At 46.7% G+C, this 115,343-nt stretch carries 91 protein-coding genes (1 of these 91 only partly in view); 41 read left to right on the top strand and 50 right to left on the bottom strand.

Going from position 1 to position 115,343, the window contains the following annotated elements; genetic code table 11:
* Window positions 1–107 precede the first annotated feature (107 nt).
* Window positions 108–362 (top strand): 30S ribosomal protein S20, encoded by a 255-nt coding sequence (gene rpsT / locus FHW36_RS07715; RefSeq protein ID WP_145664951.1) that lies wholly within the window; start codon window positions 108–110, stop codon window positions 360–362.
* A 73-nt stretch (window positions 363–435) separates the two neighbouring features.
* A complete protein-coding gene (locus FHW36_RS07710; protein WP_145664948.1) occupies window positions 436–2,160 on the top strand; it encodes a M14 family metallopeptidase in 1,725 nt (574 codons plus the stop codon).
* A gap of 3 nt (window positions 2,161–2,163) precedes the next feature.
* On the opposite strand, the gene FHW36_RS07705 is transcribed toward FHW36_RS07710, so the two are convergent.
* From FHW36_RS07705 to FHW36_RS07660, 10 genes are all read right to left on the bottom strand, one after another.
* Window positions 2,164–3,207, bottom strand: coding sequence for a beta-ketoacyl synthase chain length factor (locus tag FHW36_RS07705; protein WP_145664945.1), 1,044 nt, complete (start codon window positions 3,205–3,207; stop codon window positions 2,164–2,166).
* Window positions 3,197–4,411 (bottom strand): beta-ketoacyl-[acyl-carrier-protein] synthase family protein, encoded by a 1,215-nt coding sequence (locus FHW36_RS07700; RefSeq protein WP_145664942.1) that lies wholly within the window; start codon window positions 4,409–4,411, stop codon window positions 3,197–3,199. Before FHW36_RS07700 ends, FHW36_RS07705 begins: the two co-directional genes overlap by 11 nt.
* 13 nt (window positions 4,412–4,424) lie before the next feature.
* The gene (locus tag FHW36_RS07695) at window positions 4,425–4,682 is read right to left on the bottom strand and encodes a phosphopantetheine-binding protein (RefSeq protein ID WP_145664939.1); all 258 of its coding nucleotides are present in this window, start codon (window positions 4,680–4,682) and stop codon (window positions 4,425–4,427) included.
* A gap of 91 nt (window positions 4,683–4,773) precedes the next feature.
* Window positions 4,774–6,066, bottom strand: coding sequence for an ABC transporter permease (locus FHW36_RS07690; protein ID WP_145664936.1), 1,293 nt, complete (start codon window positions 6,064–6,066; stop codon window positions 4,774–4,776).
* A gap of 46 nt (window positions 6,067–6,112) precedes the next feature.
* On the bottom strand, window positions 6,113–6,859 hold the full coding sequence (locus tag FHW36_RS07685) for an ABC transporter ATP-binding protein (protein ID WP_246121100.1): 747 nt from the start codon (window positions 6,857–6,859) through the stop codon (window positions 6,113–6,115).
* Window positions 6,860–6,871: 12 nt separating this feature from the next.
* Window positions 6,872–7,876: a BtrH N-terminal domain-containing protein gene (locus FHW36_RS07680; RefSeq protein WP_145664933.1), complete on the bottom strand. Its 1,005-nt coding sequence runs from the start codon at window positions 7,874–7,876 to the stop codon at window positions 6,872–6,874.
* A gap of 101 nt (window positions 7,877–7,977) precedes the next feature.
* Window positions 7,978–8,376, bottom strand: coding sequence for a hypothetical protein (locus FHW36_RS07675; protein ID WP_145664930.1), 399 nt, complete (start codon window positions 8,374–8,376; stop codon window positions 7,978–7,980).
* Between the two features lie 24 nt (window positions 8,377–8,400).
* Window positions 8,401–9,537, bottom strand: coding sequence for a beta-ketoacyl-ACP synthase III (locus tag FHW36_RS07670; protein WP_145664927.1), 1,137 nt, complete (start codon window positions 9,535–9,537; stop codon window positions 8,401–8,403).
* A gap of 186 nt (window positions 9,538–9,723) precedes the next feature.
* Window positions 9,724–10,644 (bottom strand): dialkylrecorsinol condensing enzyme, encoded by a 921-nt coding sequence (locus tag FHW36_RS07665; protein WP_145664924.1) that lies wholly within the window; start codon window positions 10,642–10,644, stop codon window positions 9,724–9,726.
* 322 nt (window positions 10,645–10,966) lie between these two features.
* Window positions 10,967–11,704: a head GIN domain-containing protein gene (locus FHW36_RS07660; RefSeq protein ID WP_145664921.1), complete on the bottom strand. Its 738-nt coding sequence runs from the start codon at window positions 11,702–11,704 to the stop codon at window positions 10,967–10,969.
* A gap of 92 nt (window positions 11,705–11,796) precedes the next feature.
* Between FHW36_RS07660 and guaA the strand changes: the two genes are divergently transcribed.
* On the top strand, window positions 11,797–13,335 hold the full coding sequence (gene guaA, locus FHW36_RS07655) for a glutamine-hydrolyzing GMP synthase (protein WP_145664919.1): 1,539 nt from the start codon (window positions 11,797–11,799) through the stop codon (window positions 13,333–13,335).
* A 172-nt stretch (window positions 13,336–13,507) separates the two neighbouring features.
* On the top strand, window positions 13,508–14,821 hold the full coding sequence (locus tag FHW36_RS07650; RefSeq protein ID WP_145664917.1) for an ABC transporter substrate-binding protein: 1,314 nt from the start codon (window positions 13,508–13,510) through the stop codon (window positions 14,819–14,821).
* A 67-nt stretch (window positions 14,822–14,888) separates the two neighbouring features.
* Here the strand turns inward: FHW36_RS07650 and FHW36_RS07645 are convergent, their stop codons facing one another.
* Window positions 14,889–16,244 carry an MFS transporter gene (locus tag FHW36_RS07645; RefSeq protein WP_145664914.1) on the bottom strand — a complete coding sequence of 452 codons (1,356 nt, stop codon included), beginning with the start codon at window positions 16,242–16,244 and terminating at the stop codon, window positions 14,889–14,891.
* Between the two features lie 110 nt (window positions 16,245–16,354).
* Between FHW36_RS07645 and FHW36_RS07640 the strand changes: the two genes are divergently transcribed.
* Entirely contained in the window at window positions 16,355–16,849 is a 495-nt protein-coding gene (locus FHW36_RS07640; RefSeq protein WP_145664911.1) for an Lrp/AsnC family transcriptional regulator, read from the top strand.
* Window positions 16,850–16,925: 76 nt separating this feature from the next.
* Here FHW36_RS07640 and FHW36_RS07635 read toward each other — a convergent pair whose 3' ends face one another.
* Complete coding sequence (locus tag FHW36_RS07635) at window positions 16,926–17,510, bottom strand: hypothetical protein (protein ID WP_145664908.1); 585 nt, start codon at window positions 17,508–17,510, stop codon at window positions 16,926–16,928.
* A gap of 191 nt (window positions 17,511–17,701) precedes the next feature.
* On the opposite strand from FHW36_RS07635, the gene FHW36_RS07630 reads away from it, so the two are divergent.
* The 4 genes from FHW36_RS07630 (at window position 17,702) to FHW36_RS07615 (ending at window position 20,733) form a co-directional block, all read left to right on the top strand.
* Complete coding sequence (locus FHW36_RS07630; protein WP_145664906.1) at window positions 17,702–18,274, top strand: porin family protein; 573 nt, start codon at window positions 17,702–17,704, stop codon at window positions 18,272–18,274.
* An 81-nt stretch (window positions 18,275–18,355) separates the two neighbouring features.
* Window positions 18,356–19,213, top strand: a complete 858-nt coding sequence (locus FHW36_RS07625) for an AraC family transcriptional regulator (RefSeq protein ID WP_145664904.1) — start codon at window positions 18,356–18,358, stop codon at window positions 19,211–19,213.
* 61 nt (window positions 19,214–19,274) lie between these two features.
* Window positions 19,275–19,670, top strand: a complete 396-nt coding sequence (locus FHW36_RS07620; protein WP_145664901.1) for an ester cyclase — start codon at window positions 19,275–19,277, stop codon at window positions 19,668–19,670.
* Window positions 19,671–19,701: 31 nt separating this feature from the next.
* Window positions 19,702–20,733, top strand: a complete 1,032-nt coding sequence (locus FHW36_RS07615) for a S66 peptidase family protein (RefSeq protein WP_145664898.1) — start codon at window positions 19,702–19,704, stop codon at window positions 20,731–20,733.
* On the opposite strand, the gene FHW36_RS07610 is transcribed toward FHW36_RS07615, so the two are convergent.
* Window positions 20,734–22,059 carry an NCS2 family permease gene (locus FHW36_RS07610; protein ID WP_145664895.1) on the bottom strand — a complete coding sequence of 442 codons (1,326 nt, stop codon included), beginning with the start codon at window positions 22,057–22,059 and terminating at the stop codon, window positions 20,734–20,736.
* Between the two features lie 51 nt (window positions 22,060–22,110).
* Here FHW36_RS07610 and FHW36_RS07605 point away from each other — a divergent pair, with 51 nt between their 5' ends.
* The 3 genes from FHW36_RS07605 to FHW36_RS07595 are packed head-to-tail and all read left to right on the top strand — an operon-like array spanning window position 22,111 to window position 26,160.
* A complete protein-coding gene (locus FHW36_RS07605; RefSeq protein ID WP_145664892.1) occupies window positions 22,111–24,564 on the top strand; it encodes a ligase-associated DNA damage response DEXH box helicase in 2,454 nt (817 codons plus the stop codon).
* 36 nt (window positions 24,565–24,600) lie between these two features.
* On the top strand, window positions 24,601–25,248 hold the full coding sequence (gene pdeM / locus FHW36_RS07600; RefSeq protein ID WP_186452332.1) for a ligase-associated DNA damage response endonuclease PdeM: 648 nt from the start codon (window positions 24,601–24,603) through the stop codon (window positions 25,246–25,248).
* 9 nt (window positions 25,249–25,257) lie between these two features.
* Window positions 25,258–26,160 (top strand): histone deacetylase family protein, encoded by a 903-nt coding sequence (locus tag FHW36_RS07595; RefSeq protein ID WP_246121099.1) that lies wholly within the window; start codon window positions 25,258–25,260, stop codon window positions 26,158–26,160.
* Here FHW36_RS07595 and FHW36_RS07590 read toward each other — a convergent pair.
* Window positions 26,157–26,777, bottom strand: coding sequence for an ABC transporter ATP-binding protein (locus tag FHW36_RS07590; protein ID WP_246121098.1), 621 nt, complete (start codon window positions 26,775–26,777; stop codon window positions 26,157–26,159). The genes FHW36_RS07595 and FHW36_RS07590 overlap by 4 nt on opposite strands.
* Before the next feature lie 139 nt (window positions 26,778–26,916).
* Between FHW36_RS07590 and FHW36_RS07585 the strand changes: the two genes are divergently transcribed.
* Complete coding sequence (locus FHW36_RS07585) at window positions 26,917–27,138, top strand: DUF2795 domain-containing protein (RefSeq protein WP_012794455.1); 222 nt, start codon at window positions 26,917–26,919, stop codon at window positions 27,136–27,138.
* 190 nt (window positions 27,139–27,328) lie between these two features.
* On the opposite strand, the gene FHW36_RS07580 is transcribed toward FHW36_RS07585, so the two are convergent.
* The 5 genes from FHW36_RS07580 to FHW36_RS07560 form a co-directional block, all read right to left on the bottom strand.
* On the bottom strand, window positions 27,329–28,141 hold the full coding sequence (locus FHW36_RS07580) for an enoyl-ACP reductase FabI (RefSeq protein ID WP_145664861.1): 813 nt from the start codon (window positions 28,139–28,141) through the stop codon (window positions 27,329–27,331).
* Window positions 28,142–28,311: 170 nt separating this feature from the next.
* Window positions 28,312–29,970 carry a DNA repair protein RecN gene (recN, locus tag FHW36_RS07575; protein WP_145664855.1) on the bottom strand — a complete coding sequence of 553 codons (1,659 nt, stop codon included), beginning with the start codon at window positions 29,968–29,970 and terminating at the stop codon, window positions 28,312–28,314.
* A 32-nt stretch (window positions 29,971–30,002) separates the two neighbouring features.
* Window positions 30,003–31,490, bottom strand: coding sequence for a tetratricopeptide repeat protein (locus FHW36_RS07570; protein ID WP_145664841.1), 1,488 nt, complete (start codon window positions 31,488–31,490; stop codon window positions 30,003–30,005).
* A 276-nt stretch (window positions 31,491–31,766) separates the two neighbouring features.
* Window positions 31,767–32,519 (bottom strand): zinc ribbon domain-containing protein, encoded by a 753-nt coding sequence (locus tag FHW36_RS07565; protein WP_145664830.1) that lies wholly within the window; start codon window positions 32,517–32,519, stop codon window positions 31,767–31,769.
* 3 nt (window positions 32,520–32,522) lie between these two features.
* Complete coding sequence (locus FHW36_RS07560) at window positions 32,523–33,617, bottom strand: Nif3-like dinuclear metal center hexameric protein (protein WP_145664827.1); 1,095 nt, start codon at window positions 33,615–33,617, stop codon at window positions 32,523–32,525.
* A 59-nt stretch (window positions 33,618–33,676) separates the two neighbouring features.
* Between FHW36_RS07560 and FHW36_RS07555 the strand changes: the two genes are divergently transcribed.
* Window positions 33,677–35,188 (top strand): carboxypeptidase M32, encoded by a 1,512-nt coding sequence (locus FHW36_RS07555; RefSeq protein ID WP_145664824.1) that lies wholly within the window; start codon window positions 33,677–33,679, stop codon window positions 35,186–35,188.
* Window positions 35,189–35,255: 67 nt separating this feature from the next.
* Here FHW36_RS07555 and FHW36_RS07550 read toward each other — a convergent pair whose 3' ends face one another.
* Entirely contained in the window at window positions 35,256–35,852 is a 597-nt protein-coding gene (locus FHW36_RS07550) for a methyltransferase domain-containing protein (RefSeq protein WP_145664821.1), read from the bottom strand.
* Between the two features lie 130 nt (window positions 35,853–35,982).
* Between FHW36_RS07550 and FHW36_RS07545 the strand changes: the two genes are divergently transcribed.
* The 4 genes from FHW36_RS07545 (at window position 35,983) to FHW36_RS07530 (ending at window position 45,438) form a co-directional block, all read left to right on the top strand.
* The gene (locus FHW36_RS07545; protein ID WP_186452331.1) at window positions 35,983–40,854 is read left to right on the top strand and encodes a PKD domain-containing protein; all 4,872 of its coding nucleotides are present in this window, start codon (window positions 35,983–35,985) and stop codon (window positions 40,852–40,854) included.
* A 142-nt stretch (window positions 40,855–40,996) separates the two neighbouring features.
* Window positions 40,997–43,849 carry a PKD domain-containing protein gene (locus FHW36_RS07540; protein ID WP_145664816.1) on the top strand — a complete coding sequence of 951 codons (2,853 nt, stop codon included), beginning with the start codon at window positions 40,997–40,999 and terminating at the stop codon, window positions 43,847–43,849.
* A gap of 18 nt (window positions 43,850–43,867) precedes the next feature.
* The gene (locus FHW36_RS07535; RefSeq protein WP_145664813.1) at window positions 43,868–44,899 is read left to right on the top strand and encodes a PorP/SprF family type IX secretion system membrane protein; all 1,032 of its coding nucleotides are present in this window, start codon (window positions 43,868–43,870) and stop codon (window positions 44,897–44,899) included.
* A 215-nt stretch (window positions 44,900–45,114) separates the two neighbouring features.
* On the top strand, window positions 45,115–45,438 hold the full coding sequence (locus FHW36_RS07530; RefSeq protein ID WP_168739960.1) for a T9SS type A sorting domain-containing protein: 324 nt from the start codon (window positions 45,115–45,117) through the stop codon (window positions 45,436–45,438).
* An 81-nt stretch (window positions 45,439–45,519) separates the two neighbouring features.
* Here the strand turns inward: FHW36_RS07530 and FHW36_RS07525 are convergent, their stop codons facing one another.
* The gene (locus FHW36_RS07525; protein ID WP_145664807.1) at window positions 45,520–46,692 is read right to left on the bottom strand and encodes a class I SAM-dependent rRNA methyltransferase; all 1,173 of its coding nucleotides are present in this window, start codon (window positions 46,690–46,692) and stop codon (window positions 45,520–45,522) included.
* 137 nt (window positions 46,693–46,829) lie between these two features.
* On the opposite strand from FHW36_RS07525, the gene FHW36_RS07520 reads away from it, so the two are divergent.
* The 3 genes from FHW36_RS07520 to FHW36_RS07510 all read left to right on the top strand — a co-directional run bounded on the left by FHW36_RS07520 (window position 46,830) and on the right by FHW36_RS07510 (window position 49,687).
* The gene (locus FHW36_RS07520; protein ID WP_246121097.1) at window positions 46,830–47,405 is read left to right on the top strand and encodes a nucleotide exchange factor GrpE; all 576 of its coding nucleotides are present in this window, start codon (window positions 46,830–46,832) and stop codon (window positions 47,403–47,405) included.
* A 103-nt stretch (window positions 47,406–47,508) separates the two neighbouring features.
* On the top strand, window positions 47,509–48,678 hold the full coding sequence (gene dnaJ, locus FHW36_RS07515) for a molecular chaperone DnaJ (protein ID WP_145664805.1): 1,170 nt from the start codon (window positions 47,509–47,511) through the stop codon (window positions 48,676–48,678).
* Window positions 48,679–48,745: 67 nt separating this feature from the next.
* On the top strand, window positions 48,746–49,687 hold the full coding sequence (locus tag FHW36_RS07510; RefSeq protein ID WP_145664802.1) for a class I SAM-dependent methyltransferase: 942 nt from the start codon (window positions 48,746–48,748) through the stop codon (window positions 49,685–49,687).
* Between the two features lie 2 nt (window positions 49,688–49,689).
* Here the strand turns inward: FHW36_RS07510 and FHW36_RS07505 are convergent, their stop codons facing one another.
* The 15 genes from FHW36_RS07505 to tgt form a co-directional block, all read right to left on the bottom strand.
* A complete protein-coding gene (locus FHW36_RS07505) occupies window positions 49,690–51,435 on the bottom strand; it encodes a vWA domain-containing protein (protein WP_145664799.1) in 1,746 nt (581 codons plus the stop codon).
* 47 nt (window positions 51,436–51,482) lie between these two features.
* Window positions 51,483–52,025: a hypoxanthine phosphoribosyltransferase gene (hpt, locus tag FHW36_RS07500; protein WP_145664796.1), complete on the bottom strand. Its 543-nt coding sequence runs from the start codon at window positions 52,023–52,025 to the stop codon at window positions 51,483–51,485.
* A 53-nt stretch (window positions 52,026–52,078) separates the two neighbouring features.
* Window positions 52,079–53,542, bottom strand: a complete 1,464-nt coding sequence (locus FHW36_RS07495) for a glucosaminidase domain-containing protein (protein ID WP_145664793.1) — start codon at window positions 53,540–53,542, stop codon at window positions 52,079–52,081.
* 24 nt (window positions 53,543–53,566) lie between these two features.
* On the bottom strand, window positions 53,567–54,208 hold the full coding sequence (locus tag FHW36_RS07490; protein WP_145664790.1) for an O-methyltransferase: 642 nt from the start codon (window positions 54,206–54,208) through the stop codon (window positions 53,567–53,569).
* 224 nt (window positions 54,209–54,432) lie between these two features.
* Window positions 54,433–55,131, bottom strand: coding sequence for an LOG family protein (locus FHW36_RS07485; protein ID WP_145664787.1), 699 nt, complete (start codon window positions 55,129–55,131; stop codon window positions 54,433–54,435).
* Window positions 55,132–55,625: 494 nt separating this feature from the next.
* Window positions 55,626–56,756: a TIGR03364 family FAD-dependent oxidoreductase gene (locus tag FHW36_RS07480; protein WP_145664785.1), complete on the bottom strand. Its 1,131-nt coding sequence runs from the start codon at window positions 56,754–56,756 to the stop codon at window positions 55,626–55,628.
* Between the two features lie 21 nt (window positions 56,757–56,777).
* Entirely contained in the window at window positions 56,778–57,455 is a 678-nt protein-coding gene (locus FHW36_RS07475; protein ID WP_145664782.1) for a phosphonatase-like hydrolase, read from the bottom strand.
* Between the two features lie 210 nt (window positions 57,456–57,665).
* Window positions 57,666–58,259 carry a hypothetical protein gene (locus tag FHW36_RS07470; RefSeq protein WP_145664779.1) on the bottom strand — a complete coding sequence of 198 codons (594 nt, stop codon included), beginning with the start codon at window positions 58,257–58,259 and terminating at the stop codon, window positions 57,666–57,668.
* A 60-nt stretch (window positions 58,260–58,319) separates the two neighbouring features.
* Window positions 58,320–59,729: an FAD-binding oxidoreductase gene (locus FHW36_RS07465; protein WP_145664776.1), complete on the bottom strand. Its 1,410-nt coding sequence runs from the start codon at window positions 59,727–59,729 to the stop codon at window positions 58,320–58,322.
* A gap of 47 nt (window positions 59,730–59,776) precedes the next feature.
* The gene (locus FHW36_RS07460; RefSeq protein ID WP_145664773.1) at window positions 59,777–60,799 is read right to left on the bottom strand and encodes a PorP/SprF family type IX secretion system membrane protein; all 1,023 of its coding nucleotides are present in this window, start codon (window positions 60,797–60,799) and stop codon (window positions 59,777–59,779) included.
* Between the two features lie 6 nt (window positions 60,800–60,805).
* Window positions 60,806–64,513, bottom strand: coding sequence for a DUF7948 domain-containing protein (locus tag FHW36_RS07455; protein WP_145664770.1), 3,708 nt, complete (start codon window positions 64,511–64,513; stop codon window positions 60,806–60,808).
* Between the two features lie 189 nt (window positions 64,514–64,702).
* Window positions 64,703–66,796, bottom strand: a complete 2,094-nt coding sequence (gene recG, locus FHW36_RS07450; protein ID WP_222429028.1) for an ATP-dependent DNA helicase RecG — start codon at window positions 66,794–66,796, stop codon at window positions 64,703–64,705.
* A 105-nt stretch (window positions 66,797–66,901) separates the two neighbouring features.
* Window positions 66,902–68,227: a citrate (Si)-synthase, eukaryotic gene (locus tag FHW36_RS07445; RefSeq protein WP_145664765.1), complete on the bottom strand. Its 1,326-nt coding sequence runs from the start codon at window positions 68,225–68,227 to the stop codon at window positions 66,902–66,904.
* Window positions 68,228–68,614: 387 nt separating this feature from the next.
* A complete protein-coding gene (locus FHW36_RS07440; RefSeq protein WP_145664762.1) occupies window positions 68,615–69,694 on the bottom strand; it encodes an LptF/LptG family permease in 1,080 nt (359 codons plus the stop codon).
* Between the two features lie 38 nt (window positions 69,695–69,732).
* Window positions 69,733–70,863: a tRNA guanosine(34) transglycosylase Tgt gene (gene tgt / locus FHW36_RS07435; protein ID WP_145664758.1), complete on the bottom strand. Its 1,131-nt coding sequence runs from the start codon at window positions 70,861–70,863 to the stop codon at window positions 69,733–69,735.
* Between the two features lie 133 nt (window positions 70,864–70,996).
* On the opposite strand from tgt, the gene FHW36_RS07430 reads away from it, so the two are divergent.
* Entirely contained in the window at window positions 70,997–72,133 is a 1,137-nt protein-coding gene (locus tag FHW36_RS07430) for a glycosyltransferase (protein WP_145664756.1), read from the top strand.
* A gap of 27 nt (window positions 72,134–72,160) precedes the next feature.
* A complete protein-coding gene (gene rsmG / locus FHW36_RS07425; RefSeq protein ID WP_145664752.1) occupies window positions 72,161–72,790 on the top strand; it encodes a 16S rRNA (guanine(527)-N(7))-methyltransferase RsmG in 630 nt (209 codons plus the stop codon).
* Here the strand turns inward: rsmG and FHW36_RS07420 are convergent.
* Window positions 72,787–73,665, bottom strand: coding sequence for a cation diffusion facilitator family transporter (locus FHW36_RS07420; RefSeq protein WP_145664750.1), 879 nt, complete (start codon window positions 73,663–73,665; stop codon window positions 72,787–72,789). The genes rsmG and FHW36_RS07420 overlap by 4 nt on opposite strands.
* An 88-nt stretch (window positions 73,666–73,753) precedes the next feature.
* Between FHW36_RS07420 and FHW36_RS07415 the strand changes: the two genes are divergently transcribed.
* From FHW36_RS07415 to FHW36_RS07395, 5 genes are all read left to right on the top strand, one after another.
* Entirely contained in the window at window positions 73,754–74,341 is a 588-nt protein-coding gene (locus FHW36_RS07415; RefSeq protein WP_246121095.1) for an RNA polymerase sigma factor, read from the top strand.
* Between the two features lie 16 nt (window positions 74,342–74,357).
* Window positions 74,358–74,807: a hypothetical protein gene (locus tag FHW36_RS07410; protein ID WP_186452330.1), complete on the top strand. Its 450-nt coding sequence runs from the start codon at window positions 74,358–74,360 to the stop codon at window positions 74,805–74,807.
* 14 nt (window positions 74,808–74,821) lie between these two features.
* Window positions 74,822–75,031 (top strand): hypothetical protein, encoded by a 210-nt coding sequence (locus FHW36_RS07405; RefSeq protein ID WP_145664747.1) that lies wholly within the window; start codon window positions 74,822–74,824, stop codon window positions 75,029–75,031.
* A 193-nt stretch (window positions 75,032–75,224) separates the two neighbouring features.
* The gene (locus FHW36_RS07400) at window positions 75,225–75,791 is read left to right on the top strand and encodes a DinB family protein (protein WP_186452329.1); all 567 of its coding nucleotides are present in this window, start codon (window positions 75,225–75,227) and stop codon (window positions 75,789–75,791) included.
* Between the two features lie 36 nt (window positions 75,792–75,827).
* Window positions 75,828–76,841 (top strand): patatin-like phospholipase family protein, encoded by a 1,014-nt coding sequence (locus tag FHW36_RS07395; protein ID WP_145664742.1) that lies wholly within the window; start codon window positions 75,828–75,830, stop codon window positions 76,839–76,841.
* Window positions 76,842–76,961: 120 nt separating this feature from the next.
* On the opposite strand, the gene FHW36_RS07390 is transcribed toward FHW36_RS07395, so the two are convergent.
* The 6 genes from FHW36_RS07390 to FHW36_RS07365 all read right to left on the bottom strand — a co-directional run bounded on the left by FHW36_RS07390 (window position 76,962) and on the right by FHW36_RS07365 (window position 83,366).
* Complete coding sequence (locus FHW36_RS07390; protein ID WP_246121094.1) at window positions 76,962–78,851, bottom strand: M1 family metallopeptidase; 1,890 nt, start codon at window positions 78,849–78,851, stop codon at window positions 76,962–76,964.
* Window positions 78,852–78,936: 85 nt separating this feature from the next.
* The gene (locus FHW36_RS07385; protein ID WP_145664739.1) at window positions 78,937–80,004 is read right to left on the bottom strand and encodes a winged helix DNA-binding domain-containing protein; all 1,068 of its coding nucleotides are present in this window, start codon (window positions 80,002–80,004) and stop codon (window positions 78,937–78,939) included.
* A 67-nt stretch (window positions 80,005–80,071) separates the two neighbouring features.
* Window positions 80,072–80,740 carry a 16S rRNA (cytidine(1402)-2'-O)-methyltransferase gene (rsmI, locus tag FHW36_RS07380; RefSeq protein WP_145664736.1) on the bottom strand — a complete coding sequence of 223 codons (669 nt, stop codon included), beginning with the start codon at window positions 80,738–80,740 and terminating at the stop codon, window positions 80,072–80,074.
* Window positions 80,741–80,885: 145 nt separating this feature from the next.
* Window positions 80,886–81,131: a phosphoribosylformylglycinamidine synthase subunit PurS gene (gene purS / locus FHW36_RS07375; RefSeq protein ID WP_145664733.1), complete on the bottom strand. Its 246-nt coding sequence runs from the start codon at window positions 81,129–81,131 to the stop codon at window positions 80,886–80,888.
* 46 nt (window positions 81,132–81,177) lie between these two features.
* On the bottom strand, window positions 81,178–81,945 hold the full coding sequence (locus FHW36_RS07370) for a CDP-alcohol phosphatidyltransferase family protein (RefSeq protein ID WP_145664730.1): 768 nt from the start codon (window positions 81,943–81,945) through the stop codon (window positions 81,178–81,180).
* Window positions 81,946–82,073: 128 nt separating this feature from the next.
* Window positions 82,074–83,366 carry an aminopeptidase P N-terminal domain-containing protein gene (locus FHW36_RS07365; RefSeq protein WP_145664727.1) on the bottom strand — a complete coding sequence of 431 codons (1,293 nt, stop codon included), beginning with the start codon at window positions 83,364–83,366 and terminating at the stop codon, window positions 82,074–82,076.
* A 325-nt stretch (window positions 83,367–83,691) separates the two neighbouring features.
* On the opposite strand from FHW36_RS07365, the gene pckA reads away from it, so the two are divergent.
* From pckA to FHW36_RS07345, 4 genes are all read left to right on the top strand, one after another.
* Complete coding sequence (gene pckA / locus FHW36_RS07360; protein ID WP_145664724.1) at window positions 83,692–85,293, top strand: phosphoenolpyruvate carboxykinase (ATP); 1,602 nt, start codon at window positions 83,692–83,694, stop codon at window positions 85,291–85,293.
* 240 nt (window positions 85,294–85,533) lie between these two features.
* Complete coding sequence (gene folD / locus FHW36_RS07355; protein WP_145664721.1) at window positions 85,534–86,421, top strand: bifunctional methylenetetrahydrofolate dehydrogenase/methenyltetrahydrofolate cyclohydrolase FolD; 888 nt, start codon at window positions 85,534–85,536, stop codon at window positions 86,419–86,421.
* Between the two features lie 41 nt (window positions 86,422–86,462).
* Window positions 86,463–87,089, top strand: a complete 627-nt coding sequence (locus FHW36_RS07350) for a 7-carboxy-7-deazaguanine synthase QueE (RefSeq protein ID WP_246121093.1) — start codon at window positions 86,463–86,465, stop codon at window positions 87,087–87,089.
* A gap of 114 nt (window positions 87,090–87,203) precedes the next feature.
* Window positions 87,204–89,096, top strand: coding sequence for an OmpA family protein (locus FHW36_RS07345; RefSeq protein ID WP_186452328.1), 1,893 nt, complete (start codon window positions 87,204–87,206; stop codon window positions 89,094–89,096).
* 11 nt (window positions 89,097–89,107) lie between these two features.
* On the opposite strand, the gene FHW36_RS07340 is transcribed toward FHW36_RS07345, so the two are convergent.
* A complete protein-coding gene (locus FHW36_RS07340) occupies window positions 89,108–89,914 on the bottom strand; it encodes a 5'-nucleotidase, lipoprotein e(P4) family (RefSeq protein WP_145664714.1) in 807 nt (268 codons plus the stop codon).
* 92 nt (window positions 89,915–90,006) lie between these two features.
* Between FHW36_RS07340 and dprA the strand changes: the two genes are divergently transcribed.
* The 8 genes from dprA to FHW36_RS30435 all read left to right on the top strand — a co-directional run bounded on the left by dprA (window position 90,007) and on the right by FHW36_RS30435 (window position 100,939).
* Window positions 90,007–91,113 carry a DNA-processing protein DprA gene (gene dprA / locus FHW36_RS07335; protein ID WP_145664711.1) on the top strand — a complete coding sequence of 369 codons (1,107 nt, stop codon included), beginning with the start codon at window positions 90,007–90,009 and terminating at the stop codon, window positions 91,111–91,113.
* Window positions 91,114–91,276: 163 nt separating this feature from the next.
* The gene (guaB, locus tag FHW36_RS07330) at window positions 91,277–92,719 is read left to right on the top strand and encodes an IMP dehydrogenase (protein ID WP_449384929.1); all 1,443 of its coding nucleotides are present in this window, start codon (window positions 91,277–91,279) and stop codon (window positions 92,717–92,719) included.
* A 105-nt stretch (window positions 92,720–92,824) separates the two neighbouring features.
* Window positions 92,825–94,438, top strand: a complete 1,614-nt coding sequence (gene lnt / locus FHW36_RS07325) for an apolipoprotein N-acyltransferase (RefSeq protein WP_145664706.1) — start codon at window positions 92,825–92,827, stop codon at window positions 94,436–94,438.
* Window positions 94,419–95,210, top strand: a complete 792-nt coding sequence (locus FHW36_RS07320; RefSeq protein ID WP_145664703.1) for an alpha/beta fold hydrolase — start codon at window positions 94,419–94,421, stop codon at window positions 95,208–95,210. Before lnt ends, FHW36_RS07320 begins: the two co-directional genes overlap by 20 nt.
* A gap of 18 nt (window positions 95,211–95,228) precedes the next feature.
* The gene (locus tag FHW36_RS07315) at window positions 95,229–97,844 is read left to right on the top strand and encodes a gliding motility-associated C-terminal domain-containing protein (protein WP_145664700.1); all 2,616 of its coding nucleotides are present in this window, start codon (window positions 95,229–95,231) and stop codon (window positions 97,842–97,844) included.
* 64 nt (window positions 97,845–97,908) lie between these two features.
* Complete coding sequence (locus tag FHW36_RS07310) at window positions 97,909–99,837, top strand: gliding motility-associated C-terminal domain-containing protein (RefSeq protein WP_145664697.1); 1,929 nt, start codon at window positions 97,909–97,911, stop codon at window positions 99,835–99,837.
* A gap of 33 nt (window positions 99,838–99,870) precedes the next feature.
* A complete protein-coding gene (locus FHW36_RS07305; protein WP_145664695.1) occupies window positions 99,871–100,626 on the top strand; it encodes an SDR family NAD(P)-dependent oxidoreductase in 756 nt (251 codons plus the stop codon).
* A 148-nt stretch (window positions 100,627–100,774) separates the two neighbouring features.
* Window positions 100,775–100,939, top strand: coding sequence for a hypothetical protein (locus FHW36_RS30435; protein ID WP_186452327.1), 165 nt, complete (start codon window positions 100,775–100,777; stop codon window positions 100,937–100,939).
* Between the two features lie 75 nt (window positions 100,940–101,014).
* Here FHW36_RS30435 and FHW36_RS07300 read toward each other — a convergent pair whose 3' ends face one another.
* The 5 genes from FHW36_RS07300 to ruvA form a co-directional block, all read right to left on the bottom strand.
* Entirely contained in the window at window positions 101,015–102,229 is a 1,215-nt protein-coding gene (locus tag FHW36_RS07300; protein WP_145664692.1) for a sialidase/neuraminidase family protein, read from the bottom strand.
* A 7-nt stretch (window positions 102,230–102,236) separates the two neighbouring features.
* Window positions 102,237–104,516: a TonB-dependent receptor gene (locus tag FHW36_RS30920; protein WP_145664689.1), complete on the bottom strand. Its 2,280-nt coding sequence runs from the start codon at window positions 104,514–104,516 to the stop codon at window positions 102,237–102,239.
* Window positions 104,517–104,577: 61 nt separating this feature from the next.
* Window positions 104,578–104,934, bottom strand: a complete 357-nt coding sequence (locus FHW36_RS07290) for a hypothetical protein (protein ID WP_145664687.1) — start codon at window positions 104,932–104,934, stop codon at window positions 104,578–104,580.
* 124 nt (window positions 104,935–105,058) lie between these two features.
* On the bottom strand, window positions 105,059–112,324 hold the full coding sequence (gene sov / locus FHW36_RS07285; protein WP_145664684.1) for a T9SS outer membrane translocon Sov/SprA: 7,266 nt from the start codon (window positions 112,322–112,324) through the stop codon (window positions 105,059–105,061).
* A gap of 35 nt (window positions 112,325–112,359) precedes the next feature.
* Window positions 112,360–112,947, bottom strand: a complete 588-nt coding sequence (ruvA, locus tag FHW36_RS07280; RefSeq protein ID WP_145664681.1) for a Holliday junction branch migration protein RuvA — start codon at window positions 112,945–112,947, stop codon at window positions 112,360–112,362.
* Window positions 112,948–113,139: 192 nt separating this feature from the next.
* Between ruvA and FHW36_RS07275 the strand changes: the two genes are divergently transcribed.
* Complete coding sequence (locus tag FHW36_RS07275; RefSeq protein WP_145664678.1) at window positions 113,140–114,150, top strand: beta-ketoacyl-ACP synthase III; 1,011 nt, start codon at window positions 113,140–113,142, stop codon at window positions 114,148–114,150.
* 88 nt (window positions 114,151–114,238) lie between these two features.
* Here the strand turns inward: FHW36_RS07275 and FHW36_RS07270 are convergent, their stop codons facing one another.
* A protein-coding gene (locus FHW36_RS07270) for a sensor histidine kinase (protein ID WP_145664675.1) crosses the window boundary here: on the bottom strand, window positions 114,239–115,343 show its 3' portion. The gene runs 809 nt beyond the window's last position; 1,105 of the gene's 1,914 nt are visible here — the last part of the coding sequence; its start codon lies beyond the right edge, outside the window; its stop codon occupies window positions 114,239–114,241.

The raw sequence follows: 115,343 nt of genomic DNA, 5'->3' as shown, positions 1-115,343 counted from the left end.
TGTGATAAATCAGCCTTATATTTGCACTTTGACGGAAAAACTACATTTAGTTTGTTTTGTAAATGGAATATAGTTACCTTTGCCGTCCGAAACTTGAAATTTTAAAAATGGCAAACCATAAAGCAACAAAGAAAGACGTACGTCAAAGCAGAAAGCGTAATGAACGTAATCGTTACTATGGTAAAACTACCCGTAACGCCATCCGTGACCTGAAAGCAGTGACTGACAAAGCAACAGCGGAGAAAGATTTAGCTGAGGTAGCTTCCATGATCGATAAGCTGGCTAAACGTAACGTTATTCACAAAAACAAAGCTGCAAACCTGAAAAGCAAGCTGGCTAAGAGAGTTCTGACCCTCGCTTAATTGTTTCAGTAACAATATTTATAGCTCTTCCTCCAAAAGGAAGGGCTTTTTGTTTTTCCTCTCACGATCGTATATGAAAAAGATACTTATCCTCCTCGCCTCCCTGTTACCATATGGCGGCTTCGCCCAGGACCTCGCCACCCGGTACGAAAAAACCAACGGCCGCGAAACAGCTAACTACCCGGAAGTGATTGAATACTACCAGCTACTGGCCAAAAGATTCCCGCAAATCAACCTTCGCACCGTCGGTACCACAGATGCCGGGTTCCCGCTCCACCTTGCTATCTACTCTCCTCAACGGGATTTCGACTTCAAAAGCCTGCATAAGAAGAATAAACGTATTATACTCATTAATAACGGCATACATCCCGGAGAACCCGATGGCATAGACGCCAGCATGATGCTGCTCCGCGACCTGGCCCTGGGCAAAACCAGGCTTCCCGATAACGTAATCCTGGCGGTGATCCCGGTATATAATATCGGTGGCATGCTCAACCGTTCACCCTGGTACCGGGTTGACCAAAACGGCCCCGATGCCTTCGGATCACGCGGTAACGCACAAAACCTCGACCTGAACCGCGACTTTATCAAGACCGACTCCAGGAACGCTTTAGCATTCCAGCAAATCTATCACCTCACCGACCCCGACGTATTTGTGGATAACCATGTGAGCAACGGCGCCGATTATCAGCATATCATGACCCTGCTCACCACCCAGCACAATAAACTGGGCGGCCCCATGGGCGAATTCATGAACAAAACGTTTGAACCGGGCCTGTATAGCCTCATGAAAGAAAAGGGCTACGACCTCGTTCCCTATGTCAATCATTTTGGCGAAACACCCGACAGTGGATGGGTAGAATTTGCAGACGGCCCACGCTACTCCACCGGGTACACCACCCTCTTTCATACCTTCGGGTTTGTACCGGAAACACATATGCTCAAACCTTATCCACAACGCGTAAAAGCTACTTACGCCCTGATGGAATGCTTTATACAGTTCACTTCCACCCACAGCGAAACCATCAGGCAGTTAAGAGAAGCGGCCAAACAAAATTCTCTTACCCAATCCAGCTTCCCGCTGGCCTGGCAGTTTGATATGACGCAATACACCAACATTACGTTCCGTGGCTTCGCTTCCGGACACAAGCCCAGCGCCATTTCAGGCCTGCCAAGATTATACTACGACAGAACCCAGCCCTATGTAAGACAAGTAAAATTCTATAACCAGGCCGTAGCCACCAATTTTGTGGAAAAACCCGTGGCATATATCATCCCACAGGGATGGTGGGCCGTTATTCATCTCCTTAAAAATAATAACGTACAAATGCAACCGCTACTCAGGGATACCACCCTGTATGTGGAAGTATATCATATAGCCGATTTCCAGACCTATAACAAACCGTTCGAAAAACACTACCTGCACACTAATATCAAAGTCAACGCCAGCAAGGATTCCATCCGCTTCCGGAAAGGCGACTTTTATATTCCCATGAACCAGGTGGCCAACCGCTTCCTCATGGAAACGCTGGAACCTACCGGCGGCGATTCGTTCTTCGCCTGGAATTTCTTCGATGCGGTACTCGGACAAAAAGAAGGCTATTCGCCCTATGTGTTTGAAGATACCGGGGCAGCATACCTGAAGGAGCACCCGGAATTACAGGAGTTGTTAAACAGGAAAAAAGCAGCTGATACCGCCTTTGCCAATAATGGCAGTGCACAGCTGGAGTTTGTTTTTAAAAACTCGCCCTATGCAGAACCGGAGTACATGCGCTATCCTGTATACAGGGTGCGGTAAACACTATACCCGTTCCAGCTGCAACATAACATGCTGCTCTCCAAAAAAGTGATTGTAAAATAAAATGGAATGAACCGGCGCAGTCAATTGGTCCTGCATGGGAAACCAGGAAGCAGGCAGTTGCTGCGCTTTCAGTATCTGAGCCCCCAACCAGAGACCAAATGCACCTGCTGTGTCATATTCGCCGCATAAATGCTTGAAGGGTAATTGGGGTACACCCGGAAAACAGGCATCCAGTACATCATAGTAATGTTCATGGTTACTGTCGCCATTACGGCCACAAATAATCAAATCTGCACCTTCGCTAAAATTCCGCAGGGCGGTTGCCAGCTTTTCCTCACTGGGTTTATACAACATCCTGAACCCGGAAATAGCCGCATAACTCTCTGGAGTAGCAGCACCGGTAAGCGTAAAGAAAGCAGCGCCCTCGCCTGCTATGGTACCGGGAGACAAATGCTGGTATACCTCCTGGCTGTTGACAGGCGCTGACTTCCAGCAACCAATCCGGCTCTTGATATAAAAATGTTCTTTGGTAATTTCTTCGAAAGCGCCGGTCAGCGTATGGGACGCCCCCTCCTGTATCATCATGATACTGTCGAGCAAAGCATTTTCGAAGGAGAAACCGCGGTGTACAAACGTATTGTTATAGGCCGTGCATTTTTGCTGGAGGGCAATCAGGCCATTCACGGAATTATAGGTAGATTGAATAAATGGGGTAGGATTTAAAGCAGTTTCTTTATACTCAACAATTTCTTTAATGAACTTTTCGGTATCCTGTAAACTGCCTTTCCCTGTACCCGTAATAATCGGACCAGGCGTAGAGATTCCGCTATCCTGTATACATTTCAGGGCAGCGGTGAGTCCCATTTTCAGCGTACGTGTCATACGACGCAGGCTGTTGCCAGGAATAAACGGTTTGTAATCAGGTTCTATACAGGCAAGCAGGTTACTATCTGTATGCACCAGTGGCGCCTGAAAAATGTCTCCCTCAAAAGTTGGCTGAGGAGAAATGGCTGCCGTTCCTTGTATATAACACTTACCCTTCATATTTACTGATCACCAGGGAAGCATTATTGCCCCCAAAGCCGAATGAGTTTGAAATAACATTGTTGACAGGATATCCCTCCAGTAGTTGTGTTACTGGCGTAATGCTCAATTCTTCCATTTTTTCCGAAAAATTGAGATTTGGGAATATTAACCCATGTTGTATAGCGAGTATGGAATATATGGCTTCTATAGCACCCGCTGCCGCCAAAGTATGTCCTGTAAAGGGTTTGGTGGAACTAAACAGGGGTACTTTGTCGCCAAATAACCGTTCCAGTGCTTTTCCTTCCGATACATCGTTATTGAGCGTGGCGGTACCATGCACGTTGATATATTCCACCTGTTCCAGGGAACGGCCACTCATGGCCAACGCGGTTTTCATGGCTTCATAAGCGCCATCCCCATCCGGCGATGGAGACGTAGGGTGGAAAGCTTCATTGGTATTACAATATCCGCTCAATTCTGCGAGGATACGACTATTGTTGGCTTTGGCAAAAGATTCACTTTCCAGTACCAGGTAGGCCGCGCCTTCTCCCAGGTTCAACCCGGTACGTTGCTGATCAAAGGGACGGCAAAATTGCTTATCCACATTTTTCAGTGAGTTGAAACCATTCAGTGTAAAGCGGGTCAGCGCTTCTGTGCCCCCGCATACCATACGGGGTAACATGCCCTGCCTGATCATACGCGCGCCAAACATCAATGCGTTGGCGGAAGAGGAACAGGCGGTGCTGATGGTGGCAATATGTTCGCTGAACCCAACAATATCGGCTATACGTTGTGTACAGTCGGCGCAGTCCAGCGTATCAATGTATTGTAAAAAAGTGCCGTTTTTTCCGGGGTCTATGATATCGAAATAAACTTTTTCGGTATCACACATTCCACCAACCGTGCTGGCATTGATAAACCCGGTAGGGGCAGATTGCACGCCCTCTATCCCTGCATTTTGCAAAGCTTCCTGCATGGCAATCAATCCCAGCAAGGTAGTACGGGTATAACCGTCTTTCACCGGTACCCCAGCCAACGCAAACAGCGACTCGCTGGGATGTTTTACCTCCGCCACCGGCAACACCTGCCGGTAAATGGTATCGATATATTCGGTATAGCCCAGGCCACTGTGCTGAGACCGCAAACTGTGCAGATTTCCGGCCACATCATCACCAATGGCGGTGATCATCCCTACCCCTGTTATGAAAACTCTTTCCGCCATGCCGCCAATTTACCTATGCGGGTTGTTTGGATGTAATAAACTCTGCCATTGACTGAACAGACTGTAAGATCTTACGACCTTCACGGGGATCTTCTACCTTTATATGGTATTGTCTTTCCAGTAATACCATCAATTCAAGGGAATCAATACTATCGAGTCCTAAACCTTCGCCAAACAGGGGTGCATTGTCATCAATGTCTTCTGGTTTGGTATCCTGCAGGTTCAGCGCCTCAATGATTTGTTCTTTCAGTTTCTTTTTTAATTCTTCCATAATGTTGTAGGTTTATCACCTGCTGTTCACACAGGCGAACGCCCTTGTGGGGGGTAAAAATACAGTTTTACTATTGTTTTGAAAACATTTATCAGTTCAATCTTCGTTTTTCCAGCCACCCGGCTACGGCCAGCATAGCCAGTCCTGTGAGTACCAATCTTACTACATTCTTCCACACATAATTAATATCTCCATTACGCAGGTAAATATCGTTAATCGCATCCAGTCCCCAGCTCAGGGGAGATAAATGCCCCAGTAGCTGCATTTTTGCCGGCATTACTTCGAGTGGAATCCATATACCACCAATGGCCGATAAAATGACAATGGAGATAGCCCCGAAATTAAGCGCCTGGTTAGGCGTTTTAAATATCGTGCCCACCAGGATGCCATAAGCCGTAGCTGCCAGCCCGATGCCCGCCGCCACCAGTAAGGTAGCCCCGTGACGCTGACCCATTTGCAGGGTGGGCAGATCCAGTAAAGGCATCACATAAATACCCACCAGCATCATCAGGTAAAATTGTAATACACAGATGCCTACGAAAAAAAACATTTTTCCAGCCAATATCGCCAGGTAGGATCCTGGAATCAGCTTCATTCGCAGCAGGCTGCCATCTTCCCGTTCCCGGATCATATTCCCTGCAATGGGAATAACAATAAAAAACATCGCGAAAATACTCCAGGCCGGTACATTGTGCTGTACCGAGTTGGAAATGACATCCAGCTGTTTGCCGGTACCCGTACTGTGCTCCTGTAATCCAACGGCCTGCAAACGAATAGGCAGCGTATCTGTGGTATTGGCCACCGAATCTTTACTTTTCAGTTGCTGTTTGATACGGCCCAGCAACATATCGGTTTCCACCTGCGTCAGGAAATTATCCAATGCCTGGTGAATAGCCCCTTTGAAAGCTTTCTTCGCAGCCGGATCAAAATAAATGATCACATTCAGCGAATCGGCCTGCCGTTTTACTGGTAAAGAGGCCGACATACCCATCCGCTTTGTAATATCGTTTACAATATGGTTGGCGTTACTTACAATAGCCGCTGTAGCTCCTTCCGGCACAATAATGCTGATCTTGTATTTGCCTTCGTTGACCAGCTGCCGGGCCCGCTCTGCCGTGACCGGCTTACCTTCCAGTGAATCGATAATATTGAATTGGCCACCGGATTCCAATCCTTCCCTGATATACCGGCCCAAACGGCCATGGTCATTATCTACCGTTAATATGTCAAATTTGATATCCTGGTAATCTTTGAACGGCGCATCCTGTATCAGCGCCATCACCGTAATTAATACTACGGGCATTACAAACAGCAATATCAATCCTGTTTTATCACGCAACAACAGCTGCCATTCTTTCCTTATTGTTGCCAGTAATCTTAACATAGCTGTTACAGCGCTTTTTGTATTCGTTTAATGTAAATGCCCAAAGCTAGTCTCTCACCGCATGTCCTGTGAAATGCAGGAACACATCTTCCAGGTTATTACATGTGGCGTGTTCCCGGATCAGCGTAAGCGGATGGCCATGTACAATCATTTTGCCGGCATCCATAATAACCACTTCTTCACATAAAGACTGGGCTTCTTCCAGCAGGTGGGAGGTGTAAAGTATACTGGCTCCCTGCCGGTTGTAGTCGCGCAGAAACTGCAATATCATGCTGCGGGACTGCACGTCCACTCCTGCAGTGGGCTCATCCAGTACCAGCAATTGGGGATCGTGCAAAATAGCGGCAATAATATTTGCCCGCCGTTTCATGCCACCGGAGTATTTATGAATTTCTTTATGCGCACTCGCTTCCAATCCAAACAGCTCCAGGTAATACATAATTTTCTGCTGTAATGCCTTGCCTTTGAAGCCATAGAGGTTACCAAAGTAGGTGAGGTTTTCCACAGCAGATAATTGTGGATACAGTGCAATTTGCTGGGGCACTATCCCGATGAGTCGCTTAATGGCTTCCCGGTGCGCAGCATCCTGTTTTAAACCATGAATGAACACCTCTCCCGTATCACTCTTCACAATACCACATAAGATAGAAATAGTGGTGGTTTTTCCTGCGCCATTGGGTCCTAATAAACCGGCAATTTTTCCCTTTTCAAATTGAAACGTCAACCCTTTCAGGGTAGGCTCTGCGCTTCCTTTGTAGGTTTTATATAGTTCGTTGACAGTTATGCCGGACATGCTTATTCGTATTTAAAACTTCACTTGTGCCAGCTTCCGGAAGAAAGCCTCCTCGGAGGCAGCACAAGTCATCAACATCTCACTTAATTCTTTATAAGATACATCACTGGCAGACCGGCTTTTACATACCCGTCCTGCTGCAAATGCAAAATTACGCCACAAATCACCGGTTTGCGTAAGCTCTCCGGCCAGCTTGCTCAGCTGGTCATTTTTCAATACTACTGATGCTTCCTGTAAAAAAGCGGCATACAGGAAGCGGAAACCTGCACCACCGGTGCCTATTTCTTCCTGCATACGGATAATATTTCCCAGGTACAATGTGGCTTTACGGTCGCCCGGATTGGTGGCATAGTTGGCTACTCTTTTAGCCAGGAAGCGTATTCCTTTTACGCCAAACATAGGCAACGGCACCTTTAGCATAAAGTGGCAGGCCTGCGCAATACCTTCCTGGATTGGCTTTTCCAGGGATACTTTCGCTGGTACATGCACGGGATAATACATCTTTCCTTTGGGAGCGGGAAATCCTTTGGCAAAGCGCGCCTGTGAAAGGCTTTCCGGATCTATGGTCGTTACTGTGTCCATCACCGGGTCGCTCACCAGGTATTGATTTTCCTGCTTACCATATACCACCAGGTTATGCGCGTTAAAATGAAAACGATAGGAAGGCGGGAAATAAGGCAGATAGTACACGCTCGACTGCAACCCCACCGGGATACCTGCGGCCACTGCTTTGTCGAGCGCCAGCATCCCTTTCTCCGGTGTGGAAAACTTTTCAGACTCCATTTTCACGCCCAGGCGTTTACATACACGCTGGAAAATAGCGCCCGGCCAGATACGATAGGTAGTACCAGGCACACCATTGACCTTTACGAAGGGCAGGTGTCCGAAAAATATACCGGCGCCAATACCAAATGCCATTGGTTCGCTGATCTGCAAACCCTGGTGTCCCAGCAGGTTTGATATTACTCCACTCTCACAATGAGCCGTCTGTTTGTGTTGGAAAATAGAATTACTCATATTATTGTTGGTCGTAAAGACACAAAGCAGCAAAACGCACAAAGAAAATATAAACAATCTGTTCTTTGCGCGTTTTGCTGCTTTGCGCCCCTGCGTGATATTTATTTTACCTGTACCAGCTCTGTTACACTCACTTTGAAGGCATCGGCATACCGTTGCAGCATTTTAGGCGAGAGTTTTTTAAAGACGCCGGGCTTCATATGCCTTTTTACCTGCCACTGGAATTTTCCCACATAATTGGCTAATAGCGCGAGGTCCATCAGGTTTTTCTCCATGTAGTAAGCTACCGGGCTGATTTCACCCGCTGCCACACGGGCGCGGGCAGCCTTTACTTTTTCATTTACTTCTTCCCAGGCCTGGTCCAGTGCAATGTTTTCCGGCTCCCAGCCTGCACTTTGCACCTGCACATAATTGCCGGAATTATCCACCGCATACATAATCTGTTTGAACGTACCTTCATGCAGGTTGTCGCTGTCTTGCGGTACTTCCTCTTTTTTCATGATAGCAGTTTTTAGAAGTGATCCTTATACTACGGTAATGTGCGCGTAAGCATAAGAGAAACGTGCGCTCTCCGGCACCATCAGTACTACTTTCTGTCCTTTCTTCAGGCGGCCGGTATTCATCAGTTCCTCCAGCATCAGGTAAGGTGATGCCGTACCTACGTTACCTACATTGGCCAGGTTGGTAAACCATTTGTCTAATGGAATAGGCACACCCAAGCGGGTAATTTCCTCATCGATCTTTAACCTGAAAAACTCGGAGGATAAATGCGGCAGGAAGAAATCTATTTCATCCAAGTTGATCTGGTGACGTTCTACCAGCTCTTTCCACATTTTTGCTCCTGAAGGAACTATATTCTTACCCAGTAAACGGGTATCCTGTTTAAAAGAAAAAACGCTATGCTGGGCCCATTCTTCCGGCGTCATATCTATCCAGCCGGTGGTATTACCATCCGGTTGCTTGATAGCACCTGCATACATACAGGTTTCCAGCTCGTTGGCGTAAGACAGTATCTCTACCCAATCAACCCGCAAGGACAATCCTTCTTCATTAGGTTTATCCTGGAACAGTGCTGCACTGGCGCCATCAGACAGCATCCAGCGGAGGAAGTCTTTTTCAAAAGCGATGATGGGATTTTCGTCCAGGCTTTTCAGGTTTTCTGCTTCCGGCTGGAATTTCTGTGCCAGCATCCAGGCGGAAAATTTTTCTGAACCAGTACTTACCGCGTTGGAAGTATTACCACAACGAACAGACATCCAGGCGTATTTGAATGCCTGCATACCGGCGGCACAAGCGCCTGTAGCGGCAATCAGCTCTACCGGCTGACATCTTAAAATACCATGTACCATCGCAGCATGATTGGGAAGCAGCTGGTCGGGAGAAGTAGTACCACAGGCCAGCAACTCTAATTTGTTGATGGGGAATTTCTCATCGAACAATTGTTCTACTGCCGTTGCCGTCATTTCGGCATTGGAATGCGTTGATTTACCATCCTTGTCTAAAGAGTAGTAACGCGTCTTGATTTTATTGTTACCCAAAATCTTTAAACGTGCACGAGAAGGTTTTCCGTCTACCATGCCGAGAATGCTCTCCATTTCATCATTTTCAACAGGCTTGTTAGGTAAAAATTTCGACAGCCTGGTAATATAAACTTCCTTCATTTGAATATTATTCGTCTTTAAAGGCTACATGTAATAACCTGATCAACACTGACTTGCCTTGCCAGACAGCGCTCAGAGATAAATATGATTTTTATTTAAAATGCGTTATACACCGAACGTAAATATAGAACTCTAATCGGAATTACAATTATCACGCCGCAGCGTAAAGCTACCTAATAAAGCAGGTTACCGCAAAGAAATACCTTTATAGTACTCCACTTCCCTGCGTAGTTGATTCTTCTTCAAATTGAGCTTTATAATAGAAGTAATCAGGCTAATGGGTGTTAATACAAAGATACCGGCTAACAGCAATCCTCTGTACATACTTACCCGGCCCTGGCGGGAAGCTGCTCCTGGTCCGCCTTTGGCGCTGATGAATTTTGCCCAGAAACGGAAAGCCCTGATTCCTTTGGCTTCCAGTACCACGAGGTTGGGTTTCAGTTCTACGGCGTCGAGTGCCAGCAACTGTGGATGTAAATCGTTCCATTGCTGCTGCAATAATGCTTTTTCCAGCGGCGCGGCAAAACGGTTGGAGGTAATGATTTCGTTTTCCTGTATACCGGCCTGTGGTAAAAAGCGGGTGGCCTCCTTCTTTCCCTTGAATGCCCAACGGAGGATGGTAATGACAGAGATAAGATTAGGCGATTTATCTACCAGTACAATATTACCGACCAGCTGAGCGCCGGCCTGCTGCAAATACCCTTTTACTTTTTCCTGTGCATTGAGCCACATATTCCTGCTGCCCAGTAATGTTACTACGTTCTTCCCTTTCAATAACTGCCTGCCTGCATCGCTTTGCAGAAAAGCGGCCGTAGGCTGGGAAGGCGAAAGGAACCAGGGCTGGTACGCCAGGATTACCAGGTCGAAATGTGCATTCACATCCACTTTCAGCGGTTGTATGGCGCGCGGGGTCAGCTGCACCGTTTCCGGCATAGTATCATAAAATTGCTGCTTTCCCCATGGAAAAGGGAATGGCGTTACGGGCACCAGCTGCTCAAATGTAATATCGGCTTTACCTTCCAACGGAGCCAGCACATGATCAATAACCCTTTTCAATTGCCCTGTCTGGGTATAATATACCACCAGGATCCTTGGTCTTTCGTTCATAAAAGGAATAGGAGTTCAACAATTCAAAACGTAATTCCAACAACTTAATTGGCGAAAACTACAAATCAAACCGTAAACATACAAAAAAACGGTCATCATTCATGTGATTTAATGATAATTTGATGGGAATCGTTGATGGGATGGGGTATTTTTTATTGAGGTAACTTCTTGTGCCCCAGCCAGGTACAGCATCAGCCGGCATAAAATTGCGAATGCTGTACCTGGACTCAAGGACTTGTTATGTTTGTAAAACTTCTCCTATAAACAGAGAAAAGGTGCGAATTATGATATTCGAAGTGTTAAAAATTTGCAAATGTTGATTTTATTTCTTCTGTACAGTACCGGAACCGGTAACGGAAGAATTAACAGAAGGCGTACCTCCGTAGTTCACATTTCCGGAGCCAGTGATCTTTGCATCCAGTTTCACACTGGCATATACATCTGCATCGCCGCTACCTGCAATTTTAACGCTGGCATTTTCCGCCAGGAGCTTATCTCCTTCAAAATTGCCGCTGCCAGCAATCACCAGGTCCATATCCCGGGTTTCGCCTTTTAGCTGGATATTACCCGAACCGGCGATAGATGCTTTTACAGCCGGCGCATTGATTTCACCACTGAGGTTACCGGAACCGGTGAGGCTGAACTTTACGTTGGACTTGGCGTTAAACCTATCCGTTAATTTCAGATCGCCTGCTCCGGCCAAACTGGCCTCGTCTACCTCCGGGGTGGTTAAATATACATTGATGTCTCTATGCGTGCTGACAGAAATACCTCTTTTAAAACGTACTACCAACTTGTCACCCTCCCGGGCAAATTCTATCAGCGGTATAATATTATCCTCCGCCTCTATAACGGCAGGCTTAGCCTCTCCCTGGGACAAGAATACATTCATGCTGCCTTCTACCTTGAGCTGATGGAAAGCTGCCGATTGTCTTTCTTCTTTAGTAACATGCCCGTTACCTTTAACCCGGTTCTGGCCGATTACATCGCAGGAATTTAACAGTAAAGCAGTAGAAAGGGCCACAGTGGCCTGACATAGGAGAGATTTTGTTGATATCATGGGTCAAGATTATGCCAGAAAGATACGCCAGATTTCTGAATTTCGAATTTCAAAATCTGAAATTGACTGAAGGGCTTTATCTTTGCACCACCATGACAGAAAAGATACTTATCCTCGATTTCGGTTCCCAGTATACACAGCTGATTGCACGCAGCATCCGTGAACTGAATGTTTATTGCGAAATTAAGCCTTGCCTTCAGCCCATCGCCTGGGATGAAACGATCAAAGGTGTTATATTATCAGGCAGTCCTTTCTCCGTAAATGATGAAAAAGCGCCCAACATTGACATTGCAGCCATTGCAGCAAAAGTACCTGTACTGGGCATCTGCTATGGCGCCCAGATGATGGCCAAAAATTTTGGCGGAGAAGTAGCTAAAAGCAACATCCGCGAGTATGGCCGCGCTTTTATGGAACACCAGGACAGGGAAGAGAAATTATTATATGATATCTCCCCCAAGAGCCAGGTATGGATGAGTCACTCCGATACCATCAAACGTATTCCGGAAAATTTCGATATCATCGCCACTACAGAAAATATCCCGGTAGCTGCCTTCAAAAGCACCACTGCTGCGGCTAATCCCATATTCGGTTTACAATTCCACCCGGAAGTAACCCACTCCCTGGAGGGCAAACAAATTTTGCGCAACTTCCTGGTACATATCTGTAACTGTCAACAAGACTGGACACCAGCTGCTTTTGTACACGAAACAGTAGAAAAGATCAAAGCACAGGTGGGCGAAAAGAGAGTGGTAATGGCCCTCAGCGGTGGCGTAGATTCTACCGTAGCGGCAGAACTGATCCACAAAGCTATCGGCAAAAATCTCTTCTGCATCTTCGTCGACAACGGTCTCCTGAGAAAAGATGAGTTTGAAACCGTACTCGAATCCTATAAACATATGGGATTGAATGTAAAGGGAGTAGATGCGAAAGCACTGTTTTATGGTCAGCTCAACGGAGTTTCCGACCCCGAGCAAAAACGCAAAATCATTGGTCGCCTCTTCATAGAAGTCTTCCAGCAGGAAGCTACCCAGCTGACAGATATTTCCTTCCTGGGCCAGGGTACTATCTATCCGGATGTCATTGAATCCGTTTCCGTGAATGGCCCTTCTGTGACGATCAAATCTCACCACAACGTAGGCGGATTACCGGAAAAGATGAACATGCAACTGGTAGAACCCCTGCGCTTCCTCTTCAAAGATGAAGTACGCCGCGTAGGCCGCGAAATCGGTATCAGCGAAATATTCCTGAGCCGTCATCCTTTCCCGGGTCCTGGTCTGGCCATCCGTATCCTGGGCGCTATCACGCCTGAAAAGGTACATATGCTGCAGGAAGCAGATGCGGTATATATTGAGGGACTGAGGGAAGCCGGCCTGTACGACAAAGTATGGCAGGCAGGTACCATCCTGCTGCCGGTACAAAGTGTAGGCGTAATGGGAGATGAACGTACCTACGAATTTACGGTGGCATTACGTGCAGTAACCTCCGTAGATGGTATGACCGCCGACTGGGCACATCTGCCTTACGAATTCCTCGCTAAAATGTCTAACGACATCATTAACAAGGTAAAAGGTATTAACCGCGTGGTATACGACATCAGCTCCAAGCCACCGGCTACCATAGAATGGGAATAATTTATTTTAAGAGCTGAAAGCTTAAAGCAGAAAGCAAAAAGCTATTGAAGCAGAGATTTGTGCAAATATTAATATTACACTGGTCATTCGCTTCAATAGCTTTTTGCTTTCTGCTTTAAGCTTTTAGCTTTTTAGAACTACTAGGAATGATTTTTGTAAATTAGCGGCCATTATGAACCATTTAGTTTCCATAAAAAACCTGTTATCCGGCTTCGTACTCCTGGCATTGATCAGCTCCTGTTCTTCTTCCAGGAAAAGTACTTCCCGGGTAGACGGGCCACCGCCATCATTGAGTAAACCTGCCCCGGCCAAAAAACCGGAAGAGAAAAAAGAAACCGCCAAAGCAGCTCCCTTCAACGTACCAGCGTTTGCGAAGGAAGTAAAAAAAGGTACTTACAACATTGCCTTCTTTGCACCGCTCTACCTGGATTCTGCTTTCGCCAACTCCGCAGATATTCCTGGTCGCACGCTTCCAAGATATGTATTACCAGGACTCGAGTTTTACGAAGGCGCCCAACTGGCACTGGATTCACTGCAACAGCAGGGATATAACCTGAAAGTAAACGTATACGACAGCAAAGCCAGGCAAAGTGTATCCTCCCTCATCCGGAGTAAAGCACTGGATGCAACAGACCTCATCATAGGCGCTGTTAATAATCCCGAACTGAAGGAGCTGGCCGATTTTGCCAAAGAAAAAGAAATCACACTAGTGTCCGGTACCTTCCCGAATGATGCCGGTATTACCGATAATCCATTTTTATATATCTCCAACAGCACACTTAAAACACACTGTGAAGCCCTCCAGAATTATGTACAGGATGCCTTCGCCAATAAAAACATTGTGCTGCTTCGCAGGAACACCACTTTTGAAGCCCGCCTCGCCGCTGACTTCAAAGCATCCTACGAAAAAATGCAGAGCGCTAAAAAAGTAAGGATCAAAGAAGTAGTATGGAGCGACGCTACCTCTACCGATGAAATTTCCAAGTACCTGCTCACCGACCGTACCAACGTAGTATTGGTAACTGCCCTGGATGAAGCCGGCGCCAAAAGCCTGCTGCGTAAACTGAGCGTTTCTGCGGCTACCTACCCCCTGCAGATATTTGGTATGCCCACCTGGGATGTATTTAAACTGAAAGAACCGGAATTTAAAGGGCTGCAGATCTATTACTCTTCGCCGTATTTCAACGATAAAACAGATGCTTACAGCAAATATATAAACGACTATTTCCGCAGAACCTACAAAGCCCGTCCGTCAGACATGGCCTATAAAGGATTTGACCTGACCTATTACTTTGTAAGACTGCTGCACAATAACGGCGTTTATTTCAATGGTATGGTAGAAACAGCACCTAAGGTAATTACCAGCTATAATTTCCAGCCGGTTTACCTGAAAGAAGGCGAGCAAACACCCTCCTACTTTGAAAACAAAAATATCTTTATCATCCAGAAAGGAGATAGCTCGGATATTAAAATGAATAAGCAGTAGGCGCAATACGCGTACTTATAAAATCAAAGCGCCCCCACGCTATGCGTGGGGGCGCTTTGATTTTATATTAACCCATTCTCCGGTAAAACCATAATAGCTGCCCGATGGCCAGTAAGCCGATTACCACCAGGATACTCAAACCAGCACCATAGGCACTCCATCCTTTCAACGTAGCCATTTCCATGGCCAATCCTACCAACGACAAACCCAAACCACCACCCAGCGCATTAGCTGTACCATTAATGCCCGATGCCAGCCCTTGCTGCCGCTCGGGTACACTTTGCACTGCCAGGATAGTAACACAGGGGAAAGTGATAGCCATTCCGAATGAATTGATACAAGCTACTGCTCCTAAGATGAGTAATAAAGGATAGGCGGTGAAATAACTGGCAACAAAAAACAAGATCCCTCCCAGCATACACGTATAGCCTAAAATGCCTGTTTTGGCCACTCCCAGCCGGATAAACAATCGCGGTAATACAAATTTTGAAATGATACCGGATAAAATGCTGAAAGGAAAAAGCAGCAATCCAGCCTGCGACGGGCTGAAGTGAAGATCGTGCTGCAGGTATAGTGTCAGCATAAATATATAGCTCAGGAACATGCTGCCCAGTAGCGCAGCGCCGGCATTACCGGTAATGACTCCCCGCAACCTGAATAAACGGAAATCGACCAACGGAGATACATGAGCAAGTTCCCGGCGTACAAAAAATATAGCGCCGCCAATAAAGAGCAACATCCACATGCCGTATTTCGTATAGTGCTGGCCGATGTTTACCAGGTCGTGTATCAACCAGGCGGCCAGCATCATCAGCATAGTAATCAGTAAAGCGCTGACAGCGTTGTTCGGCGTTTTTATCACCGGCTTTTCATCGGCAGGAATATATATTACCGCCAGGAGAATGGCCAGGCCAATTACCGGTACGTTGATGAAAAATACCCATTGCCATCCCAGGTAATTGCTGATGAGTCCTCCTATAGCCAGGCCGGTAGCAAATCCAATTCCCGCCATCGCGCCAAAAATTCCCAGCGCCCGGTTTCTGGCAGTGGCCTCTGTAAAAGTGTTGGTAATAATCGCCATGGCTGCTGGAATGGCCAATGCCACGCCAGCCCCCTGCAAGGCCCGGCATACCAACAGCCAGGCAAAACCGGGGGAAAATCCCGCCGCCAGCGACGCCAATACAAAAACGAATGCGCCGATAATAAAAATGCGCTTCCTGCCACGGGTATCGGCCAGGCGCCCACCCAGCAGCACCAATCCCGCATAGAACAATACATATACTGTTTGCACCCACTGGATAGCATCCGGCCCGAAATGGAAGAACGCTTCCATCTGGGGAATAGCCATGTTTAATACAGATACATCCAATGCTTCGAAAAAAATAGCCATACAGGCCACCGTTAGAATAATACGTTGCTTCATTAGGTGCAAACCTAGTAAATCATCTCATATATAATTTTTTTTCAAAAAATTTAGAACAAATGCCTATTATTAGTCAGTAAAATAGAACTTTGTCTTAAATAGAAAATAAGATGGTCAACAAAAAAGAAAATACTACCGACGCCCCACTTTCCCTCGACGAGAAAGATATGGGCATCCTGAAGCTGTTACAGAAAGATGCCAAGATGACCATCCGCGATATTGCGGCGCAGCTCAACCTGAGCACCACACCAGTATATGAACGCATCCGCAAAATGGAGCAGGCCGGGGTCATTAAGCAATACGCTGCTATTGTAGATCCCCGGAAAATAAATAAAAGCCTGACGGTGTTATGTTATATCACACTCAAAGAGCATAATAAAAAATGTGGGAAGAAGTTTATCCAGGAAATCCTGAATTTCACAGAAGTCACGGAATGTCTCAATATCTCCGGTGAATTTGACTTCATGATAAAAGTACAGGTAAAGGACATGGATGAATACCGTGAATTTTATGTAAATAAATTGGGAGAGCTAGACAACCTGAGTCATACGCAAAGTATATTTGTGATTTCAGTGATCAAAGCTACCCACCAGGTAGTTTTTTAGCTGTATGTGCTAACCTTCCAGCTACTATGTTCAAAAAAACTGCGCCGCCATGCACTAACTCTGACGCACCAGGTAACTAAGGCTCCACCGGGTTCATCAGGTCGAAGCCAACATGAAAATCGAGATAGCCCGCTGCCGATTCGCCGGGGTCAAATACTACTACCATAGAGCAAACTGGCTTCCTGCTGCGGGAATTAGCCGTTTCAAAAGCAATACCCTGTTGGGTATCTTCATATACGGCAATACGCCTTGCCTTGTTGGCTGTTTCGTATAGCCGTACCAGTTTAATACCCGGATAAGCTTTTTTGATAGCCGATAACGTACTGCCGGCGCCGATCCCTTTTTCAGTTTTAAATTTAGGTGAATTAACCCGGATCTGTTTTACATACTGCGTATCCTGTGTACGCATGGCAGTAAATACCGCCAGCATATGCGTTGAATCAATGCTGTTATCTTTCTTCCGGCTATACCAGATACGCCAGGCTTTCATCATGGCAGCATCGCCTCCATCCGGTTTACCTAGTACCGCCAGACGCTGTGCAGGTGCTTCCAGCTTTATTTGCCCGATACGCTGACCAGGTACAATCAGCCAGGCGCTTTGCTGTGCATGGCTTTCCAGCGTAAACAACAGGGTAGATAAGAACAATATAAGATAACGCATAACAGGAGTATTTAAATGTGATAGACAAAAACACTGCCATCCTTACATGGAAATTTTGCTAGTTAAAGAGATGCCAAAAAAATGAAGTAGTGATTTTCTTAACATTTACACGGCTATTTTTACCATTGTAAGGCCTTACTGTAGCAACTTTTAATTAAACCACTCAACTATCACCTGAGAACTTAAACACGATGAAAAAAAATCTATTGTTACTGCTTCCATTCATAGCAGCAGCGCTGATAACCCGCGCGCAAACCTCTCATTTAGGCGTTAAAGGGGGAATTGGCTTCTCATCTCCTAACTCCAAACTAAACCCGGTATACCATACTTTTTATGCCGGAGGTTTTGTCAATTTCAAACTAAACAACCATTGGACATTACAGCCAGAACTACTATGCTATTATACTGAATATCGCCAGGGGGTTACCTACGTTATTCCCGGAAGAGAACCTGAACATTGGAGCGTCATACTCAGAGACTTCTATCTCAGCTTGCCCGTAATGGCACAATATCATATTACGCCAAAACTATATGCAGAAGCAGGTCCTGAAGCAAGCCTGGCACTATATGCGCCATCAGACAACAACCGCCGGTTTAATTTCGCTGCATCTGCCGGTATTGGTTATAAACTTTCATCCAGTCTGGGTGTTTCCGCCAGGTATATGCACGGCGTTAAAAAAATGAATAATACCGAATATATATCAAATCTAAGAATTGGTATCGACTACACCTTTGGGAAAAGTAAGCCGGCCGCATCCATTTAACCTGTTAACTGTTACCCGGCGGTATAGCCAAAAATGGCTGTACCGCCGCTATAAAATTCCGGGAATCCTTACATTTGAAACATGTTACTCAAATTCCCGAAAGACCAGGACGGACAACAAATACTCAAAGCAGGCAACACCCATTTTGCTATGCTGAAACAACGCAGCATGGCCGATAAACGCACCATCTTCCTGAAAGAAAATGTGATCATTTTTGTACTCTCCGGGTATAAACTGCTACACTTTGATCAGCAAACCGTAAAAGCAGAAGCCGGCTCCCTGCTGCTGATGAAACGGGGCTTTTACGTGATGTCCGACTTTGTGGAGGAAGGATTGCAATTCAAAAGCCTGTTACTATACTTTTCTGACGAACTGCTACGCCGGTTCCTTCACAAATTCAACTATATCACCTCTCAGAAAGCAGCTACAACAGATCATTTGGTAATACCGATTAATCCGTTGATGGAAGCATTCCGGGAACAATACACCCACTATTTCCACCAGGAACCAGCTACCTTATCAGCTCTTTTACCGGTAAAATTATATGAGCTGTTCCTGCTATTGTTAGCAACTCCTCAACAATCTACCATACTCGCTTTCCTGCAACAAATCGTGTATGCCCAACCCCAGGACCTGGCCTTTATGGTACGGCAACATTTGTTTCAACCCCTCACACTGGAAGAAATGGCCAGGCTTTCCGGCCGCAGCCTCGCTTCCTTTAAACGGGATTTTCAGCAACAATTTCATACATCTCCCCGCAAATGGATCAATGAACAACGGCTTTCCTACGCCCACACCTTGTTGCAAACCACTCCATTGCAAGTGGCGGAAATAGCCCTGTCATGCGGATTTGAAAGCACCTCTCACTTTATCCGGATCTTCAAACAAACCTACGGTGCCACCCCTAATCATACCAGAGCCAAAAAAGCAATGATCTGAGCTTTTTGCGTTACCCTTGGGTATGACTTCCACCGTAGCTTTGCAGTTATAAAAAGATAACATGCAAACGACACAGGAAAAAAACAAAGCCGTAGTAAGACGCTTCAATGAAGAATTTATTATTAAAGGGAACCTCGATGCCTTCGAAGAAATAGTGGCGCCCGGATTCATTAATCACACCGGCGTATCAGGCTATAACGATCGCATAGGTACCCGCAATTTTATTACCCAGCTCCTGCATCCTGCGCTTCCCGATATCCAGCTGGAAATTTTTGATATGATTGCAGAAGATGATAAAGTCGTTACCCACAAAGCATTTACCGGTACCCTGCAGGCAGCGTTCATGGGACAAGCTCCTACTGGTCGTAAGGCTACCCTGCGTATCATTGATATTATCCAGTTGAAAAACGAACAATATATTGCCCACTGGTCGATACGGGAATTGATCACCACCTGATTGTTTGCCAAATTATGCTTACATTAAACGTATGAACCGTAAGCATTTTTTATCCTCCCTTATTACCTCCGGTGTGGCCTTATCGTCGTTGAAAACGCTTGCCGGAATTGATTTGCCAGCCAGTTCAGATGTTGAAAAGCCACTCGCGCCTCCTTATCTGAAACCTGGCGACATTATCAGCATTACCTGTCCGGCAGGCTATATCCAAAGAGAAGAGATACAACCCGCCATCCGTATTATGGAAAGCTGGGGATTTAATATTCGTATAGGCAAAGCCGTAGGAGCACGTGATTTCAGTTTTGGTGGCACTGATGCAGAGCGGCTGGCAGACCTTCAGGCTATGCTGGACGACGACAACATCAAGGCCATTATGTGCGGCCGTGGCGGATATGGCACCGCACGTATTATCGACCAGCTCAACTTTTCCCGTTTTCGGCGCAAGCCCAAATGGATTATCGGCTTCAGTGATGCTACGGTATTACATTGTCATATTAACCGGCACTTCGGGATTGCCTCCCTGCATTCCAAAATGTGCAACAGCTTCCCCGATGAATTCAGCAAGGCAGAACCTATTGTGCAGGATACCATCATGTCTATCTACCAGGCATTAACCGGTAAAAAAATGCAGTACAGCGCGCCTCCCGATGCCCAAAACAGGAAAGGGAAAGCCAGGGGCGTAATTATTGGTGGCAACCTGTCGATCATCCAGAGCATGTGTGGCACCAATTCTGAAATAGATACCAACGGAAAAATATTGTTTCTCGAAGAAGTAGGAGAATACCTGTATAGCCTGGATCGCATGCTGGGCACCCTGCAACGGTCGCATAAACTGGATAACCTCGCAGGCCTTGTCATTGGTGGATTTAACCGGATTAAACCAGATGATCCGGGTGAAGAATTCGGAAGAACTGTTTATGATATGGTTTTCGAAAAGGTAAAAAATACCAGCTTCCCGGTTTGTTTCAATTTTCCCGTAGGGCACCAGAAGAATAACTATGCACTCAAATGCGGCATGATGCATACGCTCAACGTTACCGACAACGGAACCACCTTGGCAGAATAATTATTTTACGAGAAAAGTAATGATAAACAGCACCGCCAGTACGTACATTACCGGGCTGATACTTTTATATTGCCCGGTTAATACCTTCAGCAGTACATAAGACAACATGCCAAATACAATCCCTTCTGCAATACTATAGCTATAAGGCATCATTACAATGGCGAGGAAAGCAGGAATAGCTTCCGTTACATCGTTAAAATCTATTTTGGTGACGGCGCCCATCATCAGCATACCTACTATGATCAAAGCCGGCGCAGTAGCGGCTTGTGGAATCATGGCAAACACCGGGGCAAAAAACAGGGATAACAAAAACATGATGGCTACGGTAAACGAGGTTAATCCCGTTTTGCCACCGGCAGCAATACCGCTGGCACTTTCTACGTAAGCTGTTACTACACTGGTACCCAGTAACCCGGCTGCTGTAGTGCCGATGGCGTCGGCCATCAGTGCCTGCTTGGCGCGGGGCAAACGCCCCTGTTCATCCAGCAAGCCGGCCTTATTGCAAAGTCCTATTAGGGTACCTACGGTGTCAAACAAATTTACCATCAACAAGGTAAACAGGATCATCACCATATCCAGCGAAAATATTTTATCAAATTGCAGCTTAAATGCTATGGGGCTCAGGGATGGCGGTAAGCTCACCAGGTGCCCGTTTTCGGGGAGATGGGTAATTCCCAGGGGTATACCTATTACAGTCGCCGCCAGGATGCCTATCAACAGGGCGGCATTCACTCCCTTATACATCAGTACAGCGCTGATGATCAGCCCTATCAACGCAATGAGCGGTCCTACGCTGGTGATATTCCCCATTTTCAGGATCACACCGCCCAGCTTACCATCTCCTACATGATGCATGCCCGTTTCAATAATACCGGCATTGGCCATGCCTATCAACGCAATCAATAACCCGATACCCACTGATATAGCATGTTTCAGGTTGCCCGGGATGCTGTTGATAATAGCCTCCCGTATCCGGAACATGGATAATACAATAAAAATAAGTCCTTCCAGGAAAACAGCTGTCAGCGCAAACTGCCAGCTATAGCCCATAGCCGATACAATCGTATAGGCAAAGAAAGCATTGAGACCCATACCGGGCGCCACGCCAATAGGCAGCCTGGCATACAAGGCCATCACGAGGGTGCCAATCGCAGCCGCCAGGGCAGTAGCTGTGATCAACGCCTGGAAATCCATTCCTGTCTGGGAAAGGATACTGGGATTTACCGCCAGTATATACGCCATCGTGGAAAAGGTAGTTAACCCTGCCAGTACTTCTTTCTTAACCGTTGTATTACTTTCGGAAAGCCGGAAAAATTTTGCGAGCATGCTGCAAAAATAGCGTTTCGCCATTTACCATTTTATCCTAATTTCATTGTCATGCAACAACATACGGGAGGCTGGAAAGTGATCCATCAATGGCTGGAGGGAAATGAATTTAAACCCTTTAAATTTCAGGAAGATGCCTGGAAGGCTTACCTGCAGGGTAAGTCGGGCATCGTAAACGCGCCCACCGGCTTTGGTAAAACCTTTTCCCTGTTCCTCGGTGTACTGATTGCCTGGATAGATGCCCATCCGAAAGAGTATACCCGCAAAACTAAAAATGGCTTACAGCTGCTGTGGATAACTCCACTGCGGGCACTGGCCAAAGATATTGCCCGGGCGATGGAAGCCGTACTCAAGGAACTAAATATTCCCTGGCAGGTAGGTATCCGCAGCGGAGATACCTCCCTGGCCGCCCGCGCTGCACAGAAAAAACAGATGCCGGAAATACTCCTCATCACCCCTGAAAGCCTGCACCTGTTGCTCGCTCAAAAGGAATATCCCAACTTGTTTAAACACCTGCATACCGTAGTGGTGGATGAATGGCACGAGCTCATTGGCAGCAAACGCGGCGTGATGGTGGAACTGGGGCTCAGTCGCCTGAAAGGCTTGCGGAAAGAACAGCTGAAAGTATGGGGTATATCGGCCACTATCGGCAACCTCGACGAAGCGCTGGAAGTATTGCTGGGCCCCTATCACAACGATGGATTGATTATCCGCGCCAAACTGAAAAAAAATATTGCGCTGAAAAGCGTGATCCCCCATGAAATAGAAAACTATCCCTGGGCGGGGCACCTGGGTATCAAGATGCTGCCACAGGCGCTGCCAGTGATCCATGATAGTCAAACTACCCTCATATTTACCAACACCCGCTCTCAATCGGAAATCTGGTATCAGGCGCTGCTAAAAGAAGATCCCATGCTGGCAGGCGCGCTGGCATTGCATCATGGTTCTATCGATATGGAGCTGCGTATCTGGGTGGAAGAAGCACTGCACAATGGTATCCTGAAAGCGGTGGTATGTACCGCCAGCCTGGACTTAGGCGTGGATTTCCGCCCCGTAGACAGCGTTATCCAGGTGGGGAGTCCCAAAGGAGTAGCCCGCTTCCTTCAAAGAGCCGGCCGTAGCGGACACCAGCCGGGCGCCGTGAGTAAAATCTTCTTCCTGCCCACCCATGCCCTGGAGCTCGTAGAGGCCGCAGCGCTGAAAGCAGCCATGGAAGAAGAGCTGATAGAAAGCCGCATGCCGGTGCTCCTCGCCTACGATGTATTGTTGCAATACCTGATGACACTCGCCGTTTCCGATGGCTTTCACGCAGCGGAAATATGGGAGGAAGTAAGACAGACTTTCTGCTATCAGCATATTACGGAAGATGAATGGCTGTGGCTACTCTCCTTCCTCACTACCGGCGGCGAAGCCCTGGGTAGTTATGATGAGTTCCGCAAAGTAGAGCGTGAAGGCGACTTCTTTATCTGCCGCAGTCGCATGATGGCCATGCGCCATCGTTTACATATCGGCACAATTGTCAGCGATGCGATGCTCAAGGTGAAGTTTATGACAGGCGGCTATATCGGCGTCATTGAAGAAAGCTTCATCTCCCGCCTGCAACCCGGCGACTCATTTACGCTCGCCGGCCGCAACCTGGAATTCACGCTCATCAAAGATATGACTGTGCTGGTACGTAAATCAAATTCCAAAAGATCCATCGTACCCAGCTACCAGGGCGGGCGCATTCCCCTGTCATCCAACCTGGGACGCATGCTCCGCCAGAAATTCAATGAAGCCCTGTCGGGGAAATCCCGCGATCCGGAACTGATAGCGCTGCAGCCATTGTTCCAGTTGCAGGAATCATTATCACATATTCCGAAAGACAATGAACTGCTGATCGAAAAAATAAACACCAAAGATGGTTACCATCTCTTCGTATATCCTTTTGAAGGGCGACTGGTACATGAAGTAATGGCGGCATTGCTGGCTTATCGCCTCAGTCTCATTCAACCTATTACCTTTTCCATTGCGATGAATGACTATGGGTTTGAATTGTTGTCGGATCAACCGATTCCCCTTACCCAGGAAAATGCCAAACAATTATTTACCACCGATAACCTGCTGATAGAGCTGCAAACCAGCGTTAATGCTACAGAAATGGCACGGCGCAAGTTCAGGGATATCGCCGTGATAGCCGGGCTTATCTTCCAGGGATATCCCGGGAAACATAAAGCTAACCGGCACCTGCAATCATCGGCCTCTTTGCTGTTCAATGTGTTTAAAGATTATGATCCGCAAAACCTCCTGCTGAAGCAGGCCTTCAATGAAGCTTTTTTTTACCAGATGGAAGAAGCCCGCCTGCGGGAAACACTCGAGCGCATTGCCGTGAGTAAAATTGTGATCACTACCCCACAGCGACTCACGCCCTTCTGCTTTCCTATTAAGGTAGACAGCCTGCGGGATACGATGACTAGCGAAAAGCTGGAAGACCGTATCAAAAAATTGATCACCACAAACGATTAAGAAATCAATAATTTGCAGTTCATAAAAACGGATTCAGTGGTCGGGGAAATTTTTCATTTTCAACAACAGCATTGGCATTTACTGCCCCAACGGGCTATTTTTTGGGAAGAAGAGAAAACACTGATTGTGTCAGATATGCATCTGGGCAAGGCAGCGCATTTTCGGAAAGCTGGTATTGCGGTACCTGCCGGGATAGAACAGGAAGATCTTTTCCGCCTGCAACAGCTGATTACCCGTTACCTGCCACAACGCATCATCATCGTGGGGGATATGTTTCATAGTACCGAAAACAACGACGTACAATATTTCCGCGTATGGCGGCAACAGTTTGCCAACATCTTCATCAACCTGGTAAAAGGAAATCATGATATTATGCCGGATGAAGTTTATGAACAGCTGCAGATCCAGGTAAATACTACGCTGACCATTTCAGGCATTCATTTCATTCATGAGCCTTGCGAGGATCACAACGGTTTTCAATATACTTTTTCCGGGCATTTCCATCCCGCTTTTGTGATGCAGGGCGCCGGCAAACAACGCCTGCGTTTACCCTGCTTCTATTTTGGCCCGCACTGTGGCATTTTACCCGCTTTTGGACACTTTACCGGCTCTGCGACACTTGACCCTGCCGCCGATGATCCGGTGTTCGTAATCGCCGGAAAATCGATTATCCGGGCACAATGAACCATTCTTATGAAAATCGCCTGTCACGATAGCTATATACATCCCTTACCAGCCGACCATCGCTTTCCGATGCTCAAATACGAGCTCATACCTGCACAACTGCTCCGGGAGGGCATTATTACTCATGAACAACTATTTGAGCCGCAGCCGGCTACCGAAGAGGTGATCCTGCTCACCCACACAGCCGACTACTGGCAGCAGCTGGAAGGCCAGACCCTGACGCCCAAAGAGCAACGGAAAATAGGTTTTCCACAATCCCCGGCCCTTACTTACCGGGAAATCGTTATCGCCCAGGGTACAATCGATATCGCGCTCCATGCCCTGGAGCATGGCATTGGTTTCAATGTAGCCGGTGGCACCCATCACGCGTTTGCCGACCATGGAGAAGGGTTCTGTTTATTGAACGATTTTGCCATAGCTGCCAACTACCTGTTGCACCGGCAGCACATCAAACAAGCGCTGATACTGGACCTCGACGTACACCAGGGCAACGGCACTGCAGCCATCTTTACGGATACCCCGCAAGTATATACGTTTAGCATGCATGGGGCCCATAACTATCCTTTTCATAAAGAAACGTCCGACTGGGACATCCCGTTGGCCGATGGCACGGACACGGCTACTTACCTGCAACTGCTGGAATCGGCATTACCCCGGCTCATTAACCGGGTAAAACCCGATATTGTTTTTTACCTATCGGGCGTAGATATATTGGATACTGATAAGTTTGGGAAACTGAAAGTAACGCCGCAGGGTTGCCGCGAGCGGGACGAGATGGTATTCCATGCGCTGAAAAAGCACAACATTCCCTGCGCCGTAGCTATGGGCGGCGGTTATTCCACGCATATCAAAGACATTGTGAATGCACACTGCAATACCTTTAAGGCAGGTATCAGCACTTACGGGTATTAATCGCCGGAGATAATTTTGCCGTCTTTCATCACCAGCTGCCGGTCGCTCAATGGCGCCAGTTCTTCGTTATGGGTAACGATAATGAAGGTTTGCTGCAGCTTATCCCGGAGCTCCAGGAACAGGTTATGCAGTTCGCGGGCATTGCGGGAGTCGAGATTACCAGTAGGTTCATCGGCCATCACCACATCGGGGTTATTAATCAAAGCCCGGGCCACTGCTACTCTTTGCTGTTCGCCTCCTGAAAGGGCGTTGGGCTTGTGATCGAGCCGGTCTTTCAGTCCCAGGGTTTCCAGGAGAAACTCCGCTCTTTTCCTGACATCCTGTTTACGGGTACCGGCAATATAAGCAGGGATACATACATTCTCCAGGGCGGTAAACTCGGGCAGCAGGTGATGGAACTGGAAAATAAAGCCAATATGACGGTTCCTGAAATCAGCCAGGGCGTTTCCCTTCAAACCGGTCAGATTGACATTATTCAGCCACACCTCCCCACCAGTGGGTGTATCGAGGGTTCCCAATATATGCAAAAGGGTACTTTTACCTGCTCCGGAAGACCCTACTATGGTAACGATCTCTCCTTTACTGACAGTAATATCTACCCCCTTTAATATGGGCAAATTGGAATAATTTTTGGTAACATTGCGAGCGGTTAGCATAACCCAAAGAAAAGTAATTAACCGATAAAATAGTAAAAGTTGTTTATTTCAAATTAAATAATACTTTTGCGAAAAATTAAAAAGTAAAAATTTTAATACGATGTACTGGACCTTAGAATTAGCTTCATACCTGGAGGACGCTCCATGGCCAGCTACTAAAGACGAACTTATCGACTACGCCATTCGTTCCGGTGCACCGATCGAAGTAATCGAGAACCTCCAGGAGCTGGAGGATGAGGGAGAAATTTACGAGGGGATTGAAGACATCTGGTCTGATTATCCGTCGCAAGACGACTTCTTCTTTAATGAAGATGAATATTAACCAGCGTTGCTGATTGCGACTCCCGTTCACACTATGACACATAATTTTTAAGCCGCTCCCGGACAGGGTGCGGCTTTTTTATGAGCAGAAAGCAAAAAAGCTATTGTGGAGAATAACCAAAGCGATTTTAAGTAGTCGCTAAGATCATTCTCCACAATAGCTTTTTTGCTTTATGCTTTCAGCCTTACGCTTATTTTTCCATTTGATCGATCACCGGCTTGGAAACACCTGTGAAAGAGAAACCACCGTCGTGGAACAGGTTCTGCATGGTCACCATCCGGGTAAGGTCGGAGAACATGGCTACTGCGTAATTAGCGCATTCATCGGCGGTAGCATTACCCAGCGGGCTCATATTTTCCGCATAGGCGACAAAGCCGTCAAAGCCTTTCACACCCGCGCCTGCGGTTGTTTTTACAGGAGACTGTGAAATAGTGTTGACACGTACTTTTTTATGTGTACCATAGTGGTAGCCAAAGCTGCGGGCAATAGATTCCAGCAATGCTTTAGCATCCGCCATTTCGCCATAGTCAGGGAATACCCGCTGTGCAGCGATATAAGACAATGCAATTACAGAAGCCCATTCGTTCAATGCATCCAGTTTGTAAGCTGTTTGCAGTACGCGGTGCAATGACATCGCAGAGATATCAAATGTTTTGTGATTAAAGTCGTAATCCAGGTCGGTATAGCTTCTGCCTTTACGGATATTCATACCCATGGCTACAGAGTGGAGGATAAAGTCCACTTTACCACCAAAGTGCTCCATAGATTTGTTGAACAGGTTGGTCAGATCATCCATGTTGGTAACATCAGCCGGAATAACAGGTGCTTTGCAGGTTTCGGCCAGTTTGTTGATCTCTCCCATACGCAGGGCAATAGGGGCATTGGTAAGCACAATTTCAGCGCCTTCTTCCACGCAACGCAGGGCAGTTCTCCATGCAATAGACTTTTCATCCAGTGCGCCGAAGATGATACCTTTTTTCCCTTTTAATAAGTTATGAGCCATTTGGTCAAAAATTAATTTCGGCAAAAATAGTCGTTATAGTTGAAAAAAAAAGCTGTTAACTCCCGGTGAAACGGTTTTAGCCGGGGACTTACCTGCTAAAGCCGCATTACCAGTGGTTAACAGCTAAATATGCATGCAAAGCCAGCGACGGCTTTTTTGCTGTTTATACTTCAGGAGGGAATAGCCAGCATTTCCCGCGCATTCTCCAGGGCCGCTGCTGTAGGCTTTTCTCCACTCAGCATCTGCGCAATCTTGTTCACCCGCTCCTCTTCCGATAATAAGCGTACGCCGGTAGTTACTTTCTCCGCTTTGGCTTCCTTGTATACAAAGTAATGAGCGTCTGCCTTTCCGGCTATCTGCGGCTGATGGGTGATACAGATAATTTGGTGCGATTTGGCCAGGTTTTTCAAAATGATACCTACCTGACGGGCGGCTTCTCCCGAAATACCAGTGTCTATTTCATCAAAAATAAGTGTAGGCAGGGAAACAGATTGCGCTACCAACGATTTAATACACAACATCAGGCGGCTTAACTCCCCACCGGAAGCTACTTTCCCTACCGGTGCAAACTGGTTGCTCTTATTGGCGTCAAATAAAAAGTCGATAGTGTCCTGTCCATATGGATTCAGTTCGCCGGTTACGATATCTACTTTCAATCGCGCATTAGGCATACCTACCTGCGCCAGCAGCACATTCACCTGCTTTTCGAACGGACTGGCCTGTTCCTGGCGGTAAGCACTGATCACGCCTGCCAGCTGCAGAAGTTGTTCCTTTAAACGGGTTTGTTCCTGCTCCAGGCTAACCAGTTGTTCATCGAGGTTTAATACATTATCCACCTTTACGGTTAGCTCCTCTTTGATGGCCAGCAACTCATCGGTGGTTTGTACGCCATGCTTTTTAAACAAGCGATATCCCAATGCCATTCTTTCATTCACCAGCTCAATGCGTTGTGCATCGTACTGCACCTGGTCGTTGATCTGCTCTACCTCGCCTGCAATATCCTGTAGTTCCAGGTAAGAAGACAATAGGCGCTCAGCAATGGCAGGCATCTCTTTATGAAAAGCAGCCAGTCCCTGCAGGGAAGACTGCAACTGCTTCAATTGTTGCAGGATGGGCTGTTCATCTTCCTTCAGCTGAAAATATACCCGGTTCAGCGTATTCTTTATTTCTTCTGCATGGCTCAGCGTTTGCAGCTCTGATTCCAGGTCTTCTATTTCATGCGTGTTGAAACCTGCATCTGTTAACTCTTCCAGCAGGAAGCGATTATAGTCAAGTTCTTTATTGGCGCTGTCGCGGCTGTCAAACAGCTGCTTGTATTTCTTTTGTACCTGTACGTACTGCACAAATACCTGGTGGTATTGCTGCATTTCTGCCGGTTTATTCACCAGGGCATCAATCACTTCCCGTTGAAAATCGGCGTTACCCAGCGCCAGGGTATCAAATTGCTGATGCAGGTCTACCAGGTAGCTGCTCAGTTCCGATAATTGAGAGATATTAACGGGGGTATCATTTACAAAAGCTCTTGACTTACCAGTAGCACTAATCTCTCTTCTTATGATCAACTGGTCTTCCAGGTCCAGTTCATGTTCCTGGAAGAAGGCAGCCACCTGGGATTTCTTTACTTTAAAGAAGCCTTCGATAATGCATTTGCCGGTTTTATCAAACAATACTCCGGGGTCGGCCCTTTCGCCCAGGATCAGGGAGAGTGCGCCCAATAATATTGATTTACCTGCACCGGTTTCCCCGGTGATCACATTCAGGTTTCCTGAAAAATCTACTTCCAGGTGATCGATAATGGCGTAGTTCGTAATGGTTAATCGCTGTAACATAAGTAAGGAAATTCCTTTATGATGTTGAAAGCTCAGGTTCCGTTCACCCGCTGAATGCCTGCTTTGGCCCGCTGGTCAAGGGAATTCTTATAATCATGCCCTTTCATGCTCAGGCAACGCTGATAACATTCCAGTGCTTTGGCTTTTTCATTTCTTTTTTCATAAATGTAACCCATCTGGAGGGAAGCCCTGGCCGCATAATATTCCGGCCTGTTAGCACCTACTTTCACGGTTACATCATACATGGCAATGGCCTGGTCGTCCTGTCCACTCTCATCATATATCCTTCCCAACCGGTAGGCATATTCCAGTTTATCTTCCATGGCAGGGAAATCGGCTGCTTTCTTTGTCAGCAACATCCCTAGCGCCTTGCTGAAATATCCGCCATCACTCAACAGCCGTACCCTCAGCAGGAACGGATTCGGCCATTTCCCTGCTTTGGCTTCTTTCAGCGCCTGTTTATCTGCATCGGTTTCCACGCCCCCTTTCGTCAGGATCATAGCCCGGTACTTATCCGCTGCCGCCTGGTTGCCTTCCAGGTAATAATACCAGCTGAGTCGCTGTAAACACTCTTTCACATAAAACTTACCCTTGAAGTTATTAACAAACCGCTCCAGGTAAACATGCGCATCGGGATCCAGCCTGGTTAATTTCAACAATCCCATTACATAGTTGTAGTACTGGATATCTTCATACTCCGGCGTATCATTTCGCTCCTGCAATACCTTAATCCCAATCGCAGCTTTCTGGTTATTAAGCGCCAGGTTAGCCACCATTAACGCAAACAGGTAATTATTTTTGGTGTCCAGTTGTTTACGTTGCAGGAAATCCCAGGTATCTTCCGGTTTATTCACAATAAAGAGCGTGAGGTAGCAATAATAGTAGTAGGATTCCTCCCTGAACATTTTTGCTTCCGGGCTATTGCTTTCAATGAACTTGTTCACATTGGCCATGCCTTCCTTCATGCTGCCTTTCAGGCCAAGGATATTGGTGATCCACCGGTATCCTTCCGGGATAGTACCAAATACCGTTTGCATGGCACCCATCAACAGGTTGTTGGGAACAAAGTCGGGGAAAAGCCGTTGATTCTCTTTCAGCATCATATATGCTTTCCTGATTTCCCAGGTAGCATCCCACTTTTCATCGAACTTTATCTTGATCATGGCCCACTGAAACTTTACGGCCGCCTGTGTATACAAATAATAAGGCGAGTCTGAAGGGCCTTCCGACAGCTTATTGAGCCGGAACGACCTTAAACTTCTTTTCTTCGCATATTCCCCTGCATCTTCATTAAAGAAAAGGGGAAAGAAGTCTGCGTAGTTTTCCAGAAAATAAGGCGCCAGGTTGTCCGGGTGCTCCTTTTTTTCCGCTTCCAGCAAAGCCCTTCCCGTACTTATGCGTAATTGCATAATCGCATCATACGCCTGTTCGCAACGGGTATTAAAATCATATACTTTCTGCCTGGCACTTACATTCAACCCTACACCCAGCAGTAACAACAAAGAAAAAATAATACGCATACGGGGAAAATTCCGGAATTAAAGACCAAATCTCACATATCATCTCTCAAATCCCAAATAAACAATTCATTTTTTTAAAGTTGCATTGCCCATCCAATTCCCTGCCACAAAATAAAAGAACTACTACGCAAGGTACCTGCGCAACCGCAGTGATTACAAAGCTAATATAATTAGTAAAACAAAACTAAATAAATTAGTATGTTTTTACGGAGAGGGCTATACGAAAAAGGGCATCCTATGGATGCCCTTTTAATTTCTTATAACAAGTATTACCGGTTAGATCGTTACGGTAGCTTCCAGGTCGTTGTCTACCAGGATGCGGCCGCAGTGCTCACAAACGATAATCTTCTTGTGCTGGCGGATTTCTGCCTGACGTTGAGGAGGAATAGCGTTGAAGCAACCACCGCATGAATCACGTTCTACGGTTACCACAGCCAGACCGTTACGGTAGTTCTTACGGATTTTTTCGTAAGCCTGCAGTAAACGGGGGTCTACCTTGGATTTCGCTTCTTCGCTGTCTTTACGGTAAGCTTTCTCTTCTTTATCAGTTTCAGCAATGATCTTTTCCAGTTCGCCTTTCTTGTGCTTCAGGTTAGCTTCTTTATCAGCTACTGCTTTCTTAGCCATTTCAAGCACGCGACTCTTGTCTTTTATTTCTTCATTCGCATCCTTGATATGCTTTTCAGCCAGCTTGATTTCCAGCGCCTGCATCTCCATTTCCTTGGTGATGGCTTCAAACTCACGGTTATTCTTCACATTATCCTGCTGCTTCTCATACTTCTTGATCAACGCTTCAGCCTCTTTGATGGCGTTCTTCTTGCTGGCCACGAAATCCTGGATACCTTTTACCTCGTTCTCAATGTGAGACTGACGGGTGTTCAATCCTTCGATTTCGTCTTCCAGGTCCTTTACCTCCATCGGCAACTCCCCTTTCAGCACCTGGATTCCATCCAGTTTGGAATCAATCTTCTGTAATCTGAGTACAGACGCTAATTTTTCTTCAACGGAGTATTCTTTTACGGTTGCCATGTATTATAAATAATTTACCGGGTTTGTTTTAATCGTAGATTTAAGAGGCGCAAAATTACGGAATTTTTCAGTCAATATATGATAAAATAATTCCACTGTAAACTGCTCGCTCTCAAAATGTCCGATATCTGCTATAATTAATTGATTTTCAGCATCAAAAAATTCATGATATTTAAAATCTGATGATATGTAGGCATCGGCCCCTGCCGCAATCGCCTGCCTCAACAGGAAACTTCCCGCTCCTCCACATAACGCCACCTTTTTTACGGATTTGCCCCGCAAAGGGGTGTATTTCACACAACCTGCCCGGAACTGCTGCTTCACATATTGCAAAAATTGCATCTCTTCCATCGCCTCCGGCAACTCGCCTATCAACCCTGAACCTACCTCCTGGTAAGCATTATCCAGGCTTACCACATCATAAGCCACCTCTTCGTAGGGATGGGCCGCCAATAGTACCTGTACAATTTTGCCTTCCAAATATACCGGAAAAATCACTTCCAACTTTATTTCTGCCTCAAAATGTCTTTTTCCCGGGGTACCCACATAAGGATTCGTCTCCGCCGACCCTTTAAACGACCCCATCCCCGGCGCGTTGAAGCTCGTTTCGCTATAGTTACCAATATTTCCGGCCCCGGCTGCAAATAATGCGTCCCTTACCTTTTCAACATCGGCTTCGGGCACAAAGGTGTATAACTTTTTCAGTAATCCCCGCTTGGGCTGCAATACCCGGCACGCTTCCAGCCCTAACTTCTCCGCCATCTGCCGGCATACCCCGTTCTTTACGTTGTCGAGGTTCGTATGGGCCGCATACACGGCAATATCATGCTTGATCGCCTTAATAGCCACCCGCTCTACATAGTTTCTCCCATTAATCTTCTTCAATCCCCCAAAAACAATAGGATGATGGGCCACTACCAGGTTACATCCCCGGGCAATCGCCTCGTCTATTACCTCCTCCGTAGCATCAAGTGTCAACAACACATTGGTTACCTCCCAACCGGCATTTCCGAATATAAGCCCCGCATTGTCATAACTCTCCTGGTACTGCAGAGGAGCTAACTCCTCTATCACCTGTATAATCTCTTTGATCTTCATAACTGAAAAATTAATGGTTCATTACCAGCATCAACTAAATTTGCAAAAAAATAAATTTTATGCCCGGAAGCAAATCTACAGCAGAACTATATGCCGAATACAAAATAAAGCTGCAAAAAATTGCAGACGTGAGAAATGCCCTGGCCGTACTGGGCTGGGACCAGGAAACTTATCTCCCGGAAAAAGGCGCCGGATTCCGTGGCCAGCAAATTACTACCCTCAGCACCATCGCACACGAATTGTTTACGGCTCCCGAACTTGACACGGTACTGCAAGCCCTAAAAGGCCAGTCATCACTCGATGCCGTAGCACAAAAAAATATTCTGCTCTCCACGGAAGATTTTGAGAAAAATAAAAAATATCCACCCGCCTTTGTAGCCGAAATGTCTAAGGTTACCAACGAAAGTTATCATGCCTGGATAAAAGCCCGCAAAGCCAATGACTATGATCTCTTTGCCCCGGCGCTGTCTAAAATGATTGCGCTTAAAAAACAGGAAACTGACCTCCTCGGTTATGAGCATCACCCGTATAATGCCCTCCTCAACGAATATGAAAAAGGAGCAAATACAGCAATGCTCGATACCATCTTCGAAGAAGTAAAAACAGCCTTATCTCCCCTGCTGACACAAATAGAACAACAACCTGCTATTCATAAAGATTTTCTCCACAAACACTATGAACGGAATACCCAGTGGCAATTCGGTATCTCCCTGCTGGAAAATATGGGATATGATATGCAGGCAGGCAGGCAGGATATTTCCGAACACCCGTTTACAACCAGCTTCAACCCACATGATGTAAGAGTCACCACCCGCATCGACGAAAACGACTTCGGTAATATGACCTGGAGCTGTATCCATGAAGGCGGACATGCCCTGTATGAACAAGGACTGCCCACCGAACAATATGGACTCCCCTGCGGTGAAGCAACCAGCCTGGGCATCCACGAGTCGCAATCGCGCCTTTGGGAAAACAACGTAGGACGCAGCCTTATTTTCTGGCAGTATCATTATCCCCGTTTACAGCAACTATTCCCGGAAAACCTCGGCAATGTTACACTGGAGACATTTTACCGCGCTATCAACAAAGTACAGCCGTCCCTGATCCGTACGGAAGCCGATGAACTGACCTATCACTTCCATATTATGATCCGGTATGAAATTGAAAAAGGATTAATAGACGGAAGTATCCCCGTGAAAGACCTGAAACATACCTGGAATGAATATTACCGCCGATACCTGCACGTAACCGTACCCGACGATGTACAGGGCGTATTGCAGGATATCCACTGGTCGCACGGCAGCTTTGGCTATTTCCCTACCTATTCCCTGGGCAGCTTTTACGCCGCACAATTCTTTACCGCTGCACAGCATCAGGTACCCGGACTGGATAACAGTATAGCCACCGGCAACTACCAGCCATTACTCGATTGGTTGCGTACTAATATTCATCCTTTCGGAAGATTCTATACCTCTAATGAATTGTGTAAAAAGGTAACCGGGAAACCATTGGCATTCGGCGATTTCCTGGCTTATGCCCAAAAGAAATACAGTGGTATCTACCAGTTTTGATGATAAAAGAAGGGGAGAGATCATAAGCATCTCTCCCCTTCTTTTTATCAGTTAACGGTAAGATATACTAGTAGTCGCCAAACATTTTCTTCAGTTTCGGCATAAAATTAATAAACACTTCGGATCCCTGCCGGGCAGGATGGGAATTATAACAGGCCTGCAACACCTTGATATCGAAAAGCGGGGCAAACAATTCCTGGTATTCTGCTGCTGACCCTCCGTATGGCGGCCCTGCCTGGGGGAAATCACGATCAAACAATACCCCCACCAGGTGCCCTCCGGGACGGATCAGCGAGTGCATATGCCTTACGTAATCCATCCGGCGGGACGGGTCGATGGCACAAAAGAAGGTTTGCTCCAATACCAGGTCATAGGTACCGGTATGTGTAAAAAAATCCTCCTCCAACACCTTTACACGGGTACGGTTAAACGTTGCACGCAGTTTTTCTATTAATACCGGGGCAATATCCAGTACCGTTACATCACTGAATGCCTGCCCTGCCAGGTAGGCGGCTTCATAACTGTTGCCGCCACCGGGAATGAGTATACGAATATCCCGGTTATGCACCTGGTCGATATACGCTTTCAACGGTGGCGATACTTCTCCCATATCCCACCCTGTAGCGCCACTGATATACCTGTCATTCCAGTACTGACTATCCATATCCAATATTCTTTTATGCTAAGTTACGGCCATTCAACAACATACATAAAACCCAAGGTTTTCCGAACATTATTAGTATTTTTATACTTTGTAACACACCTATGAACTGGCCTTAATGCCAACCTATGCCATGAAAAGCCTACATCGTCATCTGCGGATTGTCACCAGACACATTGCCCTTAGTCTGCTCCCCATATTTATCATGGCTGTTGCCGCCCATGCTCAATCTGTTTCCATCAGCGCAGATAAAACAGCCGGTTGCCCCCCGTTCCTGGTTAACTTTTCCGCCACACTGGATCCTGGTTATCAACATATTGAATGGGATTTCGGGCTAGGCGCCAATGTTACCAATGAATTGACCCCTTCCAAAACTTTTCAGAATCCGGGAGTCTATCATGTGAAAATGATGGCCACCTATGGTGCCAACATCATCACCAGGCAGGTAGATATCCAGGTATATAATAAGCCGGTAGTAAATTTCACTACCGTAAACCTCAGCGGATGCGCCCCATTTATGGCCGCTTTCAAAGACCAGTCCACCCCCGGAGATGGTACCATCACAGATATTACCTGGGATTTTGGAGATGGCGGTGGCGGTAATGGCGCCAACGTTACACATACCTTTACGCAACCGGCCACTTACAACGTGGTGAGCGTAGTAACCAACTCCAAAGGGTGTTCCAGCGCAGGCGGACCAGTTGCAGTAAAAGTACAGAGCGCCCCCGCACCCTCCTTTACTGCCGACAAAACACAAAGCTGCACGGCTCCGTTAACCGTCAACTTTTTCAATACAACAGTTAATAATTCGCCCGATCCGGTTACCTATGCCTGGGACTACGGGGACGGCAGTACGGGAACTGCTAACCAGCACAACTATACGAAACCAGGCAGGTACACTGTAAAGCTCACCGCCACTACCAATGCCGGCTGCACGGCCCCACTGATCAAAACCGATTATATCGTTATAGAACAGGTGAAACCGTCTTTCACTGCTTCACTGGCATGTGCCGGACAAACCGTCAATTTTAAAAATACCACCCAACCTGCACCAGATAAGGTTACCTGGGCGTTCCCAGATGGTACAACCCAAACCACTACGGATGCGGTAAAACAATTTTCTACACCCGGCGACTATCTCGTTAAAATGCAGGCCTCCCTGGGCACGTGTATGGAAGAAGTACAGCAAACCCTCCACGTAAATCCCCTACCACAGATCGACCCGGTAGCAACGCCTGTCAGCGCCTGTAATACGCCCTTTACCACCCAGTTTAACGCCACCTCTTCCAACGCTACTTCCTGGAACTGGAACTTTGGAGACGGAACCAGTACCACTTTGGAAAATCCATCACATATTTATACGAAAGAAGGTACCTATACCATTAGCCTGACCGCTACCACTACCCTGGGATGCAGCAACACCGTGAGTAAACGCGATTATATCAGCATCGTAAAACCTAATCTCAGTGTATACCGCAGCACCGCAGAAGGATGTATTCCCCTGCCGGTAGACTTCTACGCAGAAATTGACCTTCCTGATCCGATCATCAGCTATCAATGGAATTTCGGAGATGGCTCAACTTCTACGGATGCCAAACCTCATCATATTTTTACGAAAGAAGGTATCTTCTTTGTGACCTTAACTATTAAAACAGCGGGTGGTTGTACTGCCACCGGCCAAACCGTCATCAGCGCCGGCCAAAAGCCAGTTGTTGACTTTGTAGCTACCCCGCTGAAATCGTGTGCCAAAGACCCTGTACAGTTTACCAATCTCTCCACACCCCGCGGTACATCCTGGAACTGGACCTTCGTACAGGACCAAAGCACCAGCACCGATGAAAATCCTAACCACCGTTTCAATGAAATCGGGAGTCATGATATCATACTGGAAGTGAATAACTATGGCTGCCGCGTGCAGTTAATGAAAAAAGACTACATACAGATCATTCCGCCTATTGCCCGTTTTAATACCGCACCGGATTGCGCAAATCCCTACCATCGCAAGTTTACAGACAATTCTACTTTTGGGCCTATTCCTACTGCCGTAAAAACATGGTTCTGGGAATTTGGTGAAAATGGCGCTACGTCTACCGATCAAAGCCCTGACTTCACCTACAAGACCACTGGTATCAAACAGGTAAAACTCACCATCGACAATGGCATCTGTACTTCAACTACCACTCAGTCGGTCAATATCATTGATGAACATCCGGTTATCACGCCTAACAAACCGCGCATCTGCCGCGGCGAAAATATCAGCATGACCCTGGGCCCGATCAACAATGACAATATCAATGAATACAGCTGGGATTGGGGCGACGGCACTCCCCCCCAAACCATACCGGCATTTAGTTTTGATCCCGGTCAACCGGTAACGCATCAATATAATAAAACAGGTACGTTTGCCATCCAACTGACCATTACTGATAAAAACAGCTGTACCAGGACGTCGGCTCCGGTTACTATCGACGTCAACGGGTCTGATCCGGACTTCGACTATGTGGGTAAAAAATGTAAGGATGAAATTTTCACATTCACAGATAAATCCACCACCAATGCCGGCAACCAGATACTGAGCTGGCAATGGGATTTTGGAGATCAGAGTGCCAAAGAAACCTATACTACTCAGCCGGTAGGGATTAAACACACTTATACTAACGCAAACGACTATACGGTAATACTTACCGTAACAGATAAATTCAGTTGTGTGGTGAAAGCACAGAAAGTGATTGCCTTTGAAAAAGTAAAGGCCGATTTCATGGTACCCACCAACATCGCCTGCCTGGATAAAGCGTTTACTTTTGTTGACCAGTCCCAAGGCAACATACAACAATATGCCTGGGATTTTGGTGACAATACCACAGGTACCGGCAGCAATCCAAGCAAAATATACAGCGCTCCCGGTACTTACCCGGTAACGCTTAAAGTAACTACTGCCGGCGGATGTACAGACCAAATCACCAAACCCAACTTTATTACGGTTCCTGATCCAAAGGCCTCTTTTAAAATCCCCGATAACCTCGACTTATGTCCGCCAGTGAAAGTATTGTTTACTAATACCTCTACCGGTTATAAAAATGCCAACTGGGATTTCGGAGATAATGGGACTTCTACGAAAAATGATCCGGATGTGCATATTTACGCCCGGGCCAAAACGTATAACGTGGTGCTTACTGTTTATTCCGAAGGAGGATGTGCCAGTACCGCTACTTTACCTATTACTATAAAGGGTCCTGATGGCACTATGAAAACAACGCCTACCCAGGGTTGTGTACCATTGGATATTAGTATCAGCGCCACCTCGATAAAAACAGACAGCTATATGTGGGACTTTGACGATGGCACCGTATTAACTTCGAAAACACCCGTTTCTCCCGCCCATACGTATACGAAACCAGGCATCTATTATCCCAGGGTATCGCTGCAGGATGACCAGGGCTGTGTTGTAAAAGCAGATGGGAATGATAAAATTATTGTGGATAAAGCAACTGCTGATTTTACCACCGATGATTTTAAAGTGTGTGGTGGCGGCAAGGTTACCTTTACCAATAAAAGTAAAACCCTTACCAAAGATTCACTGGCGCTGGATTTCAGCAATGCGTGGGATTTCGGCGTACCTGGCGATCCCAATAACAACGCCGGCACCTTTAATGGCACCTTCAATTATCCACAGCCTGGTACTACCAATGTAACGCTGCGGGTAACGAGCGCCTATGGCTGCAAAGACGATAAAACACTGCCGGTAGTGATTCCACCGCAGGCCGTGCCGGTCATCGCCCCTATTGCACCGTTGTGCGTTTCCGGCAAGGTACAGTTATCCGGTAGCGACAGTAAAAATGTGCCGGGCACCAAATGGCGATGGCAGGTAGGCCCCAATCAAACATACGATCAGCCCGTACCACCAGAAATCACATTGAGCGCAGCTGGCACTACTCCCGTTACGCTAACCATTACCAACGCCGACGGCTCCTGCCCCGCTACTGCTACCACCAGTATGGTGGTTAATCCTTCACCGGTATTGAACCCGTCGCCGGATGTGGCATCCATTTGCCGTGGCGCCGCCTTGCAGCTGCAAGCCAATACCACCGCTAATGTTAAGGTAGTGTGGACTGACTATAATATCTCAGACCCGGCCAGTGTATCTCCTACGGTAAAACCGGATATAGATACAGTTTACCAGGTACTGGCTACTAACGAATACGGTTGTACGAATAAAGCGGAAATACCGGTGAGTGTAATGCAACCGTTCCGCATCTACGCGCTGGATGCAGAAATGTGTGAGGGTGAAACCGTACAAATGCTGGCTGGCGGCGCCTTGCGCTATCAATGGATTCCGGCACGCGGACTTAACCGCGCCGATATCGCCAACCCGATAGCCAGTCCGGACGGCAATATTACTTACCAGGTAGTAGGATATAACAACAGCACCTGTTTCACGGATACAGTACTGGCCAGGGTATATGTTCGCACCGCGCCGAAAGTAAATGCCGGCCCGGACATCGTTACCGCCACTGGTTCCGTAATCCCGTTGCCTGTTACCGGTAGCGATGATATTACCCAGGTAGAATGGACTCCTATCCAGGGCCTCAATTGTTATAATTGCCTCGCGCCAACGGCCACACCTACCGACGATATTACTTACCATGTGAAAGTAACCAACCGCTTTGGGTGTGTAAGTACAGATGATGTGGCGATTAAACTGGTATGCGATGAAGGCAATGTATTCATTCCCAATTCCTTTTCTCCTAATGGTGATGGTCAGAATGATGTTTTTTATGTACGGGGAAAAGGCATGCAAACCATCCGGCGCTTCCGGGTATTTAACCGTTGGGGACAATTGGTGTTTGAGCGGCTCAACGCCAATACCAATGACCCGGCAGCCGGATGGGACGGCCGTTTCAACGGAACGCCGCTCAATCCTGATGTATTTGTTTACTACGTGGAAGTGGTATGCGATAAAGGTGCAGTAAACCTGTTGAAGGGCAATATTACCCTCATCCGGTAAACCGTGTTTTCTGATGCATTGACAACCGAGCACTACCGTTCACTAATGTCAATCGTCAAAAAATCCGAAAAATCAAAAAATTTATATATGTAATTTTTATTAATTTGTGCAGTCATTCAGTCAATGGAAAACCTGTGTACCTATGAAATCCCTACAGGCAACGTGTTTACGGACATTTCTGCTCATTGCAAGTCTTTTACCTGCCAATAACTTACTGGCACAGAAAGCGGATTTTACCTATACCGCATCGCCGGGTAACTTATGTACACCCGTTACTCTTACTTTAAAGAATAACAGCACCGGGACACCTATTGCCTATAACTGGGATTTTGGAGATGGCAGGACTTCTCACGACCCTGAGCCACAAATCACCTATACCAACGGCGGGCCGGTTAAAATTACGCTGGAAGCTCAGTATAAAGTAAATGGCGGCATTATTACCAGCACCTACTGGCGGGACATTATTCTTGGCAGCACCCCTGTTGTCAATTTCTCTGCTGATATTACCAAAAGTTGTAAAGCTTACACCGCCAATTTCACCGATGCCACACCCGGCGCGGCCAACCGCACCTGGGACTTTGGAGATGGAACAGTGGTTACTACCAGCAACGCCTATATGCCACACAATTACACCCAGGCAGGCAAATATGATGTAACCCTCACCGTTACTAACAGTAACGGTTGTACGGGCACTTTGAAAAAAACAGCTTATATCGACATCTCGCTGCCCTCGCTGGACCTGGCCACCCCGTTGTCGGGCTGCGTCCCTTATACCGCGGTATTCAATGGACTCTCTTCCAATGACATGAACGATCCCGTAATATCTTATGCCTGGAATTTCGGAGACGGCAATACGCAAACCACCAATGGAGGCAATGTGAGCCATGTATATACACAAACAGGTACCTACAATGTAGGCGTTACCATTACCACACAAAACCAATGCGTGGTAACAAAGTCGTTCGATAAATTTGTACATACCGGTAATCCCCCTTCCAATGTAGGCTTCACGGTATCGCCCACCAGCAGTTGTGTAGGCGAGCCTGTACGCTTACTGGCCAACGCTAATTTTGCAGATACCTACAGTTGGGATTTCGGAGATGGTACTACCAGCGAAGGCAGTAATAATGATATCAAACACTCCTTCGCCACCAATGGTACCCTGACCGTGCAGATGAAAGCAGGTAGCAATGGCTGTTTTACCGCCGCTCCCCCGGCTACCGTGGTGATCACCGGGCCAGTTTCACACTTTAGCCTAATGCGCGATTGTACAGATAAAAGCAAATTTATTTTCACCAACCAATCTACCGGCATCAATGCCAACAGTACTTTTGAGTGGGATTTTGGAGATAATACACCTGTGGTGAACACCCGGGATGCCGCGCATAATTATACCACGCCCGGCAACTATACCGTGCGCCTGACCATTGGGGAAAACGGTACCAACTGCAGCCACAGCAGCTTCCAGACAATATACTACTTCAAAGCCGATTTTACCAGTGGCGTAAGTTCTATCTGCCGGGGCAGCAATGCTACCTATGAAGTACTCAATGTGCCGCTGGCACTGGTGTCTAGCTATACCTGGCAACTGGGCGACGGAACGGTATACACGACCACCGATCAGAGTTACGTGAAAACCTGGACCATGGCCGGCACCTTCAATAATAAACTAACGATCCGGTATAAAGATCCTGCCTATTGTGATGATATTGTGTTTAAACCCAATGATATCAGCATACTGGCTCCTATAGCTAATTTTACCACCAGCTGGCCTACCTGTGCCGGTCAACCGGTTAGCTTTACCAATACTACGGTTACTTCTCCCAATATCCCTATCACCGACTGGTTTTGGGAGCTGGGCAACGGACAAACGGCTAAATCACAAACGCCTCCAGGTACCAAGTATACTACCTCTGGTCCGCAGCAGGTAAAGCTCGTGGTAACCGATGCCCGCAATTGTAAGGATTCCATCACACAAACGGTAAATATCAATGCAACACCTTTTGTAAAGGCATCTGCCCAGCAGGCTAAGATCTGCGAGGGCAACAGTGTATCGCTTAATGCCTTATCTGATGGCACGGTGCAATGGTTGTCCGGCGCAGGACTTAGCTGTACATCCTGCACTGATCCTGTAGCAACACCGCTGGTAAATACCCGTTACCTGGTGCAGGCCACTAATGCCAAAGGATGTACGGTATTTGATTCTACAGATGTAGCGGTTGTTCCTAAAGTCAATCTCACGGTCAGTAAAGATACCATTGCCTGCTATGGCACTTCCGTACAACTGAAGGCCAGCGGCGCCGCTATTTATAACTGGACACCCGTTACAGGGCTGACCAGCAACACCATTGCCAATCCCATTACTACGCCGATAGCAGATATCACCTACCAGGTAACCGGCACCAACGATCCACTGTGTCCTATGAGTGCACCGTTGTCGGTAAAGGTAGCGGTGAAGCCCGTGCCACAGGTCAGTGCCGGAAAAGACCAGACCCTTACCGTGGGCGATGTGGTAAAGCTGATGGCCAGTGGCAGTGCAGATATCGTACAGTGGAAATGGAGCCCTGAAGATTATCTCGACAATCCCAGTTCCCCTTACGTTACTGCTGCCGTACGTAAACCAATGACCTACAGTGTTACCGGTACCAACCAGTTTGGATGCAGCAAAAGCGATGTGGTAAAAATAGACCTGATCTGCAACACCGATGTCATCTTCATTCCCAATACTTTCAGTCCCAACGGCGACGGACAAAACGACGTTTTTTATCCCCGCGGTAAAGGCATCAGCATGATTAAATCTTTCCGCATTTTTAATCGCTGGGGACAAGAGGTATATCACCGGGAACGTATTAACATAGACGATATTACTACGGGCTGGAATGGCACGCTCAATGGGAAACCGCAACCTGCCGATGTATACATTTATTTCATCGAGGCATATTGCGACACCAATGATTTCTTTCAGCTAAAAGGCAACGTAACATTACTCAGATAATTATTTAACCTGGTTATTATGAAAACCGTATACCGCATATTACTGGCGATTATTGGCACTGCAACGGCCACACAATTGTATGCACAGGATATACATCTTTCCCAGTTTTATGAAACGCCCATACTGCGCAATCCAGCGCTGATAGGTATTTTCAACGGCGATGTGCGCGTGCAGGCGGTGTATCGCAACCAGTGGAACAGTGTAACCATCCCTTACCAGACCGGGACCCTGAGCGGCGAAATAAAATTCCCCGTAGGACGCAGCAATGACTATGTAACCACCGGTTTACAACTTACCTACGACCGGGCAGGTACTTCTAAGCTACAGTCTACCCAGATATTCCCGGCCATCAACTATCATAAATCGCTCAATGAAGACAAGAGCAGTTTTCTTTCGTTAGGGTTTATGGGAGGCTATGTACAGCGCCAGTTTGATCCGGGTAACATGACTTTCAACAACCAGTATACCAATGGCCGCTTTGACCCGACGATGCCTACCGGCGAAGAAGGTAAGCTGGCGTTTAAAGGATACAGCTATCTTGATATGGGGGTGGGCCTCAGCTACAATGGCGTGATCAGGGAAGATGTGAATTACTTTATCGGGGCTGGCTATTTCCACTTCAATGGCGCTAAAATTTCCTTTTACAACGATCAAAATATCGTACTACAGCCTAAAATAACGTTCAACGCCGGTATTACCATTCCGGTAGATGAGCGGGTAAAAGTGATTGCGCACTACAACCAGTTGCACCAGGGAACTTACTCAGAATATATCGGGGGAGCGCTGATCGGGTATGGCCTGATGAACCAGGGGCTGGAGTCTACCCGGGCTATTTATGGGGGAATGTTCCTGCGGTGGAACGACGCGATTATTCCCACCATCAAAATTGATATGGATAAATACGAGGTGGCCATGAGTTATGACACCAATATTTCCAACCTGCGTACTGCCAGCCAAACTTTCGGGGGCTTTGAAATCTCATTGGTTTTCAAGGGCTTCCTCAATAGCCGGAACTCAACATTGGAAAGCTTAAATTGCCCAAGATTTTAAATAACAGAAAATCAATTACTTATGAAGAAATTATTCAAGCGTTAAAATTTACATAAAAAAGCGAAAAAAGCTAACAAAATGGCTCTTGGTTTGTTATTTTTATGTAGAAAAGGTCCCCTTGTGGGCCTGAATTTATCAAACAAAAATTAGGAAATATTTGAAAAAAACTTTATTTTTATAATACTATGTGGAAAACCTCTACCCTGATTCTCATAATGGTTTTAAGCTTGCTGCCGGTTACCGGCATTGCGCAAAGCGAAAAATCCCAACCTAATACGGAGGGGGGTAATAAGATCGTGAAACTATATCCCAACCCCGCTACTACCACCATCAATTTTGAAATTCAACAGCATAATAACGATCGCTTGTACGATCTTATTGTATACAATTTCCTGGGAAAGAAAATAGACCAGTTAAAAGGCATCGGGCCACGTACCACCGTTAGCCTGGATAACTATTACAATGGCCTGTATATTTTCCAGTTGCGCGACCAGCGTGGCAACCTGATAGAGTCGGGTAAGTTCAATGTCGTCAAGTAGTTCAGATACATCTGGCATCAAAATAAAAAAGGAAAAGTCACGATATGCATCGTGACTTTTCCTTTTTTATTTGTGTCATCCTCAGGATACTTCTACAATGAGGAACTTCAGATAAGTTGTATTCTCGATGTTTCTCAGGATGGGATGATCCTGGGCTTGCGTCTGGAAAGTTACCTGGCGTAATCTTTTCTTGGCATCCCTGGCTGCCGCATCGATGGTTTGGAGAAACAGGTCGGGCGATACCAGGTTGGTGCAGGAAGCCGTTACCAGGAAACCTCCTGGCTTCAACAATTTCATGCCGCGCAGGTTAATTTCCTTATAACCCGTTACTGCTTTCTGAATATTTTCGCGGCTTTTGGTAAAGGCGGGTGGATCCAGTATCACTACGTCAAATTTCTTCTCTTCCCGGGTCCATTGTTTCAGCTGATCAAATGCGTTGACAGCCTGGAACTGGCAGACATCCTGGAGATTGTTCAGCTCCGCATTTCTGCGGGCGGTGTGAACGGCTGTTTCGGAAATATCCAGTCCCAGCACACTTTTAGCGCCATAAAAACCCGCATGGCAGGAGAAGGTGCCGGTATAGCAAAACGCTTCCATGACGTCGGCGTCTTTAACGATATGTTTTATTTCACGACGGTTGTCCTGTTGATCGAGGAAGTAGCCGGTTTTCTGGCCATTTACCACATCTACATGGAACTTCAATCCATTTTCATTGATGATGAGGTTCGTGTCGAAGGGCGCACTGAGGAAGCCTTTTTGCTGGGTCATGCCTTCGAGTTCTCTTACAGGTACATCGTTTCTTTCGTAGATACCTTTGGGAGAAAAGATACGGTTGATGGCATCCACGATGGCATCTTTCCACCGTTCCATTCCCAGGGCCAGGGTTTGTATAACGAAGTAATCATTGAACTTGTCGATCACCAGTGCAGGCAAATCATCTGCTTCTCCATATACCAGGCGGCAGTTTTCCACATAACCCAGTTTCTGCCGGTATTGCCAGCATTTCAGCAGGCGGCGGTAAAAGAATTCCGGGTTAATTTCTTCTGATTTATCGCGGGTAAGCAAGCGTACCAATATTTGCGATTGTGGGTTAATATAACCACGGCCCAGGAAAAAGCCCTTATGCGTATATACATCTACAATTTCACCGGCATTCACCTCTCCTTTTATTTCAGCTACCTCGTTGCCAAAAATCCAGGGATGTCCTTGTAATACCCTGTTTTGTATCTGCTTCTTTAAAAAAACTTTAGTCATTTAGCGTATTTCGAGGGGCAAAGGTAGCTATTTAGCGGGGAAGCTTCGCATTTTCGGCTTTTTCTGCCTTTTTGTCGCCAAAACTCCTGTTGGCAAAGAAATTGACTGGTACCTACAGCAGACAATTATTACTTATTATGACAGAAAACGAAAAAGACATGCAGACAAACGGTCAGGCTAACGCTGGTAGCGAAAACGAGCAAAGCATGCCAGAAGAAAATATAAGCAATAGTTCAAATACGAATAATGAGTCAGATGAAGTGACTGCGCTGGAGAAAAAAGAACAGGAAGTCAACGAAATCCGCGATAAATACCTGAGATTACAGGCAGAGTTTGACAATTATCGTAAACGTACTGCCAAAGAACGTATAGAGCTGATGCAAACCGCCAACAAAGAAGTTATCATATCTTTGCTGGATGTACTGGATGATAGCGACAGGGCTGTTAAACAGTTAGAAAACGCCACAGATGTCAGTGCTGTAAAAGACGGTGTGATGCTGGTGTTTAACAAATTGAAAAATACCCTGCAAGCGAAGGGACTGAAGCCAATGGAGAGTATCCACACCTCATTTGATCCGGACCTGCACGATGCCATTACTGAGATTCCTGCTCCTACGCCGGAGCTGACAGGTAAGGTAGTAGACACCTTGCAACCAGGTTATTATCTGAATGACAAATTAATCCGTCATGCTAAGGTAATTGTGGGTAAATAAATGACGATGTGGCATTATCTCAGATGATTGCCTATGCTAAGCTGACATATTTTTTACCGAACAAAAAGCTGGTGCTTTGCACCAGTATTAAGTGATTATTATAATGTCTACCAAGAGAGATTATTACGAAATACTGGTTGTTGCCAAATCGGCCTCTCAGGATGAAATCAAAAAGGCTTACCGTAAAGTAGCCATGCAATATCACCCTGACCGCAACCCAAACAACAAAGAGGCCGAAGAAAAGTTCAAAGAGGCAGCTGAAGCTTATGAAGTATTGAGCGATCCCGATAAAAGGGCGCAATACGATCGCTTCGGCCATGCTGGTATGAATGGCAACCGTGGTGGTGGATTTGGTGGAGGCGGTATGAACATGGATGATATCTTCTCCAACTTCGGTGACATATTTGGTAATGATGATATTTTCGGCAGCTTCTTCGGCGGCGGTGGACGTGGCGGTGGTGGAAACCGCCGTGGACGCGGTACCCGTGGCTCCAATCTCCGGGTAAAAATTCGTCTTACCTATGAAGAAATCGCCAAAGGCGCCAACAAAAAAATCAAAGTAAAAAAATATGTACCCTGCCAGCATTGCGGTGGCCTCGGTGCAAAAGATAAAAACGCATTCCAGTCCTGTAATACCTGTGGCGGTTCCGGCCAGGTAAGAAAAGTGACCCAAACTTTCCTGGGACAAATGCAGACGGTAACTACCTGCCCTACCTGCCATGGTGAAGGCCAGATCATTACCAGCAAATGCGGCCACTGTAAGGGAGAAGGCCGTATGTATGGCGAAGAAATGGTGAGCATCGACATCCCGGCAGGCGTACAGGAAGGCATGCAACTGAGTATGAGCGGTAAGGGTAATGCCGGCGAAAGAGGCGGCGCTCCTGGCGACTTACTCATCCTGATCGAGGAAGAACCTCATCCGGAACTGCAACGCGATGGACTCAATGTAGCATATGATCTCTACATTTCCTTCCCCGACGCAGTATACGGCACTTCCCTGGAAGTACCTACCATTGATGGTAAAGCCAAAATTAAAATCCCTGCCGGCACACAAAGCGGTAAAATATTCCGCCTGAAAGGCAAAGGATTCCCTTCTGTTAATTCCTATGAGAAAGGCGACCAGCTGATTCATGTGAATGTATGGACACCGCAGACGGTGACCGCAGAAGAAAAAGAAATGCTCGATAAATTACAGTCCTCCGATAACTTTAAACCCAATCCTGAAAAGTCTGAAAAAGGATTTTTCGAAAAGGTTAGAGATATCTTCAGCTGAGGATAAATATTATTTTTAGTAAAGGGGAATGCCGTTGGCGTTCCCCTTTGTTTTCATAAAAGTACCCATGAGTTCCAAACTGCAGATGTTCGAAAACCGGTTGACGAAAGTTTACCGGCATATTTCCAAGCTGGCCAGACGGCAACATATTACCTGTTACCGGGTATATGATGACGATATTCCTGAATTCCCCTTCAGCATAGAGATCTATGAAGATCATGTATACATTGCCGAATATAACCGCAAACACGGTATGGAAGAAGAGGCACATGAAGCCTGGTTGGACAGCTGCCTGGAATTGATCAGTAAAGTACTGGAAATACCGCCTGGTAAGATCTGGGTAAAGCAACGCCAACGCAAGGAAAACAGGCAAAGCCAGTATGAAAAGCTGAGCATAGAAAGTCATATAATGACGGCCCACGAAGCAGGACTACAGTTTAAAGTAAACCTTTCCGATTACCTCGATACCGGCTTATTCCTCGATCACCGCATTACCCGTGGTATGGTCAGGGACGAAGCCAAAGACAAAAAAGTACTAAATCTCTTCTGTTATACGGGCTCCTTTTCGGTGTATGCAGCCGCTGGCGGCGCTACGGAAGTTACTTCAGTCGACCTGTCGAAAACCTACCTGGCCTGGGCAGAAGAAAATATGCGGCTCAATGGATTTGACAGCCCTCAGCATACTTTCGTTCATGCAGATGTACTTCAATACCTGGATACCCTTAAACTAAATACGTACGACATGGTCATTATAGACCCTCCTACGTTCTCCAATAGTAAGCGTATGAAGGATTTCCTGGATATCCAGCGCGATCATGTGGACTTACTGAATAAAGTATTGCTGGCCACCAAAAAGGACGGCGTAGTATATTTCAGTAATAACTATCGCAGGTTTATACTGGAATCAGATAAGATCAATGCCAGCAGTATTAAGGATATCACCAATCAAACTTTACCTTTTGATTTTCAGCAGAAGTTGATCCGGAAGTGTTACCGGCTGATCAAATAAGGTTAGTGCTTACTTTTTCGCAGCATTTTTATCATCTTCAAAAATTCTGCCCGGTCGTTGCCCTTATCGTTTCCCAATGCATCCCGGGCTATTTTCATCACCATGCCGGTATTTCCATTGCCGTAATACGACGACTTACGCAGGAGCATACCGAACAACGCTACCGACGCAGCGAAACGGCAATCCACGGAGGCATCTTCAAACTGGATCAATGTTGCCGGAATCGTACCCGGTAATGTGTTAATCGTTGTATCCTGCGGGTTGCGATAAGTAATATTTACATTGGCCAGCAGCGAATCTCCCGGTGGCACATGCTCCGCCGGCACAATTTCGTAGATCGCTACCGAACAATGTCCGCTGCCGATAATGCCACCGCCGTAATCTGTGCCGGTAGCGGTATCTACCGGCAACGTCTTATTTTCATAACCGATAAGTCTATACGCTTTTACCTGCGCCGGATTAAAACATACCTCCGATTGCACATCCCGGGCTACGGTAAACAGTGTACTGCCAAATTCACGGGCAAATATTTTATTGGCTTCTTCCAGGTTATCTATGTAGGCAAAATTGCCATTCCCCTTTCCTGATAAGGATTGCAGCTTGGAGTCCTTATAATTCTTCATGCCAAATCCAAGACAGGTAAGCAATACCCCACTTTCCTTTTCCTGGATAATAAGTTGTTCCATTTCTTCATCGCTGCTCTGGCCCACGTTAAAATCGCCATCTGTAGCCAGTATTACACGGTTATTGCCATTGGGAATATATTGTTGTGCGGCGATGCGGTAAGCCATCTTAATAGCGGCTTCACCAGCGGTAGCGCCACCGGCGGCAAGGTTATCGATAGCATTTAATATCTTTTCCTGCTGATCGCCGGGGGTGGAAGGCAAAATAATGCCTGGCTCACCGGCATAGGCTACAATGGCCACTCTATCTACCGGCCGGAGGTTATGTACCAGTATCCGGAAGGCAGCTTGCAGCAAAGGCAATTTATTAGTAGTGCCCATAGATCCGGACACATCTATCAGGAAAACGAGGTTGCAGGCAGGCAGACTGTCGGTAGCCAGGGCCTTTGCGCGGATAGCTACCTGTAACAGGCGGTGCTTGTCCTCCCAGGGACAGGTGGTATAATGGCTATACATGGCAATGGTGTTGCCGGCTGCAGGCAATGGGTAATCATACTGGAAATAATTGACCATTTCTTCGATACGCACAGCGTCTACAGGGACCGCTTCTTTCAACCGCAGGAAGCGACGGATGTTGCTATAGGCGGCGCGGTCTACATCGATGGCAAAAGTAGATACCGGGCGAGTAGCTGTGCGCACAAACTTATTCTCATAAGTGGCGCCATAAGTTTCATTGTAAAAGGAATGGGTGCCCATGCCCACATTGCCGTAGTTGGGGTTGCTGCTATGCAGCATTTTAGACCGGGCTTTGGCCATGGCAACAGGGTCCGTATCTTTTCGTGCAGGCGGTAACGTTATTAACAGCCGGTCGTATTTAGTCACCTTTACCTCTTTGGGAAGATAACCGGCTTGTGTAAACAACAGTGTAGCAGTTGTTGCAGGGATGGCTATTTTAAAAAGACCGAAAGCGTTAGTGATTACCTGTGTGGTGTCGTTTACCACCTTCACTACCACGCCGGAAACAGGGCGATGTGATATACTGTCTTCGACTGCTCCCGATACCCAGATTGTTTGCGCTTGCAGTCCTCCACCCCATAATAATAAGAGTAAAAGGAACTTAGGCATGTATTAAGTTAAGATTTTTTCCGGGCAGTTGCCCGGAAAAAATAATACTATTCTGCTCCCACCAGCTGATAGATTTCCGGCAGGTTGCGGCCCAGGCCATCGTAGTCGAGCCCATAGCCCAACAGGAATTTATTGGGAACGGAGAAGCCCAGGTAATCTATTTTGATGGGATGCACCATCGCTTCCGGCTTGGTGAGCAGGGAAGCCACAAGTAATTTCTTAGGTTGCTGATGTTCCAGCTGTGGCAGGAACTGGCTCAGGGTTTTACCAGTATCCACGATATCTTCCAGGATTACCACGGTACGACCAAAGAGGTCTTCATCCAGACCGATAGCCTGTACTACGTTCCCGGTAGATTTAGTGCCTTTGTAGGAGGCCAGCTTAATAAACGATATTTCCGCCTCGATATTCAGGTACTTAAATATGTCTGCGGCAAACATAAAGGAGCCGTTGAGGATGGCAATAAACAAAGGGCGCTCTCCCTTCAGATCTTCATTAATTTGTTCGGCCATTTCTTTAATACGCTGCTGCAGCGTTACTGCATCGATGTAAGGCTCGAACTGTTTGTCATGCACCTTGATTACTGACATAATACTTCTACATTTCCATATTTAACAAATATAAGCAGGAAAAGGATCACTGCTTATTTATTCACGAGCAGGCGTTGCCCGATTTTTATATCGTTGCCCTGCAAATTATTCCATTCCTGTAACTGGGCAATAGACCGGTTGTACATTTTTGCAATGCCATACAATGTTTCCTTGGGTTGAACATCGTGGTATTGCAGTCCTCCCCTGGATGCGGGGGCAGGAGCCGGTTTGGCGGTTACCGGGGTGGGAGCCGGCGTTTGTGGCAGGGTGGCCTTTGGCGCTGTGGCAGCTGCACCGGAAGTGGTTACCTGGCCGGCTTTTTTCAGGTCTTCTACCATTGCAACCGGAATGCCGCCCGGCTGCTGGGCAGCGGGTTTATTTTCCGGTGTAGCACTCGCTCCGGAGGTTTTAGCTACTTCTTCTTTAATACCTTCTATTGCTTTACGTGGAGAAAAATCTTCCGGTGGTTCCTGATCTTCTTCTTTCAGTACCCGGGTATTTTTGGCCAGGCGGGGCGCATTGGAAGCAAAACCATCAAGGGTTAAACGCTGTCCGGCAGCTGGTTCCTCTCCTTCGTTCATTTTATTGCGCCTGCGTAACCATCTGAGCTGGATACCTTCTGCCTGCGCTACGTCATGCATTGTTTCTCCATTTACCACAGGGTGAAACTCTTTACCGCCTCTTTTACTTTTCTTCTGTAAAAAAACAATCATATCCCTGGTAGGAGAATTATCGTTATCCAGGTCGTTGAAACGTACCAGTTTACGGAGGCGTTTATTGTATTGATCCGCCACTTTTATCAGGGAGGTACCCGCCTTTACAAATACGGCTTTCCGGCCATTGATCTCAAAAATACCTTTGGGATAGTTACCGGTCTGTTGTTTGTTGTGCGTATTATGATGGGCTCTGCTACCGGAGGAGCGGGGTTCTGCATTAGGCGTTACCTCAGCATAGGAGGCTTTATCGAAAAATCCATCTCCGGCACCAGGCGTCATTTTACCCATAGCAATCAGCGAGTATTGCTGCAGGTTATAATCTTCAATTACTTTTATCAGTTGCTGGGGATATGTTTTATTGGTAGCATATCCAGCTTGTTTCAGGCCGAAGGCCCATGACTTATAATCATCTCCATCAAACTGGAAGAGGAAGGCATAACGGGGGTTGCTGTGCAAAAAATCGGAATGGTCCCTGTAAGACTCAGCTGCGGAGTCGTATACACGAAAACACTCCTGGGCGGCATCGTCATCGTATTTGATGGTTTTACCAGTCCAGGTATTTTTACATTTAATACCGAAGTGGTTGTTTGACTGTAAACACAGGGTACCGTTGCCGGATTGTGTTTCTACAATACCCTGGGCCAGTTTAATGGCGGCGGGCACGCCTGAGCGGCGCATTTCCTCAATGGCTAAGTTTTTATAGGTAGCGATGTACTGCTGCGTGGTCATGGTTTGTGCCTGCAGTACGGTAACGAAGCCAATAAGAAAACTGACTACTAATAAGAATTTTCTTACTTGCATGTATTTTCGGATTTAATGGGCGTTTTATTTCTTCCTGATCATTAATACTCCATCGCGGATGGTCAGGAGTACCTGTTCGGCGCGGTCATCTGCCAGCACTTTTTCACAAAAATCAACCATTGCCTTTGCCTGGCGGCCCCGTTCACTTTCAGGCAACAATACCTGTCCATGATACAACACGTTATCTGCCAGGATAAAACCGCCAGGGCGCAGCTTTTCCCATACCAGGTCATAATATTGCTCATATCCGGCTTTATCGGCATCGATAAACACCAGGTCAAAAACTTCGTCCAGTTGTTCGATGATCTCAGCAGCCTTGCCTATGTGCATTTTAATTTTATGCGCATTCCCACTTGCCTCAAAATACTTCTGGCAAAGGGTTTCCAGCTCTTCATTCACATCTACGGTATGTAAGATACCGTCTGGGGTAAGACCTGCCGACAGGCAGATAGCGGAATATCCCGTGTAAGTACCCAATTCCAGGATGCGGCGGGGACGAACCATATAACTCACCATCCGCAGGAACTGCCCCTGTACTTGTCCGCTCAACATATGTGGCAACTCTACTTTCAGGTGCGTTTCCCTATTCAGTTTATACATCACTTCACTTTCCGGGCTGGTATACTTTTCTGAATAAGCCTCTACTGCCGCTGGTATGAGCTCCATATATTAAAATTTCTGCAAAGCTAAGGAAAAAGCAGAAAGTGGAAAGCAGAAAGCAAAAAGCTTTTACCGCGAATGAATGGGATATATCCCTGAAATAGCATGACCGACATATACTCATAAACGTTATTCACGGTGATTTTATTCTCACACTACATAATGTTCATAAGCACTCCTCTGTCTGCTATCTTTCTTCGCAGCAATAGCTTTTTGCTTTCTCTTTTTTGCTAGAAATTAGGCCGCAGCTTATTGGTAGTATAGAAAACCCGGAAATATTCCACCACTTCATCGGCGGTGTCGAATAACTGCAGGAGGTCCAGATCCTGGGGATTGATGTTACTTTCTTTTTCCATCATTACATTGCGGATCCACTCGAGCAAACCACTCCAGTATTCTCGTCCTACGAGCACCATAGGGGTTTCCTCCATTTTCTTGGTCTGGATAAGAGTTGCCACCTCAAAGAATTCGTCCATGGTACCGAAGCCACCGGGCATCATTACAAAGCCCTGGGAATACTTGGTAAACATGACTTTACGTACAAAGAAGTAGTCGAAATTCAGGGCGTTTTCCCGATCTATATAAGGGTTGGCCTCTTGTTCATGTGGTAATGTGATATTGGCGCCTACAGATTTTCCATGGGCTACCTGGGCGCCTTTGTTGGCGGCTTCCATTACGCCGGGGCCTCCACCCGTGATAATTCCAAAACCTTCATCGGCCAGCTTGGAAGCTATCTCCTGGGCCAGGTCGTAATAACGGTTACCCGGCTTCGTACGTGCCGAGCCAAATACGGATATACAGGGGCCTATTTTTGCCAGCTTCTCAAACCCCTCTACAAACTCCGCCATAATTTTGAAAATCTGCCAGCTGGAATGCGCTCTTGTTTCCGTCCAGTCTCTCTCTTTAAGATTCTTTATACTACTGTTCATACGATGACTAATTTTGAGCCAATAAACACTTTCCCGGCATATACGCGGGTGGTGTAATTTATACAATAATTAGGTTACTGTCATCTCATTAGAAACAAAAAAGCAGGTAACTATAAAGAAACCCGCTTTACATTTAACACGTTATGAACGTGCAGCAATGTTTGAAACATTGCTGCAGAAACGTTGCTAATGCTGGCAATTGAAATAAATATTGTTGAAAATTTTTCGAATGCTACTATCGTTTTATTCAACAGGTGTTCTCATAACGCTTAATCTGCATTTAATTTATTAATTATTTGAGCAATAACCTAATTTAAATTTATCCAGATTACACAAAGGTCATTTCCCGCAGAGACGCAAAGAAGCAGCGCAGCAAAGAGGAAGGATTGAAGCGAATTTCTAAGCCAGCAAAGGTTTTGCCGACTTAGAAATCCGTTTCAATCTTACGCTGAAATTCTCTGCTGCGCTGCTTCTTTGCGTCTCTGCGGGAAAAATTATAAACGGCCGGTTACTTCCTGCGCCAGGCCAAAGGATAAGGTCATCCCTGCACCACCCAGGCCATTGACGATCGCGACATTTTTCTCCGGAGAAAACACCAGGTCTGTTTGTCCATTGGTGAGTTTTGGATAAATGCCATGCCATTGTTCCTGGATCGTGTAAGCCGGTGCTTCCAGGAAGGTATGCATATACTTCAGGATCAGGTCATTGATAAACGCTTTATCAAATGGTTCGAAATCCGGACCATATTCATGAGAATCACCAATGGTTAATTCCCCGTCCCCGTTTTGAGAAACCAACAGGTGAATACCCCACTTTACGTAATCCGGCATTTCCTGCGCGTAGCGTTGTTTCAGTGGTTGCAGGGCTTTGCAGCTTTCAAAGGAGGCATAGTGACCCAGTGTTAAACCGGCACATAAAGCGGGACCCAGTTGCCAGTTGCCGGGTTGAGGAATAGTGCGCATCATCTGCAATTTGCACTTCTTCAGGGGTGCCTCCGCAAATGCAGCCGGGTACAGGGTTTCGAAATCCGCCCCGCTACACACAAACACTTTATCCACTTTCCATTTTTCATTCCTTGTTTCAATATAAGGCATACTAATACCGTTTACGGCGGTACCAAAACGTATGGTTACCTTCATTTTGTCTTCCAGATGCTTCGCAATGGCAGCACTGGCCTGGCGTGGATTTACCGTCATTTCGGTAGGACTCCATAATGCGCCTTTTAGTCCTGCTGTTTTGATCGCACTGGTATATTTTCCTACCTGGGCAGGGGTGAGTAGTTCACACAGATAACCATTTCCCGGCGCCGCCTGTGCAAACTCTTCCAGCACGGCCAGTTCATCCTGTTCGTACACGAGGTGCAGCGAACCTGTTTCCTGGCATTGTAATCCTGTAGCGGCTGCCAGCTCCTTCCAGGTAGCGCGGCTGCGCATAGCACGGTCATACATTTTACCGGCAGTTTGACCGATAGGCCATACCAATCCGAAGTTGCGGATAGAAGCACTGATGGCTTTACTGTTACGTTCAAATAAAACTACTTTTTTCCCCTGGGATGCCAGATGATAAGACATGGCCAAACCTACAATACCAGCGCCTATTACCGCTACATCTGCCTGTTGTTGCATGATATGAAAAGTATATAACGATTAAAAAATTGAAAGCAATTCATCCAGGGAAGCTACCAGGTGAGTATGAGGCCCTTTTTCCAGTTCTTCCCGGCTGTAAGCCCCGGTGGTAACGCCAATCACATAGCGGCAACCTGCGTTGGTACCTTCTTCCAGGTCGGAAGTGGTATCGCCGGTTTTAGCTACCGACTGAATACTGCGGATTTCCAGTTCTTCCATGATACGGTAAATCATATATGGATAAGGGCGGCCAAAAGGTACTTCATCACTCGTAGCTACCGCGTCAATTAATCCTTGCTGCTGCCAGCCTACTCTTTCCAGGATTACATTGGTGATGTCACGGTCAAAGCCCGTATCCAGCGCCACTTTGATGCCACGGGCCTTCAAAGCCGCAAATACAGCGGATACACCATCTTTTTCACGTACAGTGGGATGAGTGGCATAATGTGATTTCATATCAGCCACAAAACGGTCATGCAATTCATGAATGAAGGCCTCGTTGCTATGCCGGCCATCCTGGCGTAATTGCAGCAAACAGCGAATAGCATATGGTTTGGCATATCCCATCACTTCGTTTATTTCTTCCAGTGTTACTGTTACACCTGCCAGTTGCAGGGTATGCTGCAATACCTTGGCCACATTGGATTCATCTTGCAGGGTGGTGCCTGCAATGTCAAAAACAACTAATTGTATTCCCATCTTTCCTGATTTATTATGGCGCAAAGATAATCTCTATGTAAAATAAAGTTTAGCATTTATAAACATTTAACATGCGGATAATATACCTGCTGATCACCAGGGTTACCCCAGCCTGTCATAACAGCAGCATGATGCAAAACAAGAAGCCGGACCATCTTTTTTATCAGATGATCCGGCTTCTTGTAATATATCTCTCTAAAAAATAGTTGCTTAAAACCCTAAACCTGCTCCCACCCGGTATATCAGGTTACTGCGATAAGGCGAACGGGCATCCTGTATCACATCATATAATATAGAGATGCCGATGCCTACCCTGCCACCTACACTCTGGGTATAACCGGCGCCTACCAGCAAACTGGGCACACTGTAGTTGGTTTTATAAGTCTGTTTCATGTTGCTGCCATCATTAGCATACACAGTGGTAGACTGGGTAATAAAATTATACTCTGGCTGTATATGCACAAACACCATAGGTAAAGGATATACACGCCCCCATATACCGCCTCCGAAAATAGTATACTTATCACGGGAATAGGTGGTATTAGAATAGATATCACGGGAGCGGTATTGCCCGTACTGTGCATTCACGTTGATACCTGCTGCTATATAATCCGAAAAACGATAACCTACCAGGGGGGACACGTCCACATTGGTATAATCTCCAAACACCATTCCCAGTGAACCTCCCAACACCAGGCGGGAAGGGTCGAATCCCTTATGGGTCATGGTATCCGTTTTATAATACTGCGCATGCACCAGCTGCCCGGCAGCCAGCAGAAAAAAACATATCAGTAATCGTTTCATGTTCGGATGTATTAAGTTTGGTATTTGCCAGCAGGTTAAACTATCTGCCGGTAAAAAGGTTTAACAATCAAAAATTTTACCCCGGTTCAATATATTATTCGGGTCAAATATCTGCTTTATTTGTTTCATGAGGTGCATGGAAGTCTGATCGAAGATGATATCCATATAATTTTTCTGTACCAACCCAATACCATGCTCTCCGGAGATAGTACCGCCCAGTTGTTTCACCAGCTCAAAAATTTCACGTATACCTTCCTTGAGGGTACCATTCCATTGTTCTTCTGTGAGCTCGCCCCTGATAATGTTTACATGCAGGTTGCCATCACCGGCATGGCCGTAGCAAACAGAATGGAATCCGTACCGGTTCCCTATTTCCTTTACACCTTTCAATAGCACCGGTAATTCGGCCCGGGGTACTACCGTATCTTCTTCCTTGTAGATAGAATTGGCTTTCACGGCTTCCGCCACCCGGCGACGTAACTTCCAGAGTTCATCCTTTTGCTGAGAATCTTCTGCAAACAGGATTTCCCCGATATCAAAACCTTCCACTACACCGGCAATGCCCTCCATTTCCTGCATCAATACTTCAGGGTAGTTACCATCTACCTCAATCAGCAAATGGGCCTGGATATCGTCGTCAATCCTTACCGCGTTACTTTGCACATATTTTGTGACCCAATCCAAAGCATCCCTTTCCATAAATTCCATGGCAGAGGGTGTAAATCCTGCCCGGAAAATGGCGCTCACAGCAGCACAGGCGCTTTCTGCGGAACGGAAAGGCACCAGCATCAACAAATCATTTTTAGGCAACGGGATCAACCGCAACACGATTTTGGTAACAATACCAAGGGTACCTTCACTGCCTACCACCAGTTGGGTAAGATTATAGCCTGTGGCATTTTTCAAGACATTGGCGCCGGTCCAGATGATATCCCCATTGGGCAATACCATTTCCAGGTTTAAGACATAATCCTTTACCACGCCGTATTTAACAGCTTTTGGCCCTCCTGAATTTTCGGCAATGTTACCGCCTATAAAACAGGTTCCCCGGCTACTGGGATCAGGGGGATAAAACAATCCCTTTTCCTTTACGGCGTTCTGCAATTCTTCCGTAATAACGCCTGGTTCGGTGATTACCTGGAGATTTCTTTCATCTATCAGCTGGATGCGGTTAAAGCGCTCCATGGAGATGAGCACGCCGCCGTACTGGGCCAGGGCGCCACCACTGAGACCTGTACCGCCACCACGGGGCGTTACCGGCAGTAATGCCTCATTACATAACTGCATAATCCGGCTCACCTGTTCGGTCGTATCCGGCTTTACTACCACTTCCGGCAGGTAATGCAGGTCTTCGGTTTCATCCTGTGCATAACGGCTCATACTTTCCTCGTCGGCCAATACGTATTGCACTCCGGCTATTTCGCGTAATGCCGCAATATGGGCGGCAGTTACCTTATTAAACGTTGTCATAAAACAAAAGTAATCATAATGCCGGTTAGGTGGTAATATGGGTCTTGTTAAAATGAGGGGCAAATGGTGGATCGCCTTGCGTTGGAAAAGGTGCGGTTGGTATACAAACCGGTATATACAATACCTATTTCATAGGCTCCCCGGCGGTTGGTAGCAGCAGATAGTCCAGAAGTATTGATATCGTAGTTAAACATCAGCTTCAGCGCATTAATCTGGTATCCTACCAGGAAAATAGCAGCATCGTTTGCGCGGTAGTAGATACCGCCAAACAGCTGTTGTACACCATCGCCTGATAAGTTATATGCAGCATTTCCTCCCAACATAATTTCACGGGCGCCTGCCTGTGTGGAATAGTAGGCCGCAGGGTTGATAATCACTTTATCACTCATCTTAATGCTGGCGTTCAGAAAGCCGATGTAGCGTCGGGGTACTTTGTTGTTGCCATCAAAGAACGTTTCGCGGGGAGTGTTGATATGTTGAACGGAAAAACCGGCGTTGATATAAATATTGTCAGTAGGGAAATATGCATAGTTCATCCCCGCCTGCAAGTCGAAATAATTAATACTGCTTTGGGTAATTGGTTCACCGGTAGGTATCTGTGAGTCGAAGAACTTACCATTCCACTGATCGCCAAACGTCAGCTTACTGATATCTACTCTTTTGCCTGCGGAACCGGCATTAAATCCCAACGACAACAAGCTGCTTTGTCCCAGTAACTGATGATAGGCAATAGATGCATATGCTTTGGTAGAAGTAAGATTACCGGCTCCGGCAACATCCCTCAGCACTACGCCGCCCAGGCCCAACCAGCCATATTCCAGCCTGTCGCGGAATAGCTGAAAATCGCCATAAGCAGACATCGTTTTATACGGTACAGGAATGGTGGCCCACTGATCGCGGTAATTAATACCAATACGGTAATTCCCATCAGGAATAAAGCCTGTATTGGCAGGGTTGGTTGTCAGCGGTGAATTAAAAAACTGCGAAAAGTGGAGGTCTTGTGAAAAGCCGCTCACTGCAACAGTTAATAATAGCGCCAGACATGTTGATAATTTAACGATCTGATTCATGGCTCATCATCTTAACAAGGTTACACTTCCGGATCTGCTACCTTTGGTGCCGTCTGTAAACTCGAGGTTTACAATATAGGCATAAGCGTCCATTGGCTGAAGATTCCCCTTAAACCGGCCATCCCAGCCGATACGGGGATCTGAACTTTCAAATACCAATTGACCCCAGCGATTAAATATTTTAAGATTGAATTTGGTCGCTCCAAAAGCTTTTACATAAAAAATATTGTTCTTTCCATTCGGCGCAAAGGCATTGGGCACATCGAACAACGGCACTACAATAGCGCTTACCTCTTTACAGATAGTAGCGGCACAACCGGCCGAATTGATAGCTGTCAGGCACACGTTATAATTACCTGTTCTTAAATACTGGTGCGAAGGCGCTGCTACCGAAGTGGTATCTCCATCTCCAAAATTCCAGAGATAGTGTATCGCATCTTTGGAAGTATTGGTGAACTGCAATGGTGTATTTTCAACCGGCGTTACTGGTGTAAAAGTGAAACCTGCTGTAGGCGGCGGTACCACCATCACAGATTTTGTGATACTGTCTTTTTTATTACAGGTGTTGGGATCTTCTACCACCAGTTTAACATCAACATTACCGGGAATATTAAACGTATGTAATGGATAAGGATCTGTGGATGTTTTACCATCATCGCTGAAGGTCCACAGGAATGATTCTCCACCGAGGGTGGTATTATCCATTTGCATGGTAACACCCTGGCAAATAGTATCCGGCATAGTAAAAGCAGCTACCACGTTAATGGCTACACGCAATGGCCGCGTAACGGTTTGTGGCGCATTACAGAAGTTGGTATCCACCAACGTTAGGCTGGCGTTGTATATGCCTGCGGCTTTATAAAAGTGCATCACCGGCGTCATCATACCGGTGTATTGTAACGGACTCCCATCACCAAAATCCAGTATAAATGAGCTATCCCTGTATGGGCCGGAGGCAGGAGGAGGAAGCGGATTGGTAAAAGAGTATTTTAACTGGTCGCAGGGTTGCTCGCGTTTAGCCACCAGGTCAAACTTGGCTTCATTATTTCCCAGCTTTACATCGATGTAAGCAGTATCGGATCCGTTACAGCTGCTGGGATCGAACTTTACTACCCTGACGCGATAAGAACCAACCTTGCTAAACAGGTGTTTTACGGTATCCAGCTCCGGACCGCCGGTCAGCAGCGGGGAACCATCGCCAAAAGACCATTCATAGCTTTTGCCCGGGCGACCGGTCGTATCTACAAATGTAATTTCTTCTGGTGCACAATAGTTTTTACGGCGATCGAGCGTTTTGGCGCCTACTTTCACACCATCCAGGTTAAATGCTATTTTAAGCGCGCCAAAGTTACACCCACGCGGAGGCGTGCTGGAATAGGCGCCTGGCGTGGTAGGATATGCCGGTTTAAAACCCGACTGACTCACTTCGCACCAGGCACAAATACCCTGGTAGATAATCCCGTTTCTGTCGAACCGGCTGGTGCCTCCATCTACGTGTTCGTATAAACCATTTCCGCCAAAATAACTGCCATACAGGGGGGCAACGCCATCGCGCTGCAATACGAAGAAATAGAAGTCCATTCCATCTGTACTGCGCTGTAATGCGTCCGGGCTTACGTACATACCGAAGGTAGTAGAATTGGGATAGCCATCGCCCTGGTTAATTCCTCCTCCCCAGCCCGACACATATACATTCTCACACCGGTCTACCAGGAAAGCAGTAGGGGAAATATTGGGAGAAGATACCAGCGTTCTGCTTTTACCAAACGTAGTAGAATATATGAAATCAGATAAATCTGCTTTCAGCTTGGAAATAAACTGTAATCCGTTGCCATTGTAGTACGTGCTGGCCAGCAGTTTAACAGGCCAGGCTCCTTCGGTAGTGCCCATTACGTATACAAACCCCTTCTTATCGAGCTGAATACCATAGATCTGGTCAGCGGAAGGATCATCAGATCCAAGGAAGGTGCTTTGCAGGATGGACTGTCCGTCGTTGGTAATATGGGCGATAAAGCCATCACATACACCGCCACGATACGCCGTATATTTGGTGTTTCCTTTAATCGGGAAATCGCTGCTGGCGGTTCCGCCAGCTACATACAGGGTATTCATACCGTTTAACGCTATCACATAGCCTGCATCTTCTTTAGATCCTCCCAGGTAGGTAGACCATACCAGGTCCTGGCAGAGTGGATTTATTTTCATGACTACAGCGTCCTGCCCACCACCAAAGGTTGTTTGGAGCACGTTGCCCACTATAGGAAAGTCGGAAGAACGGGTACAGCTGGTCATGTAAATATATCCTGCGTCATCTATCACTACTTCACTGCGGGCATCATCGCCATAGTTACGTAACAGTACGCGGGCGCCGCCGGAACGCACATCGCTGATATTTACGCCGTCCTGGCCGGTACCGCCAATCACCAGCGATCCTATTATCTTGGTGGCGTCGGCATTCAATTTAGTAACTACAATATCCCATCCACCTCCGGGACCTTTCACCTTATCGCTGGGATAGTCGCGGGAAGTGGTTCTACCGGCTACCACCAGGTTACCATCCTTATCCACAAACAAGCTGTGAGGCTGGTCGGCTCCATTTCCACCCAGGTAGGTGGCATAAATCAATTTGTTCCCGGTGGGATTGAATTTGGAAATACCAATATCAAAACCTGTTTGTCCACCAGGGCCAATAAAAACGCTCTGCACTACGCCGGGTGTGGTAGGATAACCAGCGCCAAACACAATACCTCCTCCGTAAAAATTACCGGCATCATCGTAAGTAGCGGTAAAGCCCCAGTTATCGGCCCGGGAGCCGGATACGGTGGAGAAAACATAAATCGGGTCTATCACAAGCGGGTAGGCTGGGTTATAGTCACCTGAAATCTTGAATCCCAGTTTATTGCCATTCAGCTTATAGGCTACCTTTACGGTTATACGTTCATTGTTAACATATTGGTACGCAAAAGGCAACTGTTCTATCACATCTCCAACGGAGGTATGCACATACAGTTGTCCTTTTTTTATTTCCATACCGGTTGGGCCATCGTACTGCAACTGAATCTTGTCCGGGTTAGCGCCGGGATGAATGATCAGGTCGTATTTCAGCTGGGAGCCTTCTGAGTAAATATGTGCATCGATACCGGGATACAGGGAATTATAGTGAATACCCTGGAATGCTTTAACCCCGGCGGCCCATTTACTGCGATCGTTCCCGATAAAATAATTGCTTACCACATCCTGTTGTTTTTCCGGCACCATTTCCGGATTAGGGTTGGCATTCAGGAAAGTGATGTTATAGGCATGTCCTCTTACATCGGGGAAGCTTCCAGGCCTTGGAGGTGGCTTTTCGCCCCCGTTATCTCCCGGCGGGTGGGTGTCGGGTGTATTGGTGGAAGCATTGGATTTATTACTGAAATCGTTACGATGAATGTACTTGATAGAATCGGCCCGGTGGGAATGTCCATGTACTGCTTCATCCAGCGCCCACATATCATCCGGGTTATACATCAGGAACGTAAATCCGGTTTTCCTGAGAAAGACGGAAGCGCCATCAAACTCAGTTTTATAAATAACATCCGGGTTCCATTGTCCTTTGTTTTCTTTGAAATCCAGGGGAGTAAAATTCACAGGCCGTTGCTGCGCCAGAGCAATTCCTCCGGGAAGCAAGCAGAATATCATCCATCCAATAAGGCCGGTCGGGAAGGTAAATTTCAACGGGATCAGATTTATTTTATAGTTAAAAACCAATATAATACTATAAACGCAGAAGCCACTCAAATTGTTACGGTCCTGGAAAGCAGAAAGTGTTGAAAACGAAGAAAAACAGGTTAAACGGGATACAAGTGACTTACTACTTCAGCAGCTTTTTGCTAACGCTTCATCAATTAATAAACGTTAAAATACTCAGGAAATTTTACTCCATGCGGATTTACTTCGCTGGGCGGCTAAAAAATCTTTTAATGCCTGATTTTCAGGCAACAGCAAATCGGTGTCTTCGGACAGTATTTTCTCCGCGCTGGCCCGGGCAGCATCCAGGATAGGTTTATCGGCTACAATATCGGCCAGTTTAAAGTCGAGCACCCCGCTTTGCCGGGTTCCTTCAATATCGCCGGGCCCCCTGAGTTCCATGTCTTTTTCGGAAATAATGAACCCATCGTTGGTTTGTACCATCACGTTGATACGTTCTTTGGAGTCCTGGCTGAGTTTATTGCCGGTCATGAGTATGCAGAACGATTGTTCAGCGCCACGCCCTACCCGTCCTCTCAGCTGGTGCAACTGTGACAGGCCAAAGCGTTCTGTGCTTTCAATCACCATTACAGAAGCGTTGGGTACGTTCACTCCCACTTCAATCACCGTGGTGGCCACCATGATATGTGTATCGCCGGTAACAAAGCGCTGCATGTTGGTCTGGCGCTGGTCTGCCGGCTGTCGGCCATGTACCATACTGATATAAAACTGCGGTTCGGGGAAAAAGGCTTTTACTTCTTCATACCCTTTCATCAGGTTTTCATAGTCCAGTTTTTCCGAGTCTTCAATCAGGGGGTATACAATGTATGCCTGCCTGCCTTTCTTTATTTCTGTTCTGATAAAATCCATGACCTGCGGCCGTTGATACTCCGTACGATGCACGGTGGTAATGGGTTTACGTCCGGGAGGCATTTCATCAATTACAGACACATCAAGGTCGCCGTAAATAGTCATCGCCAGTGTTCTTGGGATAGGCGTTGCCGTCATGACGAGGATGTGCGGCGGTATATGATTTTTTTCCCATAGGCGTGCCCGTTGTGCCACCCCAAAGCGATGTTGTTCATCCACAATGGCCATTCCCAGGTTTTTAAACTGTACTTCTTTTTCCAGCAGGGCATGTGTTCCCACCAGTATGTCGATGCTGCCATCGAGTGCGCCCTCCAGTATTTTTTTCCGGGCTTTTCCTTTGATGCTGCCAGTCAGCAGGGCAACGTTTACGTCCATGCGTTCCAGTAATTCCGCGATGCCCTTGAAATGTTGCTGGGAAAGGATTTCTGTAGGTGCCATCAAACAAGCCTGGAAACCGTTGTCTTTAGCGAGCAGCATGGTAAGCAAAGCTACCATGGTTTTGCCGCTGCCTACATCACCCTGCAGCAGGCGGTTCATTTGTCGCCCATGCATGGTGTCGGTCCTGATTTCCCTTAATACCCTTTTTTGTGCGCCGGTTAAAGAAAAAGGCAGATGCTGGTTGTAGAATTCATTAAATGAATCGCCTACGGCTCCAAATACATATCCCTGTGATTGCTTGTGCCGCTTCAATTTCAGCCGGCAGATACGTATCTGTGCAATGAATAATTCTTCAAATTTCAGTCGCCTTTGCGCCAGGCGCGCTTCGTCTTCATTGGCCGGGAAATGTATTTTGAAATATGCCAGGGACCTGGGCATCAACCGGTACTGCTGCAATACATCCAAAGGAATATTTTCCCGGATTTCGAGCGGCGATAGCTGTTCCAGCAAGTTTTTAGTGAGCTTTCCTATAGCCTTCGCCGTTAGTCCGCGGGCTTTCAGCTTTTCGGTGGTATAATATACCGGTTCGAGAAATTGTTTACCGGTAGCAATTTCCTCTGTGAGCAGGTCCATCTCAGGATGTGCCAGCTGGGTAACGCCATTGAATACGGAGATACGGCCATATACCAGGTAGGCCACATTTTCCCGCAGCGATTTCTGCATCCATTGCCAGCCCTGGAACCATACCAGGTCGATGGTACCCGTTTCATCGCGGAAAGTGGCTACCAGCCTTTTCGACCTGTTCTCTCCCATCACCACCATATTGATAATCTTTCCACGAATCTGCACAAAATCTTCATACCCGCTCAGGGAAGCAATTTTGTCGATCTTGGTGCGATCTACATACCGGAAGGGAAAATACTGGAGCAGGTCTCCAAAGGTATATACCTTGATTTCTTTGCGGAGCAGTTCACCCTTCTGCGGGCCCACTCCCTTCAGGTATTCAATTGGATTGGATAATATGGCGGTAAAAGTAGAAATGGTTTACGCTTTTAGTGAATGACAAAAATAAAAAAGGCAAATGGTAAAAATTCACCACTTGCCTTTTTTAGTAAAAAACAATTATAACTATTCGGCTACTGCATCTACTTTACCTTCTACAAACTGCTTCATCCACTCGGTGGTAACAGATTTTGGTCTTTCCAGGGAAAGTCCCAGTGCTCTGTCCCAGCAAAGAGAAGCGAGTACGCCCAATGCGCGGGATACGCCAAACAATACGGTATAGAATTCATATTCCACCATACCATAGTGTACCAGCAATGCGCCGGAGTGAGCATCTACGTTAGGCCATGGGTTTTTTACTTTACCCAGGTCCTGCAGAATGGGCGGTACTGTTTCGTATACAGTCCACACAATTTTCACCAGCTCATCGTTTGGAAGGTGTTTCTTGGCAAATTCCATCTGTGCAGTAAAGCGCGGATCTGTTTTACGTAATACTGCGTGTCCATAACCCGGTACTACTTTACCTTCGGAAAGTGTTTTCTGAACATAGGCTGTAATTTGCTCTTTGGTAGGCACGCCACCACCCAGTTCTTCACGCATCTGGAGTATCCATTTGATTACTTCCTGGTTAGCCAAACCGTGTAAAGGACCGGCCAGACCGTTCATACCGGCAGCGAATGATAAATAAGCATCGCTGAGGGCAGAACCTACCAGGTGCGTCGTGTGTGCACTCACGTTACCACCTTCATGATCGGCGTGAATCACCATATACAGGCGCATCAGTTCTTTAAATCCTTCATCGGAATAACCCAGCATATGTGCAAAGTTACCTGCCCAGTCGAGCATGCCGTTAGGCTGTATATGTTGGCCACCTTTATATTTACGACGGTATACATAGGCTGCAATACGCGGTAAACGTGCAATGAGGTTCATAGTATCCTCATAGGTGAAACTCCAGTAATCTTTTTTGTTCATTCCTTCCGCATATTCGTGTGCGAAAGAAGATTCTGTTTGTAATGCCATGATACCCACGTTGAACATGGTCATCGGGTGAGTAGTGATAGGCAATGCATCAATAGCAGCGAAAACGTGATTAGGTACATGAGAACGACGGCCCCACATGCTGGAGAGATATTGAACATCTGCTTCCGTAGGCAGTTCACCGATCAGCATCAGGTAAAATAAACCTTCCGGTAATGGTTCAGCACCTCCCGGCGCTTTGGGTAAATGTTCTCTTAACTCCGGAATAGAATATCCACGAAAGCGAATCCCTTCGTTGGCATCCAGTAAGGAAGTTTCAGTGACTAACCCGGTAATACCACGCATACCTTGGTAAACCTGCGCCAGTGTTACATCTTCAATTTTTTTGTTACCGTGATTCTTTACCAGATCTTTTACTTCAATGTTAAGTTCATCTGCTTTAACCTTGAATTTCTCTTTTATGTACCCCATTTTACTGCTATTGTTATTAATGAAAACAAAATCGATCAATAGTCAAAAGTAATGATTTGTTAACGAAGTTACCACCATTTTGTGGTATTTAATGCCAAATTAACAACGGTGAATAAGCGTTGCCGCAAAGCAATAAGGGCGCAGTAATACATTATAATATATTAATAATAAATTATTTAGATAGCTTAAATAAATTATATTTATATAGACGTTAAAGAAATGTAAAATTTTCAGAATGAATTGAAAATTTTGAAAGAAAAATCGGCAGAAAATAATGTCTGCCAGAGCGGCATAAGCGACGTTGAATTTTTACGGGGCCCTTTTATATAAAACAAAAGGTTGTATCTTTTTCTTGATACAACCTTTATAAACTCGTTGAAACCGGTATCATTTGGGCGCCCGGCGATACAGGTAAAAGGCGAACCCTCCGAATATAAAATTGGGGATCCACACTGCCAGCAAAGGATCCAGGTCGGCCTTCACAGAAAACACGGTAGCAAACTGAAGGAAGATGATATAACTTGCGCTGATCACAATGCCCAGGGCCAGGTGTAATCCACTTCCTCCCCTTACTTTTTTGGCAGCGATAATGCCTCCGATCAGCGTCAGTACCACTACAGCAAAGGCGGCCGCCGTTCTCCGGTAATATTCTACCCAATAAGTATTTAATCCTTCTGATCCGCGGATGCTTTCACGTTTGATAAACTTTCTCAGGTCTGGGGTGGTCATCGCTTCCTGCAGGTTCTTTTCATCTACCAGGTCTTTCGGCAGCAGGGCAATCTTCAGCATCGTATCCTGCTTATTACTCCACTGTTCTTTTAAGCCATTCATGGTACGCATGGTTACATAGTCCAACCGCCACTTTTTGGTAGTGGAGTCCCAGGTAATCCTGTCGGCCTTCATTTTGAACGACATGGTCTGCTTATTTACGGTAGACAGCACAAAGTTACTCCCGCTCTTATAGTTAGGGTCGTAACTGCCAAAGGTAACGTACGTAAAACTATCGATGCGGGTAGTACGGTTGTACTGTGCCTTTTCATCGTCGTGACTATGCAGGTATTTGTTTTCAAAAGTGGTGCGGATGCGGTTGGCATTGGGTACCACCCAGTAGTTGGCCAGCCAGAGTATACCGCCAAACAGGAAAGCTCCCATCCAGTAAGGGCGCAGAAACCGGCGAAAACTGACGCCTGAAGCCAGGATGGCGATAATCTCCGAGCGATACGCCATCTTGGAAGTAAAAAATATAACCGACAGGAATATAAACAGCGGGAATAATAACGCCAGGATATGTGGAATAAAACCAAAATAATAGTTCACTATAATTTCATGCAGCGACAGGTGATGCTTCATGAAATCATCTATTTTTTCCGTGGTGTCGATCACCACGGAAATCAATAGGAATATCATCAGGGAGTAAATGAAAGTACCTATGAGCTTGCGTAAAATATACCAGTCAATCTTAGTCATGACCCCAAAGATATTAGTTTATTTTATAGTCCGAACTTTTACAGGCGTGTTTTCAGCTGTTGCACCATTCCTGTTTTCCAGGTAGCAAAAGTACCTGCCAGTATTTGTTTACGGGCTTCCTGTACCAGCTCGAGGTAGAATGCCAGGTTGTGAATACTGGCCAGCGTCATTCCGAGGATTTCCCCGGCTACAAACAGGTGGCGCAGGTAAGCGCGGGAATACCGGCTGGTAGCAAAACAGGGGCTGTTTTCATCTATCGGACTAAAATCGGTGGCCCATTTTTTATTACGGATGTTCATCACCCCATTCCACGTGAAAAGCATGCCATTTCTACCGTTGCGGGTAGGCATTACGCAATCGAACATATCTATCCCCAGGGCAATATTTTCCAAGATATTCCATGGCGTGCCCACTCCCATCAGGTAACGGGGCTTGTCGGATGGCAATACTTCACATACCAATCCACACATTTCATACATATCTTCTTCCGGCTCGCCCACGCTCAACCCGCCAATAGCGTTACCGGCACAGTTGCGGGAAGCAATAAATTCGGCCGAAGCCTTACGGAGATCTTTATAGGTACTGCCCTGTACAATAGGGAACAACGTTTGTTCGTGACCGTAAGCCGGTTGGGTATCGCTCAGGCGCTGGATACAGCGATCGAGCCAGCGGTGCGTGAGTTCCATCGACTTGCGCGCATAGCGGTATTCAGACGGATAAGGCGGGCACTCGTCAAACGCCATAATAATATCAGCGCCGATAGTGCGCTGGATATCCATTACATTTTCAGGGGTAAAAAGGTGACGGGAGCCATCAATATGGGATTGAAACACCACTCCTTCTTCCTTGATTTTACGGTTGGCCGCCAGGGAAAATACCTGGTAACCACCACTATCTGTGAGGATAGGCCGGTCCCAGCCGTTGAATTTATGGAGTCCTCCTGCCTGGGATAATACTTCCAGGCCTGGTCTTAAATATAAATGATACGTATTCCCCAGGATAATCTGGGCCTGCACATCAGCCCGCAGTTGTTCCTGTGTCACCGCTTTTACACTGCCAACAGTGCCAACGGGCATAAAAATGGGCGTTTCTATTTCGCCATGGGCGGTGGTAATTTTCCCGGCCCGGGCATTGCTGCCACTATCTGTAGTTATCAGTTCAAAATTCACGCAACAGTATTTCAGGCCGCAAAGATAAGGTAAAGCTTAAAGCGGAAAGCAGAAAGCAAAAAGCTATTGAAGCGAATGACGCCGAATAATATTCTTTTACAGATAATAAAAATATTATATTTTTGCCAGCATTATGCTTGACCATCTAGGTGAAATTGCCTTATACTTTTTTGCTACCGTTGCAGGGATACAGATTATTTATTTTCTTTTTATCTTCTCCCGCGTAGCTTTTTATAGACGTAAATTTGACCTGGATCACACGCCTGACGGGTCTTTTTCAGTCATCATCTGTGCCAAGGATGAAGAGTTGAACCTGCAGAAAAATCTGCCGGGGGTTTTGCAGCAGCGTTACCACCAGCACATGAAACCGGAATACGAGGTAATTGTGGTGAACGATAACTCCGAAGATGATACGAAATATTACCTGCGTTCCATAGAACCCGGGTATCCGCATTATCGCCATATTGAAATCAAGCAGCCGGCGAAGTTTATCCCCGGCAAAAAATATCCTTTATCCATCGGCTTAAAAGGCGCCCAGTTTGATAACGTACTGTTGACAGACGCGGATTGCAAGCCCGGCAGCACTTACTGGTTGTCGCTGATGAGCCAGGGATTTACCAACGACAAAGAAATTGTGCTGGGATACGGGGCCTATCACAAGAAACCCGGCTTCCTCAATAAAATCATCCGTTACGAAACCTTCTTCAGCGCCCTGCAACACCTGTCTTTTGCCATGAGCGGCATGCCTTACATGGGTGTAGGACGCAACCTGGCTTATAAAAGAGAATTATTCTTTAAGCATAAAGGCTTCACCAGTCACCAGCACATTGCCAGTGGCGATGACGACCTTTTTGTAAATACGGCCGCCAACAGGAAAAATGTAGGCGTGGTGATCGATAAACAGGCATTTACCTATTCAGAGCCTAAACAGAACTGGAACAGCTGGTTCAGGCAAAAAACCCGGCATATGTCTACCGGCAAGCATTACCGCTTCGGTCACAAGTTTGTATTGGGCTTATTTTCCCTGACTCACTTCCTTTTCTATCCTGCTTTTATTGTGGGACTATTTTTCCCACCTCCTATCCTTTGGTATGTACTGGGGATCTTCGGACTTAAAATAATGGTACAGTCTATCATTACCTATGCCGCTATGCGTAAACTGGATGAAAGTGATCTTTTCAAGTTCAGCTGGTTGATGGATATCTTTATGGTACTGTATTATATCATATTTACCCCTGCTTTACTTTTCAAGTCAAAGAACCGGTGGTAAGAAAGGCGGAAAGCTTATTTTTGCGGCATGGAAATTATTTTAAAGTATTTCAGCGACTTTACACAGGAGCAGCTGTCGCAATTAACCGCGTTGAAAGGATTATACGAAGAATGGAATGAGAAGATCAATGTTATATCCCGCAAAGACATTGATGCCTTGTATGAAAAGCATGTATTACACTCTCTCAGCATAGCTGCCATCGCAGATTTTCAGCCGGGCACGCAAATCCTGGACCTGGGTACTGGTGGAGGATTTCCCGGCATCCCCCTGGCGATTTTCTTCCCGGAGGTACAGTTTCACCTGGTAGATTCTATTGGCAAAAAGATCAAGGTAGTGCAGGGGGTAGCAGAAGCGCTGCAACTCAAAAATGTAACGGCCGCCCATAGTCGTGTTGAAGACATTAAAAACCGGAAGTTTGATATCGTAGTATCCCGTGCCGTGGCGCCTCTGGCCGATCTTTGGCGTTGGAGCAAACCAGTACTGAAAAAATCAGCTGTTCCAGGCAAACAATTTGAAAAAGGGCTCATCTGCCTGAAAGGGGGCGACCTGGCCCAGGAAATATCGGATAGTGGCCTGAAACCACGCCTGGTGAAGATATATGATATTTTCCCTGAGGAAAGTTTCCAGGAAAAGTTTGTGGTACTGGCTAAGAGCTAGCAGCCAATTTCCAGTGTAGCGTGGCGGATGCCCAGGTGTTCCAGTTCATGACGCAGCGCTTTCTTCAGGTCCTCAATGGCCAGGGCAGTTAACTGCGGATCCACTTTCACCTGGGCAGTCAGTGCATTTTCAGTGGTACTGAGCGCCCATACATGGATATGATAGATGTCCTTTACCCCATTTATAGCTAGCGCCATTTTTCGAAGCTCCTGTATATCAATATCCCTGGGCACCCCATCCATCGACAGGCGCAGACTATCCCGCAGCAGCCCCCAGGTACCTATAATAATTACCACCATTACCATAAGGCTTAGCAGGGGATCCAGCCAATACCATTTGGTATAGATAATGACCACGCCGGCTACCACGGTGGCCAGCGATACCCCGGCATCGGCGGCCAGGTGCAGGTAGGCACCTTTTATATTTAAGTCTTTTTCCTTATCCTTGAAAAATAACCAGGCCGTGAAGGCATTGATCAGGATACCAATACCGGCTACGATGGCAATTGGGCGACCCTGTACTTCATAAGGTTCCGAGAAACGCCTCACCGCCTCGTACCCGATAATACCCACGACCACTAATAAGAGCATGGCATTAAAGAGGGAAATAAGTATTGTACTTTTGCGGTACCCATAAGTATAGCCGGGGTTGGAGGTAATTTTAGCCAAACGGAAACCGAGGAGAGATAGGGCCAGGCTGGCCACATCGCTGAGGTTATGCCCCGCATCGGCCATCAGGGCGAGGGAATGTGTGAGAAAACCCGATATGAATTCTGTCGCCACAAAGGCCAGGTTAAGGGTAATTCCCCAGATAAAAGCCCGGTTCACCTGTTCACCATTCAGCGCAGGAGTATGGGCGTGAGCATGGTCATGCATAGCTGACAGATTTCGTTATTTGTAATTTAAGTAGTTTTTTTCTTCCATCGTAAAATATCCGCTTTGTTGTTTCGTCATCCTTATTAAGATGAAACAGCTGGTCCTTACAAATAGCATTATGGCCATAGAGCAAAATGAACGCATACAGGCAACCGTAAAGCAAGAACGCAAGCGATTGCTTCACTTTATCCGGCAACGGGTAAATAATGCGTCTGATGCAGAGGATATTTTACAGGATGTTTTCTACCAGTTTACAGAGTACCTGCGGCTGGGCAGCCAGGTCGACTCCATTACCGGGTGGCTGTTTGCCGTTACCCGCAACCGGATTACCGACTTTTTCCGCAAAAAGAAAGAAACACCTTTCTCCGACCATACCCGGGAAATAGAAGGGGAAGAAGTGTTATTTCTGCCGGAATTACTGGCCGACAAAAATATGGAAGCCGATAACCCCATGATGAAGAAAATCATGTCGGAAGCCATTATGGAAGCGATTGACGAGCTGCCGGCAGATCAGCGACAAGTATTTCTACAACATGAACTGGAGGGTAAATCTTTTAAGGAGATGAGCGAAGAAACGGGGATTGGCGTAAACACCCTCCTGTCCCGCAAACGTTATGCGGTATTATTCCTGCGGGAACGGTTGGCAGAACTGTACCGCGAATTATTAAATGACTGATTAATTTATTTAAGATATGAGAAACGATTTCAGAAGAAGCAGAAAAGGACTTCACATACTCAAATTCATAATGATGGGGGCCGCATTTATCCTTGCCATTGGATTTGTAACCATGACATTATGGAATTGCCTGATTCCCGACTTGTTTCACGGCCCGGTAATCACCTTCTGGCAGGCATTAGGACTATTGTTGCTCGGCAAATTGTTGTTCGGCTGGCATAATCACCACAACCGCTCCTGGGAAGACAAATGGGCCCGTGGCCGGGAATGGAAAGCCAAGCTTCGGGAAAAGATGGCGCATATGACACCGGAGGAACAGGCCAGGGTAAGAGAACAATTGCGCAACCGCTGCGGACGGGGGTTTGGAAGCTCCAGACGGGAAGGATGGGAACGCTATTGGAGCGATATGGACGAAGCGCCACGGAAACCAGACGAACCCAATAAAGACGAACAAGCTACTTCATAAAAAATTGCTGTACAATGATAGGTATATTCAAAACCAATATAGACAGCCTGGAAAAGCGCCGTTATGTCATCCAGGCTATTTCATCCAGCTTCAGCGTTGGCTCCTGTCATGTGGACCTGGACGACTGTGATAAAGTATTGCGCATTGCCGATTTACAGGTAGAGGAGAATATTATAGTAGAATTTGTACAAAAACAGGGTTATGAATGCGCCGTACTCGAATAAATTGAATTTTTATTAACCTAATATCAATATTCCCGGGCTATAAAGCTATTTTATTATAGATAAAATATTTTTATATATGATAAATTCTTGGCTGGCTCGCAAATCTGGCGTAACTTCAAGGAGCATGCAGTGGCCCGGGTATATTGCATACAACAACAGGGAATGTGTTATTGAACCTCTAAACTTGATTCCTATGTACCTGAACCAGCACGAGATCCGCTCTCTCATAGACAAGAGTTTCGACAATTTCGTAGATTTTGTCAATACGCTACCGGATATACGTTTTACCGCTTCCCCTTACGGTAAATGGTCGGCTGGTCAGCAACTCGATCATCTCACTAAATCCATCAGGCCCATTAGCAGTGCGCTGGCCTTTCCTAAAATAACGCTGCGTTACTTTGGCACTGCGGTGATGCCTTCCCGTTCGTACGAAGCACTGGTAGCCGATTATCAGCGGGTATTGGCAGGGAGCTTCAAAGCTGCCAGGGCGTATCAACCCGGCGTGATCTACCCCGCGCAACGCCCGGCGCTATTACAAGGTTTTCTTCTCCAGAAGAATAAAATATTAAATAAACTATCCGGCTGGTCGGAAAAAGACCTGGATAAATACCGGCTTCCCCATCCCCTGCTGGGAAAAGTTACCATCCGCGAAATGCTTTACTTTATTGCCTATCACAACGAACACCACCTGGAAAAGTTGAAAGACCAGGAGCTACAGGGCCATACCTGGCAAAACCAACTCCAGCAACTTATTTTTTAATTTTTTAATTATATTGTCTTACCATAAAAAATCCCCATGGCTAAGACTGCGTTAGTCATCAGCGGCGGCGGCTCCAGGAGCGCGTTTGCTGTTGGCGCCCTGAAGTATCTGTACGCACAACGACCAGCAATTGAATTCGATATCATCTGCGGGACCGGCACCAGTGCACTTATTGCGCCACTGGCAGCATTAGGAGAAATCGGCCTGCTGGAAAAACTCTTTACCAGCAACAGTACCACAGACATCGTGAATACCGCTACCCTGATGCAGCGTTTTCCCCACCACAACTCCCTTTATAATGCCACCGCGCTAACACTCAAAGTCAATAATATTTTTAGCGACGCAAGATTCCATGCACTGGAACAACTGGATAAAGAGATTTTTGTAACTGGTTACTGCCTGCAAACCAATCGCACTACATACTTCTCCCCACGCGGCAGGAATACCGTACAAAAGGATTACGATATCATAACGCTCCATGATAACTATTCTTTCCGTGAAGCGGTACTGGCTTCTATCAGTATGCCGGTGTTTATGCCACCGGTGGCAATAGCCTCATTGCCCGATCATGTACAGCAATTCACCAATGGCGGCGGCGAGTACTACAATCCTATCAAACTGGCTATCGACAAGGGCGCTACTACTATATATACCATCCTCCTTACACCGGCCGAGCCCGAAGATGATGGGATCGAATTCAAAAGCCTGCTCGATGTACTGGAAAAACAGATAGATATCCACACCAACGGGATGTCGCCTGCCGATCTGAAAATGACGCAATTTTTTAATGATGCCATCACCTACCTCGACGCGGTAAAAGAAAATATGAAACAAGCAGGTATTCCGGAGCCTGCGGTGAATAACTACTTTGACCTGCCGGCCAATAACCCGTTCCGCGATAAGAAGGTGATTAACCTGCATATTATCCGGCCGAAAGCAGCACTGCGGGTACAATTAGGGGGATTGGAATTTATACCGGAAGAAATGAAAATGATGATGAAAAATGGGGAGGAAGCGGCAGCAGAAATATTGGAAAAGCAGAAAGCATAAAGCAAAAAGCTATTGTGGAGAATAACTAAAGCGATTTACAACATCCGCTAAGATCATTCTCCACAATAGCTTTTTGCTTTTTGCTTTTTGCCTTATGCTTTATGCTTTATACTTTATGCATTAAGAAACTGCTTTGTTATTGCTTCTGTCTACATCAGCCATACGCTGGCTGGGATCAATTTCCAACGCTTTGATATTGGATAAAGGTATATCCAGCTCCACTTCGTATGTAGTGTTTGTCCAGTACCAAACGTTATCAACTATACGTTTAATAGCAGGATTTTCGTTTGGTTTCTCGCCATACATGATAGACAATGGAATATAGTGCAGTACTTTGTTTCCGCTTTTATCTGTTACCAGGAAATCTATCGGCATTGGCATCAGTCCAACCCTGCGCAGGCGAACAATGGTTTTGTTTCCTTTTTCATATACGCTGTCGATACCGTAATCGATATGCTTCACGGAGTTGATAAAGTATTGTTTGTACCAATCCAGTGCAATACCACTCTCCTTCTCCATTACCCGGATAAAGTCGTTGGCATTGGGATGTTTAAAGCGCCATTCCTTGTAGTAACGCAGCAATCCCGCATCACGATTGGCAGCGCCAATCACGTATCCCAGCTGTTCGAGGAATACAGCGCCCTTGGAATACGCCGTGAGGCTGTATCCGTAGTTGGTATTATAGTGATCGGAATGCGTAGTAGCTGGTTCTTCAAAAGGACTTCTGGCCAGTGCGAAATAACCTGCATATGCATCTTCCTGGGCATTGGCATTTTTCAGTGAATCGATGGTATTATGAATTACATTGTTTTCTGCAAAGGTGGTAAATCCTTCGTCCATCCATGGATACAGGCTTTCGTTGGTAGCCAGCATCCCCTGGTACCAGCTATGCATCCATTCGTGCATAGCCACCCCATACAAGCCATCCATTTTACCATTACCCATAATCAGGGTAGCCATAGGATATTCCATACCGCCATCACCACCTTGAATAAAAGAATACTGCTCATACGGATACGGACCATAATGGGCTTTGATATAAGCATAGGCAGCAGGAATCATCTTTGCCAGCTGAGGCCAGGTATTATGGGTATGCTCATTATCGATATAGAAGAAGTGAGCCGTAAATCCATCTACCTGCTGGGTAATGTGCTTATAGTCGGGATCGGCCGCCCATACAAAATCATGTACATTAGGCGCTACAAAGTGCCAGGTAAGCGTGTTGCCCGCTGGCCTGTTTACTTTAGTACCGGGTTTTTCATAGCCATAGCCAATCTGCGCTGGATTTTGCAGGTAGCCGGTTCCAGCCAGTACATATTTTTTATCGATGCTAATTTTCACATCATAATCGCCCCATACGCCGTAGAATTCACGGGCAATGTAAGGCGTAGCATGCCAGCCTTCATAATCGTATCCGCACATTTTAGGATACCACTGGGCCATGGAAAAATCCACACCTTCGGAGTTATTACGGCCGCTACGGCGGATTTGCACAGGTACCTGTGTTTCAAACTCCATATCAAATTCCACTTTGGAATTAGGCAGGATGGGTTTATCCAACGGTACCTCCAGGATAGTTTCCACTACTTTAAAATCCTGCGGCTTTCCATCACGTTTCAGTGAAATCACTTTCTGGTAGCCTATTTCATCGGGTTTCAGATTGGAAATACGATCGCGTACGCGGTTGTCCCAATCGCGGCGTTCGTTGCCATTACGGTCTTTTCCCACTATTATTTTTCCCAGCTCCCGGCTGCGGACATCCATCATGCTATTGGGTTGAAATGCGTTCCAGTACAGGTGATAGAACACTTTCTTCAGGGTATCGGGAGAGTTGTTGTAGTATTCGAGATGTTGCTTTCCCTTGAATTGATTCGCTGCTGCATCTACCTTTACATCCATGGAGTACTTCACTCTCTGTTGCCAGCGTTCTGACTGTGCATTTACTTGTAGCCAACTGCCTGCCAGCATGGCAATAGCCAGGCAGCCACCTGTTGTAACCCGATACTTCATTCTTTTCACGTTTGATTAAAGAGCTAAAATAAACATCATTTGCGGAATTTGATGTACCGTTCGTGGGTTATTTCAGCATGGGAGCTCAGCTGAAACTGCTAAGGGTAAGCCCCAGAAAGTCGGCATATTGCCTGGCCGCCGGTTCAAATGCTTTCAGCAGGGCTTTTCTGGCTTTAAACAATTCCGTGGTGATGGTCACGGAATCCTTTTTCAGTGTACGTTTCCAGGTACCTATCACCTCCCCGTTGCGGACCATAATGGGATTAAAAATACCGTTGTTCGTCATTACCTTGCTGGTAAACTGACTATCTATCAGGGTGCTACGGTCTTTATATCCTATAAAATATTCATCGAAAGCAGGTAACAGGAGATGGGTATCCTTTTCGGTCACTTTCTTCGCCGGGGCCATCCAGTACATCGTTTCATCGATTTCCTGCGACAGAAGGGAGGATTGAACGCCCTGCAGACCAGTTTTGGCATCGGCAACGGATATTCCTGCCCACTGTGCAAAATCATGGACCGTAGCCGGCCCGTGGCTGGTAAAATAGCGGCCAGCCAGCTTATGCAGGGCCTCTTCCCGCTGTAATGGGGTATTGTTGGGCACCCACTCGTGCAAGAGGGTATAAGTAGATTGTTTTCCCCGCAGCGGGCCGTTGCAGATAATGCGTTCCACGGAAGCATGGTAAATGATATGATTCATGCGGTTTTCCGAGGTATCGATTCCATTTTTCTGTAGCAGGTCTGTCAACTCCTTACGGGTATGGTGGTTGCCGTTCTTCAGGGCTTTGGCGATCAGCTGGTTGGTTTTGGTCAGCCCGGCCTCATCCAGTCCCAGTTTCCGCTGCATGCTGCTCATTTTTGCTTTTACGTTGGGTGCTATGAGTTGCAGCATCCAATGAATATCTTCGGCTGCTACCAGGTGTAAGGTGCCACGAAAAACGGTGGTGCGGACAATGGATTTATCCTGGATGGCTTGTTCCACCTGTACTTCCCGGCATCCTGGCAAACGGGCGCCAATACCCCACTTGCTGCTCGCATATTCCTGCGATTGCATGGCACCAAAGAAGGCCACTATTTCCCGGGGAGTTTTGAAAGTAGTTTTAATGAGTTGCTGATGCCGCAGGCGCTGTGCAGGAATATCGGTTATGTGCATGGATAGCTGTTTTGTTATACAAAGCAACGATAGGAGGATGACAACAGTATGTCAGCTGCCGGAAAAATTATTCTTTGCCCTGTACCACTACTACAATTTCGCCTTTCACACCTTTTTCCGCGAAGTAGTCATGCACTTCCTGGAGGGTGCCACGTTTATTTTCCTCAAACATTTTAGTAAGCTCGCGGCTAACACAGCAGGGGCGATCCGGTCCGAAGTACTGGATCAGGTCGGAGAGGGTTCTGACCAACCGCATGGGCGATTCATAAAAAACGATGGTCCGTTCTTCTGTGGCCAGCTGGGTAAACAAGGTATGACGGCCTTTTTTCAGGGGAAGAAATCCTTCAAAGACAAAGCGGTTCATGGGAATACCGCTGTTGACCAGCGCGGGGACAAAAGCGGTGGCACCGGGCAGGCATTCTACCGGCACACCGGCACGACTGCATTCCCTTACCAGTAAAAAGCCCGGATCGGAAATACCTGGAGTACCGGCATCTGTGAGCATAGCCATCGTTTTACCTCCCTGCAGCTGTTGCAGGAGATGTTGTACTATTTTATGCTCATTATGCTGATGGTAGGGCGTTATCGGTTTATTGATCTGGTAGTGCCGGAGCAGGACGCTGGAGGTGCGGGTATCTTCCGCGAGGATCAGGTCTGCTTCCTCCAGCACTTTTACGGCCCGGTAGGTGATATCAGCCAGATTGCCAATGGGAGATGGAACGAGATATAATTTCATAATTGAATTACAAAGTAAAGGAAGAAATACACGCAAAGAGGCAAAAAAACAAAGCCGCAAAAGGAATATTAATACCAATAAAACCTTTGCGGCTTTGTTTCTTTGCCTCTTTGCGGGAAACGCCTCTTTTACGCGGCGTAACTAATTATTGTATATGTACTTCAAAAGATTCCATTACCTGGTTTGCCAACAGCTTCTGGCAGGCATTTTCAGCGATCTGCCTTGCTTCTTCCTGGCTGGCGGCTTCAATTTGCAGGGTAATGTGTTTACCAATACGTACATCTTGTACCTGGCCCAGGCCGAGGTTCTTGAGACCACTCATTACCGCTTTACCTTGCGGGTCTAATAATTCTTTCAGTGGCATCACATTGATATGTGCAGTAAAAGTCATTGTGCTAGAAATTTTGCCGCAAACCTACATCAAAAAATCCAAAATGTTAAACCACTTGTATTTTAGGCGGTGCAACAACGGATAATATCACGTAGCAAATAAATATAAATGGTACGGCGGCAAATTGCAGGAAAGGTATGCTCACAACGGTTAAACCGATTAAGAGGAAGCGTGGCCAGTTGTCGGCCAGCGACTTACTTTTAAATTTCAGGCTGATCATGGGAATTTCCGCCACCATCAGGTAGCAGAGCAGGGCGATAGTAATATATAATACCCAGATATTCTGGAACCAATGGGCCAGGTTAAAGGGATTAAATAAGAGGATCAGGGGAAAAGAGGCCACCAGTATGGCTACCGCCGGCGTAGGAACGCCGATAAAGTTTTCCGACTGGCGGGTATCTATATTGAATTTAGCCAGGCGGTAGGCGGCAAAACAGGGCACCAGTAAAGCTGGAGCCAGGTTAATAATCGATACATCAAACACATCAGGCTGCTGGAAATAGGCGCTGCGTAACAAACGGTACAGCATCATGCCGGGTACTACTCCAAAAGTGACAACGTCTGCCAGTGAATCCAGCTCCTTTCCCATAGGTCCGGATACCCGGAGGAGGCGGGCCACCATGCCGTCAAAAAAGTCGAAAACACCAGCGATCAGCACCAGGCCGGATGCCCAGTAAACCGGTTCAGGGCTAATAATCGTATAGTCTGCTCCGTTAATTTCCGCGCGATACTCCGGCGCATGTAAAATGCAGATAATTGCCAGTGCTCCGCAAAAGAGGTTACATAGGGTAAGAATATTGGGTAGTTGTTTCATCTAATCGATTTATGGCATGCAAATTACGAATTACGGGATTTGTGAGTAGATCGCGAACATAAATATTTTCTGTTCAACAGCTCTCCTTACAAATCCCGTAAAATACATGTGCTGCATACCGGGGTATGCTATTTCTTCATCAGGGCCTCTATTTCATCGGCCGTGATAGGAATATGCTTCATCAGGTCTACATTGCCGTCGGCAGTAAGCCAGATATTATTTTCAATACGGATACCCAGTTGTTCTTCTTCAATATAAATCCCTGGTTCTATGGTCATTACGGCTCCTTCCGGGATAGGTTGGTGCATAGAAGGTCCCAGATCATGTACATCCACACCGAGGTGGTGGGAAATACCATGATAGAGGTATTTGCGGTAAGCCGGTGTTTCAGGATCCTGGTTTTTCACCTGTTCTTCCGTGAGCAGGCCCAGTTTAATAAATTCCTTAGTCGCTTCCTCTCCAACCATTTCATGATATTTGCCAATGGTAATACCCGGACGCAAGATGGATTTGGCATAGTTGTGCAGGTGCAAACAAGCGTCGTAAACCTGGCGCTGACGGGGGCTGAATTTACCGTTTACCGGTATGGAGCGGGTCAGATCGGCATTGTAACCACCGTATTCGGCGCCAAAGTCCATCAGGATTACTTCTCCATCTTTACATTCCTGGTTATTGGCCACATAGTGGAGCGTACGGGCACGATCGCCGGAAGCGATAATAGAGCCGTATGCCTCACCGGCAGAGCGGTTACGCAGGAATTCATGCATAATTTCCGCATGTATTTCATGTTCCCATACACCTGGTTTAATAAATTTCAGCAGGCGTTCGAACGTTTTCCCGGTGATATCCATTGCTACCTGCATCACCTTAACTTCTTCCGGTGTTTTTACCGCCCGGAGCTGTTTAAAGAGTACTGCTGCACGGAGGTAGTTATGGAGCGGATAACGCGTTTTCATTTCTTCCGCATACCTATAATCCCTTACTGGTACCAAGTTAGATTTGCGGTTATTTTCATTGGAGTTGAGGTAGATGTTGGTGGCATCGTTGACCCACTGCTGCAGCAGGCCGTCCAGTGCATCCAGCCATACAACGGTAGCCATACCGGAAATAGCGTATGCTTCATCCTTGCGCAACCGGTGGCCATCCCACTTTTCCTTTAACTCGTTAGGGCGCACCAATACCAATACTTCCCGGTATTTGGGATCTGGGTTATCGGGAAACAATACCACCATCGTATCCTCCTGATCAATACCTGTGAGCCAATACAGATCTGAGTTCTGCTTGAACTTATACAAGGCGTCACCATTGGTGGGCAGTTCGTCATTGGAGTTGATAATAGCTATAGACTGTGGCTGCATCTTAGCCACAAAACGCTGACGATTCTTCACGAAAAGCTGCGGATCTAAGGGCAAATTCTTCATATCTCTTAATTTCAAATGAGGGTTCAAACCTATGTAAAATTTCGGATGTAGAAAGCATGAAACCATGTCGGATTATCAAATCGGTTAATATCAGAGGGGATAAATGACAAAATCGTACTAATATTTCCTTGCAAATAATTAATGCTATATTACCCTGCAAATGGTTTGACAATCCTGCAACGAAACAAACACATATTGAAGATATCGCAACAATACACCCCAAAACGATAAGCAATTTCTAAATTTCGATGGTGTAACGCCTATAAAATTTGACGATATCAAAAAAACCCTAGTTTTGCTATTACACCAAAACAATCTTGCTTTTATGCAAATGAGTAGCGTAAGGAATCCTGTTGCTGACTTACGGGGACTTGGCATAGAGAACGTGTCGAACGTCTATTACCAACTTTCACCCGAAAAACTGGCGGAGCAAACGGTCGCCCGGAATCAAGGGGTTTATGCTGACACAGGAGCACTGGCCGTAAACACTGGCGAATATACTGGTCGCTCACCGAAAGACAAATTCATCGTCAAAGACAACATCACAACGAACACTGTAAACTGGAACGACTTTAACCAACCTATCTCAGAAGAAAATTTTGATCGTTTATACAGTAAAATAACCCGTTATTTCAGTGGGAAAGATGTGTGGGTACGCGATTGCTATGCCTGTGCAGATGAAGATTTCCGGATTAACATCAAAGTGATCAGCGAACTTCCCTGGTCCAGCTTATTTGCATATAACATGTTCCTTCGCCCTACGGAAGAAGAACTGGATTATATGCATAACGACTGGACAGTGATCCAGGCCCCCGGCTGTTTAGCAGACCCTGCTACAGACGGCACCCGCCAGGGTAATTTTTCCGTTGTAAACTTCACCAAAAAGATGATCCTGATTGGTGGCAGCGCCTACACGGGGGAAATTAAAAAAGGCATTTTTACTATCCTCAATTATGTATTGCCGCACAATAAAAATGTGTTGAGCATGCACTGTTCCGCCAACATTGGGGACGAAGGCGATACCGCCGTATTCTTCGGACTGAGCGGTACCGGTAAAACTACGCTGAGTGCAGATCCTGCCAGGAAACTGATAGGCGACGACGAACATGGATGGACCGCTACCGGCGTCTTTAACTTTGAAGGCGGTTGCTATGCCAAATGTATTGACCTCTCCGAAGAAAAAGAACCACAGATATTTCATGCTGTAAAAGAAGGGGCATTGCTGGAAAACATCCAGTTCTTCCCAGGTACCCGCACCGTGAACTATGCAGATAAAACCATCACGGAAAACACCCGGGTGTCTTATCCCCTGCATTATATCGACAATGCCCAGGAACCTGCAATAGGTGGTATTCCAAAGAACATATTTTTCCTGACCTGCGATGCTTATGGCGTACTGCCTCCTATTTCCAGGTTAACGCCCGGGCAGGCCATGTACCAGTTTATTTCCGGGTATACTGCCAAAGTAGCCGGTACAGAAGCGGGTGTAACAGAGCCTAAATCCACTTTCAGTGCCTGTTTTGGTGCACCTTTCCTGCCTTTGCATCCCGCGCAGTATGCGCAGATGCTGGGAGAAAAAATGCGCGAGCACCAGGTAAATGTGTGGCTGATCAACACCGGTTGGACCGGCGGCGCCTACGGCACCGGCAACCGTATTAAGTTGAGCTATACCCGCGCCATGATTGCCGCTGCCCTGAGTGGAAAGCTGGATAAAGTTTCTTTCCATGCCCACCCGGTATTTGGCTTTGCTATCCCCGACAACTGTGAGGGCGTGCCTGCCAATATCCTGGATCCGCGCAATACCTGGGAAAATAAGGCTGCCTATGATGCGCAGCTGAATGACCTGGCCGGACAGTTTATCCGCAATTTTGAAAAATATGCCGCAGCAGCTGATAAAGAAATACTGAATGCGGCACCAAAAATTTAAAGTAATACTGTGATCTGTAATTCTTCGGTTTTAAACATCCACCTGGAGATTTATATTTAAGTTTTGCCTTATAACTTCCACTGATGAATAAGTAAGTTCCTGACGGGCGCAATGCCCGAGCAAAGCAAGTTCCTTTACCGGGGCTTGTTTTGCTGGACTTCGGACAGCTCCTTCTCTTCCCCATCGTAAAAAGCCGTTCGTTGGTGAGGGAATGCTAACAGCTTTTCCTTACCTTTGCACATGCAAATTTTAGACGGTAAACTAGTTTCTGAGGCTATTAAAGCCCAATTAGCCGCCCAGGTGGCTGAATTAAAGGCTGCTGGTAAAAAAGTTCCTCACCTGGCGGCGATCCTGGTGGGTAACAATCCCGCCAGCGAAACCTACGTGGCATCCAAAGTAAAATCATGTGCAGAATGCGGGTACAACTCTACCCTGCTGCGCTTTGATGCACAGATCTCCGAAAAACACCTGCTGGATCAAATCATTTTGCTGAATGAAAATCCCGATGTAGACGGAATCCTCGTACAACTGCCTTTGCCCAAGCATATCAACGAAGAACTGGTGATCAACACCATCGATCCCAGCAAAGATGTGGATGGCTTCCATCCAATGAACGTGGGTAAAATGGTGAGCGGTCTCCCGGCTTTCATCCCTGCTACGCCGTATGGTATTATGTTGATGCTGGAACATTATAATATTCCTACCAAAGGCAAACATGCTGTAGTGATTGGACGCAGCCATATCGTGGGTACCCCGATCAGCATATTGCTGAGCCGTAATACCAATCCCGGCAACTGTACCGTTACCTTAACACATTCTCATACCCCTAACCTGGCTGAACTTTGCCGTCAGGCAGATATCATCGTTGCAGCTATTGGCCGCCCCGACTTTGTTACCGCTGATATGGTAAAAGAAGGCGCCGTGATTGTGGACGTAGGCATTAACCGGGTAGAAGATGCCAGCAAAAAGAGCGGTTTCCGCCTGAAAGGGGATGTAAAGTTTGATGAAGTGGCTCCTAAATGCAGTTATATCAGTCCCGTGCCTGGTGGCGTAGGACCTATGACCATTGCCGCGCTGCTCAAAAACACCTATCATGCCAGCATTGGACTGAAGGGGAGTATGAATTAAATGTGGACCGATAAAAAAATCGGACCTTTGCGAAGTAAGTCATGTCTGTAATAACAACAAATATTAAAACCGATACGCTCCCCCTGATGGAACGTTTTTATACGATCCAGGGAGAGGGCTATCACCAGGGAAGAGCGGCCTATTTCATCCGCCTTGGTGGCTGTGATGTAGGCTGTGTATGGTGCGATGTAAAGGAAAGCTGGGACGCCGATAAGCATCCGCAGGTATCCATTACGGATATTGCAACAGAAGCAGCCCGTTATCCCGGACGTATTGCCGTGGTAACCGGCGGCGAACCGCTGTTGCATAACCTGGATGCGCTCACCAAAGCATTGCATAAACAAGGGTTTAAAACGCATATGGAAACATCCGGTTCCTCCCCTCTTAGCGGTAGCTGGGACTGGATTACCTTATCTCCCAAAAAATTCAAAGCGCCTTTACCCGAAGTATGTAAAGCGGCCCATGAATTGAAAGTAGTGATCTATAATAAAACTGACTTTGCCTGGGCAGAAAAGTATGCCGCACTGGCGGGTAAAAACTGTAAGCTCTATCTGCAGCCTGAATGGGAACGCAGCGCTGAAATGACCCCGCTGATTACGGAGTACATCAAAGATCATCCGGAATGGACCATGTCTTTGCAAATCCATAAGTATATTAACGTACCGTAAGGTAGCGTATACAATAAAAAAGGACGTCCAGGTTCCCTGGACGTCCTTTTTTATTGTATACGCCTTATGCATTTCTTATGCTTTTTTGCGTTATTTACAGGACGAATACTGACTATGAAAAAACAAATCCTGTTGATACTAAGCTGCCTGCTGGGTGTGGGACTGCATATGCAGGCTCAGACGGTTACCTATGAAAATGCTCCCAAAAAAGCCAAAACCAGCTTTGACCGCGCCGTTGATGCCGTAAGGAATTACCAAAGCAAAGCCGCCATCGGCTTCCTGCAGGAAGCGATTAAAGCAGCCCCCAATTTTACAGATGCATACGGACAAATGGGGTTGTGCTATGTAGAACTGAAAGATTACGCCGCCGCCAATAGTACCTTTGAAAAATTAAAGCAGCTGGATAGCAACGGGTTGCGTCCTATAATGGTGGCCTATTCCAAGGCGATGGCCGGCACCGGAAATTTCGTAGGTGCGTTGCAGTTAATTAACCAATACCTGTCTGTCATTAAATCCAAAAGCGTTATTGCCGAAAAGCTGAAAACGAACTATGAGTTTGCCGTTAATAACAGTCGCCAATCCGTTCCTTTTCACCCGGAAAACCTGGGCGATCCGGTCAACAGCGCAGATCCTGAATACTTTCCCTCTCTGACCATCGACAGTAAAACATTGATTTTCACCAGGCGCGTAAATGGCCGTAATGAAGATTTTTATATTACCACCCGGGAGGACCATAAGTGGTCGACGGCGCAGAATATGGGCGAACCTATCAACTCCTCGTTCAATGAGGGCGCACAAAACATTTCACAAGATGGTACCATGCTGGTATTCACCGGTTGCGAATTTCCGGAAGGGAAAGGTAGCTGCGATCTCTATTACTCAGAAAAAACAGCCACCGGCTGGACCGCTCCAAAAAATTTTGGGAGTCCCATTAACACGCGTGACTGGGAATCGCAGCCCTGCCTCAGCGCCGACAAACAAACGCTTTATTTTGCACGTGAAACATCAGATCATGGTGCAGATATATTTGTAAGCAGCCGGCAAACAAATGGCCAGTGGAGCATACCTCAGCAGCTCGGCCCCAATATCAACACCAATGGCAGGGAAACCACCCCTTTCATTCACGCAGACGGACAAACGCTTTATTTCGCTTCCGACGGGCATCCCGGCTATGGCGGGCTGGATATCTTTTATTCCCGGCGCCAGCCGGATGGCAGCTGGGGCCCTGCTACCAACCTGGGTTATCCTATAAATACCATTGATGAAGATGCTTCCCTGGTAGTTGAAGCTGATGGTAAAACAGCCTACTTTGCTTCTGACAGGTCGGATAGCCGTGGCGCGCTGGATATCTATAGTTTTGAACTATATCCGGAGGCCCGTCCGCTGCAAACTTTATATGTAAAAGGCTATGTGTACGATACCCTCACCCATGCCCGGTTAGCCACCAGCATCGACGTAATAGACCTGCAGGGCGGCTATAATATTGCTACAGTGAAAACCAATGATAACGGTGATTACCTGGCGCCATTACCGGTAGGTAAAGACTATGCACTGCATGTAAACCGCAAGGGATATCTCTTTTACTCAGATAACTTTTCGCTGAAAGATCATAACCCGGGTGTGCCTTTCGAAAAAAATATCCCGCTACAACCGCTGGCCGCCAATGCAAGTATTGTCTTGCACAATATCTTCTTTGATACAAAACAATACAGTCTAAAACCGGAATCGGTAATAGAACTCAACAAGCTAGTAAAATTATTACAGGAAAATCCAACGTTGACGATTGAAATTGCCGGATATACTGATAATGTAGGTACAGATAAGAATAACCAGGTATTGTCTGAAAACCGCGCCAGAGCAGTAGTGCATTATTTAACAGAGAAGGGAATTACGGCCGGTCGCCTTACTGCTAAAGGCTATGGTGAAAAAGATCCGATTGCTACCAATGATACCGAAGAAGGAAAAGCGGCTAACCGGCGTACCGTATTCCGGATCATTAGCCTGTAAGACTGAGAGCTTTAATAATTTCTCAACCGGCTTTTCATCACAGCATCTTTCTGCGGAGTACTCAGTTTATATTGATAATTATAAAGGGCACCTTCCCAATCGCCATACATAGGATTAGGGAGTACGATGAACCGGCTACCGAAGCTGGCGGCAGATTGTAGCGCTGCTGCATTTCTTTCATCAAAAGGTTTTTTGTCGAAGATGGCAGAAAAATCGCTCAGGTTATCTCCAAATAACATCACAATATCATATTGCTGTAACACCAGTTGGCGGCGGGATTCTTTACCAGAGGTAGTTGTTTTCAGCATCAGGTGCTGATCGTCGGCATCGGGAAACTGGTATTGCTGCAGGTTGCGAAGCGTAACCGCTCTTTCGCTTTCCGCACGGTTGGTGATATAAAACACTTTTACTCCTTTGGAGGCAGCATATTTAAAAAAAGCGGGGGCGCCTGGCACCGTATCGGCGGCGGCTTTTGCGGTCCATTCCATCCAGCTCTTGTCGTCGTATCCTTTACCTGACAGGGCCTGATGTACTGAATAGGGGCTGTTATCGAGCACGGTTTCATCTATATCTGTTACTACTGCCAACGGTTTGTTTCCTTTTGTGGCAAGATACTGGTCTAGCCTGAAAGCCGCCAGCTGATAGGCTTGCAGGCACAGGGCTTTGTATTCGCCGGATTGTTGTTGCCAGAGAGCTGCCCAGGCAGGGCCTCCCGGCACCAGGGTGGTAGCAGTTGTTTTTTCTGCCAGGGGACGGGTAGTTTTACATGCAAACAAAGCCATTAACAAGGCTCCTGGTAATATCCATTTCATCTTCATAAAATATCCGTTAGTCGCTGCAAAAATAATTCATGTGGCGGACAATAAGTGCCAACAGAAAATTGTAAATTATGCCGAAATATTTGTTTGTTATGCCCCAGGAATTAATGTACCAGATAGCATTAACCCGGATTCCCCTGATTGGAGATGTCATCATTAAAAAACTACTCGAACATTTTGGTTCTGCCGGAGAAATATTCAAAGCAAAAAAATATGCGCTGGAAAGAATTGAAACAGTGGGCGTCGTTCGTGCCGCAGCAATATTGAATTTTCGCGATTTCGAGGCCGTGGAGGCCGAAATAGCATTCCTGGAGAAATACAAGATACAGCCCTTGTTTTTCCAGGATCCGGGCTATCCCCAACGGTTGTTGCATTGTTATGACAGTCCTGCCATGCTGTATTACAAAGGTCATGCTTCCCTGAATCCGCCCCGTATGGTGAGCATAGTAGGTACGCGGCATCCATCGGCATATGGTCGCAGTGTGTGTGAAGCGCTGGTAAAGGACCTGGCGGCGGCAGGTATTACGATTGTGAGCGGATTGGCTTACGGTATAGATATTATAGCCCATAAAGCGGCCTTAAAAGCCGGGATACCTACTATTGGTGTGCTGGCGCATGGGCTGGACCGGATCTACCCCGCTGCGCATAAGCAAATTGCCACCGATATGCTGGAGCAGGGTGGGTTGCTGACCGACTTCAGCAGCCAAACCCTGCCGGACCGGCAAAACTTTCCGAAGCGTAACCGTATCGTAGCGGGGATTTGCGATGCTACTATCGTGATAGAAAGCGGTATGCGGGGCGGTTCTCTTATCACCGCCGACCTGGCCAATGGATATAACCGGGAAGTATTGTGCGTGCCGGGCCGGATACAAGATATACAGTCGGCCGGCTGCAATCACCTTATCCAGCAGAATAAGGCTGCTTTGCTGAGAAACGCCGCCGACATATTGGCGCTCATGGGCTGGGAGGAAAAAGCAAGGCCGGAAACCCCGCCGGCGATACAACCCAGCTTATTTCCATCACTAACCGAAGCAGAGCAGGCTATTATGGCCTTATTCCGGGAAAAACCGCAGCGGCACCTGGAAGAATTATACCTCCAAACCCGATTATCGGGTAGCGAGGTGGCGGTGGCAGTATTCAACCTGGAAATGCAAAGTTTACTCAGAAGTTTACCGGGACAACGCTATGAGCGCGTGTAGCAGGAGATTTCGTCCGTTTGTTAATGATTTATTAACAACCCCGGGCCTGGTTGGCAATGCGATTATTTTATTTATTGCGTAATAAGGTGTACATTTGCGTGCAATTATTTTTTAACTGATTAATAGTTGCATCATGCCTGCGGGAAAATCTAAACCCAAATTTGTGGCTGACGGACTTACATTTGATGATGTGCTCCTGGTCCCGGCCTACTCTGAAGTTCTGCCTAAAGAAGTAAATCTCTCTACGCAACTAACAAAAAACATACGCCTGAATATACCTATGGTATCTGCAGCGATGGATACTGTTACTGAAGCTACACTGGCTATTGCGTTGGCGAGAGAAGGTGGAATAGGTATTCTCCACAAAAATATGAGCATTGAACGCCAGGCTGAAATGGTTAGACGCGTTAAACGCAGTGAAAGCGGTATGATCATGGATCCCGTTACACTCAAAGGCGATGCTACCATTGGTGAAGCATTACGGCTCATGAAGGAAAACGGCATCGGTGGTATTCCCATTGTAGACGACCATAATAAACTGGTAGGTATCCTTACTAACAGGGACTTACGTTTCGAAAAAAATAAAAAGCGCCTGGTAAAGGATGTGATGACCAGTGAAAACCTGATCACTGCTCCGGAAGGCACTGACCTGAAGAAGGCAGAAAAAATTCTCCAGCAATATAAAATTGAAAAATTACCGGTTGTTAACAAGCAGGGCAAACTGGCAGGACTGATCACTTACCGCGATATCTTACAGTTGACCAGCTATCCTAACGCCGTAAAAGACGAGTTTGGCCGGTTGCTGGTAGGAGCCGCACTGGGTATTACCGCCGACCTGCTGGATCGTGCACAGGCACTGATTAATGTAGGTGTGGATGTAGTTTGCCTGGATAGTTCACATGGTCACTCTATTGCCGTATTAAACAACCTGAAGAAATTAAAGAAAGCGTTCCCTAAGCTGCAGGTAATTGCTGGTAACGTAGCTACCGCAGAAGGTGCGCTGGCACTGGCACAGGCAGGCGCCGACGCCGTGAAAGTAGGTGTAGGACCCGGATCTATCTGTACTACCCGTATCGTAACCGGTGCAGGTTTCCCACAATTATCGGCCGTAATGGAAGCTGCCGACGCGCTGAAAAAACTGGGTATCCCGGTGATTGCAGACGGTGGTATCCGTTATACCGGTGATATGGTAAAAGCCCTGGCAGCAGGCGCCTCCACTATCATGGCAGGATCTATCTTCGCTGGTGTGGAAGAAAGCCCCGGAGAAACCATCATCTACGAAGGACGTAAGTTCAAATCCTATCGTGGTATGGGTTCCATTGAGGCGATGCAGGAAGGTAGTAAAGACCGTTACTTCCAGGATGAAGATGATATCAAGAAACTGGTACCAGAAGGTATTGTGGGCCGCGTTCCGTACAAAGGCATGTTGTCTGAAATAGTACAGCAGTTTGTAGGTGGGTTACGCGCAGGTATGGGTCTTACCGGTTCCAAAGACATCAAAGCCCTGCAGGGAGCACAGTTTGTAAAAATCACTGCTGCTACCGTTAAGGAAAACCACCCGCACGATGTGGTGATTACCAAGGAAGCGCCGAACTACAGCAGATAATATCAATAACAGAGATATACGCCCCGCACTTTCATGCGGGGCGTTTTTGTTTTCCGTAATTCCCCGCTTATCTTCGTTCTCAATCGACATTCACAATTCCTATAAATGAAGAAGCCTTTCCTGCTGTTAAGTATTTTAAGTGGTATCGTATTATGGCTATCCTGGCCAACCATGCCGCTTACACCACTTATTTTCATTGCATTTACTCCTTTGTTATATATCAGTGAAAAGGTGCAGCACCGCTGGAAATATTTCGGCCTGGTTTACCTGGCTTTCCTGGTGTGGAATGTAGCTGCTACTTGGTGGGTAGGCAATACTACGCTGCCCATGAGTGGCGTGTTTGCCAACTGTTTCAATGCCTTATTGATGAGTATACCCTGGCTGGCTTTTAAAAATTCCCGGAAGAAATTGCCCGAACGGGTGGCTTACTTCGCCCTGATTATCTTTTGGTTGACCTTCGAATATATCCATCAAACCTGGGAATTCAGCTGGCCCTGGCTGGTATTAGGTCATGCCTTTGCACTACGCCCGGGATGGATTCAATGGTATGAATATACCGGTACCAGTGGCGGTACTTTATGGGTATTGCTGGCTAACATCGTGATTTACAATGTATGGAAACGTACGCGGCTATACGACTTTTCCTGGAAACAGGTATTGCGCAATGAAAGCTGGAAGCCGGCGTTAATCATTGGTATTCCGTTGTTGCTGTCGGCTTTTATACAGCCTCCGGCAGATAATCCTGCCCGGAAAACTGATGTGGTGGTAGTACAGCCCAATATAGACCCCTATGATGAAAAATTCAGTTCCGGATCTGCGATGGAGCAACTGGCAAAATTGATCCGGCTCAGTAAAGAAAAAGCGGATAGCAACACCCGTTATATCATCTGGCCGGAAACAGCCTTATTTCCACAGGGAGCCTGGGAGCATGACCTGAACTACCAGCCGGAGATACAGGCTATCCGGGAAATGCTGCATCAATACCCCAGGGCGAAGCTGATCAGTGGTGCCGCTACACTGAAACGTTATAACAGTACAGAGGAAATACCTTCCACTGCCAGAACATTAAATGATGGGAGCCGCTGGGATGCCTATAATAGTGCATTACAGGTAGATACCTCCAGGTCTGTACAGATTTATCACAAATATGAACTGGTGCCTGGGGCTGAACTGGTGCCTTACGTAGGCTACCTGTCATTTATGCAAAGTGTGGCGCTCGATTTTGGCGGTATTACCGGTAGTTATGGCCGCATGCCCGGCGTGGAAATGTTTACCAACCCAGCAGACAGTATTAATGTTTTCCCGGTGATCTGTTATGAGTCCGTATTCAGCAATTATATGGCTACCCATATTAAACCCGGTGCTAATCTGTTAGTCATTATCACCAATGACGGATGGTGGGGTAATACAGAGGGGCATCGCCAGCACCTGCAATATGCGAGGCTCCGGGCTATCGAAACCCGGCGCTGGATTGCACGCTGCGCCAACACTGGTATCTCAGCCGTAATAGATCCGGCGGGTAATATTCATCAGCCACAGCCCTACTGGCAGGAAAGTGTTTTTAAGGCCACTGTAACACCAGAGACGGTAACTACGTTCTATGTAAAAAATGGAGACCTGGTGTCGAAAGCCGCATTAATATTTTGTATCTTGTTACTTGTACATGCTTTTATTTCACGATTTATTCCCGGTTTAAGACATGCGGAAGTCAATCAATAACGGAAACATCACCTGGCTTGATGAAGGCGAAGGTGCAACGGTAGTACTTTTACACGGATTTTCAGAAAATGCGGAGCTTTGGTCTGCTCAAACTGCGCAGCTCAAAAATAAATACCGGGTTATTATTCCCGACTTACCGGGAACAGCAGCGTCACCTGTTACTACACCACTGACCATGGAATCGATGGCTGATTACGTGTATGCCATCCTGTTAGCCGAAAATATCCGCGAAGCGGTGGTCATTGGCCACTCTATGGGAGGCTACGTAGCATTGGCACTGGCAGAGAAATATCCCCGGATACTGAAGGGACTGGGACTCTTTCACTCCACTGCCAAGGCGGATAGCGAAGAGAAAAAAGAAGGCCGGCGTAAATCCATTAAACTGATGGAACAGTATGGCGCTGAAACCTTTATACGACAAACCCTCCCGAATATGTTCAGTCCCGCTACAAAAAGCGCACATCCTGAATGGGTAGACGCCTATGTTAAAATGGGAATGGGCTGTGAACTGCCGGCATTAGTAGCTTATTATGAAGCAATGGCGCAACGGCCCGACAGAACTGCGGTATTACAGCAAACAACCGCACCGGTGCTGTTCATCATCGGTAAAGATGATAACGCAGTGCCATTAGAGAACGTGCTGCCGCAGATTATTTTACCTCATCTCAGCAGCATACATATTTTTGAACACGTAGGCCATATGGGTATGTGGGAAGTGGCCGCCGAAAGCAATGTGATATTGGAACAATTTATTGCCTTTTGTCAACTATAATCATATAAATCGCTGGTTGTGAAAAAGCTATTTGTCTTCCTGCTATGCATGGCGGGCGCCCTGATGGCGCAAGCCAGCCATATTATAGGGGGACAGGTATACTATAAATTTGTATCGCAAAATGGTAACCAGGTTACTTACTCCGTTACGCTAAAGTTATACCGGGTATGTACCACGGGGCCACGGATCGCCAAAATGCCCGATGCCGTATACCTCAGCGTCTTCGACAAAGGCAACAATGGCTGGGTATCAGACAACCTGATCAAACGAACTGCCTTTGAAGAAAAAACACTGGGCCAGGTGGATCCCTGTATTGTAAACCCTCCCGTCATTTGTTACCAGATAGGTACCTATACTACCTCCATCACTGTACCGGTAAATACGCAGGGATATATTGTATCATTCCAAAGCTGTTGCCGTGATCCGTTTATGCAGAATATTGTGGCAGAACCTATTCCCAACAGCCCGGACGTAGGTACCGGCGCTACTTACTATACAGAAATTCCTGGCAGCATCACAGGCGCCATCAATAATTCCAGCCCCACTTTCAATAAAGAAGAAGCTACGCTGGTATGCTCCGAGAAAAAATTCACGTATGATTTTTCCGCGTCTGACGTAGACAAAGATTCCCTTGTATACGAGTTTTGTGATGCTTATAAAGGGGGTAAACTAACCGGTGAAGATAATATTCCTCCTGCAGCCGCGGCACCTCCCTATTCCTTTGTATCCTACGTATCCCCCTATAGCGGCAGTAGCCCACTGGGACCTAATGTAACTATCAATCCCAAAACCGGTATCATTTCGGGCATTGCTCCTGCCGCCGGAAAATATGTTGTAACCGTATGCGTACACGAATACCGTAACGGCGTTAAAATCGGAACCCTCCGCAAAGACTTTCATATCAACGTTACCACTTGTGTGAAGCAGGTAACGGCGGCTATGCCGGAAAAATATACTGATTGCTCCAGCCTCACCGTTACCTTCCTCAACAACAGTACCCTGGGGAAGCCCTATTTCTGGGATTTTGGAGATGGTACCACGCTGAATACCAATAGCGCCGATCCTTTTACACATACCTACGCCAAAGAAGGTGTGTATACCGTAAAGCTGTATGTGGATAAAACCAGTAACTGCGGAGATAGTGCCGCTGCTATTGTATATGCCTACCCGGTATTTAAGCCGCAGTTTTCCGTTGCCGGTCTTTGTACCAATAAAGAAACGAAGTTCAATTCCAGCGCCACGCGGTCCGATGCAGGAAAGATCAGTTATTATAAGTGGGAGTTTGGCAATGGGGATACCTCGAATCTACCCAATCCTTCCTATCTCTATAAAACTCCGGGCGACTACGAGATTAAACTATATGCACGTAACGAAAAGGGATGTGAACAAACTATTAAAGATACTATTACGATATACGATAAACCGCCATTCAACGCCACTGCCGATACCCTGCTCTGTGTAAAAGACAGCCTGCATATGTGGGCTACCAGCAGTGTGGCAGGCCGGTTTGCCTGGACGCCGGACAACTACTTTATTCTCCGGCCCAATACGCCCGATCCCATTGTATTTCCGCCGCGCACCTACACTTATAAGGTTACTTTTACGGATACACAAGGATGCGTAAATGACAAAGATATACTGGTAGGGGTGAAAGATACCCTGCGGTTGCAAACCACCACCGATAGCACCGTGTGTACCAACGATGAAGTACATTTGACGGCAGTGGCAGATGGCCCTTATGCTTTCCGCTGGACCGACCTGGCCACCCGGCAGGTAGTGTCTACCAACTCCGATGCCCTGGTTACCCCTACACCTCCGCGGCACAAATACGAGGTAATGGTATCGCTGGGTAAATGTCATACTGCCGATACCGTGAGTCTGAAAGTAGTAGATCCACCGCAGGCTACAGCCGCTCCCGACACCACCGTTTGTTTTGGTATCCCGCTGACACTGCGGGCTGGCGGCGGCGCCTATTACAGGTGGGCGCCAGCTTACTATGTGGATAAGCCCAGCTCCCAGGTTACATTGGCACATCCCGTTGATACTACATGGTTTACAGTAACGGTAACAGACACACTGGGATGCCCGAAAGAGGTAACAGCCGCCGTGCAGGTAAACGTCGTACCCAAAGTACAGGCCTTTGCCGGAAATGATACCATTATCATGCTGAATACCCCTTTCCAGCTCAACGCCAGTGGTGGTATACGTTATGCCTGGACGCCTCCGGATGGACTCAACAATCCCTATGTTTATAACCCGGTAACTACCTATAACCACGATATCACCTATACCGTTACCGCCTATACGCAGGAAGGTTGCTCAGGCACCGACAATATCTTCGTGCGATTTATCAAAGGGCCGGATATTTATATACCTAATGCGTTCTCTCCCAATGGGGATGGTTTAAACGACATCTTTCGCCCTTTACCAGTGGGCATTGTAGAAATAGAATTCTTCCGGGTATTTGACCGATGGGGTAAACTAATGTACTCCACTACCACCTACATGAAAGGTTGGGATGGCACGGTAAATGGCCAGAAAGCCGGTGTAGGCACCTATGTGTGGGTGATACAAGGGAAGGACGTTAACAACAACACCGTACAGCGTAAAGGCACCGTTACACTGGTAAGATAAAGTTGCCCGGATTGAACCGGATCCGCTCTTTTTTTGTTAAATTCAGAGAGCAGTATCCACCATCATGAAGAGAGCAGTTTTCCTGGTATTGAGCTGCTGTTTGTTCCCCATACTCGCAGCTGGATATCATATCATCGGTGGCGAAATTTATTATAAAACATTAGGACTGAACGGAGATAAAACGCGCTACCGTTATCTCATCACCCTCAAGTTGTATCGCGACGCAGATTTTACCTGCGGCGACCGACAAGGTTGTATCGACAGATTTGAGAACCCCGTCACTGCTAACGTATTTACTTACAACGGTTCCAAAGTTTTATCTTCCGTATATCTCTACATTGAACATACACGCCCACTGATAGATACGCTGAAAAATCCCTGCCTGGCGCCACAGGCCCAACACCTGGAAGTAGCTTTTTATACGGCGGAAATTGAACTGGCGCCTGTTGCCGGTGGCTATTACGTAGCTTCCCAGCGTTGCTGCCGCGGTGAAAAACTCAACAACATCTATGATTCAGAACATGAAGGTTCCACTTATTATACCACTATTCCCGGTACAGAATCCAGGCCTAATAACAACAGCGCCTATTTCAATAAAGATACCTCCATCGTTATCTGTAACGCGCTCCCCTTTTCGTTGGATTATGCGGCTTATGATGAAGACGGCGACAGCCTTACCTATAATCTTTGCAACGCACTAACAGATGGTTCCAGTACCAACGAAAGTAATTCTACCACCCCACCTCCTTACAATACCACCGTTCGTTATATACCTCCTTATTCGGGTAGTAATCCGATGGGAGGGCGCCCAGGTATCTCCATATCTTCCGGTGGATTAATTACCTGTACGCCCAATATGCCGGGAAAATATGTAGTGACGGTATGCGTGAATGAATACGACCGGGTCACCAAACAATTCCTGGGCACGCATAGTAAGGATATACTATTAACGGTGTTTGACTGTCAGACAAAAATTATTGCCAGCTTTCCACCGGTGTTAAATAACTGTACAGAAGATCCTGCGTTACACGTACCTATCAGCAATTCCAGTAATGCCGGTTTTACCTCCACCTATTACTGGACTTTTGGGGATGGAACAGATACCCTCACCGACAGCAAAACCATGTTCTATCATCAATACCCTGATACAGGCGTATACAGGGTGAAGCTGGTGGTGAACCCGGGGTTGGCATGCACCGATAGCATGCAGGGCGAAGTAAACAATTATCCCGGCCTGGTGGCGGGATTCACGAGTACCGGTTTATGCCGGGGCGATCCTATTGCGTTTAATGATACTTCTTCTTACCGCTATGGCCATATTATCAGCCATATCTGGGATTTCGGCGTGTCGGACAGCACTGTTACTCCTGGCAGCCAGCAATCCCTCACGCATACCTTTACTAAAGGTGACGTATATACGATTTCGTTGACGTTGCTGACAGATAAAAATTGCCAGAAAACGGTGACCAAAAACTTACGTATATACGAAGTAAATCCCTTTGCGGGAAATGACACCATACTGGCCAGGGGGCAACCTTTGGTAATGCAGGGCAGTGGGGGCGATTTCTATTCCTGGAGCCCATCCGATGGCTTAAGTGATCCACTCATTGCCCGGCCGGTACTCAACTATAACCGCGACATCGTGTTTAAGCTGCGTGTTTCCAATGAACAGGGATGTTTCGGTTACGCCACCGTGAGTGTAAAATATTATACCGGTCCTGAAATATATATTCCCAATGCCTTTACGCCCAATGGAGATGGGCAGAACGACCGTTTTCGTTTTATCCCGGTGGGGATCACCGAATATAAATTCTTCCGGATTTACAACCGCTGGGGCGTAGAAATCTATTCCTCCACTGATTTCCGCGCCGGGTGGGACGGCACCTACAAGGGCATGCCAGCGCCCGTAGACACCTATATCTGGATATTACAGGGCACCGACTACACCGGCAAAGTGATACAGAAAAAAGGAACGGTGACGCTGATCCGCTGATCCTTAGTAAATTGCACAAAAAACTGACGTCTCATGGGTATTGTTCTTATCACCGGCGCCACTGCCGGTTTTGGCCAGGCATGTGCTACTACGTATGCCGCTAAGGGTTATGATGTAATTATCACGGGTCGCCGTAAAGAAAGACTGGAAGCATTTAAGACACAGTTGACACAGGAATTTGGCGTGAATGTGCTGGCCCTGAATTTTGATGTGAGGATTGAACAGGAGGTAAATGACGTGCTGGGAAATATCCCGGAAGAATGGCGGAAGATAGATATCCTGGTGAATAATGCGGGCCTCGCCGCGGGCTTAAATACCATTGACGAAGGCAGTACGTCCGACTGGGATGCCATGATAGATACCAACGTAAAAGGATTGCTGTATGTATCCAAGGCGGTAATTCCCTGGATGCGCGCCCGTACCACCGGCCATATTATCAATATCGGTTCTACGGCGGCCAAGCTGGTATATGCCAGGGGTAATGTGTATTGTGCCACCAAAGCGGCGGTAGATGCCATTTCCCAGGGTATGCGTATCGACCTGTTGCCCTACCGTATAAAGGTAACCGCTGTTCATCCAGGTGCGGCTGAAACCGAGTTTTCCCTTGTAAGATTTAAGGGAGATGAAGACAAGGCGAAAGATGTATACAAAGGATTTATTCCGCTTAGCGCCCAGGATGTGGCAGACGTGGTATTTTATTGCACGTCGCTTCCTCCGCATGTTTGTATTAACGACCTGGTAGTGACACCATTACAACAAGCCAACGCTTACTACATCGATAAAAAATAACACATAGATGTGATTTCAATACATAGAGATAGTTTTTATATTTGGAAACATTTATATATTTTTTGTCCATATACTATCCATGTGGCAAAAAATCTATGCCGATGCGACTAAACTAACTGAACTATCCTAAACTTGAAACCATATCCCTATGCTTACATTTATTACTATGTACTTGCTACGCCTGTACTATCCGAGATGGAAAGAAGGATGGCGTTTTTACTTTGGCAACACGAGGAAGGGCAACTACGGCCGATGGGCAGCCTCTCATAAAGAATGGCCTGGACAACAAGGCTTTTCTTTGGGGTACAACTGAGAACATTTTTAAGCAAATGGGATATAGTTATGCACATAACTATATCCCATTTGTGTTTTAAGCACTACGGTGGCTTTAATCTATATTCAGCCGGGTCACCACCACCTGGCTTCCCTGCGCGTCTCTTCTTTTATACGCTACCAGGGCTTTATGGTCTTTTACCGCGCCTACCACCGGATAATTAGCGTAGCTGCTGTCGGTTGTTAATATGCCTGCCTGCATCGTTTTCCCATCCGCAGCTTTGTATTGAAATCCTACCCGGCTATTGAAATTATTTTTCCACTTCACCGGTTCATCCCATACTACCAGGATATCATCGTTAACCGTAGTCATTTGAGGATGCTTGGCCATAGGCGCTTTGCTCAAAGATTCTTTTTGCGTATAGGGATTACCGTTGTCCAGCGAACGGCAATAAAAGGCGCCTTGCCCTCCGCCCATAGTAAACCAGGCAAAATGCAATCCCTGGCTGTTGGCGGTTAGCGCAGGCCCTGTATGCGGGCATCCATTTACCACCCAGTTATCTGCACTGATGCGCACCGGGGCGGAAAACGACTGTCCTCCATCTGTGGATACCTGGTGTACCATGTCCCGGATAGAATCGCTGATAATGTCGCGGTAGGCCACATGTACATGGCCATTGCCAGCTACATACAGCTTGGTGCGGCAACACTGACATACCGTAGCCGCGATCGGCTTCGCCTGCCCAAACCCGCTATGTCCATGGGTAACCGTAAAATAAAGCGTAGAGCCCTCTGCGTTAGTTTGTTTACGGTTATCCAACCAGATTGCAGCTGCTTCGCCGCTGGGCAACAAGGCCATATCAAAGTAACGTTGATCGTACCCCGCTGTATCCGTAACCAGTGGCACAGCGGGTTGCCAATGCTTGCCACCATCAAATGACTGGGTATACATTACCTTGCCGGCATATTTATTACGCGGATCGTTGGCTTCTATACCAAAGAGCGCCATCACAGTACCATCGGGCTTGAACAATATCTTCGGTAAATTTTCATCATGTGGAAATACACCTGCAGTAGCAGTAACAGCCACCGGTGGTAAAAACGTATAACCATTATCGTTAGATACCGCGTAAAACATCAATCCATTCTCTGTGCTATCATCTTTCTCCACCCAACTCACCACAGGATGGCCGCTTCCATCCTGCGTAATAAACGGACAGGAAGCCGCCTTCCCGGCATGCGACAATACCAGTGTATGATCCGGCTGCACCTGCCCCCGGTGGCAGGAAAACATCAGCCCTATCATCAATCCAGCTGCAACTTTTTTCATCTTGCTATTATTTTCCGGTAAATGTATAAGCAACACCAAACGTAAATGTCTGACGTGGCCCAATCCGATAAGTTTTGCCATAGGCCGATTTTTCCGCTGTGGTAGCATATAACTGATCGCCTATATTCATGCAATTGAGCCAACATTCAAATCCCTTAATGGCATAGCCTATACGCGCATTAAATAAATCGTACCCATTATATACCGATGTATTGGCTGCATCCATATAATACTTGCTGATATGCTGCCATTCGGCGCCTATCCTGAAACCCTTTATTATTGCAGGCTTCCAGGTAACTTCTGTATTCGTGATCCACTTCGGCGCACCGTTCATCTGGTTGTCGGTGTATATCTTGCTGCCATCGTTATATGCTTTGAAAATATGCACGGCATAAGTACCGCTGGTTCTAACAAACAGGCTGGGCAACGGTGTATACTTTACATTCCATTCTACGCCGCTATGTTTAGTGGCGCCGGTATTACGATTTTCGTACACGCCATCTGCATTTCTCACACTCACAATTTCATTAGTACCATTCATCCGGTAAACGCTGAGGTCTGCATATCCTTTCTGCTGAGCAAATCCCAACCAACCACCGGCTTCATAGTTTTGATAAGTAGCCGATTTTAGCACCGGAACCTTTACACCGGTATAAAGTTCTGAAATATTAGGGGGTGCAAATCCAACACTATAGTTGGCATATAATCCACGCTGGTGGCCCAGATCGTAAGTGAGTCCGACCTTTGGAGTAAAGGCATTGAAATTATTCCGCTCACTGGGAGCGCCCGTATAGGCAGAAGGCGTAAGGTGATTTTCAAAATTATAATCCATCCGGTCGTAACGCAGGGCGGCTACTACGCGCATCCGCTCGATCGGCGAAAACTCAAACTGTGTATATACAGCGCTGTTCAGTAATCCTACGCGGTAATCTGTTAAAACGGAATCGGTGGCGCGGTAACTGGCATAATAGCCGGCAGCGTCTTTAGTAATGTCTATATAATTAGCCAGGTAAGTGGCAGGGCTATAATCTGCGCTCACACCGGCAATCAGGGCGGCATCTTGCCAGGCAAATCGTTTCTTATGCTGCACGATTAGTCCATAGCTGTTAAAACCATCGCTGTTAATTTGTCCATTGGCCTTGAGAGTGCCACGGATATCTTTAATGGCATAAAATGGATTTTGTCCGATAGTATTATTTCTGAAGAAGACGGTAAAATTAGTATGGCTGCTGCTGCTCCATTCATGTTCCAAAGTACTGCGTACCCGTAAAGCTTTCACTTCCCGGTAGGTAAAAGTCTGGAAATTGCGGTAGTCTTTGGCAAAGAAGTGGGCACTGTCAAGCCCGCCGGTTTGATCTGTTTTATAGTTGATCAGTGTGGCAGCATTGGTCCACTTATTCTTTTCATTGATTTGGTAATCTACTTTTGCGGTCAGCGACAACTTGTGAAAATCGCTGTGATCCATATAGCCATTACTTTGATTGGCGTAGTAACCGCTCACGGCGAAACCCACTTTTTTCCCGGTATTGGATACACTAAAATCGGTTCGCTTATAGCCCCAGTTACTGCCTTCCAATTGTATTTTAGCGGTAGGTACCAACGTGGGAGAAGCGGTAATAAAATTGACGGCGCCGCCCACTGCTTCACTTCCATACAAGGAGGAAGCAGGCCCACGGATCACTTCAATATTTTTCACGGCGGCCATATTGATTTCGATCAGGGCATTGTGGTTAAAATCACCGGTGGTTCTGATAGGAATACCATCTTCCAGGTATAGGAAAAGGCTTTTATAACCAATAGGCTGGCGGATAGCCATCGTATGCTGCTCGTTGCCCAGGTCTACCATGTATACCCCGCTTACTTTATTCAGCACCTGGTCTATTGTAACTGCTTTGGTTTCATTTAGTGTTTGCGGAGAAAGGGTACTGATGGCCACCGGCGCTTCTGTACGCCGTTGCTTATCGCGGGAAGAAGATACAATAATCTCGTTCAGGCTGCTAGTGCCCTGTTGCAGGTAAACAACCGGCATAGCCGCTATCTCTTTTGCGGCTATTTTCCGGGAGAGATAACCTGTGTAAGATACTTCTACAGAATCAGTACCGGCCACGGTAAGTTCATATTTACCGGCGGCATTGGTACTACATCCGGCTGTAGCATGCAGTAATCTTATATTCACACCGGGCAGTGCTTCTTTGGTTTGGGCATCGGCCACACGTCCATGCAATTGCTGTGCATAACTGCTATAGGCAGCCATACACGCAATGATGAGTAAACAACATTGTTTCATGTATAAGTCGTTGACTGTTCGCCCATGGCGAACAGGGTTAGTCAGGTAGTATAAAGGAATATCAGGCTACTACTGACTGTGGCGGATGGAAAATGGAAATAGTAAAGGTATCGAGGAAGGAGTCTTTATAAAAAGGAGTAAAGGTAATATTGTTCTTAGGAGTGGAAGGTGCGAAGGCATGAATGGTTTCTACAAACATCACTTCGTATTTATCTTTCCCGGTATTGTTATTCTTTTCCTGCTGGGCATCTCTGTCCAGTTCTTTCTTCAGATGACAGCGCCCGTTACAATGCATTTGGGGTTTGTTTCTGTTTTCGCACAGCTCTTTTGCGATGAAAGCCTGGTTTACCTGGAACTGCACTACAATAAGGCTCTTGCTGAAATTTTGCAGCAATAGCCCCAGGAAAATGCATATCATCGGGAACCATTTCACGCCGCAAACCTAGTAAATAATTACCAATCGGGCATTCATTATAACGGATTTATAGTTAGATAATCGTGCATTGTTATCTATCTATAAATCCGCTATGTGTAAGTATTTCCTATTGAGATAAAATAAACCGGAAGGTTAAACCACCGCTGGTACTCGTAATTGGATATGCCGTGGAGATAACCGGGATGGTTTGTCGTCGGTCATAGAAGAACCGCAGGTTAAGCCTGTTGTTCACCACATAGTCGATCGATGGTGAAATGCCAATGACCTTCTGGCCGCTGGTGGGTATCGACAAGTCGGCATCCAGCCTGTTATTGGCCGTTTTATCATCCCTGAAGCTCAGGTCCAGCCGGAAGTTCATATCATTCTGTGCTTTCTTGCCTCCATTTTTACTGAAGGAGAATGGCAGCTGTACCCCTCTTACCCGGTAGCCGGCGCCGATAATAATTTCGCTGGACCGTACCTCTGTCAGCTGATAATCGATGAGACTAAGGCTAAGGGAGCGGCTCTTCCTATATTCTACCCTGGCGTTAAAGCTATTTACAAAAGTGAGGTCTATCCCCAGCAATGGTGCAAATGCTTCAGTGATCGTGAGGTTAGGCACCAGGAAATAAGGATAGTAGTTACCAGACACGGTATCGCGGAATGCCGGGAATCCTGCCAGTCTTGGATCCTCAAAATACATGGAAGTATTATAGGAGTTCATACTGAGTGTTCCGGTATAGGCGTGCCTTAACGTGAAGTTAGTCAGGAAGGAACGGAAGGGTTCCAGCTTGGTTAATCCATTGTAAGTAACATTCCAGTTTGGTTTGGGGATATAGTTACTGAAAGGATTGCTTTTCACGTTATCATTACCCTGTTTGAGCAGGGATACCTTGTCGGGCGTAGTACCCGTGTAAGCAGCCAGGAATGCTGGTATCAACACATCCTGGGCATACCGGGTGTAACCGTAGGCATACGTAGGATCTTTGGGATCGCCGGCAGGGATGCCCGGATCTTTATTGTATGGGTTGATAGCGCCCAGTCTTTTTGAAATCGTATTACGATAAGCTTCAAAATTGCGGAAGGTTTGTGATACCCCATCTGACGCGTTAATGTGCCCAAACATCGTTTTAATGGCGATGTAGGTAATTTCAAAACCACCGGCATCGTAAGGACTCAGGTGCTGGAAATTGGCCGGATCGGTCAGGTTCTTGAACAATTCCGTATGCGTTTTGGTAAACGACTTGGTCATATTCAGATCGATACGCAGATCGTTGACTGGTTCCAGCTGGGCCTGCAAGTCCCAACGTTGGGTAAACTGTTGTTGTGCCTGGATATTAAACAGGGTATCGGGCGTAATCAATCCTTTCTTCGCAAAATTATCCAACCACTTCCTATCCGGCTGATAACCGAATACGAAATTGAGTCCCGGCGCCATGGTAGCCCAGTTCATACCTATTATCTTGGTACTGTCTATATATCCTGGTAAACGTGTACCGGCATTTTCGTTATAGTTAAATCCTACCCGCTTCAGCATCATCAATGGTTTCAGTATGCCTTTCACCCATGGAGATATCTCGTTGGAAGCAGTCTGGTTTTGGTTTTGCTGCTGCTGGTTATTGTTTTTATTCTGGTTATTGTTGTTGCTGTTACTATTGCTTTGCGGATTCCTTGCATTTATCTTTCGCAGGAATTTGGACTTGTTATATAACTCTACGAATTTGAATTCGGCGGTCAGGGTTTTCTGCTGGGAGTTTTCGATAGCGTTACCCAGGTACAATGCCAGCTGGGAAGCGCCCGTCCATCTATACTCTGTGCTGTATCCAAATGCGATGTTTGTCCAGCTGAGGGCCGGGAACTTGGAAGTAGGCAATGTATAGGTGAAGTTGGCGTTGTGCATGTAGTTAGTGTTACGCCCTCCTTTGAAGAAGTTTCTACGCACGGTATCTTTCTTCGCCGCATTGTCGAGACGGCCGTTAGGCTCGTCTATACGTGCATTGTTCACGGCATTGAACTCGAAGTTGATGCTACGGGTGATATCCCATTTTACCGTATAGTACCGGTCAAACGTAAAGTATTTGTTATACGTTTCCGGAAGTTGATATTTCACATCTCCACCTACGTTACGCACACGGGTGGCGCCAAACTGCCGGGATATGTCGGCCCTGAAGCTCAGTATAGCCGGTACATAGTTGATATTAAAATCGCGGATCAGGTCCAGCCAATGTGATTTACTCTTGATCAATTTTTTAAACGGCTCCAGGTAATGTGGCTGACCGGCAAAGTTGTATCCCAGTCCCCCCCGATGTTTGGTAAGCAGGTCATTTTTGATCAGCGGGTTATGCCGCAATATCTGCGAGAAGGAATAGCTGAGGTCGAAGTTTTCGATATCCCACAGGTGCCGTTTACCGCCTCCTCCGAGGTTTAGTTTCCGGACGTTAGTAAAGTTCAGGCTCTTAATAGAGGTAAAGTCCTGCGCATCACGCCGGATAGAATCCTTTTCTGCACGGTTCCTGGCCAGGGCCAGTTTATCTTTCAGTTTTATATCCAGGTCGTAAGGATCATATTCAGGGTTGCTGGCTGATTGTGAATAGCCGGCATACACCGGGATGGAAATGCCCATTTTCTTCGGTAACAGCTTACCCAGGTCCAGGTTAGCCGCCGCATCATATTGCAGGAAATTATCCCGGAAACGTTCATTTACCCGTTGGTCAATGTTTCCAAAACCGGCGGTGTGCATATTACCGGATACCGAAATAGTACCCAGGTCGGAAAGCTGTACATCTACCCTGGCCAATGCAGCATAACCGCCTTTTTCATCAAAGTCAGACAGGCGGAGCTCATCCAGCCAGATTTCCCCACTGTGAGGCTGTCCGTCGTCTTTGGGGTTCTGGATGCCTATCATCATAGTGCGGGCATCTCCCAGGCTTGGGTTACCCACTACCTGCATAAAATTGCCATACTGGTCGGCTACCGGGTTTTGCGGATACGGCAATAGCGGCGAACAGGAGTCGCACATATTCCGTTTTTGTTTCAGGGCGCTAAGCTGCGACATAACCAGCTCCATATTATTCCGGTCCGGCCAGATATCCACAGCTGTTTTCGCGCTCCAGTCAGTTACTTTCAGCGGAATACGGTATTCGTAATAGTTACTTACAAAGTCGCTACCGATACGGATTACAGCCTGCAGCTGTCCATCCTTCAAGGCGGTAGCAGCACCAACTGCCTCAGCATGGATATACATCTCCATCTTTTTATACTGACGCAGATCCATATTCAGGGTCTTATACAGTGCGCGGGTTTCACCGTCTTTCAGGTTAGCTACCTGTACGGACAACGACTGCTCATTCAGTTGCAGGGTGGTATTGTTGGTACTGATAGTATTCTGTCTTACTACTCCCGGTGGCAGCACATAAGGAATCGGTGTGCGGGAAGAGTTTTCTTCAATATTCACCGCGGAAGTATTAAACGTGGTGGCATTATCCAATGGAATGGGATCTCCGGGACGTAGTTCATACATATAACGGCGCCATTGATTCCTTACCAGTTCCAGTTTGGCAAAGCGTACTACTACCGAATCTGTGAAGCCGGTGAGGAACATACGCATGAAGCGGATGGATTTAAAATCGGGAATATTACCCACTTTGGCGTTGAACTGATTCAGCGGTACTTTAAACTGGTACCAGGTTTCTGTGGTTTTCTGGTTATTGGGCAATGTTACATCTGCCTCAATCTTATCCACAATATAGTTACTACCCACCTGCATATTAGGCTTCAGATCTACCCGATACTGGAAATATTCCTCTGTTTCGTTCATGGTATTATCCTTATTCAGGTCTTCTGATTCGGGAATATTGGTGGCGGCAGAAGAAAAAGTATTTTTCGGATCAGATACCGGGGAGTTGCCTTCCGGGTTGCTATATGCTTTATAGCGTTCGAGGATAGGCATACCATTATAAGACTGATCGCGGTAATGCCTATAGTCATCATTGGAAGGATCTTTCAGGGCCTGGTTATATACCGGGCTTCCTGCATAGTTCATTCTCATCGTATCCATATAGCCTTTATAGAAGGCCGCTTCATCCTGTGATTTCAAACCATCATATCCTACGTCCTGGTAAGCGCGGACATTGGGATCGTTATCGAATGCCTGGGTAATCTGTTGCTGGAACTTAGGCAACCGGCCCCACTTAGACGAATCGATCTTATTAGGATCTGTGTTGGGGTTAGGCATCCCGTTTTCAAAGAATTTCTTGGAATCCTTGAGGATATCTTCCGATACGTTACCCAGGTTGAAGTACAGGGAACCGCCAGTACTGTTAGGCTGTTTGATAAATGGATCCTGGATCCAGAATTCGATGTATTCTATATTCGCTGTTTCAAAGTCACTGTTGTCAATAGCTCTCATGATACCGCCCCACCTGGTTTGTGGCCTTGCCAAGAGCCCATCGCGGTTCATCATTATCGGGTTGCTGGTAAAGTTATATGGACCTCTTTCAGTAGGATAGTAGGCCAGGTCGAGGGTACTTAGCTGGCTTTGGCCAAAGTCGGTAGACCTGTTCTTAAATACTTCCTTCTGGTATACCAACCTAACCCGGGGATCGGATTGACCATCGATCGTAATACCTGGGGGCAGGTTAGGCGATTTAGGTAACTGGAGGGTAGGTTCTATAATATACCAGGCCAGTTTTGCCCTGTTTTTTCCATATTCCAGCACATTATTTAATGCTGCTTCCGGGAACATGTCGCGGCCGGCGGCATCGGTAGCGCCTTTTGGAGTGGAGGCCAGCGCCCAGCTGGTAGCGGGAAACTTCAGGTCATAACCACTTTTCACCCCTTCAAAATCATCTATGTAAGCAGTACCCTGCTTGCTGCCGGGGGCATTAATTAGCTTACTATGTCCGGGGAACAGGCGGGCTACCTCACCGGTGAATAAGATGTTGGACGGGGTGGTACTCTTATAATTGGGTAACTTATCCAGGAAGCGGTTCAGCCCTTTCCATTCAGATGCGTAGTTCGCATCCAGGCCAACCATGGTGTTTTTGATCGGATCTTCCCCGTAGTTTACCTTTTGGTAATAGGGTCTTTCGCTCATCCGTACCACGGTACCACCTATACTTAACTTATCGTTTACCATGTAATCGAGCCGGGTACCGAAATAGTTTCGAACCTGCTGCCCAAACAAGGCATTATTCTCAAACTGTACATTGATGGGTACGCCGGAGTTGAGGATACCGCCGTTGATGATTTTAAGCCTGCCCAGGTTATAATCGATAATATAATCCACGTTTTCCCGGAGTTGCTGACCACCGGCGGTTACGGTAACGGAACCCGGCGGGATGGTGGTACCGGCGCCCAGGTTGATTTCAGAAGAAGAAGCCGATTTATAGGATCCCCGGATCACATACCGGTTCAATTGCGGGAACTGTTGCGCTACCACCTTGATAGAGTCATAGAGCACATTATACAGGTATTGCTTTTCCAGGCTGACATCTCCACCAAAGGCTTTTTTCAGTCCACCGGCAAAAGGTTCCAGCGTAGGAAACATGATCTTCCCGTTCAGCGAGTTAATCGTGTATCCTTCCACGTAATCGAATACCCCGTCGGGCTGGGGATCCAGCTGGTTGTTGAGGCGGTCGAGTCCAAGAATGGTAATGATAGGTGCGCCGGCAAAATCCCCTTTGGCATCGGGAATATATCGTTTATCGCTGGGTGGACGGCCTTCTGCACCGGGGTCTTTATAGTATACGTCCATACGGAAGTCTTCCTTATTTACCTGGAAGGCGCCGGTGGCGTAAATATTTTTCATCATCAGGTCCCAGATAGGCAGGGTAGGCCTGGCGGAAGTAGCTTTCAGCAATTTGAGGAACAAGATCGGCTGGTTGGCGCTATTGTTCTGATCCGGGGGTACATCCTGAGAAAACTCACCCACCTGGTATACCCGTCCGTTGTAGGTATATTGGTAGGCCACCGCCAGTATTTCATCTGGTAATAGTTGTTGATTAAGGGAGATGAAACCCAGTTGTTTGTTATAAGTGTATTCGGTAGAATCGAGTTTACGGGCAAATGTTTTCTCAAACTCCGATACAGGTTGCAGGCCCAGGGCCAGTAATCGGCTAACCACCGTTCCTGTATTGCGGCTGGCCGGATCCCTGACCAGGTTGGCGTACAGGTCGTTGGTTCCCCTGTCTGGCAATTTGGAAGAAGTCAGGGGTTTGACGGCTGTTTTGTTATACGGATTGTACTCTGCCAGGTCCATCAAGCCCACCACATCGCGGGTTTGGGTGGTAGCCCCGGTTTTGTTGGTTACCCAAACTTCCAGGCGGGTAATGTTGGTCAGCGACCGTATTACCGGTAGGTTGGACATCGCGTAGTTAAAGGTATCCCGGAAGAACTGTGCTAACAGGAAGTGGCGGTTATCTTCGTACTCATCGGCTCTCAGGTTATAATCCTGTACCTGGGTACCGCCTTTGAGCATGAGGTTTTGTTTCTGCGATTTCTGGTTGGAGAGTACACTCGTTACCGTTAAGCGCCCGAACTGTAATTGGGTTTTCACCCCAAACAGGGATTGGATACCAGAAATGAGGGTACTGCGAAGAGGAAAGCTTACGTTACCCGCTTCTATTTTCTTGATAATTTCATCGTTATAACCGGTGTATTCGAGCTTTACCTGGTTTTCAAAGTCGAATTGGGACTGGGTATTGTAGTTGGTAATCAATTTGAGCTTATCGCCTATTTTACCTACCACGTTCATGTTGATACCCATATCAAAATTGAAACCGCCGTTTTTCCTGGCTTGTTCAACCAGTACAGGGTTTTTGATATTTTGTCCCTGGTAGCCGAAGGTAAGGTCCAGGCTTCCCTGGGGGCGGATATCCACTTTACTGCCACCAAAGATGCGGTCAAAGAGGTTGTTGCCATTATACAGGGCGGGGCCGTTGCTGCGTTGGTTCAGGTTCCCCAGTGCGCTGGCTCTTTTCTGCCAGTAATCCTGTTCGCTTTGTTTAGCTTGTAGCTTATAGAATTCGTCGAAACTCAGGTAGGTAGGGTTACGATAGTACTGGCTACCTACTTTTTCGGTAACTGTATACTGTTTGGTAACTGGGTCGTATTCTACCGTTTTGTTGATGTTAGCAGGATCTTTCAGGTCAATAGCGTTCCTTGACCCCTGATCCGTTATGTTGGGGCCTCGTCTGTCCTGAAGGGGGTATTTCAAGGTATCTCTCTTTCCGGTAGTATCGATTTTGGTTTGACCTGTAATGGTGGTATCCGGCTTCCAGCTCTTTCTCGATAATTTCAGATTCCCAGAACGATCCCTAGCGGCAGTATCAACAATGATAAAGGATACAATTGCTATTACGGCAAAAGCACCATAGAATGTTTTTCTTGCCAAGAAAAATAGGTTTTATAGAGGATTTCATTTATAAATTATAAACTTTTCAGGGCTTTCTTGATCAGCTCTTCCAAGTTTTGCAATAGTGGCTCATTCTTCATCACTTTCTGAATTGCCGATTCGGCCATGCCCCGGGCTATTCCCAGAGTTATCAAAGCATTTAACGCATCTTCCTGCATTGTATTGTTTACGCCAACAGATAAATGTACGCCGGCGTCTTTGTGTTTCGCGATCTTATCCTTTAATTCCAGGATAATTCTTTTGGCTGTTTTTGCACCGATTCCTTTCACACTTTCGAGCATCCGCTCATTTTCCATCATGATAGCCCTTTGTATGTCTTCCGGTTGCAGGGAAGATAACATCATGCGGGCAGTACTGGCTCCTACACCTGAAACACTGATCAGCAACAGAAACAGGCTTCTTTCTGCCTCTTCAAAAAAGCCATACAGGGTATGTGCGTCTTCTTTAATCTGCAGGAAGGTTAACAGTTTACAGCTTTCCATCCCCTGAATCCGGGAATAGGTATTAAGGCTGATCTGTACTTCATAACCGATTCCATTCACATCCATATGAACCAAAGCGGGTGACTTATAGGCTAATTTTCCATTCAAATAAGCTATCATACCAGGTAAAGGTTCAGTAATTTAATTAAACTTTTGGAAATTGATTAATAATGTCATTTTGGGTAAATCGGGGCAAAGATGCTAACTTTTAATGGATTGTCAATCCTTTAAGTTCCTCATATGCGACTTTTTTAGGAAATATACGTTTATATCGTATTTTTACGCCTCGTTTTAAACACATATTTAGTTTATATGAATAAAATAACGGCCGCTATTACAGCGGTGGGTGGCTATGTTCCAGACTACGTGCTTACCAACCAGGAATTAGAAAAATTAGTTGATACAACGAACGACTGGATAATAACCCGGACGGGCATTTCGGAGAGAAGGATACTGAAGGGAGAAGGGAAAGGAACCTCTGATTTGTGTGTTCCGGTAGCGCTTGAAATTTGCAGAAAAAGAGGTATTTCCCCCGAGGAAATTGATCTGCTGATTGTGGCCACCGTTACCCCGGATATGACTTTTCCATCTACAGCCAACGTAGTAACCGACAAAATCGGCGCAAAAAATGCCTTCGGCTTTGATATCAGCGCGGCCTGCTCTGGTTTTTTATATGCACTGGATACAGGCGCCCGCTTCATTGAAAGTGGTCGTTACAAAAAAGTAATGGTAATTGGAGCCGATAAAATGAGCTCTATCATCGACTATACCGACAGAACCACCTGTATTATTTTTGGTGATGGCGGCGGCGGAGTACTGCTGGAGCCTAATACCGAAGGATACGGCTTAATAGACAGCATCCTTAAAAGTGATGGTCATGGACGGGAATACCTGCACATGAAAGCCGGCGGCTCTGTAAAACCGGCTACCCTTGAAACTGTAACTAACCGCGAACACTATGTTTACCAGGAAGGTAAGATGGTATTCAAATACGCGGTGTCGAATATGGCAGGTGCAGCCAAAGACCTGATGGAACGCAATAACCTCACTTCTGACGATATTGCATGGCTGGTACCTCACCAGGCCAATAAACGTATCATCGCGGCTACCTCCCAATACATCAATGTTCCGGATGAAAAAGTAATGATGAATATTCACCGTTACGGTAATACCACCGCCGGTACTATTCCTTTATGCCTGTGGGACTATGAAAAATACCTCAAAAAAGGCGATAACCTTATGATGGCTGCCTTCGGAGGCGGATTCACCTGGGGCGCCAGCTACATCAAGTGGGCGTACGACGGAGATAAAGTTGGTAAATAACTGAACTTATAATCTAAAAGCTATTAAGGTGAATGACAATGTGATTGTAACCAATCGCAAAGTTCATTCGCCTTAATAGCTTTTTGTTTCACGCCCTTAACGAAACAGTGATTACCACGCAGGTATCCTCGCTATCAGTAACCTCTACTCCCCCATTCATCTTCTCTAAAAAATCCCTGGTAATAGCATAATTCAGGGCATGCGTATTGTCCTGCCAATTGGATAAAGACGTTATAACATCTGTTGCCCCCACACCCGTATCTACGATAAAACAGATATATACCATCGGTGCAATTGTCCAGGTAGTTATTACCAGTGAACGCCACGGCTGCGAGTAATGTACAGACAACTGCAGTATATGCAGAAACACCATCCGGAGCATTTCCGGGTCGGCCTTTACCATACATTTGGCAGGTAGCTGGTTCACTATCTCCAGCTTTTTTTCGGCAGTGGTAATCTCCACCTGGTGTAAGGTGGTCAGCAGAAGATCGTAAGCAGGGCAATCTACTGGCTGATATGTAAACCCGGATAATTGCAACCGTATCCATTTCAGGATATTATCAAACACAGCCAGCGTATCGCCTGATACAGCTGCTATTTTCCTGATCAAGGCCACCATGGTAGCCGGATCCACACCTGGCTCCCTTAAACGGGTAGCTACCTCGGATATGTAATACAGGGGCGTTCTGAAATCATTGGCGAGAATGGTGATTAGCTTGTTTTTAAACTCATCGTTTGCACGCAACGCTACATGTTTCAAGGATATACTGGCATAACTCTCCGCCATCATTTCCTCCTGTTTCCCGGCTAACCGGTACTCCTGGTACCTGAAATACAAGAGCACCATCAGCAGTAAAACGATGGTAAATACTCCGGCTATCACCATCTGGGTACTCCTCCGCCTTATGGTCACCTCCTTTAGTGCTGCCTGTAGCTGTTGATTGCGATCTGCCTGCTGTCGCAATGCTTCCTGTTTCACGAAATAATCAATATAGTTGATCTCTTCCCTGCTGTGTACGTTCGTTCGCACTGCTACCAGGCGCATTACCTCCTGGCTGTAGTAGGCAATTTTGGCCTTATCGCCTGTGGCACGGTATTGTTTGAACAGTCCTGCCAGGGCAGGCAGGTTCAACTCTGCGCAACCGGCCTTCTTTGCCAGATCGTATGAAAGCTCCCGGTAGTAGGTCATGTTG

The sequence above is a fragment of the Chitinophaga polysaccharea genome (genome assembly GCF_007829335.1).
In the GTDB taxonomy this organism is placed as follows: domain Bacteria; phylum Bacteroidota; class Bacteroidia; order Chitinophagales; family Chitinophagaceae; genus Chitinophaga; species Chitinophaga polysaccharea_B.
Note: the sequence above shows the minus strand (reverse complement) of the source record. Positions and strands in the feature narration are given on the sequence as shown.

What these genes read in the sequence shown, in the direction of transcription:
- rpsT (WP_145664951.1), top strand. Translation starts at nt 108, where the DNA reads ATGGCAAACCATAAAGCAACAAAGAAAGACGTACGTCAAAGCAGAAAG.
- FHW36_RS07710 (WP_145664948.1), top strand. Translation starts at nt 436, where the DNA reads ATGAAAAAGATACTTATCCTCCTCGCCTCCCTGTTACCATATGGCGGC.
- FHW36_RS07705 (WP_145664945.1), bottom strand. Translation starts at nt 3,207, where the DNA reads ATGAAGGGTAAGTGTTATATACAAGGAACGGCAGCCATTTCTCCTCAG.
- FHW36_RS07700 (WP_145664942.1), bottom strand. Translation starts at nt 4,411, where the DNA reads ATGGCGGAAAGAGTTTTCATAACAGGGGTAGGGATGATCACCGCCATT.
- FHW36_RS07695 (WP_145664939.1), bottom strand. Translation starts at nt 4,682, where the DNA reads ATGGAAGAATTAAAAAAGAAACTGAAAGAACAAATCATTGAGGCGCTG.
- FHW36_RS07690 (WP_145664936.1), bottom strand. Translation starts at nt 6,066, where the DNA reads ATGTTAAGATTACTGGCAACAATAAGGAAAGAATGGCAGCTGTTGTTG.
- FHW36_RS07685 (WP_246121100.1), bottom strand. Translation starts at nt 6,859, where the DNA reads ATGTCCGGCATAACTGTCAACGAACTATATAAAACCTACAAAGGAAGC.
- FHW36_RS07680 (WP_145664933.1), bottom strand. Translation starts at nt 7,876, where the DNA reads ATGAGTAATTCTATTTTCCAACACAAACAGACGGCTCATTGTGAGAGT.
- FHW36_RS07675 (WP_145664930.1), bottom strand. Translation starts at nt 8,376, where the DNA reads ATGAAAAAAGAGGAAGTACCGCAAGACAGCGACAACCTGCATGAAGGT.
- FHW36_RS07670 (WP_145664927.1), bottom strand. Translation starts at nt 9,537, where the DNA reads ATGAAGGAAGTTTATATTACCAGGCTGTCGAAATTTTTACCTAACAAG.
- FHW36_RS07665 (WP_145664924.1), bottom strand. Translation starts at nt 10,644, where the DNA reads ATGAACGAAAGACCAAGGATCCTGGTGGTATATTATACCCAGACAGGG.
- FHW36_RS07660 (WP_145664921.1), bottom strand. Translation starts at nt 11,704, where the DNA reads ATGATATCAACAAAATCTCTCCTATGTCAGGCCACTGTGGCCCTTTCT.
- guaA (WP_145664919.1), top strand. Translation starts at nt 11,797, where the DNA reads ATGACAGAAAAGATACTTATCCTCGATTTCGGTTCCCAGTATACACAG.
- FHW36_RS07650 (WP_145664917.1), top strand. Translation starts at nt 13,508, where the DNA reads ATGAACCATTTAGTTTCCATAAAAAACCTGTTATCCGGCTTCGTACTC.
- FHW36_RS07645 (WP_145664914.1), bottom strand. Translation starts at nt 16,244, where the DNA reads ATGAAGCAACGTATTATTCTAACGGTGGCCTGTATGGCTATTTTTTTC.
- FHW36_RS07640 (WP_145664911.1), top strand. Translation starts at nt 16,355, where the DNA reads ATGGTCAACAAAAAAGAAAATACTACCGACGCCCCACTTTCCCTCGAC.
- FHW36_RS07635 (WP_145664908.1), bottom strand. Translation starts at nt 17,510, where the DNA reads ATGCGTTATCTTATATTGTTCTTATCTACCCTGTTGTTTACGCTGGAA.
- FHW36_RS07630 (WP_145664906.1), top strand. Translation starts at nt 17,702, where the DNA reads ATGAAAAAAAATCTATTGTTACTGCTTCCATTCATAGCAGCAGCGCTG.
- FHW36_RS07625 (WP_145664904.1), top strand. Translation starts at nt 18,356, where the DNA reads ATGTTACTCAAATTCCCGAAAGACCAGGACGGACAACAAATACTCAAA.
- FHW36_RS07620 (WP_145664901.1), top strand. Translation starts at nt 19,275, where the DNA reads ATGCAAACGACACAGGAAAAAAACAAAGCCGTAGTAAGACGCTTCAAT.
- FHW36_RS07615 (WP_145664898.1), top strand. Translation starts at nt 19,702, where the DNA reads ATGAACCGTAAGCATTTTTTATCCTCCCTTATTACCTCCGGTGTGGCC.
- FHW36_RS07610 (WP_145664895.1), bottom strand. Translation starts at nt 22,059, where the DNA reads ATGCTCGCAAAATTTTTCCGGCTTTCCGAAAGTAATACAACGGTTAAG.
- FHW36_RS07605 (WP_145664892.1), top strand. Translation starts at nt 22,111, where the DNA reads ATGCAACAACATACGGGAGGCTGGAAAGTGATCCATCAATGGCTGGAG.
- FHW36_RS07595 (WP_246121099.1), top strand. Translation starts at nt 25,258, where the DNA reads ATGAAAATCGCCTGTCACGATAGCTATATACATCCCTTACCAGCCGAC.
- FHW36_RS07585 (WP_012794455.1), top strand. Translation starts at nt 26,917, where the DNA reads ATGTACTGGACCTTAGAATTAGCTTCATACCTGGAGGACGCTCCATGG.
- FHW36_RS07580 (WP_145664861.1), bottom strand. Translation starts at nt 28,141, where the DNA reads ATGGCTCATAACTTATTAAAAGGGAAAAAAGGTATCATCTTCGGCGCA.
- recN (WP_145664855.1), bottom strand. Translation starts at nt 29,970, where the DNA reads ATGTTACAGCGATTAACCATTACGAACTACGCCATTATCGATCACCTG.
- FHW36_RS07570 (WP_145664841.1), bottom strand. Translation starts at nt 31,490, where the DNA reads ATGCGTATTATTTTTTCTTTGTTGTTACTGCTGGGTGTAGGGTTGAAT.
- FHW36_RS07565 (WP_145664830.1), bottom strand. Translation starts at nt 32,519, where the DNA reads ATGGCAACCGTAAAAGAATACTCCGTTGAAGAAAAATTAGCGTCTGTA.
- FHW36_RS07560 (WP_145664827.1), bottom strand. Translation starts at nt 33,617, where the DNA reads ATGAAGATCAAAGAGATTATACAGGTGATAGAGGAGTTAGCTCCTCTG.
- FHW36_RS07555 (WP_145664824.1), top strand. Translation starts at nt 33,677, where the DNA reads ATGCCCGGAAGCAAATCTACAGCAGAACTATATGCCGAATACAAAATA.
- FHW36_RS07550 (WP_145664821.1), bottom strand. Translation starts at nt 35,852, where the DNA reads ATGGATAGTCAGTACTGGAATGACAGGTATATCAGTGGCGCTACAGGG.
- FHW36_RS07545 (WP_186452331.1), top strand. Translation starts at nt 35,983, where the DNA reads ATGAAAAGCCTACATCGTCATCTGCGGATTGTCACCAGACACATTGCC.
- FHW36_RS07540 (WP_145664816.1), top strand. Translation starts at nt 40,997, where the DNA reads ATGAAATCCCTACAGGCAACGTGTTTACGGACATTTCTGCTCATTGCA.
- FHW36_RS07535 (WP_145664813.1), top strand. Translation starts at nt 43,868, where the DNA reads ATGAAAACCGTATACCGCATATTACTGGCGATTATTGGCACTGCAACG.
- FHW36_RS07530 (WP_168739960.1), top strand. Translation starts at nt 45,115, where the DNA reads ATGGTTTTAAGCTTGCTGCCGGTTACCGGCATTGCGCAAAGCGAAAAA.
- FHW36_RS07525 (WP_145664807.1), bottom strand. Translation starts at nt 46,692, where the DNA reads ATGACTAAAGTTTTTTTAAAGAAGCAGATACAAAACAGGGTATTACAA.
- FHW36_RS07520 (WP_246121097.1), top strand. Translation starts at nt 46,830, where the DNA reads ATGACAGAAAACGAAAAAGACATGCAGACAAACGGTCAGGCTAACGCT.
- dnaJ (WP_145664805.1), top strand. Translation starts at nt 47,509, where the DNA reads ATGTCTACCAAGAGAGATTATTACGAAATACTGGTTGTTGCCAAATCG.
- FHW36_RS07510 (WP_145664802.1), top strand. Translation starts at nt 48,746, where the DNA reads ATGAGTTCCAAACTGCAGATGTTCGAAAACCGGTTGACGAAAGTTTAC.
- FHW36_RS07505 (WP_145664799.1), bottom strand. Translation starts at nt 51,435, where the DNA reads ATGCCTAAGTTCCTTTTACTCTTATTATTATGGGGTGGAGGACTGCAA.
- hpt (WP_145664796.1), bottom strand. Translation starts at nt 52,025, where the DNA reads ATGTCAGTAATCAAGGTGCATGACAAACAGTTCGAGCCTTACATCGAT.
- FHW36_RS07495 (WP_145664793.1), bottom strand. Translation starts at nt 53,542, where the DNA reads ATGCAAGTAAGAAAATTCTTATTAGTAGTCAGTTTTCTTATTGGCTTC.
- FHW36_RS07490 (WP_145664790.1), bottom strand. Translation starts at nt 54,208, where the DNA reads ATGGAGCTCATACCAGCGGCAGTAGAGGCTTATTCAGAAAAGTATACC.
- FHW36_RS07485 (WP_145664787.1), bottom strand. Translation starts at nt 55,131, where the DNA reads ATGAACAGTAGTATAAAGAATCTTAAAGAGAGAGACTGGACGGAAACA.
- FHW36_RS07480 (WP_145664785.1), bottom strand. Translation starts at nt 56,756, where the DNA reads ATGCAACAACAGGCAGATGTAGCGGTAATAGGCGCTGGTATTGTAGGT.
- FHW36_RS07475 (WP_145664782.1), bottom strand. Translation starts at nt 57,455, where the DNA reads ATGGGAATACAATTAGTTGTTTTTGACATTGCAGGCACCACCCTGCAA.
- FHW36_RS07470 (WP_145664779.1), bottom strand. Translation starts at nt 58,259, where the DNA reads ATGAAACGATTACTGATATGTTTTTTTCTGCTGGCTGCCGGGCAGCTG.
- FHW36_RS07465 (WP_145664776.1), bottom strand. Translation starts at nt 59,729, where the DNA reads ATGACAACGTTTAATAAGGTAACTGCCGCCCATATTGCGGCATTACGC.
- FHW36_RS07460 (WP_145664773.1), bottom strand. Translation starts at nt 60,799, where the DNA reads ATGAATCAGATCGTTAAATTATCAACATGTCTGGCGCTATTATTAACT.
- FHW36_RS07445 (WP_145664765.1), bottom strand. Translation starts at nt 68,227, where the DNA reads ATGGGGTACATAAAAGAGAAATTCAAGGTTAAAGCAGATGAACTTAAC.
- FHW36_RS07440 (WP_145664762.1), bottom strand. Translation starts at nt 69,694, where the DNA reads ATGACTAAGATTGACTGGTATATTTTACGCAAGCTCATAGGTACTTTC.
- FHW36_RS07430 (WP_145664756.1), top strand. Translation starts at nt 70,997, where the DNA reads ATGCTTGACCATCTAGGTGAAATTGCCTTATACTTTTTTGCTACCGTT.
- rsmG (WP_145664752.1), top strand. Translation starts at nt 72,161, where the DNA reads ATGGAAATTATTTTAAAGTATTTCAGCGACTTTACACAGGAGCAGCTG.
- FHW36_RS07420 (WP_145664750.1), bottom strand. Translation starts at nt 73,665, where the DNA reads ATGCATGACCATGCTCACGCCCATACTCCTGCGCTGAATGGTGAACAG.
- FHW36_RS07415 (WP_246121095.1), top strand. Translation starts at nt 73,754, where the DNA reads ATGAAACAGCTGGTCCTTACAAATAGCATTATGGCCATAGAGCAAAAT.
- FHW36_RS07410 (WP_186452330.1), top strand. Translation starts at nt 74,358, where the DNA reads ATGAGAAACGATTTCAGAAGAAGCAGAAAAGGACTTCACATACTCAAA.
- FHW36_RS07405 (WP_145664747.1), top strand. Translation starts at nt 74,822, where the DNA reads ATGATAGGTATATTCAAAACCAATATAGACAGCCTGGAAAAGCGCCGT.
- FHW36_RS07400 (WP_186452329.1), top strand. Translation starts at nt 75,225, where the DNA reads ATGTACCTGAACCAGCACGAGATCCGCTCTCTCATAGACAAGAGTTTC.
- FHW36_RS07395 (WP_145664742.1), top strand. Translation starts at nt 75,828, where the DNA reads ATGGCTAAGACTGCGTTAGTCATCAGCGGCGGCGGCTCCAGGAGCGCG.
- FHW36_RS07390 (WP_246121094.1), bottom strand. Translation starts at nt 78,851, where the DNA reads ATGAAGTATCGGGTTACAACAGGTGGCTGCCTGGCTATTGCCATGCTG.
- FHW36_RS07385 (WP_145664739.1), bottom strand. Translation starts at nt 80,004, where the DNA reads ATGCACATAACCGATATTCCTGCACAGCGCCTGCGGCATCAGCAACTC.
- rsmI (WP_145664736.1), bottom strand. Translation starts at nt 80,740, where the DNA reads ATGAAATTATATCTCGTTCCATCTCCCATTGGCAATCTGGCTGATATC.
- purS (WP_145664733.1), bottom strand. Translation starts at nt 81,131, where the DNA reads ATGACTTTTACTGCACATATCAATGTGATGCCACTGAAAGAATTATTA.
- FHW36_RS07370 (WP_145664730.1), bottom strand. Translation starts at nt 81,945, where the DNA reads ATGAAACAACTACCCAATATTCTTACCCTATGTAACCTCTTTTGCGGA.
- FHW36_RS07365 (WP_145664727.1), bottom strand. Translation starts at nt 83,366, where the DNA reads ATGAAGAATTTGCCCTTAGATCCGCAGCTTTTCGTGAAGAATCGTCAG.
- pckA (WP_145664724.1), top strand. Translation starts at nt 83,692, where the DNA reads ATGCAAATGAGTAGCGTAAGGAATCCTGTTGCTGACTTACGGGGACTT.
- folD (WP_145664721.1), top strand. Translation starts at nt 85,534, where the DNA reads ATGCAAATTTTAGACGGTAAACTAGTTTCTGAGGCTATTAAAGCCCAA.
- FHW36_RS07350 (WP_246121093.1), top strand. Translation starts at nt 86,463, where the DNA reads ATGTCTGTAATAACAACAAATATTAAAACCGATACGCTCCCCCTGATG.
- FHW36_RS07345 (WP_186452328.1), top strand. Translation starts at nt 87,204, where the DNA reads ATGAAAAAACAAATCCTGTTGATACTAAGCTGCCTGCTGGGTGTGGGA.
- FHW36_RS07340 (WP_145664714.1), bottom strand. Translation starts at nt 89,914, where the DNA reads ATGAAGATGAAATGGATATTACCAGGAGCCTTGTTAATGGCTTTGTTT.
- dprA (WP_145664711.1), top strand. Translation starts at nt 90,007, where the DNA reads ATGCCCCAGGAATTAATGTACCAGATAGCATTAACCCGGATTCCCCTG.
- lnt (WP_145664706.1), top strand. Translation starts at nt 92,825, where the DNA reads ATGAAGAAGCCTTTCCTGCTGTTAAGTATTTTAAGTGGTATCGTATTA.
- FHW36_RS07320 (WP_145664703.1), top strand. Translation starts at nt 94,419, where the DNA reads ATGCGGAAGTCAATCAATAACGGAAACATCACCTGGCTTGATGAAGGC.
- FHW36_RS07310 (WP_145664697.1), top strand. Translation starts at nt 97,909, where the DNA reads ATGAAGAGAGCAGTTTTCCTGGTATTGAGCTGCTGTTTGTTCCCCATA.
- FHW36_RS07305 (WP_145664695.1), top strand. Translation starts at nt 99,871, where the DNA reads ATGGGTATTGTTCTTATCACCGGCGCCACTGCCGGTTTTGGCCAGGCA.
- FHW36_RS30435 (WP_186452327.1), top strand. Translation starts at nt 100,775, where the DNA reads ATGCTTACATTTATTACTATGTACTTGCTACGCCTGTACTATCCGAGA.
- FHW36_RS07300 (WP_145664692.1), bottom strand. Translation starts at nt 102,229, where the DNA reads ATGAAAAAAGTTGCAGCTGGATTGATGATAGGGCTGATGTTTTCCTGC.
- FHW36_RS30920 (WP_145664689.1), bottom strand. Translation starts at nt 104,516, where the DNA reads ATGAAACAATGTTGTTTACTCATCATTGCGTGTATGGCTGCCTATAGC.
- FHW36_RS07290 (WP_145664687.1), bottom strand. Translation starts at nt 104,934, where the DNA reads ATGATATGCATTTTCCTGGGGCTATTGCTGCAAAATTTCAGCAAGAGC.
- ruvA (WP_145664681.1), bottom strand. Translation starts at nt 112,947, where the DNA reads ATGATAGCTTATTTGAATGGAAAATTAGCCTATAAGTCACCCGCTTTG.
- FHW36_RS07275 (WP_145664678.1), top strand. Translation starts at nt 113,140, where the DNA reads ATGAATAAAATAACGGCCGCTATTACAGCGGTGGGTGGCTATGTTCCA.